At 45.2% G+C, this 101,221-nt stretch carries 106 protein-coding genes and 1 pseudogene; 48 read left to right on the top strand and 59 right to left on the bottom strand.

The annotated features are described in order from the left end of the window. Positions 1 to 174: 174 nt before the first annotated feature. Positions 175 to 312 (top strand): hypothetical protein, encoded by a 138-nt coding sequence (locus QUB66_RS13495; RefSeq protein ID WP_265233952.1) that lies wholly within the window; start codon positions 175 to 177, stop codon positions 310 to 312. Positions 313 to 442: 130 nt separating this feature from the next. On the opposite strand, the gene QUB66_RS13490 is transcribed toward QUB66_RS13495, so the two are convergent. Next, positions 443 to 1,336 (bottom strand): alpha/beta fold hydrolase, encoded by an 894-nt coding sequence (locus QUB66_RS13490; protein ID WP_332967990.1) that lies wholly within the window; start codon positions 1,334 to 1,336, stop codon positions 443 to 445. Between the two features lie 171 nt (positions 1,337 to 1,507). On the opposite strand from QUB66_RS13490, the gene QUB66_RS13485 reads away from it, so the two are divergent. Further along, a complete protein-coding gene (locus QUB66_RS13485; RefSeq protein WP_332967991.1) occupies positions 1,508 to 1,837 on the top strand; it encodes a hypothetical protein in 330 nt (109 codons plus the stop codon). A 195-nt stretch (positions 1,838 to 2,032) separates the two neighbouring features. Continuing rightward, entirely contained in the window at positions 2,033 to 2,512 is a 480-nt protein-coding gene (locus QUB66_RS13480) for an ATP-binding protein (RefSeq protein ID WP_265233949.1), read from the top strand. A gap of 240 nt (positions 2,513 to 2,752) precedes the next feature. Here QUB66_RS13480 and QUB66_RS13475 read toward each other — a convergent pair whose 3' ends face one another. Then, positions 2,753 to 3,028, bottom strand: a complete 276-nt coding sequence (locus tag QUB66_RS13475) for a DUF6439 family protein (protein WP_332967994.1) — start codon at positions 3,026 to 3,028, stop codon at positions 2,753 to 2,755. Positions 3,029 to 3,143: 115 nt separating this feature from the next. On the opposite strand from QUB66_RS13475, the gene QUB66_RS13470 reads away from it, so the two are divergent. Next, the gene (locus tag QUB66_RS13470) at positions 3,144 to 3,509 is read left to right on the top strand and encodes a DUF2203 domain-containing protein (protein WP_332967995.1); all 366 of its coding nucleotides are present in this window, start codon (positions 3,144 to 3,146) and stop codon (positions 3,507 to 3,509) included. Between the two features lie 94 nt (positions 3,510 to 3,603). Further along, positions 3,604 to 4,995 carry an asparagine--tRNA ligase gene (gene asnS, locus QUB66_RS13465; protein WP_332967996.1) on the top strand — a complete coding sequence of 464 codons (1,392 nt, stop codon included), beginning with the start codon at positions 3,604 to 3,606 and terminating at the stop codon, positions 4,993 to 4,995. Between the two features lie 162 nt (positions 4,996 to 5,157). Here asnS and QUB66_RS13460 read toward each other — a convergent pair whose 3' ends face one another. Both QUB66_RS13460 and rpaB read right to left on the bottom strand, forming a co-directional pair. Next, positions 5,158 to 5,799 carry a cofactor assembly of complex C subunit B gene (locus QUB66_RS13460; protein WP_332967997.1) on the bottom strand — a complete coding sequence of 214 codons (642 nt, stop codon included), beginning with the start codon at positions 5,797 to 5,799 and terminating at the stop codon, positions 5,158 to 5,160. Between the two features lie 244 nt (positions 5,800 to 6,043). Further along, positions 6,044 to 6,775 carry a response regulator transcription factor RpaB gene (gene rpaB / locus QUB66_RS13455; RefSeq protein ID WP_265233944.1) on the bottom strand — a complete coding sequence of 244 codons (732 nt, stop codon included), beginning with the start codon at positions 6,773 to 6,775 and terminating at the stop codon, positions 6,044 to 6,046. 168 nt (positions 6,776 to 6,943) lie between these two features. Between rpaB and radA the strand changes: the two genes are divergently transcribed. The 9 genes from radA (at position 6,944) to QUB66_RS13415 (ending at position 11,522) form a co-directional block, all read left to right on the top strand. Next, on the top strand, positions 6,944 to 8,509 hold the full coding sequence (radA, locus tag QUB66_RS13450; protein ID WP_265233943.1) for a DNA repair protein RadA: 1,566 nt from the start codon (positions 6,944 to 6,946) through the stop codon (positions 8,507 to 8,509). A gap of 12 nt (positions 8,510 to 8,521) precedes the next feature. After that, positions 8,522 to 8,785: a type II toxin-antitoxin system Phd/YefM family antitoxin gene (locus QUB66_RS13445; protein ID WP_265233942.1), complete on the top strand. Its 264-nt coding sequence runs from the start codon at positions 8,522 to 8,524 to the stop codon at positions 8,783 to 8,785. Further along, positions 8,782 to 9,168 carry a type II toxin-antitoxin system VapC family toxin gene (locus tag QUB66_RS13440; protein WP_332967999.1) on the top strand — a complete coding sequence of 129 codons (387 nt, stop codon included), beginning with the start codon at positions 8,782 to 8,784 and terminating at the stop codon, positions 9,166 to 9,168. The genes QUB66_RS13445 and QUB66_RS13440 overlap by 4 nt, the downstream gene beginning before the upstream one ends. A gap of 31 nt (positions 9,169 to 9,199) precedes the next feature. After that, positions 9,200 to 9,361 carry a type II toxin-antitoxin system HicB family antitoxin gene (locus tag QUB66_RS13435; RefSeq protein WP_332968001.1) on the top strand — a complete coding sequence of 54 codons (162 nt, stop codon included), beginning with the start codon at positions 9,200 to 9,202 and terminating at the stop codon, positions 9,359 to 9,361. A gap of 13 nt (positions 9,362 to 9,374) precedes the next feature. Next, positions 9,375 to 9,614: a DUF2283 domain-containing protein gene (locus QUB66_RS13430; protein WP_332968003.1), complete on the top strand. Its 240-nt coding sequence runs from the start codon at positions 9,375 to 9,377 to the stop codon at positions 9,612 to 9,614. A 41-nt stretch (positions 9,615 to 9,655) separates the two neighbouring features. After that, the gene (locus QUB66_RS13425; protein ID WP_332968005.1) at positions 9,656 to 9,877 is read left to right on the top strand and encodes a hypothetical protein; all 222 of its coding nucleotides are present in this window, start codon (positions 9,656 to 9,658) and stop codon (positions 9,875 to 9,877) included. A gap of 207 nt (positions 9,878 to 10,084) precedes the next feature. Then, positions 10,085 to 10,210, top strand: a complete 126-nt coding sequence (locus QUB66_RS29745; protein ID WP_442923215.1) for a hypothetical protein — start codon at positions 10,085 to 10,087, stop codon at positions 10,208 to 10,210. Between the two features lie 56 nt (positions 10,211 to 10,266). Then, positions 10,267 to 11,121: a TIGR02587 family membrane protein gene (locus QUB66_RS13420; protein ID WP_265233936.1), complete on the top strand. Its 855-nt coding sequence runs from the start codon at positions 10,267 to 10,269 to the stop codon at positions 11,119 to 11,121. Further along, positions 11,118 to 11,522, top strand: a complete 405-nt coding sequence (locus QUB66_RS13415) for a TIGR02588 family protein (RefSeq protein ID WP_265233935.1) — start codon at positions 11,118 to 11,120, stop codon at positions 11,520 to 11,522. Before QUB66_RS13420 ends, QUB66_RS13415 begins: the two co-directional genes overlap by 4 nt. Positions 11,523 to 11,674: 152 nt before the next feature. On the opposite strand, the gene QUB66_RS13410 is transcribed toward QUB66_RS13415, so the two are convergent. The 9 genes from QUB66_RS13410 to QUB66_RS13370 form a co-directional block, all read right to left on the bottom strand. Further along, positions 11,675 to 12,268, bottom strand: a complete 594-nt coding sequence (locus QUB66_RS13410) for a CPBP family intramembrane glutamic endopeptidase (protein WP_265233934.1) — start codon at positions 12,266 to 12,268, stop codon at positions 11,675 to 11,677. Positions 12,269 to 12,299: 31 nt separating this feature from the next. Next, positions 12,300 to 13,382, bottom strand: coding sequence for a DUF3326 domain-containing protein (locus QUB66_RS13405; RefSeq protein WP_265233933.1), 1,083 nt, complete (start codon positions 13,380 to 13,382; stop codon positions 12,300 to 12,302). After that, positions 13,379 to 13,570 carry a hypothetical protein gene (locus QUB66_RS13400; protein WP_265234023.1) on the bottom strand — a complete coding sequence of 64 codons (192 nt, stop codon included), beginning with the start codon at positions 13,568 to 13,570 and terminating at the stop codon, positions 13,379 to 13,381. Before QUB66_RS13400 ends, QUB66_RS13405 begins: the two co-directional genes overlap by 4 nt. A gap of 65 nt (positions 13,571 to 13,635) precedes the next feature. After that, positions 13,636 to 13,953 carry a 2Fe-2S iron-sulfur cluster-binding protein gene (locus QUB66_RS13395; RefSeq protein WP_265233932.1) on the bottom strand — a complete coding sequence of 106 codons (318 nt, stop codon included), beginning with the start codon at positions 13,951 to 13,953 and terminating at the stop codon, positions 13,636 to 13,638. Between the two features lie 393 nt (positions 13,954 to 14,346). Continuing rightward, positions 14,347 to 14,892, bottom strand: coding sequence for a Uma2 family endonuclease (locus QUB66_RS13390; protein WP_265233931.1), 546 nt, complete (start codon positions 14,890 to 14,892; stop codon positions 14,347 to 14,349). A 118-nt stretch (positions 14,893 to 15,010) separates the two neighbouring features. After that, positions 15,011 to 16,183 (bottom strand): YcjF family protein, encoded by a 1,173-nt coding sequence (locus QUB66_RS13385; protein WP_332968010.1) that lies wholly within the window; start codon positions 16,181 to 16,183, stop codon positions 15,011 to 15,013. 149 nt (positions 16,184 to 16,332) lie between these two features. Next, entirely contained in the window at positions 16,333 to 16,914 is a 582-nt protein-coding gene (locus QUB66_RS13380) for a Uma2 family endonuclease (RefSeq protein WP_265233928.1), read from the bottom strand. Positions 16,915 to 17,022: 108 nt separating this feature from the next. Continuing rightward, positions 17,023 to 17,292, bottom strand: a complete 270-nt coding sequence (locus QUB66_RS13375; protein ID WP_265233927.1) for a hypothetical protein — start codon at positions 17,290 to 17,292, stop codon at positions 17,023 to 17,025. A gap of 90 nt (positions 17,293 to 17,382) precedes the next feature. Then, entirely contained in the window at positions 17,383 to 17,826 is a 444-nt protein-coding gene (locus QUB66_RS13370; protein ID WP_332968012.1) for a hypothetical protein, read from the bottom strand. Positions 17,827 to 18,020: 194 nt separating this feature from the next. Here QUB66_RS13370 and QUB66_RS13365 point away from each other — a divergent pair, with 194 nt between their 5' ends. Genes QUB66_RS13365 through QUB66_RS13350 form a run of 4 tightly spaced genes read left to right on the top strand, consistent with a single transcriptional unit; the run spans position 18,021 to position 19,074 of the window. Further along, on the top strand, positions 18,021 to 18,233 hold the full coding sequence (locus tag QUB66_RS13365; RefSeq protein WP_106149042.1) for a helix-turn-helix domain-containing protein: 213 nt from the start codon (positions 18,021 to 18,023) through the stop codon (positions 18,231 to 18,233). 52 nt (positions 18,234 to 18,285) lie between these two features. After that, a complete protein-coding gene (locus QUB66_RS13360) occupies positions 18,286 to 18,498 on the top strand; it encodes a helix-turn-helix domain-containing protein (protein ID WP_265233925.1) in 213 nt (70 codons plus the stop codon). Between the two features lie 50 nt (positions 18,499 to 18,548). Beyond that, positions 18,549 to 18,785, top strand: a complete 237-nt coding sequence (locus QUB66_RS13355) for a DUF4160 domain-containing protein (protein WP_332968014.1) — start codon at positions 18,549 to 18,551, stop codon at positions 18,783 to 18,785. Further along, on the top strand, positions 18,766 to 19,074 hold the full coding sequence (locus QUB66_RS13350; RefSeq protein ID WP_332968016.1) for a DUF2442 domain-containing protein: 309 nt from the start codon (positions 18,766 to 18,768) through the stop codon (positions 19,072 to 19,074). Before QUB66_RS13355 ends, QUB66_RS13350 begins: the two co-directional genes overlap by 20 nt. A gap of 146 nt (positions 19,075 to 19,220) precedes the next feature. Here the strand turns inward: QUB66_RS13350 and QUB66_RS13345 are convergent, their stop codons facing one another. The 16 genes from QUB66_RS13345 to QUB66_RS13270 form a co-directional block, all read right to left on the bottom strand. Beyond that, positions 19,221 to 19,595, bottom strand: a complete 375-nt coding sequence (locus QUB66_RS13345; RefSeq protein ID WP_332968018.1) for a hypothetical protein — start codon at positions 19,593 to 19,595, stop codon at positions 19,221 to 19,223. A gap of 27 nt (positions 19,596 to 19,622) precedes the next feature. Beyond that, positions 19,623 to 20,306: a MafI family immunity protein gene (locus QUB66_RS13340; RefSeq protein ID WP_332968020.1), complete on the bottom strand. Its 684-nt coding sequence runs from the start codon at positions 20,304 to 20,306 to the stop codon at positions 19,623 to 19,625. Positions 20,307 to 20,329: 23 nt separating this feature from the next. Next, entirely contained in the window at positions 20,330 to 20,719 is a 390-nt protein-coding gene (locus QUB66_RS13335) for an EndoU domain-containing protein (RefSeq protein WP_332968022.1), read from the bottom strand. 103 nt (positions 20,720 to 20,822) lie between these two features. Then, positions 20,823 to 23,042, bottom strand: coding sequence for a Z1 domain-containing protein (locus QUB66_RS13330; RefSeq protein ID WP_332968024.1), 2,220 nt, complete (start codon positions 23,040 to 23,042; stop codon positions 20,823 to 20,825). Between the two features lie 620 nt (positions 23,043 to 23,662). Next, entirely contained in the window at positions 23,663 to 24,283 is a 621-nt protein-coding gene (locus tag QUB66_RS13325; protein WP_332968026.1) for a hypothetical protein, read from the bottom strand. Then, positions 24,280 to 24,693 (bottom strand): hypothetical protein, encoded by a 414-nt coding sequence (locus tag QUB66_RS13320; protein ID WP_332968028.1) that lies wholly within the window; start codon positions 24,691 to 24,693, stop codon positions 24,280 to 24,282. Before QUB66_RS13320 ends, QUB66_RS13325 begins: the two co-directional genes overlap by 4 nt. Before the next feature lie 15 nt (positions 24,694 to 24,708). Further along, entirely contained in the window at positions 24,709 to 25,167 is a 459-nt protein-coding gene (locus QUB66_RS13315) for an EndoU domain-containing protein (protein ID WP_332968030.1), read from the bottom strand. A gap of 296 nt (positions 25,168 to 25,463) precedes the next feature. Then, entirely contained in the window at positions 25,464 to 26,414 is a 951-nt protein-coding gene (locus tag QUB66_RS13310; protein WP_265233918.1) for a F0F1 ATP synthase subunit gamma, read from the bottom strand. Between the two features lie 181 nt (positions 26,415 to 26,595). Beyond that, positions 26,596 to 28,113, bottom strand: a complete 1,518-nt coding sequence (gene atpA / locus QUB66_RS13305; protein WP_265233917.1) for a F0F1 ATP synthase subunit alpha — start codon at positions 28,111 to 28,113, stop codon at positions 26,596 to 26,598. Positions 28,114 to 28,301: 188 nt separating this feature from the next. Continuing rightward, on the bottom strand, positions 28,302 to 28,847 hold the full coding sequence (atpH, locus tag QUB66_RS13300; RefSeq protein WP_332968033.1) for an ATP synthase F1 subunit delta: 546 nt from the start codon (positions 28,845 to 28,847) through the stop codon (positions 28,302 to 28,304). A gap of 3 nt (positions 28,848 to 28,850) precedes the next feature. Continuing rightward, a complete protein-coding gene (locus tag QUB66_RS13295) occupies positions 28,851 to 29,378 on the bottom strand; it encodes a F0F1 ATP synthase subunit B (RefSeq protein ID WP_265233915.1) in 528 nt (175 codons plus the stop codon). Between the two features lie 87 nt (positions 29,379 to 29,465). Further along, positions 29,466 to 29,951: a F0F1 ATP synthase subunit B' gene (locus QUB66_RS13290; RefSeq protein ID WP_265233914.1), complete on the bottom strand. Its 486-nt coding sequence runs from the start codon at positions 29,949 to 29,951 to the stop codon at positions 29,466 to 29,468. Between the two features lie 101 nt (positions 29,952 to 30,052). Then, a complete protein-coding gene (gene atpE, locus QUB66_RS13285) occupies positions 30,053 to 30,298 on the bottom strand; it encodes an ATP synthase F0 subunit C (protein ID WP_242717122.1) in 246 nt (81 codons plus the stop codon). Positions 30,299 to 30,426: 128 nt separating this feature from the next. Next, the gene (gene atpB / locus QUB66_RS13280; protein ID WP_265233913.1) at positions 30,427 to 31,185 is read right to left on the bottom strand and encodes a F0F1 ATP synthase subunit A; all 759 of its coding nucleotides are present in this window, start codon (positions 31,183 to 31,185) and stop codon (positions 30,427 to 30,429) included. A gap of 55 nt (positions 31,186 to 31,240) precedes the next feature. Further along, the gene (locus QUB66_RS13275) at positions 31,241 to 31,702 is read right to left on the bottom strand and encodes an ATP synthase subunit I (protein ID WP_265233912.1); all 462 of its coding nucleotides are present in this window, start codon (positions 31,700 to 31,702) and stop codon (positions 31,241 to 31,243) included. A gap of 422 nt (positions 31,703 to 32,124) precedes the next feature. Then, a complete protein-coding gene (locus QUB66_RS13270) occupies positions 32,125 to 32,577 on the bottom strand; it encodes a nitrate reductase associated protein (protein WP_332968037.1) in 453 nt (150 codons plus the stop codon). A 162-nt stretch (positions 32,578 to 32,739) separates the two neighbouring features. On the opposite strand from QUB66_RS13270, the gene moaA reads away from it, so the two are divergent. Continuing rightward, entirely contained in the window at positions 32,740 to 33,729 is a 990-nt protein-coding gene (gene moaA, locus QUB66_RS13265) for a GTP 3',8-cyclase MoaA (RefSeq protein ID WP_332968039.1), read from the top strand. A gap of 8 nt (positions 33,730 to 33,737) precedes the next feature. Here the strand turns inward: moaA and QUB66_RS13260 are convergent, their stop codons facing one another. Continuing rightward, positions 33,738 to 34,097, bottom strand: a complete 360-nt coding sequence (locus QUB66_RS13260; protein ID WP_332968041.1) for a hypothetical protein — start codon at positions 34,095 to 34,097, stop codon at positions 33,738 to 33,740. A gap of 449 nt (positions 34,098 to 34,546) precedes the next feature. Next, positions 34,547 to 35,137 (bottom strand): Uma2 family endonuclease, encoded by a 591-nt coding sequence (locus tag QUB66_RS13255; protein ID WP_332968043.1) that lies wholly within the window; start codon positions 35,135 to 35,137, stop codon positions 34,547 to 34,549. 66 nt (positions 35,138 to 35,203) lie between these two features. On the opposite strand from QUB66_RS13255, the gene QUB66_RS13250 reads away from it, so the two are divergent. Together QUB66_RS13250 and QUB66_RS13245 are read left to right on the top strand one after the other, a co-directional pair. Then, positions 35,204 to 35,338 (top strand): hypothetical protein, encoded by a 135-nt coding sequence (locus tag QUB66_RS13250; RefSeq protein ID WP_332968045.1) that lies wholly within the window; start codon positions 35,204 to 35,206, stop codon positions 35,336 to 35,338. Between the two features lie 342 nt (positions 35,339 to 35,680). Next, positions 35,681 to 36,067, top strand: coding sequence for a hypothetical protein (locus tag QUB66_RS13245; RefSeq protein ID WP_332968047.1), 387 nt, complete (start codon positions 35,681 to 35,683; stop codon positions 36,065 to 36,067). Between the two features lie 183 nt (positions 36,068 to 36,250). Here QUB66_RS13245 and QUB66_RS13240 read toward each other — a convergent pair whose 3' ends face one another. Continuing rightward, positions 36,251 to 36,694 carry a hypothetical protein gene (locus tag QUB66_RS13240; RefSeq protein ID WP_332968048.1) on the bottom strand — a complete coding sequence of 148 codons (444 nt, stop codon included), beginning with the start codon at positions 36,692 to 36,694 and terminating at the stop codon, positions 36,251 to 36,253. 401 nt (positions 36,695 to 37,095) lie between these two features. Between QUB66_RS13240 and QUB66_RS13235 the strand changes: the two genes are divergently transcribed. After that, complete coding sequence (locus QUB66_RS13235) at positions 37,096 to 37,581, top strand: hypothetical protein (protein WP_332968050.1); 486 nt, start codon at positions 37,096 to 37,098, stop codon at positions 37,579 to 37,581. Positions 37,582 to 37,919: 338 nt separating this feature from the next. Here QUB66_RS13235 and QUB66_RS13230 read toward each other — a convergent pair whose 3' ends face one another. Together QUB66_RS13230 and QUB66_RS13225 are read right to left on the bottom strand one after the other, a co-directional pair. Beyond that, on the bottom strand, positions 37,920 to 38,201 hold the full coding sequence (locus QUB66_RS13230; RefSeq protein ID WP_332968052.1) for a hypothetical protein: 282 nt from the start codon (positions 38,199 to 38,201) through the stop codon (positions 37,920 to 37,922). A gap of 282 nt (positions 38,202 to 38,483) precedes the next feature. Continuing rightward, positions 38,484 to 38,729, bottom strand: coding sequence for a hypothetical protein (locus QUB66_RS13225; protein WP_265233903.1), 246 nt, complete (start codon positions 38,727 to 38,729; stop codon positions 38,484 to 38,486). Positions 38,730 to 38,818: 89 nt separating this feature from the next. On the opposite strand from QUB66_RS13225, the gene QUB66_RS13220 reads away from it, so the two are divergent. Then, positions 38,819 to 38,962 carry a hypothetical protein gene (locus QUB66_RS13220; protein WP_332968055.1) on the top strand — a complete coding sequence of 48 codons (144 nt, stop codon included), beginning with the start codon at positions 38,819 to 38,821 and terminating at the stop codon, positions 38,960 to 38,962. 75 nt (positions 38,963 to 39,037) lie between these two features. Here the strand turns inward: QUB66_RS13220 and QUB66_RS13215 are convergent, their stop codons facing one another. Both QUB66_RS13215 and QUB66_RS13210 read right to left on the bottom strand, forming a co-directional pair. Then, positions 39,038 to 39,781, bottom strand: coding sequence for a HepT-like ribonuclease domain-containing protein (locus tag QUB66_RS13215; RefSeq protein WP_332968056.1), 744 nt, complete (start codon positions 39,779 to 39,781; stop codon positions 39,038 to 39,040). A 104-nt stretch (positions 39,782 to 39,885) separates the two neighbouring features. Then, complete coding sequence (locus tag QUB66_RS13210) at positions 39,886 to 41,070, bottom strand: class I SAM-dependent methyltransferase (RefSeq protein ID WP_332968057.1); 1,185 nt, start codon at positions 41,068 to 41,070, stop codon at positions 39,886 to 39,888. A 757-nt stretch (positions 41,071 to 41,827) separates the two neighbouring features. On the opposite strand from QUB66_RS13210, the gene QUB66_RS13205 reads away from it, so the two are divergent. Then, positions 41,828 to 44,608, top strand: coding sequence for a phycobilisome rod-core linker polypeptide (locus QUB66_RS13205; RefSeq protein WP_332968059.1), 2,781 nt, complete (start codon positions 41,828 to 41,830; stop codon positions 44,606 to 44,608). Positions 44,609 to 44,892: 284 nt separating this feature from the next. On the opposite strand, the gene QUB66_RS13200 is transcribed toward QUB66_RS13205, so the two are convergent. Then, positions 44,893 to 45,531 (bottom strand): Uma2 family endonuclease, encoded by a 639-nt coding sequence (locus QUB66_RS13200; RefSeq protein WP_332968061.1) that lies wholly within the window; start codon positions 45,529 to 45,531, stop codon positions 44,893 to 44,895. Between the two features lie 49 nt (positions 45,532 to 45,580). Further along, positions 45,581 to 46,471, bottom strand: coding sequence for a LysR family transcriptional regulator (locus tag QUB66_RS13195; protein WP_332968063.1), 891 nt, complete (start codon positions 46,469 to 46,471; stop codon positions 45,581 to 45,583). On the opposite strand from QUB66_RS13195, the gene QUB66_RS13190 reads away from it, so the two are divergent. The 6 genes from QUB66_RS13190 (at position 46,470) to QUB66_RS13165 (ending at position 52,434) form a co-directional block, all read left to right on the top strand. Then, positions 46,470 to 46,592 carry a hypothetical protein gene (locus QUB66_RS13190; protein WP_332968064.1) on the top strand — a complete coding sequence of 41 codons (123 nt, stop codon included), beginning with the start codon at positions 46,470 to 46,472 and terminating at the stop codon, positions 46,590 to 46,592. The genes QUB66_RS13195 and QUB66_RS13190 overlap by 2 nt on opposite strands. A 99-nt stretch (positions 46,593 to 46,691) precedes the next feature. After that, on the top strand, positions 46,692 to 47,381 hold the full coding sequence (locus tag QUB66_RS13185) for a type 1 glutamine amidotransferase domain-containing protein (protein ID WP_332968065.1): 690 nt from the start codon (positions 46,692 to 46,694) through the stop codon (positions 47,379 to 47,381). 733 nt (positions 47,382 to 48,114) lie between these two features. Then, positions 48,115 to 49,491, top strand: coding sequence for a P-loop NTPase fold protein (locus QUB66_RS13180; protein WP_332968066.1), 1,377 nt, complete (start codon positions 48,115 to 48,117; stop codon positions 49,489 to 49,491). A gap of 659 nt (positions 49,492 to 50,150) precedes the next feature. Next, positions 50,151 to 50,708: an HPP family protein gene (locus QUB66_RS13175; RefSeq protein WP_332968067.1), complete on the top strand. Its 558-nt coding sequence runs from the start codon at positions 50,151 to 50,153 to the stop codon at positions 50,706 to 50,708. A gap of 291 nt (positions 50,709 to 50,999) precedes the next feature. Next, positions 51,000 to 51,887: a shikimate dehydrogenase gene (locus QUB66_RS13170; RefSeq protein ID WP_332968069.1), complete on the top strand. Its 888-nt coding sequence runs from the start codon at positions 51,000 to 51,002 to the stop codon at positions 51,885 to 51,887. 115 nt (positions 51,888 to 52,002) lie between these two features. Further along, positions 52,003 to 52,434, top strand: coding sequence for a hypothetical protein (locus QUB66_RS13165; RefSeq protein ID WP_265234462.1), 432 nt, complete (start codon positions 52,003 to 52,005; stop codon positions 52,432 to 52,434). 373 nt (positions 52,435 to 52,807) lie between these two features. On the opposite strand, the gene QUB66_RS13160 is transcribed toward QUB66_RS13165, so the two are convergent. From QUB66_RS13160 to QUB66_RS13150, 3 genes are all read right to left on the bottom strand, one after another. Next, a complete protein-coding gene (locus tag QUB66_RS13160; RefSeq protein WP_265234463.1) occupies positions 52,808 to 53,095 on the bottom strand; it encodes a YggT family protein in 288 nt (95 codons plus the stop codon). Positions 53,096 to 53,326: 231 nt separating this feature from the next. Then, entirely contained in the window at positions 53,327 to 53,650 is a 324-nt protein-coding gene (locus QUB66_RS13155; protein ID WP_265234464.1) for a hypothetical protein, read from the bottom strand. 75 nt (positions 53,651 to 53,725) lie between these two features. Then, positions 53,726 to 54,094, bottom strand: coding sequence for a YkgJ family cysteine cluster protein (locus QUB66_RS13150; protein ID WP_265234465.1), 369 nt, complete (start codon positions 54,092 to 54,094; stop codon positions 53,726 to 53,728). Positions 54,095 to 54,308: 214 nt separating this feature from the next. Here QUB66_RS13150 and psb30 point away from each other — a divergent pair, with 214 nt between their 5' ends. Continuing rightward, positions 54,309 to 54,449 (top strand): photosystem II reaction center protein Ycf12/Psb30, encoded by a 141-nt coding sequence (psb30, locus tag QUB66_RS13145; RefSeq protein ID WP_265234466.1) that lies wholly within the window; start codon positions 54,309 to 54,311, stop codon positions 54,447 to 54,449. A 235-nt stretch (positions 54,450 to 54,684) separates the two neighbouring features. Here psb30 and recJ read toward each other — a convergent pair whose 3' ends face one another. Next, positions 54,685 to 56,760 carry a single-stranded-DNA-specific exonuclease RecJ gene (gene recJ / locus QUB66_RS13140; protein ID WP_332968071.1) on the bottom strand — a complete coding sequence of 692 codons (2,076 nt, stop codon included), beginning with the start codon at positions 56,758 to 56,760 and terminating at the stop codon, positions 54,685 to 54,687. Positions 56,761 to 57,077: 317 nt separating this feature from the next. Between recJ and QUB66_RS13135 the strand changes: the two genes are divergently transcribed. After that, on the top strand, positions 57,078 to 57,983 hold the full coding sequence (locus QUB66_RS13135; protein WP_332968072.1) for a bestrophin family protein: 906 nt from the start codon (positions 57,078 to 57,080) through the stop codon (positions 57,981 to 57,983). Positions 57,984 to 58,266: 283 nt separating this feature from the next. Here QUB66_RS13135 and lnt read toward each other — a convergent pair whose 3' ends face one another. The 3 genes from lnt to QUB66_RS13120 all read right to left on the bottom strand — a co-directional run bounded on the left by lnt (position 58,267) and on the right by QUB66_RS13120 (position 62,255). Then, on the bottom strand, positions 58,267 to 60,015 hold the full coding sequence (gene lnt, locus QUB66_RS13130) for an apolipoprotein N-acyltransferase (RefSeq protein ID WP_332968073.1): 1,749 nt from the start codon (positions 60,013 to 60,015) through the stop codon (positions 58,267 to 58,269). 139 nt (positions 60,016 to 60,154) lie between these two features. Beyond that, positions 60,155 to 61,237 carry a photosystem II q(b) protein gene (psbA, locus tag QUB66_RS13125; protein WP_265234471.1) on the bottom strand — a complete coding sequence of 361 codons (1,083 nt, stop codon included), beginning with the start codon at positions 61,235 to 61,237 and terminating at the stop codon, positions 60,155 to 60,157. Positions 61,238 to 61,907: 670 nt separating this feature from the next. Continuing rightward, positions 61,908 to 62,255: a histidine triad nucleotide-binding protein gene (locus tag QUB66_RS13120; protein ID WP_265234472.1), complete on the bottom strand. Its 348-nt coding sequence runs from the start codon at positions 62,253 to 62,255 to the stop codon at positions 61,908 to 61,910. Here QUB66_RS13120 and QUB66_RS13115 point away from each other — a divergent pair. Both QUB66_RS13115 and QUB66_RS13110 read left to right on the top strand, forming a co-directional pair. Further along, positions 62,254 to 62,457, top strand: a complete 204-nt coding sequence (locus tag QUB66_RS13115; protein ID WP_332968075.1) for a hypothetical protein — start codon at positions 62,254 to 62,256, stop codon at positions 62,455 to 62,457. The genes QUB66_RS13120 and QUB66_RS13115 overlap by 2 nt on opposite strands. A gap of 58 nt (positions 62,458 to 62,515) precedes the next feature. Then, positions 62,516 to 64,045, top strand: a complete 1,530-nt coding sequence (locus tag QUB66_RS13110) for a YifB family Mg chelatase-like AAA ATPase (RefSeq protein WP_332968077.1) — start codon at positions 62,516 to 62,518, stop codon at positions 64,043 to 64,045. Between the two features lie 79 nt (positions 64,046 to 64,124). On the opposite strand, the gene QUB66_RS13105 is transcribed toward QUB66_RS13110, so the two are convergent. Next, on the bottom strand, positions 64,125 to 64,403 hold the full coding sequence (locus tag QUB66_RS13105; RefSeq protein ID WP_265234475.1) for an excisionase family DNA-binding protein: 279 nt from the start codon (positions 64,401 to 64,403) through the stop codon (positions 64,125 to 64,127). Then, the gene (locus QUB66_RS13100; RefSeq protein ID WP_265234476.1) at positions 64,376 to 65,206 is read right to left on the bottom strand and encodes a class I SAM-dependent methyltransferase; all 831 of its coding nucleotides are present in this window, start codon (positions 65,204 to 65,206) and stop codon (positions 64,376 to 64,378) included. Before QUB66_RS13100 ends, QUB66_RS13105 begins: the two co-directional genes overlap by 28 nt. Positions 65,207 to 65,980: 774 nt before the next feature. On the opposite strand from QUB66_RS13100, the gene purB reads away from it, so the two are divergent. Together purB and QUB66_RS13090 are read left to right on the top strand one after the other, a co-directional pair. Continuing rightward, a complete protein-coding gene (purB, locus tag QUB66_RS13095) occupies positions 65,981 to 67,276 on the top strand; it encodes an adenylosuccinate lyase (protein WP_332968079.1) in 1,296 nt (431 codons plus the stop codon). 269 nt (positions 67,277 to 67,545) lie between these two features. After that, on the top strand, positions 67,546 to 68,271 hold the full coding sequence (locus QUB66_RS13090; protein ID WP_332968081.1) for a M15 family metallopeptidase: 726 nt from the start codon (positions 67,546 to 67,548) through the stop codon (positions 68,269 to 68,271). 147 nt (positions 68,272 to 68,418) lie between these two features. On the opposite strand, the gene QUB66_RS13085 is transcribed toward QUB66_RS13090, so the two are convergent. After that, positions 68,419 to 69,258: an SH3 domain-containing protein gene (locus QUB66_RS13085; RefSeq protein ID WP_332968083.1), complete on the bottom strand. Its 840-nt coding sequence runs from the start codon at positions 69,256 to 69,258 to the stop codon at positions 68,419 to 68,421. 327 nt (positions 69,259 to 69,585) lie between these two features. Here QUB66_RS13085 and QUB66_RS13080 point away from each other — a divergent pair, with 327 nt between their 5' ends. Further along, positions 69,586 to 70,953 (top strand): NACHT domain-containing protein, encoded by a 1,368-nt coding sequence (locus QUB66_RS13080; RefSeq protein ID WP_332968084.1) that lies wholly within the window; start codon positions 69,586 to 69,588, stop codon positions 70,951 to 70,953. A gap of 220 nt (positions 70,954 to 71,173) precedes the next feature. Here QUB66_RS13080 and QUB66_RS13075 read toward each other — a convergent pair whose 3' ends face one another. Together QUB66_RS13075 and QUB66_RS13070 are read right to left on the bottom strand one after the other, a co-directional pair. Continuing rightward, entirely contained in the window at positions 71,174 to 71,809 is a 636-nt protein-coding gene (locus QUB66_RS13075) for a Uma2 family endonuclease (protein WP_332968086.1), read from the bottom strand. Between the two features lie 211 nt (positions 71,810 to 72,020). Next, on the bottom strand, positions 72,021 to 72,608 hold the full coding sequence (locus tag QUB66_RS13070) for a tetratricopeptide repeat protein (protein WP_332968087.1): 588 nt from the start codon (positions 72,606 to 72,608) through the stop codon (positions 72,021 to 72,023). 513 nt (positions 72,609 to 73,121) lie between these two features. On the opposite strand from QUB66_RS13070, the gene QUB66_RS13065 reads away from it, so the two are divergent. From QUB66_RS13065 to QUB66_RS13050, 4 genes are all read left to right on the top strand, one after another. Continuing rightward, positions 73,122 to 74,105, top strand: a complete 984-nt coding sequence (locus QUB66_RS13065) for an alpha-ketoacid dehydrogenase subunit beta (protein WP_332968088.1) — start codon at positions 73,122 to 73,124, stop codon at positions 74,103 to 74,105. Positions 74,106 to 74,281: 176 nt separating this feature from the next. Continuing rightward, entirely contained in the window at positions 74,282 to 75,691 is a 1,410-nt protein-coding gene (gene secD, locus QUB66_RS13060) for a protein translocase subunit SecD (protein WP_332968089.1), read from the top strand. Positions 75,692 to 75,816: 125 nt separating this feature from the next. After that, positions 75,817 to 76,785 carry a protein translocase subunit SecF gene (gene secF / locus QUB66_RS13055; protein ID WP_332968090.1) on the top strand — a complete coding sequence of 323 codons (969 nt, stop codon included), beginning with the start codon at positions 75,817 to 75,819 and terminating at the stop codon, positions 76,783 to 76,785. Between the two features lie 115 nt (positions 76,786 to 76,900). After that, on the top strand, positions 76,901 to 77,281 hold the full coding sequence (locus QUB66_RS13050) for a hypothetical protein (protein WP_265234486.1): 381 nt from the start codon (positions 76,901 to 76,903) through the stop codon (positions 77,279 to 77,281). 93 nt (positions 77,282 to 77,374) lie between these two features. Here QUB66_RS13050 and QUB66_RS13045 read toward each other — a convergent pair whose 3' ends face one another. Further along, a complete protein-coding gene (locus QUB66_RS13045; RefSeq protein ID WP_332968091.1) occupies positions 77,375 to 78,835 on the bottom strand; it encodes a sensor histidine kinase in 1,461 nt (486 codons plus the stop codon). Between the two features lie 459 nt (positions 78,836 to 79,294). After that, positions 79,295 to 82,114 carry an AAA-like domain-containing protein gene (locus tag QUB66_RS13040; protein ID WP_332968092.1) on the bottom strand — a complete coding sequence of 940 codons (2,820 nt, stop codon included), beginning with the start codon at positions 82,112 to 82,114 and terminating at the stop codon, positions 79,295 to 79,297. A 529-nt stretch (positions 82,115 to 82,643) separates the two neighbouring features. On the opposite strand from QUB66_RS13040, the gene QUB66_RS13035 reads away from it, so the two are divergent. Continuing rightward, entirely contained in the window at positions 82,644 to 83,042 is a 399-nt protein-coding gene (locus QUB66_RS13035) for a DUF4342 domain-containing protein (protein ID WP_265234490.1), read from the top strand. A 180-nt stretch (positions 83,043 to 83,222) separates the two neighbouring features. Here QUB66_RS13035 and QUB66_RS13030 read toward each other — a convergent pair. Beyond that, positions 83,223 to 83,642: pseudogene (locus QUB66_RS13030) on the bottom strand (transposase); the annotation flags it as partial. Positions 83,643 to 84,453: 811 nt separating this feature from the next. Here QUB66_RS13030 and QUB66_RS13025 point away from each other — a divergent pair. Next, a complete protein-coding gene (locus tag QUB66_RS13025; protein ID WP_265234491.1) occupies positions 84,454 to 85,296 on the top strand; it encodes a hypothetical protein in 843 nt (280 codons plus the stop codon). A gap of 302 nt (positions 85,297 to 85,598) precedes the next feature. Here the strand turns inward: QUB66_RS13025 and QUB66_RS13020 are convergent, their stop codons facing one another. After that, positions 85,599 to 86,984, bottom strand: a complete 1,386-nt coding sequence (locus QUB66_RS13020; protein ID WP_332968093.1) for a hypothetical protein — start codon at positions 86,982 to 86,984, stop codon at positions 85,599 to 85,601. Between the two features lie 490 nt (positions 86,985 to 87,474). Between QUB66_RS13020 and QUB66_RS13015 the strand changes: the two genes are divergently transcribed. The 3 genes from QUB66_RS13015 to QUB66_RS13005 all read left to right on the top strand — a co-directional run bounded on the left by QUB66_RS13015 (position 87,475) and on the right by QUB66_RS13005 (position 91,046). Next, on the top strand, positions 87,475 to 89,028 hold the full coding sequence (locus QUB66_RS13015) for a metallophosphoesterase (protein ID WP_321161581.1): 1,554 nt from the start codon (positions 87,475 to 87,477) through the stop codon (positions 89,026 to 89,028). Between the two features lie 135 nt (positions 89,029 to 89,163). Beyond that, the gene (locus QUB66_RS13010; protein WP_265234494.1) at positions 89,164 to 89,892 is read left to right on the top strand and encodes a DUF3891 family protein; all 729 of its coding nucleotides are present in this window, start codon (positions 89,164 to 89,166) and stop codon (positions 89,890 to 89,892) included. Positions 89,893 to 90,077: 185 nt separating this feature from the next. Continuing rightward, positions 90,078 to 91,046: a YegS/Rv2252/BmrU family lipid kinase gene (locus tag QUB66_RS13005; protein WP_332968095.1), complete on the top strand. Its 969-nt coding sequence runs from the start codon at positions 90,078 to 90,080 to the stop codon at positions 91,044 to 91,046. Between the two features lie 176 nt (positions 91,047 to 91,222). On the opposite strand, the gene QUB66_RS13000 is transcribed toward QUB66_RS13005, so the two are convergent. Next, complete coding sequence (locus QUB66_RS13000; RefSeq protein ID WP_190740317.1) at positions 91,223 to 91,579, bottom strand: hypothetical protein; 357 nt, start codon at positions 91,577 to 91,579, stop codon at positions 91,223 to 91,225. A 505-nt stretch (positions 91,580 to 92,084) separates the two neighbouring features. Between QUB66_RS13000 and QUB66_RS12995 the strand changes: the two genes are divergently transcribed. Next, positions 92,085 to 96,578, top strand: a complete 4,494-nt coding sequence (locus tag QUB66_RS12995) for an NACHT domain-containing protein (protein WP_332968096.1) — start codon at positions 92,085 to 92,087, stop codon at positions 96,576 to 96,578. 219 nt (positions 96,579 to 96,797) lie between these two features. Here the strand turns inward: QUB66_RS12995 and QUB66_RS12990 are convergent, their stop codons facing one another. The 4 genes from QUB66_RS12990 to QUB66_RS12975 form a co-directional block, all read right to left on the bottom strand. Beyond that, the gene (locus tag QUB66_RS12990; protein WP_332968097.1) at positions 96,798 to 97,130 is read right to left on the bottom strand and encodes a XisI protein; all 333 of its coding nucleotides are present in this window, start codon (positions 97,128 to 97,130) and stop codon (positions 96,798 to 96,800) included. Next, complete coding sequence (locus tag QUB66_RS12985; RefSeq protein WP_332968098.1) at positions 97,118 to 97,534, bottom strand: XisH family protein; 417 nt, start codon at positions 97,532 to 97,534, stop codon at positions 97,118 to 97,120. The genes QUB66_RS12990 and QUB66_RS12985 overlap by 13 nt, the downstream gene beginning before the upstream one ends. A 169-nt stretch (positions 97,535 to 97,703) precedes the next feature. Then, positions 97,704 to 99,431: an ABC transporter ATP-binding protein gene (locus QUB66_RS12980; protein WP_332968099.1), complete on the bottom strand. Its 1,728-nt coding sequence runs from the start codon at positions 99,429 to 99,431 to the stop codon at positions 97,704 to 97,706. Between the two features lie 203 nt (positions 99,432 to 99,634). Then, positions 99,635 to 100,108: an FxLYD domain-containing protein gene (locus QUB66_RS12975; protein WP_265234501.1), complete on the bottom strand. Its 474-nt coding sequence runs from the start codon at positions 100,106 to 100,108 to the stop codon at positions 99,635 to 99,637. A 210-nt stretch (positions 100,109 to 100,318) separates the two neighbouring features. Here QUB66_RS12975 and QUB66_RS12970 point away from each other — a divergent pair, with 210 nt between their 5' ends. Next, positions 100,319 to 101,095 carry a Uma2 family endonuclease gene (locus tag QUB66_RS12970; protein WP_332968101.1) on the top strand — a complete coding sequence of 259 codons (777 nt, stop codon included), beginning with the start codon at positions 100,319 to 100,321 and terminating at the stop codon, positions 101,093 to 101,095. Positions 101,096 to 101,221 lie beyond the last annotated feature (126 nt).

Raw genomic sequence — 101,221 nt, 5'->3', positions numbered from 1 at the left:
GTTGGAGAAATCCTGCCTCAGCAAGTCGGCTCTGTGAACAAAGAATCCCCTCGCCTTGATAGCTGGGGAGTGTCAACAGGTTTGTAGCGAGGACTTGCATTCTTCACTCCCAACTCATTTGATTGCGGTTGTGCGATCGCGCATAATATAAAGTCTAAGTTTGCAGGAGGGGTTGTGGAATTTTCTATTGCTAATTTTCTGGTTTTGGTAGCGTTTGTGCTGCTGATTACCGTGACTGGCGGCGTCGCGTATTTGACGGCGATTGAGTGGCGCGATCGCAGACGGTTAGATAACGCTAAACGGAAAAAATAGTAGCTTTTTCCTATTGACAAATTGCATTTTTCATGCAACAAACAAGGCAACCCCAATAGGTTGCCTTGTTTTTGGATTTGAGGAGTTCGATCGGCAGATTAACGGGATTAACAGAGTTGATGCCGATCGACTATTGGTCAATTATCCATCCACGAATCAGTTCATTGATCTGTTCTGGTACTTCGTCGTGGGGACAGTGACCAGCTTTGATAAAGTGTTCGGTCAACTGGGGATAATGTTGGCGGAATTTGGCGCTTCTGTTGGTGGAATTCATCCACGGATCGCCCTCTCCCCACAGCATTAGCAACCCGCAGGTTAATTGACTCAGCAATACGTCATTTTTTTCGCCTTGGGGTGTTCGGAATACAGAGGCGAATACTTTCGGTGCACCGGAATCGCAGGATGGTTGGTAAATTTCCTCTACTAATTGGTCTGTGACGGCACTTTGGTCGAGATAAACTTTTTGTAGGGTTTTCCGAATAGTCGATCGCTGGCGCACGTATTGGAACAGCAGAAAACTTGCCCAATCTTGCTGAAATAAGGTTTTAGCTACCGCAGATATGGCTTTTTGCAAGGGCGGGGCTTCGGGTGCGGGCTGAGTTTCGGTGAAGGGGCCGGCGCTATTGATTAAGATCAGTCCGGCGGCTGATTCGGGACGCCCTGCTGCGACACACAAGGCGGCGTAGCCTCCGAGGGAGTTGCCGGCTAATACGGCGGGCCGGCCGATGATGTTGGTGATGAAGTCGTGGAGTTGGTCGCGCCAGAGCTCGCCGCTGTACTCGATTTCGGGTTTTGCCGATCGCCCAAATCCGATCAGGTCGATCGCCCACACTTCAAATTCTTTGCTCAGCCCGCTGATATTTTTGCGCCAGTGGTCTGTGGATGCTCCAAAACCGTGAATTAACAGCAGTGGAGGGCGTTCTGGATGTCGATCGCTAGATCGCACATAGTACACTGAATGGCCCCGCCATTGCCAGTATGTACCAGCGATAGGGGCTGCGGTGATGGCTGGGGTTGTTTGCATGATGTAAAGAAATAAGTATTTACTTTAACTATTGTATCGCGACGTTCAGATTTATCAAGTTTTGCCAACAGCCTGGGGTTTAGCCAGCAAGGGATACGTCAATTTTGGCGAGTTGGGCGAGTGCGATCGCCTACTCAGGCGCAATAAGTTTTGTAACGAATATTGCGTTTAATGAGAGTCGCAGTAGTAAGGAATCAGTGCCGCGATCGGCATTTAGGAAATATATCTGGTTTCGGCTGCAACATACCTAGGTATGACAATTGTGATATTTGGGGACAAGTAGAAGTTCTGGGCGATCGGGCCTCATCTGGGGTTGCGACAGCCGATACCCATTGGCAAGGAGTCAAGGGATCGACTTTTTTGGAGGGTTTTCCGATCTTTTCAAGGTGGGGATCGTTTGGTAAGATAGGTGTTGACGGCTGGGGATGCAGCGAGCACAGCTTCGCTGCCGTGGCAAAAGCCGACATCAAAAATCTGGCTGCGGGTAGAAGTTATCAGTAAAATTACTGGTGGTTCTCGGCAAAAGTTTCTGAGAATCGCAGAATATTTTGTGACGTTCTTTGCTTTGATTAACGGCTTTAATACTCTAAGATAGAAGTAGAGCTGCGCCGCTCAATTAATTAGCATTTTGAATACTAGGGAGCCAACTATGCAGGGTGTGAAGTTTATCCACCTGAAAGTTAGGGAGTTTTCTGAGTGATTGCTATTTCAGCCCGTCCGGTCGTCGGACGCAATTGGATTACGATTAGCTTCGCTTCTACCCTCTACCTTTGTCCTATTTTGGATCTGCTCCTAGCAGAGGTTCCAGCTTACTGGCAAGCGGAATTACGGTTGGGGCTTCAAGAAGCATTGGTAAATGCTGCTAAGCATGGAAATAAGTTAGACCCCAGTAAAACTGTTGGAGTCCGTTTTTCGATCGTCCAAAACGAATATTGGTGGGTGATATCGGATGAAGGTTGTGGCTTTAAGGCCCCTTGCGGTTGCGACCTTGATACCGATAATTGCGATAGTGATTTTGCAGACAACTCTGCACTCCCCCATGTTGAACAGGAATGTGGTAGGGGACTGTTTATTCTTTACCAACTATTCGATCGGGTAGACTGGAATTCTCAAGGTACAGAGTTACGGCTGTGCAAAGAGATTCCCACTCGTTACCGACTGCCTCGCTTGCGCTAGAACTGATATTTGGCATCATTTTTCAGCTCAGCTAGACCTGCAAATTTTTTCATTTCCCCGCTGAACCGGGCATGGAAAATTTTGAAAATCTGGCTATTGATAGTAGATGATAATGCAAAATGTGAGTTTTGAGTGAAAAAAGTATAAATCTTTTTTGGCTCGCAATCGCGCTGCTCGATCGAGCGGCGCGATTGTTTGAGTTTTGGGACACTAATCAAATATTTAGCTCAATACTCAAAATTATTTGCCGTGAGTGGGGCACGGAGGTGCGGAGATCGATCGATCCAGCCATCCTGCTGCTTGGTTTAAGCGCGGGAGAGCTTCTTCGGGCTGATTTTTCAGCAAAAAGACCAAAGCGGCCGCAGCTTGCTCTCCGGCCCGCGCGGAACGGTTAGCTTTGAGGCGATGCCAATCTTTTTCGGAAATGGCGAGGCGGGCTGCTAGGGCTTGAGCCAGTTCTACTGTACTGAACTCGTTGAGGTTGACAGTTTGGGTGGTTTGTGTAGTTTCAAGCATAGGTGGAATTATAGCTATTTGGCTGCGGTTTCTCAATTGAAAAAATATACTGCATATAATAACAAGTTAATTGGGAATCTGTTTTTTTTAAGTATTGTCAGGTTTACAGATCGAAATGCCTCAACAGCCGTCAGAGTTAAATCACCAAGAGCCAGAAAACGAGTTTGTACAGGCGCTAGAAGCGGTGGAGCGATCGCTCGCGGCGGTCAAAGAGCGTTACACTCAGATTCAGTGCGATCGACAGCGCCAAGCCGAACTCGGCCACCTGCGGGAAGATGTGCGCCACTCTCTGCGCCAAAATCCCCTACCGCAACTCAAGAAGGAATTGCGGGAAATTGAGCAAGAATTGGAAACGATCGAGTTAAATTTAGAAAGCAGTCTGTTTTCTTGGGCAAGCATAAAACAACCTTTTTGGCAAGCTGTTCGCTTTGGGGGACTCGGCATTTTGCTGGGTTGGATGTTGAAATCCTATGCGGGATAGTTTTTGATTTTTTTACCGCAGAGGGCGCAGAGGGCGCAGAGGAAGAGCAAACAGAGATATAGTGCAAAATAATATTAAATAAACGGGAGTGGATATGACTAATCAACGAATTGCAGCAATTTTGCGGGGCGGTGAACCCGATCAAACTGTAACAGTTCAAGGCTGGGTTCGTACTAAGCGCGAATTGAAAGAATTTGCTTTTGTCGAAGTCAACGATGGTTCGGCGATGGCTAATTTGCAAGTAGTTATCAATGCCGATTTGCCAAATTTTGAAAATATACTCAAACAAATCAATACAGGTGCATCTTTAGAAGTTTCGGGAGTCCTGGTAGCGTCTCCTGCGAAGGGACAACGAATTGAGTTGAAAGCCTCACAAGTACAAGTTTACGGCGAAGCAGACCCGCAAACTTATCCGTTGCAAAAAAAGCGGCATTCCTTGGAATTTTTGCGGACAATCGCCCATTTGCGGCCGCGTACAAACACCCACGGCGCTGTATTTAGAGTCCGCAATGCTTGTTCGGCGGCGGTACACCAATTTTTTCAAGAACGTGGTTTTTTATGGGTTCACACTCCGATTCTTGCTGCTAGTGATTGTGAAGGTGCGGGGGAAATGTTCGCCGTTACCAACTTTGATTTGAAGAATGTGCCGCGCACAGATTCGCAAGAAGTTGATTATTCTAAAGACTTTTTTGGAAAGCGCGCTTATTTAACAGTTAGCGGCCAGTTGGAAGCGGAAGTTATGGCGATGGCTTTCGGCAATGTTTACACTTTTGGCCCGACTTTTCGAGCAGAAAATTCTAATACTTCGCGGCATTTGGCTGAGTTTTGGATGATTGAACCGGAGATGGCTTTCTGCGATTTGCAGGGTGATATGGATTTGGCTGAAGCTTTTTTAAAGTACATTTTTAAGTACGTTTTGGAGCATTGCCCGGAGGATATGGAATTTTTTAACGAGCGGATTGACAAAACGGTTTTGGCGACTGCTGAAAATATTATTAACAATCAGTTTGAGCGGATTACTTACACGGAGGCGATCGCACTTTTGGAAAAAGCTGACAAAAAGTTTGACTTCCCGGTAAGCTGGGGCTTGGATTTGCAGTCGGAACACGAGCGCTATTTGGCTGAGGATTTGTTTAAAAAACCGACGATTGTCAGCGATTATCCAGTCGGGATTAAAGCATTTTATATGCGTTTAAATGAAGACGAAAAAACCGTGCGAGCAATGGATGTTTTGGCTCCGAATATTGGGGAAATTATCGGCGGTTCCCAGCGGGAAGAACGGCTGGATGTGTTGGAGCGGCGCATGGAAGCTCAAGGGATGAATAAGGAGGAGTTGTGGTGGTATTTGGATTTGCGTCGCTACGGTACTGTGCCTCATGCTGGCTTTGGTTTGGGGTTTGAACGGTTGGTGCAGTTTATAACGGGAATGGGAAATATTCGCGATGTAATTCCGTTTCCGAGAGCTCCTTTGACTATTGATTTTTAGTTGATTCTGGTCTGGTTCGTAAGCTGTTCTGCTTTTAAATTGTGTGTCAAGAAATAATCAAATTCTTGTGGGGTGGGCAGGATATCCCGCCCCGAATATCCAATTTAAATGCCTCTAGCCGAAGGTGCGTCTAGCAGTACGCTAGGAGCTAAAATCTAAAATCTAAAATTGACCGAGAGTATGTTCTAGTTTTTCCGCAATGCCTTCAACCCAATTTTCATCTTGTTTGGTGTAGCTGCGGGGCGCGTTAGCACCTAAGATTAACACGCCTTGGCTGCCGATCGGCTGACAGATCACTCCTTGGGTATTTTCTGGCAAATAGTCGAATTCGATTCGCCCTGGATAAATATTGAGATTTACTAAATAAACTGGTTTGTTTTTGTCGAGCACTCGCTGCAATATTGGCCCTGGATTGACTTCGGGATTGGTGCCTAAGATGCCCCGGCGCAAGAGGACTTTTCCTTGATATACCATGACGATCGCCCTTGTGGCTGTATTTGTCAAGAGCAAACGTGAGGCCCAGGCTAATTCTAGCTTGACGGCCTCTGGTAAATCTGGCGCAAACTCGAAGCCTTCAGAGCCGATAAGCTGTACTGAATCGGGCGATCGCGCTTGCACCTGTTGCCACAACAAACCTGTTAAAATCAGCAGGGCGCTGATAATTACTCCCAAAACGTCCGATCGAGCTTGAGAGTCTGTAACTTGCTCTGTGAGTAAGCGGTTGACCATCAGCAGCGTACCTGCTAACCCTCCCGCCACTAAGGGCAATTGCCGCAAAACTTTATTTGGGTCAGATTTTGTCATTAGTCATTGGGCATAGGGCATAGGGCATAGGGCATAGGGCATAGGGCATTGGGCATTGGGCATAGGGCATTGGGCATTGGGCATTGGTCATTAGTCATTAGTCATTAGTCATTGGTCATTAGTCATTGGTCATTAGTCATTAGTCCTTGGTCATTGGTCATTGGTCATTGCTAGTTGGTAATTTGACTACTGACTACTGACTACTGACTACTGACTACTGACTACTGACTACTGACTGATGACTTTACCCGACTTCCCCAATTTCGACAATTCGCTGGAATAGATAGCCGGTGCCGCGGGCGGTGAGAATTAATTCAGGATTGCTGGGGTCGTCTTCCAACTTTGCCCTCAGCCGGGAGATGTGAACGTCCACAACGCGGGTGTCTACGTGGCGTTCGGGCGTGTATCCCCAGACTTCCTGCAAAATTTCTGATCGCGAAAAAGGCTCTCCAGAACGGCTGACAAGCAGTTCTAACAAGCTGAATTCCATGCCCGTGAGCCGAATTCGTTCGTCGCCTTTGTAAACTTGGCGCTTGTTGGTGTCAATCCTAATGTTGGTGACGTGGATGACTCCAGAACTGGGAATCCCCGAAGAGCCGTTTTTGTCAACCCTCCGTAGTACCGAACGGATGCGGGCTTCTAGTTCTTTGGGTGAGAAAGGTTTGACGACGTAATCGTCGGCGCCCAATTCTAAACCGGTGATGCGATCGGCTACGTCTCCCAAAGCGGTTAGCATGATGATGGGCACGTCTGATTCTTTGCGCAACTCCTGACAAACACCGTAACCGTCGAGCTTTGGCATCATCACGTCCAAAACTACTAAGTCGGGTTCGGTGTTGCGAAATGTTTCGAGAGCTTCTTCGCCGTCAGCAGCGGTGACGACATCGTAGCCAATCATGGAAAGGCGAGTCTCCAGAATGCGCCGGATACTGGCTTCGTCATCGACTACCAGAATTTTTTCTTTATGGTTTTCCAATTTACCGAGCACTCCTTAAGTTACATTTCAGATAATGTTATTTTTTTTTACCCTATCATAGAAGACACAAACTCATTGGTCTGTGGCGATCGGTCTGAAAGCTTGATAATTGCTTTAACTCCGACTTTTTAAAATGTTAAGGTTGACTATTTATCATATCTGTAAACAATGCCTAAACCTCGAATACAATATATTTGCCGGGAATGCGGGTATGATTCACCACAATATTTTGGCAGATGCCCTAGCTGTCATAAGTGGGATTGTTTTGACGAGCAGTTAGAACCACATAGTTCGGGTGGGTCGCGGGCTGGTTTGACTGGGGTGACAACTAAGGGACTGCACGGTTCGCCTCCTGATAAGTCGAAGGGTCAGCCGAAAGTATCTTTTAGATTATCGCAGATTTCCGACCAAACTCAGTCTCGCTGGCCTTCTGGTTACGGGGAACTCGATCGAGTTTTGGGAGGTGGGATTGTTCCGGGCTCGCTGGTGTTGATTGGTGGGGAACCGGGAATCGGGAAATCGACGCTGCTATTGCAGATGGCGAATATGTTGGCTCGCAAGGATAGAATACTCTATGTTAGTGCGGAGGAGTCTGGCCAGCAAGTGAAATTGCGATCGCAACGTTTGGGCGTGGCTAATCCGGTTAATTTGTCAAGCAACGATGGACAGAAATCTGATAGTAATGGGGAAGCTAAAACCGATTGTGAGGACAATTCAGCGGAGAATTTCTATTTGCTTCCAGAGACGGATTTAGACGTTGTTTTGCGGGAGTTGGAAGCGCTGAAACCGAATGTGGCAGTGATTGATAGCATTCAAACTATTTATTTTGCTAAATTAACATCGGCTCCTGGTTCTGTGGCTCAGGTGCGGGAATGTACGTCTGCTTTGATGCAGGTTGCGAAAAGGGAAAATATTACTTTATTTCTGGTTGGTCATGTTACTAAGGATGGATCTTTGGCGGGCCCACGGGTTTTAGAACATTTAGTAGATACTGTACTTTATTTTGAGGGCGATCGCTTTGCTTCTCATCGGCTTTTGCGATCGATGAAAAACCGTTTTGGCGCTACTCATGAAATCGGTGTTTTTGAAATGGTAGCAAACGGTTTGCGAGAAGTAGATAATCCGTCGGAGTTGTTTTTGGGCAATAAAGATGAATTTTCGCCTGGTACTTCGACAACGGTTGCTTGTGAGGGAACTAGACCAATTTTAGTGGAGATTCAGGCGTTAGTCAGCCCTGCGAGTTTTGGTGCGCCGCGTCGCACTACTACGGGTGTGGATAATGGTAGATTGCAGCAAATTTTAGCTGTTTTGGAGAAAAGGGTGGGCATTCCTTTATCTAAGTTAGATGTGATTTTGGCGTCGGTGGGCGGGCTGAAGGTGGAGGAACCGGCGTCGGATTTGGCAGTTGCGATCGCAATTGTGGCCAGTTTTCGCGATCGGGTAATTGATGCGCGCACAGTTTTGCTCGGAGAAGTTGGTTTGGGAGGACAGGTGCGGCCAGTCTCCCAATTAGAGTTACGACTGAGGGAGGCGGCGAAATTGGGTTTCAAAAGGGCGATTATTCCTAAGAATCAATCCGTACCAGAATTAGGGATAGAAATTATTCCAGTGGGGAAGGTAATTGATGCAATAATTGCAGCGATTCCGGCTACACCGACTCAGTTGGAGTCTGATGATTCTGATGATCTGGAAGTGCAGGCTGTTGATTTGGAGGAAGAGGATTTATCGTATTGAGTTAGAATAGTGATGTTGGAAATTGATAGTAATGAGGCACGAGTTATGTATCAAGTAGATGTTGTTGAGGCAAAAGAAAAGCTTCTGGAATTAATCGAAGCGGCGATGAGAGGCGAAGAAGTTGAGATTACTCAAGATAACCAGCCTGTTGTAAAATTGGTAGGGATACCCAAACAAGCTAAACCCGATCGACAACCAGGAAGTGCTAAAGGAATGGTTTGGATGTCCGATGATTTTGATGAACCGCTAGAAGAGTTTAAGGAGTACATGGAATGAGGCTGTTGTTGGACACTCATGCCTTTATTTGGTACAGGACAAACAGTTCAAGGCTGAGTATAACATGGCGATCGCTAATTAACAAAGGAGATAACAATATTCTCCTCAGTACAGCTAGCGTCTGGGAAATGGCGATTAAGCACAGCATAGGCAGGCTAAATTTTAGTATGCCTTTTATGGAGTTTGTCAAGCAGCAGATCGCAGTTAATAGAATTGAGATACTGGAAATAAGTTTCGATCACATTGAGGTTATGGCTTCACTGCCTTTGCATCACCGCGATCCATTTGACAGGCTGATAATTGCCCAATCTATGGCGGAACAGATACCCGTTTTGAGCGTTGATGTTATTTTTGATGCTTATGCGATCGCACGTCTGTGGTGAATTAAGTTAGTATAAAAATAAAGAGGGAAAGATGAAACATTTTAGAATCATCATTGAAAAACATCCCGACGGTTATGTAGCCTATCCCCTTGGCATCAAAGGAGCCGTAGTTGGTGAAGGTGACACCTATGAGGAAGCCTTAGCTGATGTCAAGTCAGCTATTCGCTGCTACATCGAGATATTTGGCAAATGAGCAGGAAGTTTCCGTGAAACTAACTTACGCTCCGAGATACAACGTAGCTTATATATACCTGAAAGAAAAAAATGCACAGGTAGAAACTATCCAGGTTAGCGATCAAATGAATGTGGACATTGCCCCCGACGGTACTATTTATGGAATTGAATTACTCAATGCCAATCAACTATTAGGTGCAGATAGTCAAGGAAAACTAATTTTTTTTAATGAAGCTTTGGGAGAATCAGCCGAAATTCAGCTTGCACTATAACTGCTTTCATAAATTTATGTAAAATACTGATTAAAACAATCATGAAAGCCTACGAGTTTCCAGCAAAAGTCACAGATGAAGGGAAAATCGAATTTCCCGATACCATCTTAAAAGACTTGGCAGCTAACCAAGAAGTCAGAGTTATTGTTCTGGTGCAAGAACCAACTGACACAGAAGAGGAAAATACAGCTTGGCATCGTCTTGCTGCTGAGCAATTATTGGCGGGCTACAGCGAGGAAGATGCTATCTATGACAATATTTGAAATATGCCAAATTATCAATCAGGAGAAGTTCTCTTACTAGCACTACCTTTTGCTGATGTAACAACATCCAAACTCCGTCCAGTGCTGGTACTTTTGGATACAGGAGATGAAGATATTGTTGTTGCACGAGTGACAAGTCAAATAAGTAGGACTGTTTGTGATGTTGAGATTGTAGAATACTAACAGGCAGGTTTGCTGCGGTTGTCAGTGGTTCGGCTGCATAAGGTGAACACAATAGAAAAGCGTTTGGTCAATCGTCGATTGGGAATTTTAACCGCTAGCGACTGGACGCAAGTTAGAGAAAAAATACAACAAATCTGGTATTCTATTTGATAATGTTTTAAAAATAGTTGATTTTCCAATTTTTTGAGGCGCGTTTTCACTAAAACATGAACAAGTCAAAAAGACGCAAAAATCAGTGGTCAAATGAACTACACGACATCATTCGAGGTGCATCGGGCGGATTTTTGTTCGGGATTCCGCTGCTTTATACGATGGAGGTTTGGTGGATCGGTTCCTCTACTAAACCAGCACAAATGTCGATCGCCATTGTAACTACTTTTCTCGTCGTTTTATTGCTGACTCGCACCGAAGGTTTTCGCAAAACTAAGAACATCCGCTGGCCAGACGCTGCAATCGATACCGTAGAAGCGATCGCGATTGGCATTGTCTGCGCGGCTTTTATCCTGTTTTTGCTCAGGGAAATTACGCTGGAGACTCCGCTGCAAGAAACTTTGGGTAAAATCGTCTTTGAAGGTTTGCCGTTTTCCTTGGGAGTGGCCCTGGCAAGCGGTTTCTTGAGCGGCGATCGCTATGAAAGCTCAGACAGCGACAGCGAACCGATGATTAATCCCACTTTAGCAGATATCGGCGCTACTTTAATCGGCGCGATGATCATTGCTTTCAACATCGCCCCAACTGACGAAATTCCCATGCTAGCCGCCGCTATTTCGCCGCCTTGGCAATTAGCAATTATCGCCGTTTCGCTGCTAATTTCCTACGGTATTGTATTTGCAGCCGACTTTACTTATCAAGCAAAACGCCAGCAGCAGCAAGGAATTTTTCAGAGTCCCCTCAGCGAGACTGTGATGGCGTATTTAGTATCGCTGGCTGCTTCTGCATTTATGCTATTTTTCTTCCACAAACTCAGTTTTGACGATCCGTGGTCGGTTTGGTTGGGCTATACGTTAGTATTGGGATTGCCGGCGACAATTGGTGGCGCGGCGGGTAGGTTAGCAGTATGAGTGAAAGTAAGAAGGAACAGCCACAAAAAAGAACTCTTGCTGAATGGGTGACATTTGCGATCGCCTGTTCGATCCTGTCTTCCCTCACCGGACTCGTACTCTATAACTGGGCGACTAAAAAACAGGAACCTCCAGTAATTTCTGTGACTCGCAACGCGCCAATTCGCGAAACCCAAGGGCAATTTTACGTGCCGTTTACGGTTACTAACACGGGCGGCGAAACGGTCGAATCAGTGCAAGTTATAGCTGAACTGCGCGTCAACGGCGAAGTCTTAGAATCGGGAGACCAGCAAGTTAATTTTTTGTCAAGTGGCGAAACTCAAGAAGGAGCTTTTATTTTCAGCCGCAACCCCAGCCAAGGTGAATTGATTGTGCGATCGAGCAGTTATCAACTGCCTTAACAAAGATCGGATTCGGCGGTTTGAGCAGCTCAAAAGTCAATTGATGTCATGTCCCATAAATTACCCGCAATAAAAAAGGTTCGATCGTTCGGACTTTAGTCCTCTAATTATAAGGACTAAAGTCCGAACGATCAAACCAATCGCCACTTGATCTACCGCTTCACCATACTGTGTTCCCACTTCCAAACACAGCTAGAAATCAAATTCGTGCAGATATGAGCCGTAATTGGCACCAACAAATTCCCCGTAGCTAAAACACTGTAACCCAACAGCAATCCGACAGCCGTCGCCCAAACAGCATAAGGCCACTGATCCATTCCTCCCAAGTGCAGAATGCCGAAGGAAAAACTCGATAAAACTAAACCAGTAAGATTCAATCCCAAAGCAGACAGCATTACACCTCGAAATAGCAATTCTTCGCTAAGTCCCGGCAGCAATCCCAGCCAAATTAAATCGGGCCAAAATAGGGGTTTGAGGACTACTTCTAAGTAAATGTCAGCACTCCGGCGATAACCTGGCCAAAGGCGATAAACGATCGCACTACCGCCTGTAATCGCCAGTCCGATCGCACATCCTGTGAGCAAATCCATTACGATCAATTTGACGGGCAAAAGCGATACCGATCCAAATATCAACCACAATTTAGCTACCGCCAGCAACATAATTGCTGTCACGCCCATTGCTACTAAAACTTGAGTGCGCGTCAACGGTTCAATTTCGGGATTTTCGGGAATTTTTTCTGACACTTAATCTATTTTATATTTTAGGTTTTAGGTTTTAGATTTGTTTAGTAGAGTCAGACAAACACCGCAGGGAGGAGATGTCTGCACCCAAGGAAGCTGGACTGATGCCGGCTCGTAAAGCGACCAATACGCCGATCGCCTCTAAATATGAGTTTACCTGCAAAGCTTTGATTCCGAGTTTTTCTGGAGTAGCCCGCATCTGGGTTTTGTTGTCACCCACAGCGATGATTTGTACTGTCGATCGCCCGCTTAAACTCAGAATAGCACTGCCACCGCACGCTGTGGCGGGTATCACCACCGCATCGACTCGATCGGCAGTAATTGATAATTGGCTGTCTTCCTGGGCTTTCTGCGTTGTAAACTGGGGAGCTTTGCTGAGGCCCGCGAGCACGCAAGGTAAGAAAGTATAACCGATTTCCTCGGCAGCCGATCGCGGGGACAGGTGCGGATCGAGGGGTAGTGGCAACAAAGCCGGAGCGTGAGCACAGGGGATTTTAAATGTTCTAACAATCAGGTGACTGATCACAGCTTCCGCGCCGGCGAGGGGGTCAACTCCTTTGCCGTGGCGGTAGTTTTCGAGGGCGAGGCTGCCTTCATCTTCGGGAAATCTGGCTACAACTGCGATCGCCTGGACTTTTGCTTGTCGGATCAATTTTTCGGCGGCGCGTAGTAAACTGTCGGGATTGCCGATCGTCCCCCAGGATGCCCCGGATTCTGAAGTACGTAATTCTACTTGCAAAGGGCGATCGGTCAAAATACAATCAGTTATGTTCAAACCTAATGTGGCTCTAGCAGCATCAACGGCTTGCAAGTGGCGCAATTGTAACTCCGGTTCGATCGCACAATCCATGATTAAGCCAATGCGATTTTGATGTACCGGTTGCAGGCCCCAGCATCCGGCTGCAAATTTGTCAAGGGCGTAACCTTCGACGTAGAGGGCGTTAGGTATTGGCCAATAAAGTTGAGCACCGTTGAGGACGTTGGGGTGAGTAATCAGCGTATCGGAAATTTGGGCGATCGCCCTAGCAACGGGCAGCGCATCGCCTGCAAAGCCCCCAATCGAGGCTCCAACGCCTGTGGGGACTATCAAAACCACTGTTAAAGGGCGGGGCTTCACGCTGTTGCGGGGGATGCTTCCACGAGCACGTAACCTTCTACCACAGCCTTTTGCCGATCGATATCCACGTCTGTGACTGCCCAGCGCAGGGGTTCGCCGTGCTTTTGCAGTTCAGTTTCAATGGCTGAGTGCAATTCTTCGGCGGTGTCGCGGAGGTCAACTTCTGCGGAAATGAAATGGGTGGTCATCTTGTGATCCATAGTGGTTTTACCGCGATCGGTACTTCGGTACTTAAGTAAATTTTAGCTTAGTCCTAGGATTTACCGAACTGGCGATCGTACACAATGTCTTCTTTTTCGGTTTCTATCTTCAAGTGCGATCGGGGAAAAGAAACGCACAGTAACACATAACCTTCGGCCTGAAGTTCGGGACTAACGCCCATGCAATCAACTTGCTTAACTTGACCCTCAATAACTTTAGCAGCGCAAGTAGTACAAACCCCCGAATTGCAAGAGTTCGGCAAATCAATCCCAGCGGCGATCGCAGTTTGCAAAATTGGTTGATCTTCCGGCACTTCTACGCTATAGGTGCTGCCTTGGTGAAGTAATTCAACGGTGTAAGTTTGAGACATATTTCGATTATTGGTTTTAATTCCCAATTGGAATCTAGGGTAGATTTACAAACAAAGCAATCAGTATTTTACCGCTGTTGGTGATTCTGTGCAAGTTGACAACTACATTATTTATTGCTAATAATTTTCATTAATTGGCTGAATGGGCGATCGCGTCCTGCCCCGCAACCTACGGCATTTTGTCAAGCATTTTCTCACAAATTCAGTCCTAGACGCAGAACCTAATTACCTAGTGGTAGGGTGCGTCGCCATGAAAAATCCCTAAATTATATCGACAATCTCACCGCGACGCACCTTGCACTTCGGGCCCGTACAAATAATCCTCTGTTTCACTCCGCCCAACTATTATTTTGTAGCAAGACTTTTTATAAATGGTATAACTAATATTTGCCATCAACCCAACAACTCATCAACAGCAACACTAAAACCCGGCAATACTAGCTGAGTGCTGATTGTAGAATCCCAGTTAAAAGTTAACTTTTGAGATTGAGTCATAATCAATATCCAGCGACTTTCTGGAAAAACAATCCAAACTTCCAAACAACCAGAATCTAAATACTCTTGTGCTTTCAGAAAAACATCTTCCGCAACATCAGTAGGAGAAACAATTTCCGCAATTAACAGCGGACTTTGAGGAAAAGTAGGAACATCGCCATATTCAGCAACAAGTTCAGCAGTCAAATAAGCAACATCAGGGCGACGCACTCGCCTGTCAGTGCGACAAGGAACTTCCGTATAAACTTCGCCACCTTGTCCGCTAGATATCTTGTAACTTCTCCAAGAAAAATCTAGTCTAGATTGGATTCGACTGTGTTTTACTGTCATACCATTTTTCTCCGATATTTGCCCGTCCACCCATTCCATATCGTCGGGGGGATTAGCGATGAAGTCTTCTAGAGAAACATTTTCTGATAAAACGGCTGTCATTACCATAGCCATTTACTCCCTTTTGCAGAATTCACTGATATTATATCATTCTTTGGTAATAGGTAATTGGTAATTGGTAATTGGTAATTGAAACTAACCAATGCCCTATGCCCTAGGCCCTATAACCAATCTACTCAATATTAATTTGATTCGGTGGCTTAGGTTTGTCATCCTTCAAAGTTTTACGCCCCGAAGTTGCATAATCCTTGTACAAATCCACAAACATCTTTGTCAACTGCTGCAAAGAAAGTTGTTCCCCATTAATCTGAGCTTTCATATAAGCTTTCAGCACCTCAATGTAAGCCAAACCGAGAGCAAGCGTGAGAGTTGCCGCCGTTGCACCGGAGATAGCACCGCCAACAATAGTACCAGCACCCGGAATCATTTTAATCAAATTAGTAACAATACTTCTACCAACAGCAGTAACCCCGCCAGCACCGCTAATCGCAGACAGCATCGCCGAAACAAACCCCTTATCAAAGGGCATTCCAAAAATCACAGTAATATTAGCAATCATTGCCGTTTGCATCGCCATCAAAATCGGCGCATCAGCAAATGGTACAGGAGTCGCACCAACAATCGCAGAACCGGCAACATAACCAGTTACATACTTAAACGCCATGTCAGATTTGAGCGCAACATTAGCAATTTGTTCTTTAACAAAAGCTTTTTTAGCGACTTCCGGCAGCAATTGAAAAGTTGCATCTACCAACTTATCTAAACCGTGAGATTTTACTGTATAATCCTCATCAATTTCTTCCGGTTCAGCCATCACAGGGATGATTTGACTGACTGGCAAATTCATGTGTTCTAGTTGCTTGAAAAACTCGCTAGGCTTTTTAGAGGTAGTCTGAGTCAGCACTAAAATCACAGGTACATCTTTGACTTCCATTTCTTTTAGCCAGCTTTCCTCCACAGATTCTATTCTATTAGCACTGTGATTGATGCAGTACCAGATTACGTGAATGTGTTCTTTTGGATGCAGGAGTCTTTGGTCTTCAATTAGTTTAGCAACGTTGAGCTGAATAACTTTAATTTGTTCGGCATTGAGTTCGAGTCCGGGAGTATCGTAGACTGTAATCGGACAACTTGGTTTTGTATATTGGCGGATTCCTTGAGTTACGGGGCGGCCCACTCCGGTTTCTGCTAAGCGCTGGCGAAAAACCGAATTGATCAGGGTACTTTTGCCAACTCCAGTTTTCCCGATGACTAAAACATTGCACTGTCCCACTTGATTTTCAGCGTCTTTGAAAGCATCGTAACTTTTGTTTAAAAGGTCGTCTAGGGAAAAGTCGTCTGACATGGCGGTTCGCTCCGATAATGGGATTAGTCAGTATGTGTGTATCAATAATGCCCGCCGAATAGAATTCGGGGCTATACAAACGAAGTCCGCCTTCGCGGACTAAAAGAGTAAAGGTAGTAATTTAGCCCTATTTGGTATAATTTAATATTTTAAGCTAACAATTCATCAACGGCAATGCTAAAATCTGCGAGAATTTGTTGAGTTCTAACTGTTTCGCCGGCTCGAAATCCCAATATTTGATTATAATTGACCACAAATACTAAATGACTGTCAGGCAAAACTATCCAGACTTCTTGACAGCTAGATGCCAAATATTCTTGTGCTTTGAGAAATACATTTTCAGCAATATCTGTGGGCGAAACTATTTCGGCAAGTAAAGGGAAACTCTGCGGTAAAGTTGGAACATCGCCGAATTGTGCGGCTAATTCGGGTGTGAGATAAGCTACATCGGGGCGGCGAATTTGTTGGTTTGTGCGGCAAGGTGCTTCGGTATAAACTTCTCCTCCTTGGCCACTAGAATCTTTGTAATTTCCCCAACAACGACTTAGCTTGGATTGAATTCGACCAGTTTTCAGTGTCATGTCATTTTTCTCTACGACTTGTCTGTCCACCCATTCCATGTTGTCTGGCGGATTAGCCATGAAATTTTCTATGGTAAGATTATCTCGTACAATGGGTGCGATCGCAGGTGTTTCATCAATTTTAGGTAATTCGCTGGTTGTGGCCACCATAGATTTTTCCTCAATTTTGGATAGTTCGCTAATTCTATTATGACTGATGCGGTGAGAATTGTTGGGATGATCGGTAAGGTGTGCTGTGCGAACCCTACAAAGTATCTCTCATTGATTATCTCCCAGTTTTCTGATTAAAAATCTGACTTCTTCGAGCAAAGTATTAAATCTCTGGTCGTTTTCTAATTTGTACTGTTGAAAATCCTCATTCCGCCGCCGGATTTCTTCATCCCGTTGACTGTCTCTTTCTAAAAGAGCATTGACAGCGCCTACCAGCATATCGACATTGCGATTAGTTTGTTCGATATTCAGAGTCGTTCGATCTACAGTGGCAGCCAAATCATCCATCATTTCGTCTGTCCAGCGTTCCGTTGTCATTGTTTTTTTCCTCGGCTTGTTTTCTAGCGATATTTTAGGTAGTCCAATTATATTTTAGCGATCGCCCTTTCTGAAATGTTGTGCTACAAATTAGAAATGTTCCAGCACATATTTTTCCTGTGCATAAATATTTCGCAGCGACTCTACTGATCTTTTAGGCAACATAAATTTAATGACTCCCACCAATCGCCCCCAGTCGAACAATTCTGGAACCGAAACAGCTTGATGAAATTTCTGTGCATAGAAATCCACCCAAAAATCCGGTGCATTTCTCTCTTTTTTGCTCATCATCCGCCGCTTCCAGTAACCAAAATCTAAACCTTTGGGCGATTCTACTCCCAAAATTGGCGGTAAGTCGGCGTAGCTGACAAAGCGACTCATGCCTTGGGCGTGTACGTAAAGGATGTGCCGCCACCGCTCGATGCGATATATTTGTTCTACCTTGATTTTGAGGAGACGCGCGATCGCCTCTTTAGTCGCAAATCGGCTCAAGGGATGAACGGGGGTTGATTTTCGCGAAAAGTTTGCTAACATAGTCTGTAATTGTTTTAGATGAGTAGTTGACGTGTCGTTTACGGGTGTTTGAACTCTCGGAAAGCGGGTAGTTGACCTCTGTGAAAGCAAGAATTTGATTTGAACAGGCGATCGCCCTTTAGTTTTCCAGGCGTAAGGACGATCGCTTTTTACGATAAAACCATCTTATGATGGTACACCATCAGTTGTCAAGTATGGGTTTAGTTAGATTAAAAGTCAGAGAATTCGCTGCTGAGAAAGGCTGGACGCTAAAAGAGGTTTCAGAGCGATCGGGAGTCATCTACAGCACCGTCAGACACTACGCCCGCTGTCCGGGGGTGTCAACTATTGACTTCATTTCCATACACAAATTGGCTCGCACCTTTGATGTGATGATTGAAGATTTGGTGGAAATTGTGCAGGAATAGCCGATCGCTTTTTACGATAAAACTATTAAAAACTAAATCTAGTTTTCTGTCAATGGGTTTAATTAGATTGCGGGTAAAAGAGTTTGCGGCGGAGAAGGGTTGGACGCTAAAAGAGGTTTCAGAGCGATCGGGAGTGATCTACAGCACTCTGACAACCTATTCGCGTTCTCCGGGGATGGCAATGGTTGATTTTACGTGCTTGCTCAAGTTGGCGCGGACGTTTGATGTGATGGTGGAAGATTTGGTTGAGGTAGTGAAAGAGTAGGGCGATCGTCCAAGCTAAGATAGAGAAGTAAGCTTTTGACATCAGCCTGAATGCCTACCTTACTCCGAGTTGGCCCATACCGTTTCTTCTGCTATGCAGGCGATCGTGATGAACCACCGCACATTCACGTTGAGCGCGATCGAGAAGAAGCTAAATTTTGGCTTAGTCCAGTTCGCCTTCAAAATAATAAAGGCTTCAGCCGTACAGAAATCAATGACATTCAGAAACTTGTTGAAGAAAATCAAGAGCAATTGCTAGCAGGTTGGAATGACTTCTTTAATGGTTGAATTGCTAGAAATCCCCAAAGCGCAACAAGTAGTTATTACAGATGATGCGCTGACAGTCGATCTATCTGATGGTCGTACTATTTCGGTTCCTTTAGCTTGGTATCCTCGGCTGTTACACGGTACACCGGGCGATCGCGATAATTGGCGATTTATTGGTGAGAACGAAGGAATGCACTGGCCCGAACTTGACGAAGACATCAGCGTCAAAAATATCATTCTCGGTAAACCGTCTGGAGAAAGTCAGAAGTCATTTCAGCGGTGGTTAGACGATCGCGCGAACAAAGTCTAATATCAAACCAGGTTTTATGTTAAATTAATTTGTTTGTAGTAAGGACTTCAGTCCTGATTTACGAAAACCAAAACGACTTTGGCTTACATCTTTTAACTCAAAAGATAGCGTCTGAATTACTCCAGACGCAATGAATTTTTATCAACTCAATATTGCTCGACAGCCTCCAACATCTGATTCACAGACTCACCTCGTTGCATTGCTTCCCAATCAGAAGTAATCGGTTGGAAAGAACAGTAGCACAGTAAAATTCGCAAGTCAGTATCAAAGGAAGAAAACTGGTGAACGCTAGTAACTATCCAGTCTCCATCTTTGCCGTGAGTTACTCCATTACCGGAGTCAGATAGATTGTCGTAGTCGCGGGTTCTGTCCCCCGGCTGCGGAAGAATTGGGTTTTCTTCCCAACTCCAGTTTTCCCACAGAATATCAGTTAAACCACCCCTCGGCATAAGTTGGCGTTCTTCCCAACCGGGAGCACTCATGGTTTCGGCTTTGTAGACAATCCAGATTTTTTTTGCCATCTTTACCTCTGTCTTTTACCAATGAGACTATTTTGATGAAGTGATTAGTTCAGGCAATTGTTCGCGACTGGCCCACCAATCATCTAACGATATAGACACAAGTTGTACGTCATCGGAATTGCTCAGCGATACTGCGGGTAAATCCGACCAAATTGTTCTGTAGATAAAATCAATTATTTCTATGATATCATCGCTATCGTAAGGGTAACGGCCACCAGAAAAATCTTCATAATTCACATCGGGATGTGTCAGCAAATATTCAAATGCCAGTTTCAAATACTCCAAATCTCCATGATTGCTGGCGTTTTGTTTCATCCACTGAACTAATGGCAAATATTCGGGCATTTCATCCGGCGGTAGTTCGTGATGATTGAACCATGCAACAGTTATGTCAGATAAATAGTGATTGACCATTGCTGCACTAATTTTCCTAATTATTCCTTCTCTAGGAGTTACTTGCACTTTTAGCATCTCCCACGTTTCCTTTTCCATGCTCAAGGTATTGCCCACTTCTTGCAAAAGTTCATAACCCCTTGAATCTATCGGTATTTCTTCCTCAATGAGAATATCGCACAAAGTCTCTAATGCCAAATTCCACTCGCCCGCATTGATGTAGGATTGAAGAAATTCTATTTGAGTGTCTGAGAGAGATTCCTTAAGTTTGTCAAGGACTTCATTCAATTTTTTAACCACGATTTTATAGTCAAACATGAGTCTATCTCCTTAATAATTATCTACGGATTGGGCGGTATATTGGTCGGAAAAGCTGTGATTACACCTCTGCCATATGGTTCTACAATTACCCTTATGCTAACACCGTTCCTGGTTCCATCAATCTGCCATATTATAGGTTTTCCTTTCTTAGTGTATTTAGCACCAGGCGTTCCATTTTGCCGGAACCAGATAGAATTAGGGTCTTTCACCACTTCAGAAATATAATTAATTGTCTGTTCATCGCTCCAACCTGTGGGAAATTCACTTTTACCAGAAATTCCTCTACCAGGGCCGTGACCTCCCCCAGTTGCGTCACTATCGAGAATGTGTGTCCGTTGCTGAGAGTTGATTTGAGATAGATTATTGACATCAACTCCACTGGGAATATTACCTGAAGAATAGTTGCTCATAGATGGCTTTTGGATATTGCCATAATTTTATAGTCGAACATGAGTCTATCTCCTATCAGACGGCCTATGGTGAATTATATGATGCTTGTGGTATCAATTAATTTTAGTCTATTTCCTCTGAATCATCCCATTCTAGTTCATCTTCTTTTTGCTCTTCTACTTCTTCTGATTCCTCTGAGTAATTGAACATAAAGACAAATTTGTTCTTAGGCAGAATCAGTGTTGGCAAATAGAGAGGTTGATCATCCCAACTCTTTTGTTTTTCACCTTTTTCATACATAACAACGAGTACAGGGACATCAGTGTATTTTTGTCTGGGCTTACTTACCCACTGACTTTGTGCAAAATTAGAAACCCAAGGTCGATTAGTTTGGTTGCTCAAGTCCAGTCCATTACCATTTTTCCCTCGACGAACGTTGAGAATACCCTTATGGATACCTTCTACTTTCATTGCTTGAAGTGCCTGTTTGACTCGCTCATCTTCCCAGGGATACCCAGAACAGGAACGGCTTGGCATTTCTGAAATAATCTCGATTAAATAGTCTATTTCTACTTCATGGTATTCATCATCTACCTTAAATGTAGACAGAAGTTTATCAAGTGCTTCTGTGTGTTTTTTAACTTCAGAAGCTGTCCACAATGGATCGCGGGGGTAAATAGAAGATCCTGGGGTAAATACACCAATGGCTGCTGGATTAAGGACATTCGCACGGGTTGGTTTAAGTTTTCGACCAACCCACACTGGCGTAAGCTTAATTTTGCCAGTGTCCTCATCAATTACTTGACGCATACCCTCATCTGACTCATGGATAGCGCGGAAATCCTCTAAAATATGTTCGGGTAAAAAGAGGCGAGTAACATCTAGCAATTCCTGGCGATAACCAAACATTCGTGCGTGCTGATGAACCGTGTCCATCGTCTTTTGCTTGGCATCACGCCCGTAATAAGTAATCATCAATCCTTCAATAGTTACACCACGCCCCAAGCGGTTTCCTCCAATTAGAATGTTTATACCTGGGCTGTATTTTGGTTCCTTATCTGGATTGGTGGCATCAATAACTTTTGGTATAGTATTTCGTAACTGATACTCTAGCTCCACAACAAGGTCATTGAGAGGTGGTAAGTTAGAAGCTGTTTTGCTTAACTCCGCATGAGCTTCACTTAACCACTTAAGTGCATCCTCTCGCTTTGTGACAGATGATTTAGCTCGCAGAGCTTTGTCAAGCTCTACAACAAAGCTGCGAATAACCTTTTCCAACGTGCTGTGAGTAATCCGCTTGTGGTCAATATGAGCTAAAAAAGAATACTTAGCATCTATATCTTTTGCTGATTTCATTTTGTATATTGAACCCACGAAAAAACAGCACAAAGCTAATTTCAGCTTTGGCGGCATATCCCAATTATCTCCAGGGTTGATTTTTCCTCCCTGTTTTTTTAACTGATCCAGCTCTTCGGCTTTCACCGTACAGCAATGTTGGCTATTTGCTTCAAAAAAAATGTCTCCTCCTATATAAGCATTGCCTGGTTTAGAAAGTACACAGAAGGCGGGTTTACAGGGGTGATCGAGATTTTGCAACAACAAGCTTTGAGGGGTAGCTGTAATTTGTAAATATATGTGATTAGCAACTTGTTGCCGAATTTTGGCTATTAATTCAAATATCTTACTATCAGGAACCGTATTCCCCCCCTTTTTAGCTTTCTTGGCTTCGTTGGTATTTAGACTAGCATTGTCAGCCTCATCATCAAAGATAAGAGTGGGTACGCTACTGGCTTTAGCAGACTTTAGAACCTTCAGCAAGTTCTCAAGGTGACGCACATTTTTTGTGGATACTAAGACAACACCAGTATCATTGATATAGTCATGCAGTTGATTAGTAGCAAATTCTGTGGGTTCACTTCTCCATTCTTCCCAATTAAAGACAACAGGGCCACCTTTAATCTGATTGGCGAAACGATCTGCTGTTTGTTTACCTAGCCATGTATTATCAGATGTTAATACAATGAAGCAACGGAATTTATTAGCTTCAGCAAGTGCCAGCGTAGCAATGGTAGTATTAGTTTTGCCGCTTTGGACTTTGCCATAGATTAGTCCAGTCGTACCATAAGGTATTTTACCTTTATGATGATTGCTAACAATACCTGTTCCTGTAGCACCAACATCACCAGAGCCAAATGTTGTTGAGTAAACATCAACGCAATTTTGAACAATTTCAACAGCAGCTTGCTTTAACTGCTCTGCTTCTGTGTTTCCAAGTTTGCTCTTAATCCTGTCAAGAAAATTGTTGATACAATATTCATCATTTTTAATCGGAATCTTACTCATGGCGGTTTTTTTATTTATTTTACAAAACTACGCGAGGCCAATCATTCTGAGGTACAGTCTGATTCATCTGCTGCCTGCCTGGACCACTTACATGATAACTTCCTTGAGGTCGCCTAGACACAGATATGTGTTGATCGCTAATATCTGCATTTTGATCCACTATACTCCAAAATTGCTCTTCAGCTATGCAGCAGATACCATCTTTGTGACAGACTAGCGCTATAAATGTCGAAAAGTCAGGATACTTATCATACACAGTAGCTAGAGCAGATTTTTCCTGAGCGCTCAAGGTGAAAGACCATGCAGAAGTGGCTTTCTTAGAAACCTTGAACAGAATAGCCGACTTACTGCTATCACTTTCCACTAAGTATATTGACTGGTGTATTGCAAAAGCATGGGTGATGGTAATCCTGCATCCATAGTTAATTAACCTTAAGAACGCTGCACCGTGTAGAAAATCCCGATCGTTAATCATACAGACAACGCGCTAACAGTCGATTTATCCGATGGTCGTACTATTTCTGTTGCTTGATCTTGGTATCCTCGGCTGTTACACGGTACACCGGGCCGCGATGTCTAATCAAACCAGGATTTCTGTTAGATTAAACAAACTCACCTCGTTACGGCAATTTCTCTCGTAACAAAAGCCAAGCTTTGAGTTCTTCATCCAAAACATATTTATCACTACTCGCGAGTGCTGCGATAACTTTCAACCGATTTTTAAGCTGTCTTAACTCTCGTATTTCTTCAATAGGAAGCGTTTGCCAATTTCCAGCCTTTTGTTCCACATCTTCCCGCGAATCTTTGATATTATCCCAAAACCATTGTAGGATTAAGTTCACGTCCAGAACTGAATCGTTGGGAACTATTCCGTATTTTGCGATCGCCCCAGCCCGCAACATCATTGAAGAAATCCTCACCGATTCCCCACTACCCGGTTTTTTCTGTTCCGCCGCTTCTGCTAGTCGATCGTAAATTGCGGTTGCTACTTCTGCCCAAGTGCGATCGAATAAACCCGCATTATTTTCACCTTTTCGAGCCTTCGCAGACGAAACATCGGCTAACAACAGCCAGTTAAAGTCTTGTGGTACGGTGGTTTGAGCCGATAATGTATTTTTCACCCAAGCCAGTACGGATTTACGATTTTGTTCGAGGATGCGATCGATCGATACTGTCGGGGGAGATTGAGTCATAATCAAATAGGCGATCGGCATGAAGTAGCAATTACTGTTTGCATTCACAATCTCACTGGCAATTTTTTAAGCAATTCATTAACAATAATTTGAGCGATCGGACTATTTTGAGAAAGAATTTGCAAGCGTTTTAAAACATCAAGACTCAGATCTAAATTTTCTTTGGCTGCATCGATCGACCTTAAAGAATCTGCTGCGGTGAGGGTAAGCTCATCATCCGGTGTCTCAAGCATTTCTAGCAACAACGGAATTGCTTGTTGGGAGTCAGCATCGGAAATAATTTCGGCGCAGCGCAATTGCCATTCTTGGGGGCGATTGTACCAACAAGATTTGAGTTCTTCCCAATCAGCAGGTGTCAGTTTTTGCACTTGTTCAACAGCATATATAACACCATGATCTGACCAATTATCCGGCGAGAATTCCTGGTTTAAATATTCATCTAGCTGTGCGAAAGTCATCTGAGTAACTCCTCGTCAAAAATTAGTTGTTGGTATGCCACCAGTAGGGTAAGAAGATATCACGTTTCCGATCGAGTCCTTGATTACTTCCCACTCTACTCCATCGACTGTTTGCCTGTGCAACGTAGCACCCTGAGTATTCGTATTAACAGCAATGGTGCTAGCAACTTGCTTAGTTGCATCGATTATTTTTTCATCACTCCAACTGTCAGGCGCAAAAGTAGACCTCCGCTTTTTCCGGGAAAAAGTGCCATCAGGAAATCGTTTGATTAGATCGAAAGCTGTTGTTGTACTATCTGGATTATTGGTAAGAGAAGCAAATATAAAATCTGGACTGGTTTTGATTTTCGGTGAATGCGCTCCTACTATCCTATCCGAGTTGGCAGGGCGACGCTCTCCATAGAGGATTTTTTGTTCCATTTCGGGTGATAGTTGCTGGGGAATTCCAGAACTACCACTAGAGTTTGATTGCATTGAGTGTGTGGCATTGCTAAAACTAATGTTCAGATTAGTGGGTAATGTCGTTATTGGCAATCAGGGCGATCGCTTTAATAGTTACACTTCTGTAAAGCCTTCATACATTATTCTAACTTTTTATTTAGCGATCGCGACTTCCGCTAGATTATCGCGGTAGGGTGCGTCGCGATAAGATATTTGTCAATACCCGGAATTGCCACAGCCACGCACCCTACGACTACTCAAAACACAAAAAATAGCGCCTGAGTTCCCCCAGACGCATAGCATAAAATCAACAAATTGTCAACCCTAACCTAACCGTTCAAAGCCTCAGCACCGCCGGAAACTTCCAGAATTTCCTGGGTAATTGCCGCTTGCCGCGCCTTGTTATAAGTCAGCGTCAAACTACGGATCAAATCACTAGCATTCTCACTAGCATTATTCATCGCCGTCATCCGTGCAGCCAACTCGCTAGCAGCAGATTCTTGCAATGCCCGCAGCAATTGGTTGTTCAAATACAAAGGCAAAAGAGCCTCCAGAATTTGCGCCGGATCTTGCTCGAAAATCATGTCCCGTGGCAAACTCTTCATAGGTGAAGTAACCTTCTCCCGCGATACTTGAAACTGTCCGCCTTGCGATGTCAGGCGGAAGATTTCATCATCGGGAGTTTCCAAACCTTGAGGGTCGAGGGGCAGCAAGGTTTGAATTACTGGACGCGAACTAATTAGCGACACAAACTTAGTGTAAACTAGCTCAACTCTATCTACAGTTCCTGACAGGAACAAAGACAGCAATTCATCAGCAATTAGCGCTGCTTCCGGTGCTGTCGGAATTTGTTCCAAGTTCATGTAAGTCTCTTTAATCGGCTGTTCGCGGCGCTGGAAATACTGAGTAGCTTTGCGGCCTACTAACACGAATTTGTACTCTAAGCCTTCAGCTTTGATTTCCTTGGCGCGATTTTCGGCGTATCTGATGATGTTGTTGTTGTAGCCGCCGCACAAACCCCGATCGCCCGAAACAACCAAAAGTCCCACTGTTCTGACTTCGCGTTTTTTCAGCAGCGGCAAATCCAGGTTTTCAAACTGCAAGCGTTCTGCCAAACCGTATAATACCTCTGCGAGGCGATCGGCAAAAGGTCGAGTAGCAGTCACCTGTTCTTGAGCGCGGCGCACCTTAGCAGCAGCCACCAAACGCATCGCTTCTGTAATCTTTTTAGTGTTCTTGACCGACTTAATGCGATCGCGAATAGTTTTCAGATTTGCCATAAATTTCTCCTTTTTCCTTAGCTTTTATTTCTGAGTTCTTAGTTCCCAGCCATCAGTTTTAAGTTGGTAATTTTTTAACGTCTTTACTTTAGCTTCCAGTCATCAATCATCAATCATTAGTTACTTAACCAATAACTAATGACTGATGACTGATGACTAATGACTGATGACTAATGACTAATTACGCAGAAACCAAGAAACTTTGCTTGTATTCCGCAATGCCTTCTTTCAGCAGCTTCTCAGCTTCATCAGTCAAGGCCTTTCCGCCTTGAACGATTTCGCCGTACTTCGGCTTGCTAGTCCGCAAATAATCGCGCAAACCAACAGTAAACTTGGTGACTTTTTCCACAGCGATATCATCCATGTAGCCGTTAATACCGGCATAGATGATAGCCACTTGTTCGTTCATCGGCAGAGGCGAACTTTGGTCCTGTTTCAACAGTTCCCGCAAGCGTTGACCCCGCGCCAATTGATTCTGAGTAGCTTTATCCAAGTCAGAAGCAAACTGAGAAAATGCTGCCAGTTCTTCAAACTGCGCCAATTCCAATTTCACCTTACCGGCTACTTTTTTCATTGCCTTAGTTTGAGCCGCAGAACCTACCCGCGATACCGAAATACCGGGGTTTACTGCTGGACGCAAACCAGAGTTAAACAAGTCAGAAGAAAGGAAGATTTGACCGTCGGTAATCGAAATTACGTTGGTAGGAATGTAAGCAGAAACGTCACCAGCTTGGGTTTCGATAATTGGCAAAGCTGTCATGCTGCCTTCGCCCAAATCGTCGCTCAATTTAGCAGCGCGTTCTAGCAAGCGAGAGTGCAGATAGAAAACGTCTCCAGGATATGCTTCACGACCCGGAGGACGGCGTAGCAACAAGGACATTTGGCGGTAAGCCTGTGCTTGCTTGGAAAGGTCATCGTAAATGACCAAAGTGTGCCGGCCTTTGTACATGAAATACTCGGCTAAGCTAGCACCGGTGTAAGGTGCTAAGTATTGCAGGGTGGCGGGGTCGCTAGCGTTGGCTGCTACGACGATTGTGTAGTCCATCGCGCCGTTTTCTTGCAAGACGTTGACGATGTTAGCTACTGTAGAAGCTTTTTGACCGATCGCCACGTAAACGCAAATTACGTTTTCCGATTTTTGGTTGATGATTGTGTCGATCGCGATCGCAGTTTTGCCTGTTTGGCGATCGCCAATAATCAATTCCCGCTGTCCTCTTCCCACTGGAATCATCGCATCAATAGCGGTAATCCCTGTTTGCATCGGTTCGTAAACAGAACGGCGAGAAACGATACCAGGTGCCGGAGATTCAATCAAGCGAGTCTCAGTAGTTTTAATTTCGCCTTTGCCGTCAATGGGACGCGCCAAAGCATCAACTACCCGTCCCAACATTGCTTCACCAACGGGAACTTCAGCAATTCTGCCAGTAGCAGTAACTGCGGAACCTTCTTCAATGCCGAGGCCTTGGCCCATCAACACTGCACCCACGTTATCTTGTTCGAGGTTCAGTGCGATGCCCACGGTGCCATCGGCAAATTCTAGCAATTCGCCGGACATAGCTTTATCCAAGCCATAAATCCGCGCAATGCCGTCGCCTACTTGCAAAACAGTACCGACGTTAGAGACTTTTACATCTTGGTCGTACTGTTCAATTTGCTGGCGAATAATGCTGCTAATTTCGTCAGGTCTGATTGCTGCCATGTTAATTATTATGTGTCAGTTGTCAGTTGTCAGTTGTCAGTTGTCGGTCGATGTTTTCCGCAAGTCAAGAATTGGGATTCGATCGCCAGGATGGGGAACTAACTAATCTCAAACACAAATTAATTCCCTCTTCCCTCTTCCCTCTTCCCTCTTCCCTCTTCCTTCTTCCTTCTTTCTTCTTCCTTCAATTAAGAATTCAAGCGAAGTCCCAGACGGCGCAATTGTCCCCGCAGGCTGGCATCAATTACTTGAGAGCCTACTTTGATTACCACACCGCCGATTAAATCTGCGTCAATTTTGGTTTCAATTTCTACGCTTCGAGCGCTGACCATCGCCTGCACCTTCTCGCGAACAGTCTGCTGTTGAGCATCTGAAAGCGGGACTGCCGATGTAACTTCAGCCAATACTGTTTGGTTGAGTTCTCGGAGCTTTGCCAAGTATTGTTGACCAATTCCTTCTAAAAAAAGAATTCTTCCTTTGTCTACTAACAGCTTCAAAAAGTTGTGCATCAAGGGGTTCATTTCTTCACCCGCTATTTGCTTAATCACGGCTTTTTTAGCATCAGCTTTAATCAGCGGATTAGCTAAAAATTGACGCAAATCTTCGGAACTTTCTAGTAGGCTAAGCAAAGAACGAATGTCTTCGCCGAACTTCTCTGAGAGATTGCTGGACTGAGCCAGTGACATCAAGGCAGATGAGTAAGGCTGTAAGACTGCTGTGCTAACGATACTCACTTTTTAGCCTCCCAGTAACGCAATGCTGCGATCGATTAAGTGGTTTTGGGCGTTTTCGTCCAAGCTAGCTTTTAACTGGCTTTCCACCTTTGCCATTGCCATTGATACGACAGCAGATCTCAGTTGGGCGATCGCTCTTTCGCGCTCCGCTTCCAACTCTTGACCTGCTGTTGCTTTCATGCGTTCAACTTCCTGCGCCGCTTGAGTTAGAATTGCTTCTTTTGCCTTCTTTGCGGTTTCTTCAGCCGTGGCACGAATTCGTGCCGCTTCTGCTTGTGCTTCAGTCAATTTTTGCTGTTGCTCTGATAGAGCTGCTGCTGCATCTTTTTGGCGTTTTTCTGCTTCTCTAATCGCCTCTTCGATGCCCGATCGCCTCTCAGTTAGGATTTTACCTAAAAAGCCGCGCCCGAAATAAAACAGCACTGCAATAATAATGACCAGGTTAATCAGATTGGTTTCTAAAATATCGAAATTGAAACCGAAACCACCTTCGCCGCTAGCTTCTGTGGCTAGCAATAAAACAGTCCCCATGATACTCTTCCATAATTGCGCGTGCAGATTTGGTGAACCGACGTTAAATTTAAGATTGCATCCACAATCTCAAACTTTTCGGTCTCGCTATTTGACCAGCGACGGCCCTAATAGCTTTTCGAGAATTTGGTGGCCCAGAGCATCTACTTGTTGCTCTAGCGAGCGCATAGCTTCTTGCTTTTGCTGCTCGATTTCTTGTCCTGCTTTTTCTCGCGCCACTTGAGCTTCTTGTTGAGCCTCAGCGACTTTTGCTGACCCAATTTTTTGAGCCTCAGCTTGAGCCGCAGCAATTACTGATTGAGACTGCTTGCGAGTTTCTCCCAGTTTATGCTCATACTCCTGCGCTAGTTGCTGAGCCTTTGCCAAGCGTTCTTTGGCTGCGATTTGGGTGTTCCGAATGTAATCAGCGCGATCGTCAATTGACTTGCTGAGCGGCTTGTAAAAAATTACATTCAAGACTGCGACGAGAATTAAAAACTGCACCGCCATCAGAGGCAGCGTAGCATCTAAATCAAACAGTCCCCCTTCCTTTGCCGCTTCTTCAACTGCTAGTAATACTGTCCAGTGCATCATGATTTTTTGACGGCTTCCATCTAATTCGCTTAATCGAATTTAGACTTGAGATTTTGGATTAGAATAACCCTCCAAAACCTCAAATCTAAAATTTCAAATTATTATGCGAAGGGGTTGGCAAACAATAGCACTAGGGCTACGACCAAACCATAAATTGTCAACGCTTCCATAAACGCCAAACTCAACAGCAAGGTGCCGCGGATTTTGCCTTCTGCTTCAGGCTGACGAGCAATACCTTCTACAGCTTGACCTGCTGCATTTCCTTGACCAATACCAGGGCCGATTGCGGCTAAACCTACTGCCAAAGCGGCGGCGATTACGGAAGCGGCGGCAACTGTTGAATCCATGATGATTTTCCTTATCTAAAGTACAAAATTGAGAACAGAAAGTCTACAGAATTGTCCGATGTCACGGCAGTAATTTTGAGGAGAGAAAATTTTATTTTCCTCTTTCATCCTGTGCCATTTGTCGTTAGTTAATCGTGATGTTCTTCGCCGTGACCGCCTTCTAGAGCTTCACCAATGTAGGCTGCGGCCAAGGTAGCAAAAATCAAAGCTTGAATTGCACTCGTAAATAGTCCCAGAACCATCACTGGCAAAGGAACAAATAAAGGCACTAGCAACACTAGCACTCCGACCACCAATTCGTCAGCAAGAATGTTGCCAAACAAACGGAAACTCAGAGACAGAGGCTTAGTGAAATCTTCTATGATTTTGAACGGCAGCATGAAAGGCACCGGTTCCACATAGTGGGCAAAATACCCCAAGCCACTTTTGCTGAGACCTGCATAAAAATATGCGAGAGAAGTCAGCAGTGCAAATGCTACAGTCGTGTTGATGTCAGCGGTAGGAGCTCCCAATTCGCCTGATGGCAGCTTAATCAGCTTCCAAGGAATTAGAGCGCCAGACCAGTTTGACACAAAGATGAACAGAAATAATGTACCAATAAACGGTACCCAAGGGCGATATTCTTTTTCACCAATTTGGTTTTTAGCCAAGTCCCGAATATATTCCAGCGCATACTCCATAAAATTTTGCATTCCGCTGGGAATTCTTTGGATTTTGCTGGTTCCTAAAAGGGAAACTATGACTAAAACAGCAATTACAAACCACGAGGTTATAAAAACTTGCCCGTGAACTTTGAGACCGCCAAGTTGCCAGTACAATTGCTGGCCAACTTCCAATTTGGCGAGGGGGAAACGATTAAAGGTGTTTAGAACGTCAAGCATTGCCATTCAACGGGCTTCCCCATACAAATCGATGAGTTGAGTTGTGCTCTTCTTCCCTGATCTACCTGTAGTCTAGTGCTAATGCACTTCGGATCACGTAAACCATCAGCGCAGCTTTGTAAGTCAGAAATCCCAAAAATATCGGTAAAATCTGTAGCTGATTCCACTGTGTTCCTACTATCATCACCGCGAAAAACAGACCTAACCTGGTCTTGCTGATGCGTTGATTTTCGCTGCCGATTCGTTCAACATCTCTAGCCAACATCTTTAAGTAAACCACACCTGTGCTTGCCCCTAGCAAATAGTTGAGGGCAATGTTGAGTGAGTAAAAAATCCAAACGGAGATAAAAATAATCGCCGTAAAAGCAAGGGTATATGCCAACAACTCTTGTTGGAGGCGATAAAAATCTTGCATGGGATTGCTTGTCTCGGACGATGCTGTCGAGACTGTCTCGACAGTGCCAGCTTGAGGAATATCCTCGTTGGCTGGTGTGGGTTCGGTGGGTGTGTTTTGCGTGTTCACGAAGCTTAGAAACTAATGCAGGTAGCAGGCGAGTGCTTTGCAAACTCATGAAGAATCATACCACGCTGCGGTAACAATACTTAAAATAAAATTAATTATATTTTGGGAATTTGGTGTCGGGCGATTCGGAAATCTTCACTGGTTAAATGTCCGATCGCCCTTTCTCCACATCTCCCACCGCCCGATCGCACTTTCTCGCACATTGGTCTCAGGATATCTCACTAAGTAAACCTCACTTAGTGAGATACTCAGAGGTCGATCGGGCAAATCCATTAAGTTAAGATGAGGAGGGCGGGTTTAGCCTGCATAAACTGCCTGATGGCATAGATCTCGGCTAAACCCGCCCCTATAAGATATTATGGGTTTTTCCGCCGATCTACTTAGCTGACTCTGCGCCCTCTACGGTCAAATAAAACCCGATCTCATTCAATCACCTTAAACTCTTGCAGCGCCGGGATGAAGTTTTTATTCTCGTGGCTCGATCGACTAAGCTTAATTAAAGCAAATCGCTCGATCGCGTCCAAAGCCTTCCATTGTGCCAAAGTAATAGTCAAATCAAACTCTTGGGCTTTGGCTGTCACAGATTCTGGTATGGTTGCAGCATCCATCCAGGGCGGATTTAGGTCGATCGCCAAATCAGTTCCAGATTTACCAGTATGTTTGATTAATACTTGGTTTAGCTGTTCTCGATATTCGATAATTTCTGCACTTGTCAAACAAGGAAGCTCTACAATTGTTTGGCGTTCTGTTTGAGTAAAATGATTCCAGTCTTGCAACTTGAGTTTAATGCCACAAGTATCTAACTTGAGGCGTACTTGCATTGGCATGCAGCGCAGCGCTTCTACAAAATCGGCTTCAAATTTAAAGAATGTCATAAATATATGGATTTGCCAATTAGATTTTTATTAACCGCAGAGGGCGCAGAGAGCACAGAGTAAGAGAAGAGAGAGAAATCGATGCTGTTTTTTTGCTTTCTATCAATAATTGCAGAAAATTGAATCAGGATTTATACTTAGGTAATATTATACAGTATTGACATGAATCCCGTAGACTACCTTCGGATTAGCTTGATAGACCGCTGCAACTTCCGCTGTCTCTACTGTATGCCAGAAGGTAGCGAGTTGGACTATGTATTGCAGCAGCAGTTGTTAACCCACTCGGAATTGCTAACTCTGCTGCGGGAAGTTTTTATACCCGTGGGATTTACCAAGTTTCGCTTGACAGGAGGGGAACCGCTGCTGCGGCCTGGGGTGGTGGAGTTGGTAAGGTCGATCGCATCTTTTCCCGAAACGCGAGATTTGTCAATGACAACCAACGGATTTTTGCTCGCCCCAATGGCAGAAAATCTCTACAATGCAGGTTTGCGGCGGATTAATATCAGTTTAGATTCCTTGGAACCGGAGACTTTTGACAAGATAATTGGCAGTCGCGGACGTTCTCGGTGGAAGCAAGTTTGGGAGGGAATTCAAGCTGCTTATCAAGCAGGATTTGACCCGCTGAAATTGAATGTTGTGGTGATTCCCGGCGTGAATGACGGCGAAATATTGGAGTTGGCAGAGTTAACAATTAATCGCAATTGGCACGTTCGTTTTATTGAGTTTATGCCGATCGGGAATGGCGACTTATTTGGCGACAAAGGTTGGGTAGCATCAGCCGAATTGCGGCAACAAATTGATCAAAAATACGGGTTAGCCGAGTCGGGAGTGCGCGGAAACGGGCCGGCGGATGTGTTTCAGATTCCGGGGGCGAAGGGTACTTTAGGATTTATTAGTCAGATGTCGGAGTGTTTTTGCGATCGGTGCAACCGGATGCGTTTGTCTGCTGACGGGTGGCTGCGGCCTTGTCTGCTGAACGAAACGGGGCAAATTGACTTGAAAACTGCTTTACGGAATGGGGTGTCTACGGTTGAATTGCGCGATCGAGTGCGGCACATATTAGAGATTAAACCGGAGATTAATTTCAAGCAGCGGGATTCGGGAACTACTCAAGGGAATTATAGCCGCACAATGTCTCAAATCGGCGGCTAATTATCTGATTATGCTGCTGCTGTAGCTGGTACTGGCGCGCATCTGCCTAATTTTTCCCAATCTGGTGTCACAGGCTGATAAGCGCAATAACATACAACAATTCGCTGGCTGGTATCAAAGGATGAGAATTGGTTGATACCGGTGACAACCCAGTCGCCATCACGTCCATGAGTAATGCCACTGCTGGTTTCTGGTTCCATTTGAGCATACTCGCGGATGCGATCGCCCACTTCGGGCAAAACCCCAGAACTGTCCCACTCTTCATGTAGGATATCTGTCAAAGAACTTCCCGGCATCAACTGACGGTTTTCCCATCCAGTCGCGTCCATAGACTCAGATTTGTAAACAATCCAGGTTTCATTTGTCATTGTCGGTTTCTCCTTGTGAATTTTCTGGAGGTGCAAATGATGTCTGCTGACCGTAGAAGACGCAATCTACTTTAAGAATACTGTTTGGAGTCTTCCTGATTGTCTTAAGTTGCCAAAGGATGTCACCAATAACTTTTTTAGTGTTGTAAATAATCCTGGTTTGTTGAGGTCAGTTACTAGCTGTAGGGTGCGTCGCCGTCGAAAATCCCTAAAAAAAGATCGACAATCTCACAGCGACGCACCTCACAAACAGGGTTGAATAAACAAAACCAACACTTTTGTTGTAAAAATTTGACAAATTGTATTATTTTAGATTTGATATTACCCGAAGTTAGTAACTGAAATTTGTGAGGTGCGTCAGTTTGTAGATTGCCGATTTTTAGCAGGAATTATGGGAACTGACACACCCTACGACTTAACTATAGCCGCACAATGTCTCAAATTGGTGGTTAAAACTCCCCTCCCAAGACTTGTCGGGCCGTCAAATTCAACTGCGGGAACGTCGGAGAGACAAGTGTTTGTTCCCCTTGAAACACCCCAACTTCCACATACTCACCCGATTCTAGTCGGAGTACGATTATCATCTGTTCTTGAGGGTCAGCAATCCAATACTCAGGGATGTTGCGCGCGGCATATTGCGATCGTTTAGTAATGTAATCGCGATCGCGCCCAACTCTACCGGGACTAACTACCTCAACTACCAATTGAGGGGGTGGCATATCAAGGGTGATAGTTAGCCTAGATGCTGTCAGCAAGATGTGTTCGGGCCGCAAAATCACCAAATCGGGGTAACGGTTAGCTGCGTCGCCCTCGCGCAGGATCGGAACCTGGATTTCGCACATATGTGTTTTGATACACCGCCAAGGGATGCCACTATTGACGAGGACTAAAAACAGATAGCTGACAATGGCGTTGTTGGGTTCGGATTCTGGCGGCAATATTACTAACTCTCCGTCAATTAGTTCGTAGCGGTTGTCGGTGTCGTCCTCGTAGGTGAGGTACTCTTCAAAGGTAAGTTTTGGCTTGTGGGCTTGTATCATCTTTTACCTTCCAAGATTGTTATTGTTATTAAAATAATTACACATCCGGGGGAAGCGGCGGTCGCAGTGATTTTCATTGAATTAACAAGCTGGGTAGCACTGTCCGATCGACACGGGGCGATCGACTCGACACTTGCCACGGCTGACATGGGTGGCACGGCTCCAAAAATGCAGGAGAGACGCGCTGTTGTGCGGTTTTGAGGTGATTGATTGGTGACGACAGGCACGGCTTGCACAGTCGCACCATAAGGACTGCTACGGCTCGGACTGTCGCACTGGTACGGCTGGCATGGTTGGCAAGTTTTGCGATCGTCTCGCTGGCACGTCTGGCACGGTGGGAGCGGTGGGAGCGGTGGGAGTGTTGCGGGTCTAGCGCGGTCGGTCGGAGCGGTCGGAGTTTTGGCAAGGTTGGCAGGGTCTAGCTTTTTTGCGTCACAGATGTAATGTAAAGAGTTGATGTTTAAGTATTTTTTCGGTTGACGCTGAATTAAAAAATAAGTTAAATAGAAAAAGGTAATTATTTCACACTAGGGAAAATAAACAATGTTTAAACGTTTAATATCTGTTATCCTTGCTCTAGTCTTAGTTTTAGGATGTATGGAAAAGCCTGCTTATGCCTACTCTGAAGTGATTCCCTTGATGAATCTTGAAGGTAGTAACACTGGCAGCCTAGTTGCTATAAGTTCGGCAGTTGTAGAGGAAGCTATCACAAACGAGCTTGTAAAGCCTGCTGTCGAGGCAGCAGTTGCTTATTTTACTGTAGTTGCTATATGTATGGGTGCTGATACTCTTGCCGCATCAGTTTTCCCCCCTGCTGCTGCTCTATTACCCTATTGCTCTGGTGTGGGAGGAGCATTTGCAGGTGGTGTTGCTGTTGGAGAAACACCTGTCAAAGGAGTTGTGAAAAGTGTTTTCAACCTGGCTAGATAGTGTTTATTTAAGCTAAATCTTAGATTCTATTTAAACTAACCCACTAATTTAATTAGTGGGTTAGTTTTATATTTAACCTTAGTAGCTTTTAACATTATGAAAAAACATATTTATGAATCAAATACAAACCCGCCCCACACATAGTGAAGCGGTTTTTTTCAGATGTATCCTTAGTTAAAAACGCTATTCCATGTTGCGATTAATTCTTTGAAATGGTTGTACATAATTCTTATTAGCTCTAACCCAGCAGCGATACCTGCCCATAGAATGACTTCCAACCCATAGCCAAGGTTTCCCCCGTCGGTCAAGAAAAATTCCAACCGCATCAAATTTTTCTCCATTTGGTATAACCCTATTAACGGGCGAATTAAGTATATCCATTTGGTTACTATCACCTGTTCTATCTTCGCAGCGAACATTCAAACCTTCAGGATCTACGACTTCCCACACAAAAGGCATGACTCCACTATTTCCGTTGACTATGCGGTAGTCTCCATTTTTGTCAGCCGCTGGATATGGGTCGGAATTTTGAACTTTGAGCAATGGGGTAGCGACGCTTTGATCACAAAAAGAAGGTAAAAAAACTCCGGCAGTGAAGATTAGACCAATCACAAGATTTTTGAACATAAGATTGCCTACCAACTCATAAATTCTATTTACATATAGTTTTATCGTAGTTGCGATACGTTTGTACAGATATGCAGTAGTAGACGTTTGAAGCTCTTTATCAGGAAATTAACCTATGAGGTTTGGTGGCACGGTCGGAGCGGTGGAACAGTCAGAGCGGTCGCAGTGGCTGGCACGGCTGGCGCTTGCTGGTACGTCTGGCGTGTTTGTTTGGGGGCGTTATTGGCTGGCACGGTTGGAGCGGTGGCATGGTCGGACTGTTGCGGGTCTGGCGCGGTCGGTCGGAGCGGTCGCGGGGTGTGGCTAGCTTTTTTGTTTCAAATGTCGAGATGTAAATGGTTGATGTTTTTTAACAAATTTTTTATAGTATAATGTACTTAATTACGTTACTCAGGAAAATTATGACTCAAGAAAATACATCTGTTTCAGTTGAAGAAAATACACCTGTTTCAGTCGAAGAAAAAATCCAGATATCATCACATTCAGACGTGTTGTTAATCTTACTGATAAATATTGCTGATGATTTTGTAGGTAAAGTGAACATAAATATTACACTTTTTGTTCAAGGTTTAATTGTTAGTGGGGTGTTGATTGGTGAGAAACCGTATTTTGAGGGTTTATATAACGTTGTAAATTCATCATTTTCTAGTTTTGAGGAACGGGAAAAAGAGGTAGAAGCATTTTTGACGAATTATAAATCTTTGTGTGCAAAGTTATCTGGCAATCAGAAAGAACAAAATCAATTAAGAAATATAGAATACATACATCTAAAAGATGTTCATTTTTATTCTGGTAATACTACAATACCAAACAATAGTAGTCCTTATTGGAGAGGAGATTTAAACCGTGTTGATGGATTCTGTCTAAGAAATTTATCTACACCGTAATAGTTTTAAATTCTATACAAAACCAGCCACATTTAAGTTGTAGCGGGTTTTGTTTAATGTTTTTCTTATTTAGGGCTTGCTGAATAGAACTAAAAGCTATGACTGCCAAGGGTTTCAAGATTTTTAAACACAAAAAAGTGCAAGGTTATGACGTTTTTCGGCTCAAAATCCTTGGATTTCGGTGGAAAATTGTCGAGTAAATTTGGGAACCCATCTCCGAATCTCCCATTTTTCAAGCTGTTTGGCACCTAGATTCGATTTGTGGGCTTTTTCAGCAAGCCTTATTTAACGTTAGATGAGTGTGCAGAAATAGATTTGCAGTGGTTGGATATTCAAATTCATTGAAAAAATCCTGAAGCATTTATAGCTTCTTGATGTGACTCTTTTATGGCGTATACAAAAGCGCTGAATTTGAGGCGATGGTCTGAAAGTCCTTCAACAAACGCCATATGCGCCACATATACAACTTTCAAGCAATCCTCATTGTTTATGTAATAGCCTTCATCGGGGGCTAGCCAGATATGCTCTCCGACTGTTGGAATACGTGCGAATTCACACGAAAAGTTAGATATCGTATTGTTATTAGAGTTTCGGATATATACCAAAACTTTTACGGTCATAATAGACTCCTTCAGTGGCTTAACTTATAGTTGTATCGTAGTTGTGATACGTTTGTAAAGATATCTTTTTTAAAGGTTTGACGCTCTGGGTCAGGAAATTACCCTTTCCTGATTTAGTAAAGTAACGTGCCTGATATTAGTTGGTCTTCTTAACTGGTTCCCAGGCCTTAGCCTGGGAACCGAGATCCAGAGGCTCCGCCTCGCTAGCGGATAAAAACAAAAATAGGAGGCAGAGCCTCATGGAATGCGTTCCCAGGCCTGAGCCTGGGAACGAGCAAACACCTACGCTTTGCGCTTCCGACGGCGAATCAGCACACTCATCACTTGCTTCGGATTGGCTGCACGCTGTACGGGACTCCAATCGCCGACTTCGGCAAATCCCAGGCGGTACAAGGTGAGTATGGTTTCCCTGACACCCTTGGGCGAACCTGTCACCGTTACACACACCACATCCTGTTCCGATTCTGCTGCTGAGTCGTCATTTGATCGTGCAAATTTGTTGTCGTCAGGCAAGAATTCCTGTGACATAATTATGTTCTCCTGGTTTTTGGTTTTCTAGAAAAACCCAAAAACCCAGCCGCCCCGCATTTCAACGCATAGCAGGGCGGCTACAGAGAATGTTAAGATACTCCGTTAGCCTCCAGACTGCTTGTATCAGTTTGGCGGTTAGCTGTCCATTGCTGTTACCAGCAGCTTTGGGCAGTGCAACTAGATTTTTGGGCGACGCGGGCTACTTCCTCTACAAGCAAAGCAACCTCTAATTTCAAAGCGTATCCACATTTGGGGGCCTCTGTCAATCCCTTTGGGATTTGGATTGGAGGATTTATGCCACGGATTCAATCAGGTAATTCCACATCTGGCGGCAGCGGTGGTAGCAACAACTCTAACTGGCTTAGCAAACCTGGCAACACTGTGACAATGATATTCCAGAGAGTGTCTGGCTCCACGCGATCGTACCGATGAGCAATGATATTCCGCAAATTAATAATATTGCGCCAATCAATATCATCATTAGCTTGACGGAATTCCTCCGAAATTCTCCTAGCAGCCTCGCCGAGAATTTCAAACTCTCTTTCAACAGCCCGCTGCACCATCCTATTTACTCGGTATTCTGCACAGGACAAGCTAGCGGTAAACTCCATTATTTGCTTAATTGCCTCTATCATATCCCAGAGGGCAGCCTGATTTCTATTGTCTGCTTGCATAGTTAGATTTGCTGGTTTAATTGAAAAGTAAAAACTGGAAATAGTGCGATTTTTAGAGTAGATGATGTGACAAGTACGCAGGATTTCTGTTCGACTAAAAGGGTTATTAATCTGTTGTTTGTGAGTTAAATCTACGTCGCGCCCCAACATCGTTTCTAATTGTTCTTGCATTTGAAGAAAGTCGAAAAGATTCCAGCCAATGTTGGGGGCAAAGCTTGCTAAAATGTCTATATCGCTTTCGGGACGGAAATCATCTCGCAGGATTGAACCGAATAATGCTAATTCAATAATATTCCAGCGCTGGCAAAATTCGGCTATCTGTGAGGGCGATGCCTGAAGACGTTCTTTGACTACGGTTGGAAATTGAAAAGTCATGGGATTTTGGATTTTACTCACATTTTTCACCATTTTCAAGAACAGGCAAGATGCCTGTTCCACAAAAATCTAATTTGATTGTGGGGTGGGCATCTTGCCCGCCCTTAGATTTTACCGGGTGTTAGCAAAATGAGCTGTTTGGATAAGATCGATCGCACTTCATCCAGTCCAATCTCGACATCCGCCAAAATCTCCCCTACAGTTCCGGTATTGCAACCTTGCAAAAACTTAAATTCAGCACTTGACAAATTGATTAATTGGTAGTTGCAATCAAACACTTGATCGCTCGGCCAACCGTGCATACAACCACTCAACTCTGGAATTGCCGCCAACAGTGCCTTGTCGTCCGACCAATCAATCTTATTAACAGGCTTTTTACCCAAGAAAAACTCGTAATGAGTGATTTCCGTATCCAACAATTCAATTAATCGATAAAGCTCCCGTTCCGTCAAACCCTGAGCTCTTTCCATCAACTCCGGCGCTTTGCCCAAAAGTCTTTCTAACTGCCAATATCCCGGATTTGAAAAACCGAGAAATTCCAATCCCGAAGCGTCGATCAACTCGAACAAAGTCTCGATATTGTAGTCAATTTCCTGCGGGTGAACGTACATATCTGCAAAACATTCGTCCCGCTGATTTTCTCCTGCCCAACGCTGTTTTTCGTACTTGACAAGACGGTTGTTTTCTGGTAAAGAAGCAAAGATTTGACGGCCGACTTTGACTCCATCGGCATAGTCGCCTTTGTGGTTTCCTTGCAGAAGTGCGATCGCCCTTTGCATCAATTGAATCTCCCAGCGTCCGAGCTCAGCATAGACAAAAACGTGCATCAAACCGCCCGCCGCCAACTTCGCCGCCAGCGCTTGAATGCCGCGAATCGGATCGGGCAAGTGGTGCAGCACTCCCACGCAGTTGATCAAATCAAACTCGCCTTCGAGTCGATCGGCATCGTAGATGCTGAGATGGCGAAAATCGGCTTCGCGCGCGCCGGATCGCCGACAGCGTTCTTGTGCTACATTCAAAGCACCCGAACTAAGGTCGATCGCCGTTACCGACGCTTCAGGATTGAGGTGAATCAGATAATCCGTGCTCGAACCAGTACCACAGCCAGCATCTAAAATCCGAATATCGAGTTTTGGCGGCTTTTGGCCGGTGCAAAAATTGTAAGCATCAGGCCAACTCCAGCGCCAGTTATAACCTGGTGGTGGTTCATCCGACAAGGGATCGGGTGGGAAAGGGAAAGTATCGTAGAGTCGCCGCACGGCAGCACTGATATCAGGCGTAGTATCCATAGTTGAGGCAATCTTTGCGTGAGTGTTGAGATTAGTTGTCAGTAGCTTCGGGAGCATCCCGATGAGTGTAAAAAGCGTTTTTTCGGACTGCGAGCGGGACGCTCGCTTACCTGAAGAACCTCGCTCCGAGCGCTGCTACGCGGTACACTCCTCTTGCTTCGTTACTTGCAATGGGAGTGTCGGGAACGAGTTGGGCCAGCCTCAAACAGAGGGAGCAGGCGATCGACTAACCCCTGAGAGCCAAGCACTGACAGCTTTCGCGTAATAAAACTTATCATTTTTTCTCATATACGCTCTCTTAAATCTATACAATAAGTCTCGGCAGGCTTTTTAACAAACAAGGACTGTCAATCACCCACCGCTGAGCTTTCGGGTAAAGCGGAAGCATCTTTCGGCAGAAAGTAAAAGACCCAGAAAAAGGCAGAAGAAAATTTTGGATTTTCTTTTTCCTTAATTGACGGCACTGGCTGCGATCGCCCACTCGTCAACTCTCCTGCCGAGTTTTTTGTTTTACGGGTGTACGGGCGAGGCAAGCGCAGAGGGATTTCCCCGCGCCTGTCTTCGGGTCGGACATTTCCCGGCAGGAAGAAAGATGAAACCAAAACATTTTAATCTAAGAAAGTAAGCGCCCGAACCTCGTGACAGGTCAAGGCAAAAAGTAAACAAAGCAAAATACCTAGTTGTACCTGCATCAGAAGGCAAGGTTAGTCTGGGTAAATGCTGCAACGATAATTTAGATAGGGAGCGAAAGAGTCTAATGACTGTAAAAGCAAGTGGTGGAAGCTCAGTTGCACGTCCGCAACTATATCAAACTGTACCAGTCGCAACGATTTCGCAAGCTGAACAGCAAGACCGCTTCCTACAGCGGGGCGAACTCAGCGAACTAGCAACTTATTTCAGTTCCGGTGCTCTTCGGATCGCAATCTCTGAAACACTGACTAGGAATTCGGAACTGATCGTATCCCGCGCGGCTAACCGGATTTTTACCGGCGGTTCTCCGCTGGCATTTTTGGAAAGACCAGCAGAACCAGTGATGGCTATGGCTGGCGCGACTCGCGGCGGTTCGGAGAATGTCTCTGAAGGCATGAAACTGGGAACTGTTACTTACGTTGAAGGTCGCGCAGGTGGCGGCGGCGGCAAAGGCTCAGGTGGCGGCGGATTATTGGGCTTGGGAAATCTGTTTTCTACTAACGGTGGCAATAACGGCCCCATCCCAGCAGGTTTTCAGCCGATTAATGTCTCGCGCTATGGGCCGAGCAACATGACTAAATCCCTGCGGGATTTAAGCTGGTTTTTGCGCTACATTACCTACGCAATTGTCGCTGGCGACCCGAACATTATTTCGGTGAACGTGCGCGGATTGCGGGAAATTATCGAAAATGCTTGCTCTTCGGCGGCTACAATTGTGGCAATGCAGGAAATGAAGGCTGCATCCTTGGGTTATTTCAAGAATGATGAGGCCGGACGCGCGATCGTCGCACAGTATTTCGACGTAGCCATTACCGAATTCAAAGCTCCCACACCTTCAGACAAGGTGCGCCAGCGCGAAACCAAGGATCAGCAAGGGCTACAACTGCCTCAAATCTATTTCAACGCTGCTGAGAGACGATCGAAATTCGCGATGAAAACCGGTCTGTCGTCAGGCGAAAAGCAAGAAATAGTCAAAGCAGCTTACCGCCAAGTATTCGAGCGCGACATTACCCGCGCTTACAGCCAAAGCATTTCTGACCTGGAATCCAAGGTCAAAAACGGCGAAATCTCGATGAAAGAGTTTATCCGCCGATTGGGTAAATCTCCTCTGTACCGCAAGCAATTCTATGAACCGTTTGTCAACAGCCGCGCTGTAGAACTTGCCGCTCGCCACTTCCTCGGCCGCGGTTTGAGCTCGCGTGAGGAATTTAGTAAGTATTTTGCGATCGTCACTAAAGGGGGCCTGGCAGCCCTCGTAGACGCAATGGTTTATTCCCAGGAATATTCCGACTACTTCGGCGAAGAAACAGTGCCTTACCTGCGCGGTTTGGGCCAAGAAGCTCAGGAATGCCGCAACTGGGGCCCGCAAATTGATTTGTTCAATTTCAGCGCTCCGTTCCGCAAGGTTCCTCAGTTCATCACCTTGTTTGCCGGCTACAACCAGCCGCTACCAGACCAGCACGTTTACGGCGTTGGTAACGACCCCTTAGAAATTCAGTTCGGCGCGATTTTCCCGAAAGAAACTCGCAACCCCAAGAGCCGTCCCGCTCCCTTCGGCAAGGACACCCGCCGCATCCTGATCCGTCAAGGTGCAGGTATTGAAAACCAACTCAGCAACCCGGATGCCCGTGGCAAGGCTCCCGGCTCTCTCGGCCCCAAGGTCTTTAAATTAGACCAGCTCCCCGGTGGTTACACATCTAATAAAAAATCAATTCGCGGTGTGTCAGCAAGCAGCTACAGCAGTGCTTCCAGTGTCAAATTTACCGAAAGCTCCACCCAAGCGGTGATTCGGGCTGCTTACCTGCAAGTGTTTGGTCGCGATGTTTTCGATGGCCAGCGCCAAAAGGTGGCGGAAATTAAGCTGGAAAACGGCGATATTCCGATGCGCGAGTTTATTCGGATGTTGGCGAAGTCTGATGTGTTCCGCAATATGTACTGGAGCAAGCTCTACGTTTGTAAGGCGATCGAGTACATCCACCGCCGACTCCTGGGACGCCCTACCTACGGCCGCCAGGAAATGAACGCTTACTTTGACATTTGCGCCAAGAAGGGTTTCTACGCGCTGGTTGACGGCATCATGGATTCTCTGGAGTACAACGAAGCTTTCGGGGAAGATACTGTCCCCTACGAGCGCTACGTGACTGCGGCTGGTTTGTCGATGCGGACGATGCGATCGAGTTCCTTTGGTGAGAAAAAGGTCAACGTTGAGCTGGCGACAGAAACACCTCGGTTTATCGAACTTGGTGTTGCGAGCAATCTCGGCGATATCGAGTTAGAAAATCGCCTCGTTCAAGGTGTCAGCAAGCGGCGCGAACAAACTAAGGTGTTCAAGCTGACTGGAACTCAAGACAAAGTAGCTTTGAAAACTTTAATTCAAGCTGCTTACCGTCAAGTTTTTGAGCGCGACATGAATGCGTATGTGAAGAATGAATTCACGGCGCTGGAAAGCAAACTGGGTAACAATGAAATCAATCTCAAGGAGTTCATTGAGTCTTTGGGTTGCTCGCCACTGTACGTGAAACAGTTCTACGCACCTTATCCCAATACTAAGGTGATTGAGTTGGGAACCAAGCACTTCTTGGGCCGCGCTCCTCTCAATCAAGCGGAGATTCGGACGTACAACCAAATCCTCGCAAGTAAAGGGATTAAGGGCTTTATCAACGCGATGTTGAGCACTGTTGAATATGCCGAAGCGTTTGGCGAGGATACTGTTCCTTACCGTCGCTTCCCGACTCTCCCTGCTGCCAATTTCCCGAATACTGAAAGGCTGTACAATCAGCTCACTAAGCAGAATGATGAGTTGGTGGTTCCAAGCTTTGAGCCAGCAACTGCTACTGACAGAAGCTAGATTGTTTTGAGGTTTGAGATGTTAAATTAGTTGTAATTTAATATCTCAAATTAGTTGAAGGGCTGGTATAATTACCAGCCCTTTTTTAGTATGATTTGGAGTTTTTAACCGCAGAGGGCGCAGAGGGCGCAGAGTGAGGAAGGAGAGTGTGTGCTAGTGGGATTTGTTTGCTTCATCGAAAATTCGGGTAGAAACCCCGTTCTTTGAGGACACACTCAACCGAGACGACTTCTCCAAAGTCCGACTATCCGAACTAGGAGTAACTTAAGTGTTTCAAAACAGCGTTAAAACCAAGCCCGCAGCTCGCGTATTGCGGCAATTTCATCTTCTTTTGCCTGTTCTAGAAAAGCAATTAGCCTTTCTTTCGGCACTTGAGGAAAGGTAGGACTCGATTCAACCTCTATATACTCGCTCTCCTGTAATTGATAAATTCGCCACACTTTGCCATTGAACCGCCAAAACTCCGGTACACCAATAGCAGCGTAGAATTTGTTTTTATCAATATCAGTATGAGTAATATCTACTTCCACCACTAAATCAGGCGGAGGATCTTTGGTAAAATCGACATTGCGGCCTTTGACGAGGGGTTGATTTTGAATGTAGTAGGCATTATCTGGTTCGGCTCCCTTTTTGAGAAGAGGATAGTTCATAGTTGTTGAGCCCATCGTTTTCATCCGCATCCCCATGAGTTCAATCAGCGTCCGAATAAAACACTCGATTAATCGACTTGAAAATTCGTGTTCTTCTAAGGGCATGGTGATTTCTAGAATCCCGTTGTCATAGATCAAACGACAGCCTCGTGACTGGGGCAAGGCATTGAGAACTTGTAGATAACCGTCCCAAGATAACCCCCAAATTACTACGCGCTGTTCGCCAATAGGTTTTTGCAGTTCTGCTGTAGCTTCTGGTGCAGATGTTACCACAAGTGACCTCCAAGTGAAATTGATATTGATGGTTTACTCTAAGGCTAACTTAGTTAGCATTGATTTGGCAAATCTCTAACATCCGTTTGATTTTTGGCAACTGTCTTTCAGATTTCCGAAAAGCCAGCCAGATGCGATTAGTAACAGCCTGCGTAGGTTTAAGCACAGGTATCAAGCGATTTTCTGTCACCGAATTTGCACACAAGTAATCGGGCAGAACGCTAAAGCCAAATCCGCATTCTATAGCTTGTCTAATTGCTCTTAAATCGGGAATTATTAGTTTTGGCTGAACGTCGATTCTTTTGCCAAATACTACGCGCCAAAAGCGGCGGGCGATCGGCAATTCTTCGCTGTAATCAATCCACGGTTGGGTTAGCAGCCATTGAGCGAGGGGATTTAAGTCTGCTTGGCTGATTCCTTCGGCAATCGGAACTTCCAGATTTTGCGGGCCGACTAGCCAAAAAGTTTCCTCGAATAATAATTGATATTCTATATCGGATAAAGTAATTTTTTGAGTGGCAATTACAATGTCTAGTTTTCCGGCTTTGAGTTGTGGGATTAATTCTGTTGTTAACCCAAATTGCACGGTGTAAAAAGTGCGCTCTTCGGTAGGGAGTCGATCGAGCATTCGTTCAGTAAAGAATTCCTGCGGTGTACCGATTTTGATGGTTTGCGGAATTTCGGCTGTGGAGTTTTTGTGCGGAACTGACTCCAGTTTCTCGATCGCACCAGCAACTTGAGTATACAGTCTTTGTCCCGCTTCCGTGGGCACCATCCGCCTCGGAGTCCTTTGAAACAATTGATTTCCCAAAGCTGACTCTAGGGCTGCGAGGTGTTGGCTGACAGCGGGTTGGGTGAGGTGGAGAACTTGGGCGGCACCTGATACGGTTCCCACGCGGTAAACCTCGATAAAGCTCCGATACCATTCAAAGTTAATCATGGCGAAGGAAGAAGGAAGAAGGAAGAAGGAAGAAGGAAGAAGGAAGAGGGAAGAAGGAAGAGGGAAGAAAGGAAATACAATTAACCACAATGGTTTCAAACGCCATCTTATCTATAAATAGATTTATAGCTGCTCTAAAATTTTATAATTTGTATTTTAGATGAATTCGACCTAGGATGAAATAACAGACAAAAACACCTGACAGCAAAAGTAATAAATTATGACTAGCCAAAAAGTTCTGATTGTTTTAACCAGCCACGATACACTGGGCGATACTGGCAAAGAAACTGGTTTTTATCTCCCGGAGGTGACGCACCCGTTGGAGGCTTTTACTCGTGCTGGATTAATGGTAGATTTTGTCAGTCCCAAAGGTGGCAAAGCCCCAATGGTTGGGATTGATTTAGAAGACCCGCTAAATAAGGCTTTTTTAGACGATTCCGAACAAGTTTCGCGAGTCGAAAATACTCTCAATCCTACACAAATTGACCCGGCAGAATATGGCGCTATTTTCTATGCTGGGGGACACGGGACAATGTGGGATTTTGCGGATAATCTGGAACTTGGTGAGATTGTGGCTGCTATTTACGAAGCAGGCGGGATTGTGGGTGCTGTCTGTCACGGGCCGGCCGCGTTAGTCAACATTAAGTTATCTGATGGCAAATATCTGGTTGCTAACAAGACTGTGGCTGCTTTTACTAATGAAGAAGAAGCTGCTGTGGGATTGACTGAAATAGTGCCGTTTTTGCTGGAGTCAAAATTAATCGAACGCGGGGCGAAGTTTACGAAGGTTGCTAATTTTGAGGTTTGTGTTGTGGCCAGCGATCGACTTGTCACAGGTCAAAACCCAGCTTCTGCCGGAGGTGTCGGCGAACGAATGGTAGAATTGATGCAAAATCAACTGACTAAATAATCGATCGGGGCGGCTACAATTGTCCGCCCTTTCTACATTCGGTTAACCGTACTAAAATAGCTGCTTTTAGTCGAGAACATTACCGCTAACTGTTCGTCTTTGATTTTAGGATGCAAATTGGCGATCGGCATAAACAGATGCTCTCCTTTCGGACACAGGAAATGATTTGACTCTCAGAATATTCCTGCTCATTTTCAACTTATTCAACTTAATCTAGAATTAGTCATGGCAAAAATATTTTTCTTGACTAAATTAAAAAAAAAACGCCTTTTTTTTCGGACTCAAAGCTTGACTTTGAAACTTTTCTGAAGTATCATTAGATAATGGGAATAGTGGAAAAATTAAATTTGAAGTTACCACTCCTATTATCTAAAATATAGCTCAAAAATCAAGCAAAGTCAATAGGTAATAGCTCCCTTTTTAGGCGATTTTTTTAAACAAAACTAGACTTGAATTGCATAATCTTGGGATTTAGGAGAAAACCGTAGATGTCAGGCAGATAGACGGAGATAAACGCAGATGATTTCAAGAAGAATGATCTGACTTTCATAAAAAAATGGAACTCGCTTGCAAGCTCCCAATTTTTAATTATTAAATCTCAAATGGTATGAGCTATATCGAGATATTGACCGGAAAATAAAACATCAGAATTAACTGGCAATTTGTTCGGATTCATACAATAGCTAAATGAAGAAGCTATTAGGGCATAATGTTATCAAACAGAGAACAGGGTATGGAACTAAATTTACAGAAATTTTATAAAGCCTGCAATCCCAGCTACACCCTGGCAGTAGCAAATGAAGAAGACCGACAATACTATATCGATTTCTCCTCAGTGCGGGGCGGCACGATCGTAGAACAATTGGAGCGTACCATCAGCCGCCTATCCCCCGATGCGCCTACTTGTCAATTATTTACCGGTCACATCGGCTCTGGCAAATCAACAGAATTGCTGCGGCTGCAAGCTCAATTGCAGCAGCAAGGATTTCATGTTGTTTATTTTGAGTCGAGTAAAGACTTAGACATGGCTGATGTCGATATTACTGACATTTTGTTGAGCGTTGCTCGTCAGGTGAGCGAAAGCATTGAGAAAATGCAAATCAAGCTGCAACCGACGGGTTTTAAAGCTTTGCTTAAGGGGGTTGCTGATGTTTTTCAAACTCAAATTGATTTGAGGGCTGAAGCTAATATTCCCGGTTTTGGGGAAATAAATGCCAGCACTGAGGGAGAATTTTCTCTGGCGCTGGGTATTGGCAAAATTACGGCTAAGGCGAAAGATGCTCCGAATTTGCGATCGGAGTTGCGGCAATATTTGGAGCCCAGAACCAACGTAATTTTAGATGCACTGAATAAGGAGTTGCTGGAACCTGCAAATCAAGAACTCAAGCGCCAAGGTAAACAGGGACTTGTGGTAATTATCGACAATCTCGATCGCATTCACCTGTGCGCGAAACCGACGGGGCGCTTGCAGCCGGAATATCTGTTTGTCGATCGCGGGGAGCAGTTGGCCAGACTCAATTGCCACATCGTGTATACAATTCCTTTGGTGCTGATTTTCTCTAACGATTTGGGCCAGTTGACCAATCGCTTTGGGGTAGATCCGAAGGTTTTGCCGATGGTGCCGGTGCAATTGAATGACGGTTCTGAGTGTGCAGAGGGTGTGGAATTGCTGCGACAGATGGTTCTGGCGCGGGCTTTTCCGACGGTGGAACCATCAGCGCGCTATGCTTTGGTTGACAAAATTTTCGATTCTGCCGAAACACTTGATCGCCTGTGTCGAGTTAGCGGGGGTCATGTCCGAAATTTGTTACAACTACTCTATAGCTGTCTGCAAAAACAAGACCCTCCTCTGTCGCGGGAAACTTTGGAAAATGTGATTGTTCAGCGCCGCCACCAGCTTACTTTGGCGATCGAAGCTGATGAGTGGGATTTGCTGCGCCAAGTATCCGCTACCAAAACTGTCAACGGAGAAACTAAATACCAAATTTTGTTACGCAGTCTCTGGGTGTTTGAATACCGTTACGGTGAGGATTACTGGTTTGATGTCAATCCGATTTTGGCGGATGCAAAGGAGTTTCGCGAAACTGAAGATGTGGCGAAAAAGCTTTGATTTGTCAAATATTGACTGTGCAAAATTAACTTGGTTCGATCGAGAGGAATGCAAGTCCTAATCATGATCGATGCGGACTAAAGTCATCACTACGAACCTCTAAAACTGATCGATGCGGACTATTGTCCGCTGCAAGTTTTCCTAAATGCTTTGCACTGTATTTAGTGAGAACAATATGTGCCGTTGCTGAATCAAGGTTTGATATACTCCCCGCCCGCTTATGTGTGGGGATTATTGAGACTTGATTTGTCGATCGGCAGTTTTTTCAAGTATTATTACTGATTGACAAATGCAGCCAGTGTCTTAACTTATCGGGAATGACCGAAAAAGGGCGATCGCACCGCTAAACCAGAGGTCGCTCGAAAGCGTGGGTGCGATCGGTCAATTCATGCTTACTCGGTATCGCACCTTACCAATAACCTCTCGTTTTACCCCGATAACTCGGAGAGCTACCGGTGAAGTTGTGCCGCGGCCGGTAACGTATGTTGCACCGAGAAAACTTGCTAGTCCGTTCCAACCGTGTTGCGAGCTGCGGCTAAAATGGCATAGAAGCAAAAAATCTGTACGTTTAACTACTTTTTTACGAATTGTTATGGTATCTTAACTTTATTAGAGGCTGGCTCAAACAATTTAAAACGCCCGGTTATCAAATAACGTTTATGGTTGACCCTAAAAAAATTCTGCTGAAATGGGAAAGATATTGGTTTAAAATCCTTGGTAGATGGCAATCGTGTGCATTGAGTTGCCCAATAGAAAGACCTCATCACCGACATATTGTTTGGAGTTGGATTGGTAGTTTTTTGGCAATTACCGCAACGTCCTATCTTTCTGTAAAAACTAATTCTCCTTTACTAATGGCCCCGTTTGGCGCTACAAGCGTTCTAATCTTTGGTGTCCCTGACAGCCCCTTGGCTCAACCCCGGAATGTCATTGGGGGTAATTTCTTAGCTGCTCTAATCAGTTTAATAATTTTGCATTTTTTCGGTTCTTCTCCCTTTGCGATGGGGATAGCGGTTTCTAGTGCGATCGGAGTTATGCAGATGACCCGAACTCTACATCCGCCTTCGGGAGCAGTTGCGTTAGTCGTCATGATGACCAAACCAGACTGGCAATTTTTGCTAACACCTGCTTTTGAGGGATCGATGATCTTGGTATTGTGCGCTGTGATATTTAATAATTTAGCGGAAGAAAGGACGTATCCCAATCATTGGCTATAGCATTGTCTCTGATTAGTTCAAGTTATAAGTGCGATCGCAATTTCATATACAATTTCTGGACGGGTGACAAAGATATTTAGGAGATAGACTGTTAGGAGGGTTGCAGCACGCAACCCTTTTTGATCAGCTATCTCTACTTATGGTTCGCTTTTTTGCCTGGTTGAACAATTACCAAAGAATCTATAATAACGCTATCAAAATTATTCTTGATTCTTTTCTTCTTCCATCAAAAGCGATCGCTTAAATCGGTTTAAAAATCTGTTTACGAATTTCCTTCCACATCAAACTACTATGATTCAAGGCACTACTAAACTGCTCGGAGTAATTGGTCATCCTGTCACACATTCTCTGTCGCCGGCGATGCACAATGCTGCTATTGCTCACTTGGGAGTCGATTTTGTTTACCTGCCATTTCCGGTAAAACCAGAGGATTTAAAGGCTGCGCTGGCGGGATTTGCAGCGATCGACCTTCGGGGATTTAGCATCACGATTCCGCACAAACAAGCCATCTTACCGCTGCTGTCGTCGGTTTCGCCGATCGCCCGCGCGATCGGTGCAGTCAATACGGTCTACCGAACTGACAAAGGCTGGTGCGGCACAAATACCGACGTAGAAGGCTTTCTCGCGCCGCTGCAAACCCCCGCTTTCCAACCTAAAGGGGGCTCCGATTGGAGCCAGAAAGTAGCGGTAATTTTGGGCAACGGTGGCGCGGCGAGGGCTGTTGTGGCTGGATGCGCTCAATTGGGATGTGCCGAAATTCACGTTGTCGGGCGCAACACCCAAAATTTAGCGGAATTTCATCACAGTTGGGTAAATTCTCCGATGCCGGTGCAAAATTTGCAGGTGCATAGTTGGGATAATTTGTCCATGTTAATTTCGCAGGCGGATTTGCTGGTGAATACGACTCCTGTGGGGATGCACCCGCACGGGGAAAAGTCGCCGGTTTCTGCTGCTGCGCTCGATCGAATTTCCGCAGGTGCGATCGTCTATGATTTAATTTACACTCCGAATCCTACTCAGTTTCTCAAGGATGCGCGGAGGAGGGGGGCTATCCCGATTGACGGACTCGAAATGCTAGTTCAACAAGGAGCCGCCGCCTTGAAAATTTGGCTGGACACAGAATCCGTCCCTGTGGATGTAATGCGCCAAGCCTTGCGCCAGCATTTATGCTTAGATTGATGCTATTGGCTATCGCGGTAGGGAAACAGCGCAGTGCCTTTTCCCTACAGATGTTGAAAATTCGATCATGAATTCGCGCTAAGCTGGGAATTAAAATATACTTGCGCTGCAACTTATGAAATTTCGAGCTATCAGTCTTTTTTTTGTCACTTGCGCGATCGCAATTTTTAGTTTGGTATACACTCCACCGGCTTGGGCTCTGACACAGATCAAACTTTCAGATCTTTCTTATCGCGAATGTCCGGCAGAAATGGCAGAAGGAACAGTTACCAGCGGCAGTTCTATGGAAGCTAACTGCTTTTTGATTACAGGGAAAGCTGAAAATAGTAGTGGCAAACCTGTTTTTGATGCTGATATTTTCGGACGTATTTATGATGCAGATGAAAATCCGGTGATGCAAAACCGCACTCGCTTGGGATCTATCGAAGAAGTTCCTCCCGGAATTAGCGATTTTCAGCTCAGAATTTCGGTTGCTGCCAATCAGCGAACACCTTTGCAGCTCAAGCAATTTAAAGCTACAGGTTTTAGTGGTGTGGTTCGTCGCTAATCAAACTATTGGAGATTTTAGATTGCTGATTTGAGATTTTGGGTTGGCTGTTGAGAAACTGCGATGCAGTTTTCGATTTCTGATTGTAGATTTTAGATTGTTCAGTTGCTTTCAATTGGTTATATCTAACACAATACAGTTCAGCTCAAACAGTCCAGTCGGGAAAACAAGAGTGAAAAACAGATACTGCGATTGCTTCGTTCCTCTCTTCGGACAACTTCTAACTGAACCGTATTGAGATCTAATGTACAATTAACTCCCCGGCTTTTCAACCGGCGAGTTAATTTAAAAATCTCAAATCTTAATTTTAGTGGCCGGCAGCTAGGTTTGTTAAACAATTTAGCCTATATGTTTAAAAACTTAAGCTTTCCAACTACAAGGCTGTTTGCAAGCTGCTCAAAAGACGGATCAAGAATTCCGAGCCGAACTGAAGGACAAAAAAGGCAATCAGCGGTGAAAAGTCAATCCCTCCTAGGGGGGGGATAATCGAACGGAATAAATTCAAGTAAGGGTCTGTTAACTGACTCAAAATCGAAAACGGGGGGTCGTACCAATTGATATTGGGGAACCAGCTCAACAGCACCCTAACAATCATTAGTGCTACATAGATTTGCACAAATGTGGACAGCGTGGTAGCCAACAGGCCTATGGAATAACTCATATATTGTGCTGAAAGTTTGAGTAAAGTTTACAAACACTTTAACTTTAGCTTTAAGTTTAGCATAGCTGGGGGAAAGGGGGAGAGTGAGGGAGTGGCAGAAGAGGAGCATTTTTGTTGTTCCTTGTTCCTTGTCGCTTCCCCTTCGATCGCGAAAAATGAAGAAAGAAATGTGCGACAGTTGGTCGATCGCCCGCATTCTACTCCCAGACTACTCTAAAATCTTTCATAGATTCAGGAGTCTTTGGCGATCGAACCTTCGCTGTTGTGGGCTGGCGCGTTCCCGTTGACATCGCCGAGTTGCAGCCGCACGTCATCAATTGCCTGATTTAGCTGGGCAATTTTATCTTCCAAACTCAGCCTTGCTACTTCCATCCCTTCGGCTTCGAGTTGGCTGGCTTTCCTCTGGCGCATCTTTCTTGCGTTGGCGTCGGAAGGTTCACTCAGCAAAGCTTCAGCAGCGCGCCGCGACAGCACCGCGCCCAAAACTGCCCCCACCAAGCCCCCAACTGCGGCTCCGGCAATAAATCCGCCTGTAAAACCCTCTCGATTGCTCATTGCTCAACTCAACTGCGCGATATTTCCTTGATTTGTCTATTTTGACACTCTCTGGAGCGATCGACCGGGAGATCGTTAATTGCCTGGTAAGGCGATAATTCCGACTTCTTGGTTAAAGCGGATCATCTCCAAAGATCGATCGCCATAAAGGTCTTCAATGTGCTCTAAGCAGCAGTCGATCGCGAAATCGTTCAATTCAGCAGGCTCAATGCCGTACATATCCTGAAACACCCCCTCGTCTACCCGGCAAAAGCGGGGTCGATCGTCATAAATTCCGCATTCTCGCGTTTTCTTGTCAAAATTGATACACCAACCGTCATCTCCGACTAAGCTCAAGTAGGTTCCTAATTCCTCTTCAGATAAATACTCGTCTAAGTCTGGGCGCTCTGTTGGTTCTAGGTAACAACAAGCACCGCACTGCTTTATGCAACGCCAAGTAGTCATAGTTTCGTTCGATTTTAGATTTTAGATTTTAGATTGGGAACACTCCGACAACGGGCATTAATTCCCCGGTTCCCTGTGAATGGGAGGTCGATCGTTCTTTACATTTTGTTGAATTTTGTAAACTTCCTTAAAAAATAGGGCCGATCGCCCGGTAAAATCAGAAGCGGATTTTCTAATCAACAATCTAGACTTAATCAATACAGTAGGAGGACACATGGACTTTATAACCGATCTTTTCAGCGGCCTGGGCGGTGTAAACTACCAACTGATTATTCAGGTAGCTTTACTTGCAGCAGTCGTGCTTTCGGGCCCGATCGTGATTTTTCTATTGGCTGCTAAAGGCGGCGACTTGTAATTGTAGCACGGCTGGCGATCGATGGTTGGGAGTTTTGATTTTTAAATGTGATGCAAAATTCCCAAAGCTCGATCGCCAATTTTCGCTGATTTTCCCTGCTGCACTAGATTTCCGCTCAAATACCGCTATCATATCGTTTCCGGTTGCATCGTCAGGTGATTTAACCACAGAGAACGCAGAGAACACAGAGGGAGATCAGAGAGATGAATAATTCCGATGAACAGAGGATTTGATATCAAATGCCGAGGGCGTGTTTAGCCGTTTGAATCAAATTCTCAAAAAAAGGTAGAGATACATCGACTTCTTTAGCATCCTGACGGGAGTTCCCCAACAAACCGATATGTTGTCCGGGTGCAACAGCCAAAACTTGTCCTTGAGAGTTGCGAATTCTCAATTCCTCTTGAGAACCGGTGGGAGACAGACTGCAAGAATAAGTGCGATCGCAATAATCAAACTCAACTTTTCCAAAAACCTGCCGCCTCGAACTCGCAGCACTTGCAGGCAAACGGACACCCAACAATTCTAACTCAACCGAAGTCCTGCCATTAAAACTATTTTCCCGCAATCGGTAAGCAATATCAACCCGCCGAGGCAAAGGAAAATATTCCCCCCAACGCCAAGCAATCCCCTTCACACTAGCCGAGCCTTTTTCATCTTGAGTTGCAGTTAGTTTAACGTGGCCTCCTTTACCCACAATTTTCTGTTCAGTAATGCAAACATTAGGAGTCCAAAATACAGGAGCCTTATTTTCAATTCCGCAAGGTTCCAAAGCATCAATTTGTCGGTAAAGATCGAGATTAATCTCAGCCAAATCCGCTCGCACATCTACAGAAACCAGCGGCTTGAGGTGTTCCGGCTGCAAACATTGATTGGCAAAAACTGACAGTTGATGGCGAAATTGTTCGAGATTATGGGCCGGCATAGAAAAACCGCCAGCCGCTTTATGTCCGCCAAATTTAGTTAATAAATCCGCGCAAAAATTCAGCCCGTCAAATACATTAAACTCAGGAATTCCCCTCGCCGATCCCCGGATGATATTAGCCGTTTCGCCACCCTCATCCTCAAAAGTACCGATAAAAACGGGTACGCCATAACGTTCCAGCAACCGAGAAGCCACAATCCCGATCACCCCGTGGTGCCAACCGGGTTGCACCACAACTAACACCCGTTCCTGCTGTAAATTTATCGCACTTTTCTCGCACCAGGCGATCGCTTCTTGCTCAATTTCCTGGCACAATTCCTGCCGGCGCTGATTGATTTGTTCGCACTGCATGGCGTTTTTGAGAGCCAATTCGCGATCGTCCGTCGTCAGCAACTCGATCACAATTTGAGGATCAGCCAGCCGCCCCACAGCATTAATTCGCGGCCCCAGCCGAAAACCAATATCTTCAGGCTTTAACGTATTATTAGCTTGACTTTTTGAATTAAAAAGAGGTAAACTTTCCGCACTTCCCGCCTGCACTCCGGCCACCTGAATCAAAGCTTGAACGCCAGCTAATTGCGAGTGAGGCAAAAGTCGCAAACCCCGCTTTACCCAGCGGCGATTAACCCCAGTCAAAGGAGCTAAATCCGCAATAGTTCCCAAAGTAAATAACTCTAGCAGCGGATTCACCAACCCGCCAACTTTATTCAAATCTTGAGCCAAAGTAATCGCCAAAACATAGGCAACACCTACCCCAGCCAAACCGCGATAAGGCGAAGATTCCGCAATTAATTTTGGGTTGAGAATAGCATCCGCAGGCGGTAGTTTTGGCGGCAAATCGTGGTGGTCTGTAATAATAACTTTAACACCGAGTTCTCGCGCTCTCGCCACCGGGCCGTAAGCTGCAATGCCGTTGTCTACCGTGAGAATCAGAGCCACACCCTCGGCGTGAAATTCTTCTACAATGCGATCGTTAATCCCGTAACCTTCCCGCATCCGGCTGGGAATAGCATAATCCACCTTCGCCCCCAGAGCCCTCAGAGCTCGCAGCAACAAAGCCGTGCTCGTCATCCCGTCAGCATCGTAATCGCCGCAAATCGCAATTTTCTGCCCTCCCGAAATCGCCTCCCGCAACAATTTGACACTCGCAGCCAAATCGGGAAACTCATCCATTGGCGCGGGCAAAACCAGAGATTCCGGTTCGATAAACCCCTGCACTTCTTCCAGAGAATCGATGCCCCGGTTAATCAGTACCTGTGCTAGCAAAGACGACAAACCGATTTCTGCGGCAAACTGTTCGGCTTGCTGCGGTTGAGGCGAATAAATTTGCCACCGTTGGTTGGGCAATCGGGGAGAATTCGGGGGCAAAGATGTCGGTAGCTCTTGCACGGAAGCTGAGGTCTAAAGATACATAACCAATCTTACCGAATTAAGTGCATCAATCAGTTAATCAATTTTATATTTTAGATTTTAGATCGATCCTAAAGATGAATTTTTTGGGTAAAATCCAAAGGTTGTTTGTAGGAAAGCTTTTTTCGGAAGCCCTCACCGCACGCAAATAGGGATACCAGCGCCCGATAGAAGTCGTGAAGAGCCCCTAATTTTAGACCAAAGTTCCAACCCCCAGATTGCATCTGCCCTTGTCCATCGCCAATCGAAAATACTTTGGGCGCAGACGACTGATTTAATTTTATGAGGAGAATTGCATGAATGTCGATCGACCGTCTTGGTTTAAAATTGCATTACAGCTTCGCGGCTCCGTCATTCCCTCAATCTGGCCCCGGGTTTTACTGTGCGGCGGCTTTGGACTTTTTATTTCCCTGCTGAACTTTTTGAAATGGCCAGTTTCCTTGCCCATTTTATCTAGTATTGTACCGAGTATTGTGTTGGGTTTACTGTTAGTTTTTCGGACAAATACAGCCTACGAAAGATTTTGGGAAGGTAGAAAACTGTGGGGAACTTTAGTTAATAACGTCCGCAATTTAGCGCGACAAATTTGGGTAGCAATTGAAGAAAAAGACCCGCAGGATAGCGCTAAAAAAAAGTTAGCTCTGCGCCTGTTACCTGCCTTTGCAGTATCGATGAAATTGCACTTGCGCCAAGAATCAATAAATTCAGAATTGGAGCCGTTGATGTCCCCATCGCAATATCAAAAGCTCAAGTCGATGAACAATCCGCCGCTAGAAATTGCCTTTTGGATTGAGGATTATTTGCACAATCAGTACGAGCGCAATTGCCTCGATGTCTATCAGTTAACTTCTATGAAGGAGTTGCTCAGCTCTATGATTAATGTATTAGGTGGCTGCGAGCGGATTTTGAAGACACCTATCCCTTTGGCTTACACGATTCACCTGAAGCAGCTATTGTTACTTTACTGTTTGGCACTACCCTTTCAAATGGTGAAGGATTTGACTTGGGGAACCGGCCCTGTAGCGGCTTTAATTAGTTTTACTTTGTTCGGCATCGAAGAAATCGGGATTGAAATTGAAAATCCCTTCGGGCATGATACCAATGATTTGCCTTTGGAGAATATTTGTGCTGCCATGCAGCGGAATATCGACGATTTAACTACTTTATCTCCTAGCGTTCACGAACAGGTGAAAGATAAGTAGAATTATTAGTCATTAGTCATTAGTCATTAGTCATTAGTAACTGTAGGGTGCGTCGCTATTAAAAATTACCGAATAAAATGGATAATTGATCGAGCGACACACCTGTGCGTACAAGATTGAGTCAACAAAGCCAATAATTTGATGACACCTCTTGCATAAATCACGGGATAGATCAACCGCAGATTTTAGGCAGATAAACACAGATAAACGCAGATATTTTTAAGATAGGATAGTGAGTGCAATCTTGTCTATTGTCGCAAAATTTGTTATAAATTGTATGACATTAATTTCTAACAATTAACCGCATCAACCCAGCTACAACCAACAATAAAGGCGTCAGCCAATCTCCCCAGCGCACGTACAAAGTCCGAGTTTTCCGCCGATAAATAGTAGCATCTTGGACTTCGTAGGTATTCAGTCCCGACTTCCAAACCGTCTCGCCGTGAGGATTTACAAAAGCAGAGTACCCCGTATTAGTTGCGATAACTGCCCATCTATCTGTTTCAATTGCGCGCATCACATCGAGGGCGTGATGTTGGGCCAGCATCGGCGGTTTGTAATGGGCATTGTTGGAAGCTGTAATCATAAATTCGCCTCGCTGTGCTGCTTGATATCGGAAATTTTCAGCAAAGGCGGAATCGTAACAAATTCCGACAATGGCGCGGCCAAATGGCGTATCAAACAATTGTTTTGAGTTTCCTGGTATTAAACGAGCATCTAAGGGTGACAGCCGATTTATAATCCCGCCTAAAATTTCGTAAAAAGGGATGTATTCGCCTAAAGGCACTAGCTTTAGTTTATCGTAGCGGCCGACAATTGCTCCTGTTTTGTCGATCGCCAATAAGCTATTAGTGAGACCGTTTTCTTCTTGTCCAAATCCTCCAACCCAAGCCACTACACCGCGTTCGAGAATAGCTTGATAAAAGGAAAGAGTGGAACGCTGATATTCATTTGTCCAAATAAAAGGCAAAGCGGTCTCTGGAATTAACACAGCATCGACGTTTCTGTCTGCTAACTCTTTGTATCCAGCGGTGTAACCTTCCAAAGCGCGCCGCCAGCCCCCTGAGTCAAACTTAATTTCGTTAGGAATATTGCCTTGAATAATCCCAATTTTTAATGCTGTTCCGGCTTCTTGAATTAAGGGGCGATTGTATAAACTCCAGCCGACAATATGCAAAACTAAAAACAAACCCGCAGGCAAAATATAAGCTATCCAATTTTTCCCTCTTGCTTCTTCCTTCTCTCGTTTTCCCTCTTGCTTCTTCCCTCTTGCTTCTTCCCTCTTGCTTCTTCCCTCTTCCTTCTTCCTTCTTCCTTCAATAAAAGCTTCGGCAATTAAGCCATTTACTGCTACAATGGCGGCTGTTACTGTGGCAGGGCCAGAGAGTTGACCGAGGTGCAATATTGGTAAATTGTGCGGGCTTTGGGTGTATGATAGTGATGTCCACCACAGCGAACCTGTACTCCAAATACTTTCTAAGGCGCACCACAAAGCTGTGCCAATTAAAACGCGAGTTATAGGCAAGATGCCTGTGCCACTAATTTTTGGGGAAATCACAGGGAAGATGCCTGTGCCACTAATTTTTGGAATTACGATCGCAAATAGCCACGCCCAAACGGTGACTAATGCGGCTCCCCAAAGGGTGATGAATGTCCAGCAAAAAAGTGCGATCGCCAAACTCGGCCACCAAGGAACACCCAACCAAGTCATGGGGTGTATTCCCATAATCCAAGATAAGGCTAATCCGTGATAGCCAATTCCCCACAGTACGGGAAGAAGGAAGAAGGAAGAAGGAAGAAGGAATAAAAAAGAAGGAAGAAATTTTTGTTTTTTTTCTGTGATTATTGGCCGTTGATAACTGACAACCATAACCCACAGGGGAACTAATGCAATCCATGCCAACGGCCAAGCATTGAATGGTGCTGTTGTCAATGCCATCGAAATGCCGCTGAAAAGTGCGATCGCCGGGCCTAATATTTGAGATTTATGAACTGCGAGTTTTTCAAATTTAAGCCTGTTAAATATCGTCACTTTGATAATTGCTAAAAATAATAATGCCTAATCAATATATCAGATTAATCAGCCAGAAGGAAATCTCTTAAATTATACTTACCCAAACAAAAAGCGCCCTCATTTGGAGAGAGCGCTTTTTGTTAATCAACAGCTAAATTTAGCCGTTGATGGCAGGAGCAACCATTGCTACTGGGGTGACTTCACCGGCGGCCAAGTCGAGGGGGAAGTTGTGAGCGTTGCGCTCGTGCATTACTTCCATACCCAAGTTGGCGCGGTTGATCACATCCGCCCAGGTGTTGATGACGCGACCTTGGGAGTCGATAATCGATTGGTTGAAGTTGAAACCGTTGAGGTTAAATGCCATCGTGGAAATACCTAAAGCGGTAAACCAGATGCCGACAACTGGCCACGCACCTAACAAGAAGTGCAAAGAACGGCTGTTGTTAAAGCTGGCATATTGGAAAATTAAACGACCGAAGTAGCCGTGGGCTGCAACGATGTTGTAGGTTTCTTCTTCTTGACCGAATTTGTAACCGTAGTTCAAAGATTCGGTTTCGGTTGTTTCGCGAACCAAAGAAGAGGTAACGAGAGAACCGTGCATGGCAGAGAACAGTGCACCGCCGAATACACCAGCTACTCCCAACATATGGAAGGGGTGCATCAGGATGTTGTGCTCGGCTTGGAACACGATCATGAAGTTGAATGTGCCACTGATTCCCAGGGGCATACCGTCAGAAAAGCTGCCTTGTCCGATCGGATAAATCAAGAATACTGCGGTAGCAGATGCCACAGGTGCGGAGTAAGCCACGCAGATCCAAGGACGCATTCCTAAGCGATAGCTCAGTTCCCACTGACGACCCATGTAGCAAAAAATGCCGATGAGGAAGTGGAAAATGACGAGCTGGTAAGGGCCGCCGTTGTACAACCATTCGTCTAAAGAGGCTGCTTCCCAGATGGGATAGAAGTGAAGCCCGATCGCATTCGATGAAGGAACGACAGCACCACTGATCAGGTTGTTACCGAACATCAAGGAACCTGCAACTGGTTCGCGGATGCCGTCGATATCTACAGGAGGAGCTGCGATGAAGGCGATGATGTAGCAGGTGGTGGCGGTCAGCAGAGTCGGGATCATGATCGTCCCGAACCAGCCCACATAAATCCGGTTATCGGTGCTAGTTACCCACTCGCAGAACCGTTCCCAAACGTTGCCGCTTTCGCTGCGCTGTACGGTTGTTGTCATTTGTTTTATGATTGCTTAATTGAATTTTCAATGTTCGTTGTGGGGATGCCCCACGCTTATATTAGTAACACCATTCACTAAAGTTTGCCAAGGGTTTAGTGCTGACAATTAAAACATTTTACAAATATTTACAAACATTGATTTTTAGTGAATATTTGTAGTTATTTGCAAAGTAATGTTACATAAGTAATACGGTTAAATACAGCGAACAGAAGAGCTGAATCTATTATCTGTAGGTTTATTCAGCAGTTGACTTCAATTACTGTTGTTCAGGTCGATCGCCTTTCTATTTAAATATCTCTTAATTAGGTCTTGAACAAATTATTTTTAATATTTATTCACATATTATCCGTGGATTCGGCACACATAAGTTTTTATTGGGAGAATACTGGAAATTGGGTGATTGTGCGATCGCACTATAGCACTATAGCAGTGGACAGTGGACAGTTGACAGTTGCATAACGGGAATCAAATCATTGATGCTTGACGGGTATCGGCTCTATTCATGAAGTTATTTATGTCCTCACTGATGTGGCGGTTGCTATACATTCTCAACAATTCCCCATCAACCGGATTCATCAACTAAAAACCCAGTTTATGAGGCGCTTTGCAATAGCCATAAACCGGGTTTCTGAGGATGAGTTCGTAAGTTGTGCGTCAAAATTAACCTTTAGCCAGGGGGCCACTTCATCTGCCGTCCGCCGAGAATGTGAAGGTGCAGGTGGTCTACAGTTTGGCCGCCGTCGTTGCCGGTATTAATCACGACGCGATAGCCGTTGCTGAGTCCGAGTTGTTCTGCTACGCGCTTGACAGTCAGGAGCAGGTGTCCCATGAGCGCATGATCTCCCGATTCGGCATCGGCTAATTTGGGAATAGGTTTTTTGGGAATGACGAGGATGTGGACTGGCGCTTGCGGATTGATATCTCTGAAGGCGAGGGCCAAGTCGTCCTCATAAACGATGTCTGCTGGAATCTCTTTGCGGATGATTTTGCTGAAAAGCGTTTCTTGGGTTGTCATGGGTGTTAAAGAAGGAAGAAGGAAGAAGGAAGAAGGAAGAAGGAAGAAGTGGGAAGTGACAAGGGCGAAGGTGCAAGACGGAAGGGGGAAGACGGAAGGGACAAGGAGAGGAGGGAAGGGGGAAGACTCAGGAGGAGATCAGCAAAAAGAGAAAAGGAAGAGGCAAGGAAAAGTTTTTCTTGCTTCTTCCGATATTCATTAGTCATTGTTAATCATAATATATGATGAATCAAAGACAGGCAAATTAAGGATCGAGAAAAATGCTTGCTAGGGTTTGGAGTGCATCGATCGTAGGAGTTGACGCGGTAAAGGTGGGTGTGGAGGCTGATGTGTCGGGGGGGCTGCCGAAAATTGTGGTTGTGGGGTTGCCCGATTCTGCGGTGCAAGAAGCTAAGGAAAGGGTTAGGGCGACGCTGAAAAATTCGGGATACTCTTTTCCGATGCGGAGTATTGTGATTAATTTGACTCCGGCGGATTTGCGAAAGGAAGGCCCTAGTTTTGATTTGCCGATCGCCATTGGTATTTTAGCAGCATCGGAACAGGTCAGCGGTGAGCTTTTGGGAGATCATTTGTTTTTGGGGGAACTCTCTTTAGATGGGACTTTGCGGGCTGTGGCTGGGGTTTTGCCGATCGCCGCTGCTGCTCAAAGAATGGGTATTTCGGGATTGATTGTGCCGATGGCAAATGCGGCAGAAGCGGCTTTAGTCAACGGAATATCTGTTTACGGTTTTGAGAATATTTTTGCAGTTACTGATTTTTTAAACAATCCTCAAGTTTATTCGCCCGTAGAAGTAAACGGTAGAGAAGAGTTAGCAAAAAGGCGGATTCCGGGTTTAGATTTAAAGGATGTCAAGGGGCAAATTCACGCGAGACGGGCTTTGGAAATTGCGGCGGCGGGGGGGCACAATTTAATTTTTGTGGGGCCGCCAGGGAGCGGTAAGACTATGCTGGCGAGACGTTTGCCTGGTATTTTGCCGCCGCTGACTTTTGATGAGGCTTTGGATGTGACTCAAATTCATTCGGTGGCTGGGTTGTTGAAGGATAAGGGAAGCTTGGTGAGCGATCGGCCTTTTCGCAGTCCTCACCATTCAGCATCGGGGCCTTCTTTAGTTGGCGGCGGCAGTTTTCCGCGTCCGGGTGAAATATCTTTAGCACATCGCGGCATACTTTTTTTGGATGAATTAACAGAGTTTAAACGAGATGTTTTGGAGTTTTTGCGGCAACCGTTGGAAGACGGTTATGTGACGATTTCTCGCACCAGACAATCGGTGATGTTTCCGGCACAATTTACCTTAGTTGCGAGTACAAATCCTTGCGCTTGCGGTTACTACGGCGATACGATCCAACAGTGTACTTGTTCGCCGCAAAAGAGGGAGCAATATTGGGCAAAACTTTCGGGGCCTTTGATGGATCGGATTGATTTGCAGGTGGCGGTTAATCGTTTGAAACCGGAGGAAATTACGCGACAGCCAACGGGGGAGGAGTCGGAACCGGTGCGGGTGAGGGTGCAGCGGGCGCGAGAGGTGGCGACTCGCCGTTTTGAGTCGGAAGCTGGCTTGCGGTGTAACGCGCAGATGCTAAGCAGCCACATTAACCAATGGTGTCAGTTGGATGATGCTTCGCGGAATTTGTTGGAGATGGCGATTCGGAAGTTGGGGCTTTCGGCGCGGGCTAGCGATCGAATTTTGAAGGTTGCTAGGACTATTGCTGATTTGTCGGGGGATGAAAGTCTGAAAACCAATCATGTGGGTGAGGCGGTGCAGTATCGGACGATCGATCGGATGCAGTAAGGTAAAGTAAGGGGGATTTGGGCGATCGGGCGTAGGTAAAATGACACAGGAATCTAAAATAACAGCAATAATGTCCATATTACTCAGCTAAATTGGATATAGATTCTTCGTAAAAACCCTCATCTTGCAGAAATTGACTTAGTTCCTTCAGTCCTTGACGGCGCTTGATTTTCCGCTGTTCCTTGTAAATCATGACATCTTGGAAAAGTATGCGCCGATGGGAACCAACTTTGATATGGGGAATTTCTCCGTTTTCTAGTAATTTGACTAGAAATGGTTGTAATACATTCAGATAAGACTTACCAGAGCAAACCAGCCGATACAGATCGTTTAAGTTGCTAAGGGTTTTTCGCCACAAATCATTAGGAGTTCGATCATTATCAAAGCGTTTGGTGATGACAGGAACTGCTTTGTCTCTGCACGAATTTCTTCTAACTCGGTTTCTTTAAGAAAGCCCTGTTGTATTACTGGAACTAAAAAAGCCTCATCAAAACTAATCTTAAACAAAGGTTCTATACCCAACTCGTCACTATGGAGTATAACCGCCTCTAGGTTGAGTTTTTTGAAACCAGTTTCTTTAAGTATGCGCCACAAGTACCGACCAAATTTTGGGTTCCCGCCATTGGCAGTCACAAACTGATTTAATTTCTCGAAACCTAACAGGCGTTTTGGAGCCGGCGGATCGACAAGGCTATAAAATTCATCATCGTAGTCAGTAATTACGCATTTTCCACCAGGTTTGAGGACGCGCAATACTTCTTTAGCTGCCCCAATTGGATCTGGTAGATTCCATAAAACATAGCGCACGATGGCGAAATCAAAGCTGTTGTCTGGTAAATTGGTGTCCATAATAGAGGCTTCGATCATCTTGAGTCGGTCACTTGTTATACCTTGCAGGTATTGCTGGAAATACTCGATCGCAGTTGGATCGATTTCTACTGCTGTTATTGAGCTATTAGGCACTAAGGATAATAGTTTTTTGGTAAAGAAGCCCGGTCCACTGCCTAGCTCAAGGACAGACATTCCGTCTTGGAGACCAAACCAGGATAAGTTGCGTGCCTCTTTTTTCCAGCTCAGGTCAACTTGAAGGCGTAAGCGATGTATTTCACCTTCTACAGAACGATTCCAGGTACTAAGGTCGTAGGCTCTTACATCAGTCATCTGCTTGCTATCATTGATTGACCCTGATAATTCAGGAGTTTGATGGGTGAGTTAGTGGATTCATTCCTCAACAAGGCTTTTTACCAACTCTGGCTCTGTTCTTAGCAAGTGTTCAGCTTGTTGTTTCACCGATAGGTCGGGCATTATCAAAGATATAATTAATTATAGTAGCATCAATACTTCACTTCGGACAGTTTATATCTAATCGAGTGTCCGAAACCCAGACTGGCTATATGGTGGACTATTTTTTCAAGATTTAAATTTAAGTCCAGCGCTAAGTTTCAAAAAATGCGTTAAAAATGGCAGGGCTTCTGTAAGGCTTACAGGGCCGTTAAAAAACTGTCCGAATTATTGGTAGCATAAAACCTAACAATATAGCTGATTGGGATAATCCATGCTCAACAGCCAATAGGTTGACTTTTCGACTTGAGCCATTTTGGGCGTGTTACGTCAGCCTTCCTCACCTCACCAACAAATAAACAAGCTCGCAGCTATAGCAATCCTAAATCAGTTTCAATAACCGATTCCCAGGCTAAGCGCCTGGGAATCGATGTCCAGAGGCTCTGCCTCGCAAGGGCGAAAATCGAGGCCGAGCCTCCGGATCTGCGTTACCAGGATCTTCCTGGTAACGAGTAGAATCATTTAGGATTGCTATACCCGATCGCCCTTTTACCCGCTTTCCCCCACTTTCCCCCGATCGCCCCTGGCAACCCGACCTATCCCCAGTGCCACATAGCGGTACAATAGTCAGATCGCATTCCCCAATTCCCAACCGTGATAGAGCGCTACACTTTGCCCGAAATGGGCAACATCTGGACTGAAACCGCCAAGCTCAAAAGCTGGCTACAAGTAGAAATCGCTGTCTGCGAAGCTCAAGCCGAACTCGGCTACATCCCCGCCGCCGCAGTCGAAGAAATTAAAGCTAAGGCTAATTTTGACCCGAAACGAGTCCTCGAAATTGAAGAGGAAGTTCGCCATGACATGATCGCTTTCTTGACAAATGTCAACGAATATGTAGGCGATGCCGGACGCTATATCCACCTCGGTTTAACAAGTTCCGATGTCCTCGATACCGCTTTGGCGCTGCAATTAGTCGCTAGTGTCGATATTTTGTTACAACGTGTCGAAGATTTGAGTCAGGCTATTCGCTATCAGGCTCAACAGCATCGCAATACCGTCATGGTTGGTCGATCGCACGGAATTCACGCCGAACCCATCACCTTTGGCTTTAAACTAGCTGGATGGCTGGCGGAAGTGTTTCGCAGCCGTGAAAGATTGGTGAATTTGCGATCGTCCATTGCAGTCGGCAAAATCTCCGGTGCAGTCGGAACCTATGCTAATATTGACCCGCGCATCGAGGCGATCGCCTGTCAAAACCTCGGACTCGAACCCGATTGTGCATCCACTCAAGTCATTTCGCGCGATCGACACGCCGAATACGTCCAAACCCTAGCATTGTTAGCCGCATCGATCGAGCGTTTCGCAGTAGAAATCCGCAACCTCCAACGCACCGACGTACTCGAAGTCGAAGAATTCTTCTCCAAAGGGCAAAAAGGCTCATCCGCCATGCCCCACAAACGCAACCCAATTCGCTCCGAAAGACTCACAGGAATGGCGAGAATTGTCCGCGCCAACGCCGTCGCAGCCCTAGAAAACGTAGCGCTTTGGCACGAAAGAGACATCTCTCACAGTTCCGTAGAACGGATGATTTTACCCGACAGTTCTACAGTAACTCACTTCATGTTAGTAGAAGCCACAGACTTAGTAAAACACCTGCTAGTCTATCCCGAAAACATGAAGCGCAACATGAACCTTTACGGCGGAGTTATCTTCAGCCAGCGCGTGATGTTAGCCTTAGTCGAAAAAGGCATGAACCGCGAAGAAGCCTACAAAGTTGTGCAATCTTGCGCTCACCAAGCTTGGAATAAAACGGGCGGCAATTTCTACGATTTAATTTCCAAAGATGTCAGCGTTACTGGTCGGATGACGACAAAAGAAATTGATGATTGTTTCGATCCGCAGTATCAATTAAGGCACTTAGATTTAGTGTATCAACGCTTGGGAATTTGAAGATAATTAACAAGAATTTAAAATGAGTCCGACAGTCCGCCAGGGTTCAAACCCCCGTCTCACAGCGAAAGTCGGTTGAAACCGACTGAAAGACTCATTAAGAGCGATCAAAATTTCAGATAAATTTCGACAAATATTTTAGTCCTCTTTAGAGGACTTTCGCTATGAGACAGGGGTTTAAACCCCTGTCGGACTGTCGGAAAAACGCGAAAATCCCTCACAACATCAAATGCCACAAAAACAATATCAAATATTAAATTTACAGAACCATGAAAATAAGTAAATTTGCAAAATATTTAATTTTATTTGTATTAGTATTATTCTCAGCAATTAGCCTGCACCATCCAATATTTGTCCGCGCCCAAGAACCGCCAAGAGTGGAAATTACCCAACCAGAACCAAGCCCGATCGCACCTGACAGCATTTTCATGAGTCAACTTCCCAGTTGGGCGCGACTTGTTGACATCCGCAAAGTAAATCCCAACATTCGCCTCGATATCCGCTACGCCACTGCGAACAATTTCTTAAAACGAAAGCTTTACTCTCAAGCCAAATGCGCTTTAAGAAGTTCTGTTGCTCAAAAATTAGCGCTAGTTCAAACAGACTTAGAAAAAATCGGATTAGGTTTGAAAGTTTACGATTGCTACAGGCCTTTTTCTGTGACTAAGCAAATGTGGGAAGTTTGGCCAGATCCGAACTATGTTGCTAATCCGGCTAGGGGCTCGCGGCACAATCGCGGTGCGGCTGTGGATTTAACTTTAGTCGATCGCACCGGCAAAGAATTAGAAATGCCAACGCCCTACGACGATTTTACCAAAAAAGCTCACAGAGATTACAACGGTGGCAGCGCCCAATCTCGGAAAAATCGTCAAACGCTTGAAAATGCGATGAAAAAACAGGGATTTATTGGTATCACAACTGAATGGTGGCACTTTGATTCGGAAGATTGGCAGAAGTTTGCAATTCTTGATGTGTCGCTTACTGAAATTCCTTAATTAGCTAAGGATCGCAAATTAAATAACTTACAATTTTAATTGTTATTGTGGGGTGGGCGGGCTCTCCCGCCCACCCCACAAACTTGTGTAAGTTATTTAATTCTCATTCCTAAGACGGCGGTTGAAACCGCCCGGTGTTCTTGGGAATTAACGGACTTGCACATAAAATTCGTATTCATAGCCGCGGAAATTTGAGTCTAGTTGAAATGTATAATTTCCAGTAACAGGGATTTTTCCAGTCCACTCTGTTTGATTATCCCGATCAGAATTTCCTAAAGTTGTGCCACCAGGAGTCAGAATTAGCGGGAAAACATCTTTCCGATTCTTAACAATCATTGTTTGATTTTTGGCTGCCCGAATCTTGTAGGAATGGCTGCCGCCGCCGATAATTCGACCTTTAACAATTGCTTCATCTCCCCCAGGCAGAAAATTAATCTGCTGGTTCACATTCACACAACTGCTTTCGGTGCGATTTTTGGCAATCCAACCGGGCGGTTCGGTAATTCGCAGCCAACCGTTTTGTTCTTCGGCAACTGAAACAAAGGTATTATTATTAAGTTTTCCTACTATTTTGCTGCCGTTGACGATCGGGTGCGATCGCACATTTAGCGGTGGATTCGGATCGCTGACTACAGCCATACTGATTTTACAGCCGGAATTGGGCGGTGTGACAACTACTGCGCCAACTTTTGGCGGAGAAACTGCGACGATTTGCGGTGGTTCAAGTGCGGGGCTTTGGGCTGGTTGAGATTCAGATTTCGGGGCTTCCGTAGCCTGGGTTTCTGCTTGCAGAGGTTCTGCTGGCCGAGATTCGGGGTTGTTGGCCGGAACGAGTGAAATCGGGTTTCTGACGGCTGCTGGCGATTCTGCAACCGGGGGATTGGATTGTTCGATCGCACCCGACTGTATAGTTGCAGCAGCCACTCCTACCGCTGTTGCTAGCCCTGCTAAGCCTGTGATGATGATTTGAGTAGAAGTAAATGACATAAAAAACCCCTCTGTATTTATACTGATAATTTTTGTTTTGGAGTTGGCGCGAGGCTAGAATTTTGATAGGGAAAATACTTGGTTAGGGCAGATTTATCTGGATTTTCCCGGAAAAATTGGCGGGCTCGCCATTCCATCTAGAGTGAAAATACTTAATCAGGGCTGAGGTTTCCGCATTAGTTCCTAAAATTTAACATCGATGATTGTCACAATCATTTCACTCCATCTATACTTGACACCTGTAGTGATGGTACTGTTGCGGTGAGCCAGTTCCGCGCAAATATGGTAAAGTAGCCGTCCGGCGCGAGGCGCAGTTTAGTAGCTAAAATGTCAAGATTTATTCCTTTCAGATTACAACCACCTCGCGATCGACTACTTTCGGAAGTAAAGCGAGAAGTCCAAGCAGGCCGATCGCAGTCTTTGCACGCTGCTGTGGTGGCTAACCTCAGCCAAGACTCCCAGCCTGTTGGTGCTAGTCGCTGTTGGGATGTGGAAGTGAAAGCCGGCAACCGTCCGAGTTTTCGGCTTCCTCCCAAAGCTAGCATTTCTAAAGTGTTCGATCGCACCGGCGGCAAATTGGTCATTTTGGGAGCGATCGGTGCAGGCAAAACCACCACGCTGCTAGAATTGGCTCTGGTGTTAGTTTCCCGCGCCGAAAAAGATCCCAGTTTACCAATACCAGTGCTGTTTGAACTCGGGTCGTGGAAAGCAGCATCTGGGGCGATCGCCGATTGGTTAATTGCTCAGCTTCAGTTCAAATACGGCATCTCTCCTGCTGTGGGCAAAAAATGGCTCGCCGAACAAAAATTATTGCCTCTCCTCGACGGTTTGGACGAAGTGGAAACCCACCGCCAAAATAGCTGCATTCAAGCAATCAATCAGTTTGTGGAAAGCGAATTCAAACCCAAACATTTAGTAGCTTGCAGCAGTTTTGAAGTCTACAAAAACTGTCAAACTAGATTTAAATTGCAAGCAGCAGTTTTGCTGAAACCTTTGACAGAAAATCAAATTCAAAACTATCTGCTAGAAGCTAGAAGCCGCGAACTTTGGTACAGCATTGAGAAGGAGCCGGAGTTGCTAAGATTAGCAAAAGCTCCCTTGTTGTTGAGCATGATGGCTTTGGCTTATGATGATATTTTAATTGAATCTTGGAAGCGCATAACTTCCGCAGAAGAACAGCGCAAATATCTGTTAACTGCCTACATCCGCCACCAAATGACCGGAGAAGTCAAGCAGTATCCCAGAAATAAGGAACTGCGGCCCGAACAAATTCGCCACTGGCTGGGATGGTTGGCGAGAAGGATGGAACAACAAGGAATTCAAGAATTTTACCTCGATCGCATCCCGTCTAGTTGGCTGCAAACAGGCGAGGAGCGGCGCAAGTATCAGTTTGGAGTTAAGCTGGTTGGCGCGCTGATTTGGGTGATTTTGGGATTAATTGTCACCTTAGTCTCCGGGTCGGTTTGGGGGTTGATTGCGGGTGCTGTAGCGGCGGTAATTAGTGCTTTGCTGCCTCCAATTCCGGCGATTGAAAGTTTTATGTTGCGCCTCGTGCTGTGGTCTAGCGGTCATATTCCTTGGGATTACAGGCGTTTTCTGGATGCTGCGGGCGATCGACTGTTGCTGCAAAAAACGGGCGATCGACGTTATCGATTTATCCACGATTTATTGCAAAAACATTTTGCTGAAATCTAAATTGAGGAGCTTGACAAAAATCACTATTCATGATATAAGACCGGGCGGTTTAAACCGCGGCTACACAGACAAAACCCGCCTCCGCGGGTTGAAGAGTACCTAGTAAAAATGCGTTACTTTCTTCATTCCGCGGAGGCCCAATTCGTTTGTGTAGACGCGGTTTCAACCGCCGTCTGATCTTGATTCCGCGGAGGCCCAATTCGTTTGTGTAGACGCGGTTTCAACCGCCGTCTGATCTTGATTCTGCGGAGGCCCAATTCGTTTGTGTAGACGCGGTTTCAACCGCCGTCTTTGGTGGTATTTTTGCCATCTGAAATAGCTGTTCCGCGCTAAATTCTAATCCATCAAAAAGTGGATCTTTTAATAGAGTATCTCCCATATAAGTCTGCGGTGCTGCATCGGGGTAAAAAACAGTAATACTTCTAGCCTTGCTATCTACCACCCAAACCCGCAAAACCTTAGCATCTAAATAATTTCTCGCCTTGGCCGCTAACTGACCGAAAGTTGGTTCGGGTGAAATAATTTCTATGACTAATTCTGGGACAACAGGACAGGCTTCATCTTGATTCCAGTCAGGAGATAAGCGTTCGTAAGAAACATATAAAAGGTCTGGTACGGGAACCCAGTCTCGCCCCAATCTGGTTAATTTTACCGCCCATTCTACACCAATTTCTCCTCGTTCTTCACCCCACTGTTCGAGAATTTTGATGAGGCTTCTGGTGAGGCGAGAATGAAATTTTTTGGGTGACATCTTTGGTACTGCTTGATTGTCAACAAGTTCGTAAGTAATATCCCCTTCTCCTTCGGGGAGAGCAAAAAACTCTTCCAAAGTTAGTTCAGTTTTTGTCTGGATCATGGTATTCCTCTACTATGGGCGGGGGAATTCCCGCCTGTCTAGTTAACTTAAATATTCATTGACATAATACAAATGTTATGATATGTGTGGGCAAAATCTCCAGTCTTAACTGCCAAATGTACGATCGCATTCAAATCCACAACCGCAAAAGGTTAAGATTCTAATCTAACCCTCCTGCAATCATTCACCTCCTATGGCAGAAACCGCAAAATTAAGGGGTAATGCTGCGAAGTCTGTCGGTAGCCTTTTTTGAGTATTGGGGCAACTTGTATTTTTGAAATAGTTCAGCGGACTTCTGATAATCTTGCCGTGCTTTAAGTTTTTCCCCGGTGGCGAGGTAGGCTTCCCCACGGCTCAGGTAAGCGCTAGCGTCGTTAGGTGGTAAAAGTTTTTCGCTTAAACTTTCGGTGAAGCAAGTGATCGCTATTTCATGTTTTCCTGTTTGAGCGAAAGCTTGACCTACCTTAAATGGAAATTTTGACGAGGCAATCGAAAGGTTCAGTTCCATAGAGGCACTAGGATCTCCTTTCATAGCTCTCGCAGTTGCATAGCCTAATTCTCCGAAATAAAGCAGGCGGGCTTCGCTGTACTTGTTAAGGGCTGCTTGCCCCTTCAATTTGTCTCCCTCGGCTTCGACATCTGCGGAATCTTCATCCTTTCGGATAGGAACATTAGGGAGGGATTTTAAGCAGTCTGGGGCGAGCGTCGAAACTGAATCAGAGATTGTCTCATCGTTTGCAACAGTGCAGCCATTGCGAATCACAAGCACTGTTACTGCCCCAATGAGAGCGGCTCGCATTAGTTTGCCAAAAAATTTAATCATGAGTCTGGGTTCTTGTGTTGGGTTTACTGGTTTATTTTTTTTTCTACAAGCTTGATGGTTGCGTTTAGGGTACGGCGTAGTTTGTGCAACGCAGCCCCTTGATATTTTTGGGTTTCGTTTTCTGAAATTTGCTGATATTTTACATCATATATGTAGACAGTATTCGTAGGGTGCGTCGCCATGAAAAATCCATAAATTCTATCGAAAATCTCATGGCGACGCACCTTACATATAGGTTTGTTTACACGAGTCTTGCAAGCACAGGTGCGTCGCTGTTAGATTGTCGATTTTGTTGAGGGATTGTCGATCGCGACACACCCTACAGCTAAGGTTGCATGACTTAAATATTGATTGACATAATACAAATTCTATGATAAGTGTTGGCAAAATCTCAAGTCTTAACTGTCAAATGTACGATCGCATCCTCATCCGCACCCCAAAAGGTTAAGATTCTAATCTGACCCTCCTGCAATCATTGCTTCACCTCCTATGGCAGAAACCTTATTGTTCAACGCCCTCCGCGAGGCGTTAGACGAAGAAATGGCCCGCGACTCCTCTGTATTCGTACTCGGCGAAGACGTAGGCCAATACGGTGGTTCCTATAAAGTCACCAAAGACCTCTACGAGAAATATGGCGAGCTCCGAGTGCTCGATACCCCGATCGCCGAAAATAGCTTTACAGGCATGGCAGTCGGCGCAGCAATGACGGGATTGCGCCCGATCATCGAAGGCATGAACATGGGCTTTTTGCTCCTCGCCTTCAACCAAATTTCTAACAACGCTGGAATGCTGCGCTACACCTCCGGCGGCAACTTCAAAATGCCGATGGTGATTCGCGGCCCCGGCGGCGTGGGTAGGCAACTCGGCGCTGAACACTCTCAGCGGTTAGAAGCATATTTCCAAGCAGTACCGGGTTTGAAAATAGTCGCCTGTTCGACTCCCTACAACGCCAAAGGACTCTTAAAATCAGCCATCCGCGATGATAACCCGGTGCTGTTTTTTGAGCACGTTCTGCTGTACAACCTCAAGGAAAATTTGCCAGAAACAGAATATTTAGTGCCGTTAGACAAAGCGGAAATTGTGCGATCGGGCAAAGATGTCACCATCTTGACATATTCCAGGATGCGGCACCACGTCCTGCAAGCCGTGCCCGCACTCGTAAAAGAAGGTTACGATCCAGAAGTGATCGACCTAATTTCTCTCAAACCCCTCGACATGGAGACGATCGGCGAATCCATTCGCAAAACTCACAAAGTAATTATTGTAGAGGAGTGCATGAAAACCGGAGGCATCGGTGCCGAATTGATTGCTTCGATTAGCGATCGATTTTTTGACGAACTCGACGCACCAGTTTTGCGCCTGTCTTCACAAGATATTCCCACACCTTACAACGGCAATTTGGAAAGACTCACCATTGTCCAGCCCAATCAGATTGTCGATGCAGTCCAAAAAATGGTAGGTTTGCGAGTATAAATAGTCATTGGTTATTCGTTGTTTGTTATTCGTTGTTTGTTATTTGTTGTTTGTTACTTGTTGTTTGGAAACCGAAAAAAAGCTCGGAACGAACCAATAACCAATAACCAATAACCAATAACCAATAACCAATAACCAATAACCAATAACCAATAACCAATAACCAATAATTAAATATGCAAAAACAACGTTCAATATTAGCCCTAATTTTTGTTTTAATCATCGCCGCTATTACTGTAATAGTAACAATTCCGACGCGGCTGGGATTAGACTTACAAGGAGGATCGCAACTCACAATTCAGATAAAAACTACCAAAGATATCCCGAAAATTGAAGAGCGGGATCTAGAAGCAGTGAGGCGAATTATCGAAAACCGAGTTAATGGTTTAGGAGTTTCCGAATCAGTTGTACAAACGGTAGGCAACGATCAAATTCTGGTTCAGTTGCCTGGGGTAAGCGATCCGCAACAAGCGGAACGGGTGCTCGGCGGTACGGCACAGCTAGATTTTCGGCGCGAGACACAGCAAGAAGGAGCTTTTTTGAAGGTCAGAAAAGAGGAACTTGCCGGACTACTGGGAAAGCAGCAGGAGTTGCAGGCAAAAGGAGATGCTAAGGCGATCGCAGATAACCAAAGTGCGATCGACAAAAAAAATCAAGAAATTCAACAACTCACCGCCAACCTTTACGAACGTACCGAGATCACCGGCAAAAACCTCAAAGATGCTTTCGCCACATCCAATTCCTTAGGCAACACCTATGCTGTAGCGCTACGCTTCGATACCGAGGGGGCCGAAAAATTTGCCGAACTGACCAAAAGCATTGCTGGTACAAACCTCACTCTAGGCATTTTTGTAGATAACGAACTGATCAGCGCTGCGACTGTTAGCGATCAGTACAAACAAACTGGTATCACAGGCGGTAATGTCGAAATTTCCGGCAACTTTACAGCACAGAAAGCTAATGACTTGGCGGTGCAATTGCGTGGTGGTGCTTTACCTCTACCAGTTGAAATTATTGAAAACCGCACTGTCGGTGCAAGCTTGGGACGAGATAGCATTCAAAGCAGTATTAACGCAGGTATCGGTGGCTTAGTTTTAGTCTTGATTTTCATGGTTGGTTACTATCGACTCCCCGGCGTAATTGCCAATATTGCTCTGTTAATTTATGCTTTGTTAACTTGGGCAGCCTTCGTGCTGTTGGGAGTAACTTTAACGCTGCCGGGAATTGCTGGTTTTGTGCTCAGCATCGGAATGGCTGTGGATGCTAATGTGCTGATTTTTGAGCGCACGCGGGAAGAGTTGCGATCGGGAAAGACGCTTTATCGATCGGTAGAATCAGGTTTTTACCGCGCTTTTTCCAGCATTTTAGACGGTAACGTCACAACGCTGATTGCTTGTACTGCTTTGTTCTGGTTGGGTGCAGGTTTAGTTAAAGGGTTTGCTGTAACGCTAGCATTGGGCGTGGTAGTCAGTATGTTTACTGCTCTTACTTGCAGCCGCACTCTACTTTTGGTAGTGTTGGGCTTTCCGGGATTACGCAAACCCGAGTGGTTTTGTCCCGGTTTGTCAAAAACAGCTAATAGTTGACAGTAGTCAGTAGTCAGTAGTCATTGCTGAGATTCTTCCCTCTTCCTTCTTCCCTCTTCCTTCTTCCCTCTTCCCTCTTCCTTCTTCCTTCTTCCTTCTTCCCTCTTCCTTCTTCCTTCTGACTTATGCAATTTAGTGTTATCAAACAGCGATCGATCTGGTGGAGTATTTCCGTCGCGATCATCCTTGCAGGTATAGTGTCGATGGCGATTTCTTGGACTCGTCCCGACATCCGCGCACCCCTGCGCCCCAGTTTAGACTTTATCGGCGGCACTCGCCTGCAATTTGAACTCGACTGCACGAAACCGGAAAATTGTAAACCCATCGATATTGTCAGTGTCCGCCAAGTTTTAGACTCCCAAGGTTTGGCTGGTAGCAGCATTCAAGTTATCGGCAAAGAACAGCGCGGTTTATCGCTACGCACGAAAACTTTAGATGTCGAACAGCGGACTAAGTTGCAAACAGGTTTGAGCGAGAAACTAGGCACTTTTGCTCCTCAATCTATTCAAATTGATACGGTTGGGCCTACACTCGGCAAACAGTTGTTTACTTCTGGTTTGCTGGCTTTGTTGCTTTCCTTTGCAGGCATTACTCTTTATCTAACGTTCCGATTTCAGTTGGATTATGCCTTTTTTGCTTTTGTAGCTCTGTTTCACGATGTCTTAATTACGCTTGGTGTATTCTCAATTTTGGGTTTAGTTGGAGGACTGGAAGTTGACAGTTTATTTGTCGTCGCCCTCTTGACAATTATCGGTTTTTCTGTTAATGATACAGTGGTAATTTACGATCGCGTGCGGGAAGTAATCAAGCTAAATCCCGGACAGTCGATCGATCAAATTGTCGATGATGCCGTCATGCAAACGCTGGGAAGGTCAATCAACACGACCCTGACAACGCTGCTGACCTTGTTTTCAATCTTTTTGTTTGGTGGAGAAACCCTTAAATACTTTGCTTTAGCATTAATTGTCGGGTTTATTGCCGGTGCGTATTCCAGTATTTTCATTGCTAGCACGCTGCTAGCTTGGTGGCGCAGTCGCACGGGCCACTCCATCCCCCTCCCCGCAGAAGGAATCAACCCATCAGAAGAAGTTTAACGATTGTTGACTGTTAACTGTTGACTGTTAACCGTTAACTGTTGACTGTTAACCGTTAACCGTTAACTGACTAATAACCAATAACTAATAACCAATAACTAATAACCAATAATTAATGACCAATGACCCAAATTTTCAAATTGAAGTCCAAAGGCTTCACAAACTAACAGTTTACGGCCGCTGGTTAACTGTGATATTGCTGTGGATTAGCATCGGTTCTTTGAGTATTTGGAGTTTGCGTCGCGAAATCGGTTTGTGCTTAGAAAACTTCACTTGGGCGGCGGTACGCTACGGTTTATCTTTTCACCGCTGGCCGACTCTCGGTTTGGGTTTGTGCTTGGGGATGACTTTAGCAGTGCTAACTTGGCAAAGTCGCAATAAGGTGCGAGGATTGCCCCAGCGAGAAAAACAGGGTTTGGAACAACAAGTGCGCCGAATTCGCCAACAGGGGCCGAGTCATCCTTTGTGGAAGTGGGTTTGCAAAAATTCGCAGTAGTCATTAGTCAGTAGTCAGTAGTCATTAGTCATTAGTCATTAGTCAGTAGTCAGTAGTTATGTTTTGCGAGTTCATATAGCTCGCGAACAGCAGTCACGCAAAGCGAGGTAACATATGTGCTGGGGAAAACTGTTGAAGTGGAATCTCGATCGCAAATTCTGTTCCTTTTCCCGGTTCCGACAAGCACTTCAACTCACCGCCGTGTTGGTTGACAACAATTTCATAGCTAATCGAGAGTCCCAAACCCGTTCCTTGGCCGACAGGCTTAGTAGTAAAGAAAGGGTCAAACAACCGCTTCCGAACATCTTCTGTCATCCCCGGGCCGTTGTCATAAATCCTAATTATTACCTTTTTTCCCTCGATTAACTCCGTGCGAATCCGAATCGCAGGCATCTGACGACTATTTGCAAGGGAATCATTTTTCTCGCCTGCTTGCGAATTGTTCAGGCTTTTTCCATCGACATTTTCGTGTTTGTTCCACTCAAGAAGAGCATAAATTGCATTAACTAAAATATTCATAAATACCTGATTTAGCTGTCCGGGATAGCACTGCACCAGCGGCAAGTCGCTGTATTCTTTGTGAATTGCGATCGCCTCCTGCCCTGGTTTCCCTTTAAGCTGGCTTTGCAAAAGCATAATCGTGTTGTTGATACCGTCGTGGATGTTGACCTGCTTCATTTCAGCTTCGTCTAACCTGCAAAAATTCCGCAGCGACAAAACGATGTCACGCACCCTTTCTGCACCTTGCTGCATGGAATTAAAGACTTTAGGCAAGTCTTCCAGCAAATAATCGAGTTCGATTGTTTCTGATTCGGCTTCAATTGATGCGAGGGCTTCTGGACAGTGTTCCTGGTAGAGTTCGAGTATCCGTATTAAACCTTGCGTATACTCTTTAGCGTGGTGCAAATTGCTGTAGATAAAGCCGATCGGATTGTTAATTTCGTGAGCGACTCCTGCTACTAACTGCCCCAAAGAAGACATTTTCTCTGTTTGAATTAGTTGGGTTTGAGTGCGCTGAAGTTCCAACAGGGCAAGTTCGAGTTGTTGGGCTTGATACCTCAACTGTGCTTGGGATTCCCGCATCGCCACTGTTGACAACTCGTGAATCTGCAACTGAGAAAGCAGCAGTTGGTGCACGTCTAAAAGTTGGTAATTGTCCGGCTCTACCTGCACTACAATGGGTTCATGGATCAGTTCTGGCGATCGCTCTAGAGACTGCCGCACTGCCTTCATAATTGGGGTTTTGCGATCGAGAACCAAAATATCAGTTTTAGTAAAGCGGTAGAGAATCAACAAAGGCTGTTGAGAAAATAACTCCAAGCTGTAGGGACGACTCATGTGTTCAAAAAAACGCCTGCGCGAAATCATCCCTGTAAACTTTCCTTTCTCAGTAATGATGATGCCGGGAAGTAAAGGATTAGCTTGAAAAATTTTAGCAACTTCGCCACCCAGACATTCTGACTCTAGGAGAAAATTGTACAGAGTTAATTCCTCTAGAGTCGATCGCAAACCGAGCGGCGATTTCAGGGGACTCAACCCATCAGTTTCATACACTGCTCCCTCCTTTGGTAATTGGTAGTTGCGGTTGGCTGCTGGAGTATGCCTAATTTACACTGCGATTTCAACCTCTATTTTCGCTTGGCAATCAACCCTACTCTCTGTTCTTCAATCCAATAGATTAAGCACAATTTTTTGTACCTTAAATCATGCGAATACCGTCATAAACGATATAATCGGTTGACAGCAGTCACCCCTGTGATACCTGAGTATTTACTAAATTTTAATCGATCCAAGATTCTACTAATCAGAATATTGTAGTGATAACTACCTTTAATGTTTGATAACATTAATTTAGTTCAGATTGATAGACATCCGCGGCCAGTGCCACTACATTTGCTATTACCCCTTACCTAAAATTATATGACAATCAGACAAAACTAGCGACAAATATGGAGCCGATCGCCCGCTGCGACAATTCATGTAAAATCAGTTACGGGGAATTGCCAAGAAATATCAATTGTCAGTTGTTTCGCACAAATGCCGATCGCTCTCAACACGCGGATTGTATTGCAGGTAGTCTCCAAGCCAGCGACAGCCGACTGCGAGCAATTTGTCAAGTTCGGCAGCTTCTACTTTAGCAGCATCGAGACTCCAAAGCTTCACCGACGAATCTTTCCCGGCAGATGCTAAAGTTGTGCGATCGGCACTAAAACTCACACTCCACACATCCGCTTGATGCGCCCTAAAAGTTTGCAGCAAAGTACCGTCGCGCCGCCAAAGTCTCACCTTCCCATCCGTGCTGCCCCCTGCGAGCAACTTGCTGTCTGCACTCCAACTGACACTACCCAAACCTGCTGTAGAATCGTCGAGAGTTTTCAGCAACTTGCCGTCAGTATTCCAAAGTTTCACCTTCCAATCGTGACTCGCTGAAGCAATCATCTCACCGTCTGGCGAGAAATTGCATCCCCACACTTCATCTTTGTGTCCCAAAAGAGTTTTCTCAAGTTGAAACTGTGTTTTCCCGGTGCGTTTCCAAAGCTTGACAGTTCGATCTTGACTGGTGGAAGCCAACAGATTACCATCGGGACTGAACCTGACTGATGTAACTGGTCTAGTATGTCCTTTTAAAGTGTGCAGCAAAACGCCACCTACACTCCAAATCTTAATAGTGCGATCGGAACTAGCAGTAGCAATTAGTTGAGACTTGGGGCTAAAACTCGCGCTCCAAACTAAATCTCCATGTCCTTTCAAAATTGAAAATAAAGTTCCATCACGGCGCCAAATTCTGACAGTTTTGTCAAAACTTGTAGAAGCAATTAACTGACTATCTGGACTAAAAACCACCTCAGTAATTGACTCGGTGTGTCCCGGCAAACTCAAAATCAACTTGCCATTTGGCTGAAAAATTTTCACAAGAAAGTCGCCACCCGCACTTATAATTAACTTACCATCCGGGCTGAAATTAGCCGTGTGTCCGTTAGGCAAACGATTGCGTTCTCGGACTGCATTTAGCGTTCGGTGCAGTATATTTACTGTCTGTGTTTTGAGCGCTGGAGAAACTTCTATTTCTCGCAATTTTTTGCCCGCGCTGACTGCTGCGATTAAAGCTCCTAGCTGATCGTAGCTTAGGGAAATATCGGCGGTAGAGTTGAGTGCTTCAATGTAGGTAATTATCGCTTGTTTTTTTTGATTTTCAGCTTTTTGGGCAACTCGCTGCGCGTGCAGGAGGACGCTAGCAGAGATTGCGGAAATTGCAGCGAGTCCCAACAAACTAAATTGGACTGTTCGCTTGGCTTTTTGCTGAGCTTTACTCAAGACTAAATTTGCTTCGGTTAATATTTGCGAAGCTGCTTTCTCTAGTTCCAAAGCTCTTTGAATTTCCAGATTTTCTAGTTCTTGGCTAGCTGATAGGAATTGATAATCGCGATCGCCCAAACTTTTGTCTGCCGCCCAGGTTAACGCTTCTGCGAGAGCTCTGCCTTGCAGCAAGCGGGAAGTGTCGGTGTGGTTGGAGGCTTCCCAAGCGCAGATCGACTCGGAGTAAGGCAGGAGCTTTGCTAATTCTTGCTGTATCCATTTTCGGTTAAAAACAGAGGCATAAATCGGGTTAAATACTCTCAGTTTACCTGCGTATTTGACGATTAAACCTGACAGTAACAGTTCCATTTTCTCGGAACTGTCTTTTGAAAAATTATCTTGACAAATTAACTCTTCTGCTGAATTTTTTGGGCTGTTCGGAAGAGTCAGATCGGCTAAGATTTGTTGGTAAATTCCTAGCAAACGGCCGGTGCGCTGGGGATTTCTCAGAAGGCGATCGCGAATTGTCTTGAGATGTTCCGGTTCGTCTTGAAATTCCCAGTTTTCCAATGCGCTTAACTGCACTAATTCAGCAATGAATAATTGACAGTTGGCTGGGCTATTGCAGTTGCTGCTGGTTTGTGCTGCTAACTTCTGAGCAGTTAATTGACAAAGTTTTTGAGTGAGAAATGGCTGTCCTCCCGTCCATGCTAAGATTTCTTTGAGAATTTCTTGGGAATTGTCGATTTTTTCTGGCCATCCTCTGGCTAAAGGTGCGGCTTCGGTAAGATCGAATCCTTTGAGTTCAATGGCGCGGCCGATATTAAACGGAGTTCTGGTTTTGTCAGAGATTAAATCTTGAGGAGTCGCAACTCCAAATAAGGCAAAAGTTAGGCGGTTGTATTGGGGATTTTCGGCACGTTTGTTGTAGCAGCCGCGTATCCAGGCAAAAAAGTCGTCGCTGGAGAAGTTCAGGGAGAGAATGCTGTCAATTTCGTCGATAAAAATTACGATATTGCGATCGCTCGCAGGAAGCAATACTTGTTCGATAAATTCATTTAATCTAACGACTGGCGGCAAGTGTTCTCGATCGCGCCACCAAGTCCTGACATTCATTTTAATTTTAAAGCTGTTGGCAAGAGTGGCTGTAAAGCCCGCATACCATTGCACCGGAGTTATTTGGGCCGTGCCAATTCCTGTGATGTCAACAATGCCGCAGGCAATATTTTCTGCTTGCAAGCGGCGCGCTGTTTGCACCCGCAGACTCGATTTTCCCATTTGTCGGGAGGTGAGCACGTAGCAAAAATCGCCTGCTTTTAACGAGTCGTAAAGTTCGCTATCTGCTGATCTGGTGACGTAGGTAAGAGCATTCGCCTGCAAACTGCCGCCAACTTGATATTCAAATTCTGTCGCTGGCAAATCGGACACGGGAAATAAAGGGGAAGCAGAAGGAAGTAATTCTATTTTAGCGGACTTTGCCCCAAGCTCAACTTCAATTTGAGATAATTGGTTTTGTTGCGATAATATTTCGATCATAATTACTTCTGCTTCCCCTTTATTTTAAGCAATTCTCATTAGAAACTCTAAGATGTTCATGGGAGGAACCTCGGGGGGCCGGGTTTTGTGGGGCGATCGCACTGAGTTGAATAAAAATGACTGTTGAGGAAAGTAAGCGAGGGTTTCCATGTGCGGTTTGCCGAACTAGATGTGTTAACTCTATAGACGGTGGGGCGATCGCACTTTCAGTACAATGTCAGTATTTCAACCTGTACATCTGTTGAGTCTGAATATCTCCAGGCGTGAAATTAGCTCTAATCCTATGGCTGTCGCGATCGGAGGTTTGTTAAGGGTGAAGCGGTGCGAGGCTCAGAAGTAGACAGTTCGCGTATTGGCACAAGGGAAGAAGGGGAGAGGGGAAATCGAGCCGTCAAAAATTAAGATAGAAGATCATGACAGCACCAGCAGCAATATCACCCAAAAGAATGATTTATCGACAAAAACTTGTGTGTTATCTTTACTAGGTAATTATATACATAAATACTTTTACCTAAAAGGAGAACAAAAAATGGACACACCTACAGATCGCGAACAAGAACCAGTCGGGACAAGAGAACTCGAATCAATACCTGTATCTGGAACAGTTTCGGGCCAAAAAGCTACTGATGTTAACTTTGAAACGACTCCTTTAGAAACGCCTGCTTATACTCAGGACAAAGTTAGCGTTGAGGAGTTGAAGATTAACGGCGAGGATTTGGTTGCTAAAGTTAAAGAGTTGATTCACGAAGGCAATATCCGCCGCATCATTATCAAAAATGAAGAAGGACGGATCTTGGTAGAAGTTCCTCTGACGGTGGGAGTAGTCGGCGGAGTGATCGGTGCGGCTTTGTTTCCAGTGATTGCAGCAGTAGGCGCGATCGGTGCATTAGTCGCTCACATGACCATCATCATTGAAAGAAAAGATTAAAAAACCTCAGTTGTCAGTAATGCTGATGTCCGGTTAATTTCCTGCAATAAAGCTTGTTGGTAGTGAGTACGATCGTACTCTCTTGATGGATGAGAAAAAACTTGCCTTTATTGCTGCTAAAAACTTAATTGTGGTTATCTAACCGGACTTAAACAAATTTCAAGCCCAAACTGGCTTGATAAATAGATGGCTAGTAACTGTTACTATTCCCTTCTTTTTTTGCCCGATTTCTCTGATGTATTGTCTTCCCACTCCGGCAGTAAAGTTGCCACTTTTAAGGGTGCCATGAATTATCTCTGATCAGGCTAAATCCTCGACTAATCTTGCTTTGGTGACACTGATTCATTACCTCCAGCCGACATTGATTCATTTCACTAAATGACCAAGGCGCTGCCGTTAAAAAATGGTGTAATTTGCGGTAAGTTACTCCGACGGCTTTTCCAGCCATCTGCGACAGTTTTTTTCGCTTATTTTTTCTCAATACTCCGCCTAAATAGTTCCTAAACTCCCGTTTTTGGGCTTGATGACCACAGATATCGTCAAATCTTTGACAAAATTGATCAAAGCAGGGGGCACCGCGGCAGGGGTTGTCTCTTTCATTGCTCATTTTTTAAGCTTATATGCTTGCAGAGCAAGCATTATAAATAACTCAATTAGCCCGTATTCTTTTGTTCAAGTCCGGCTAATTCTATTCCTTTGGGGACTCCGACAATCACTCTAGGGGTAGAGCCTGGTTACTACCTTGGCGAGTTAGATTGGATACAAATGAAGGAAAAACCAAAAGTTCTCTAAACTCCCTAAGCTGAAAGCTGTTAAGCATTTAAACTGGTATGAGCCAAACACCCAACGCTTACACCTGATTCTTGACAGTGAATCGGAATAAGTGGTTTAAATGCTGAACAGGAGATGCTCAAGTTTTCAAACATAAGCATCTCCTACAGACAAATATTTTTTGAATAGTTGTGACGAAGATAATTGTCAGGAACTCAGGGCTAAAGCCACTGAGCTTGTAAGACGAAAGTTGAAGCAAGCTATTCTGACCAGCCTAAGTCTTAACTGACTACGTTATCTGGGTCACGATACCGGAGAATGCGACGCTAGTTTTCCGCCCTATCGCTAGTGGTTAAACAGTCTTAAAGTCACTGAGACAGTGCTACTAGCCCCTAACAAGCCCTAATAACATTGGCGAAGCGAACATCACCCCGCAAGGGAGAGGTAGAAATGCCAAACATTATGCGTACAGGATTGCAAGGCTTGAGATGGTAATTGTCCCATCGAAAGTACACCACAAAAGTACACTCCCGCTAAGCAATCCCAAGGCGGTAATGGAAAGATTCAAGGCGGTTTAAACCGCCGGTTGTTTTCCTCTCAGGACTAAAGTCTCTGAGTTTCCCACTTACCGAGTTTTTTTATGAAACCTAACGAAGAAAATAGCTCTAACCGTGAAATTCATCAAGAAGTTCACACCGATGCAACTAACGGTCATGTCAGTACAACACGAACTACTACAAGTGTTCCGAGTACAACGGGGAAGGCTTCTAAAGAAGCAGCTCATGATCAAGGTTATGTACAGGGTCAAATCGCGGAAAACCACCGCCAAGCTGGAGTCCAAGAAGTCCGCGATAATGAGAATGCAGGTCGCGGGTTACTGTTAGGGATTCTTCTTGCTTCTTTGGCAGGCTTAGTTCTGGGCAGTGTATATTACTTCAATCGGGGTGAGGAGGCTCCTACTCCTACTCCTGCTCCTGTGATTGTTGTACCGAAAGCGAATCAGCCTTCAGCAACACCTGCTCCGACTCGGATTATAGAGAGAGAAAAAACGATCATTGAAAAGAGTGTTCCGGTTCCGGTTGAACCATCTCCAGTTCAAAAGGCTACGCCTGCTCCTCAACCAAGTCCAGCTCAAAACGCAACTCCGACTCCTCAAGCAAATCCGGCTCCCAATACCAATATTACGGCTCCAAATTCACAGCAGCAAGATGCACCCGCTCAGCAAGCAGCGCCGTCTCCATCTTCGCCCTCAAATAATACTAATACTACGGTTCCGAATTCGCAGAAGGAGCCAGCTTCCACTCCAGCAACTCCAGCACCTGAGAGTTCAGCTACTCCATCTCCAACTCCAAATGATGGCGCTTCTGGAGCAGGTACCAGCGGCAAAACTAATACCGAAAGCCAGACCGATTCTAATCCTACGGGTACTGCTGCACCTGATAGCAACTCCGGCGCAGAGGGTGCGGCTGGTTCACAGAAATAGAAGTTGGATGTCGAATTAGTCCTTCTGGGGTTCAAACCCCAGACTCATAGCTAAAGTCCTTTGAATAGGACTTTTTTTTATGGTTTAAACTGAGATATTGCACCATTGTCAATCAGCCTGCTATGGGCGGGATCTCCTGCCCAACCCCTACTCCCCACAAGAAAACTTATTCTTTGTGGAACAGGCCCGAAAGCCTGTTAAGCGAGAATGATACAACATCTCAGACTAACCGGACATCGTGGCTGAACTCAAGGAACCAGGTTTGTGCAATGGAAAACTTTTTAAGATTCTGCCAACCTATGCTAAGAAACAGCTTGGTGAGCTAACTTAACTTTTCCTAAAGCCATCTTCCTGCTGTCAAAGAGTTTCATAACTCCCGAAGAGATGGTTTCGATGACATCAGGAGCGCAGTAAGACAGAAACTCTTCCGACGAAATACGCTCTGCAAAAAAGTCTTGAGCTTTCTTCAGGAAATTTTCAGTTTCAGCAAAGCCGATAGATTTGATAATAAAGGTAGCTACGGGCGAGTTTTTAATATCATAGGGAGATTCTTGATTGCGTCCTATTGCTAACAAATCTAAAACCTCTTTTTCCAACTGACTTTCTAAGGGGTAGGCGATTGGTCGGTTGGGCAAATAATCCTCTAAAACTGATGTTTTAAATCCTGGTGCGCGCAATTCTCCCATCATTGTTGAAAGGGGAATGTCGCGGCCCAAACGGTAGGAAAGAGCTTCTAAGATGGCGATGGTAATTAGTTTTATTCCTAGATAAAGTTTGGCAGCGGCGATATTTTTTCGTGTTTGGGCAATCATGTAAGTGTAGGTTTCATCGTCCGGCTCTTGCATAAATTGCTGGAAAACCAGTTCTGGTTTGAGGAAGTTTAAAAATCCTTCCATTTTTTGCAGAGATTTGCGGTATCCGCCAACAGTATAGGAATTGACATTGCTCAATTCGTGATTAGTTTCCGGCATCAAGTTCCAGGTATTGTCTAAGAAATTAGAGGAATTTGGAGAGGCAAAATTCTCTACATCCCGATTTGATAGCCTCACAGAACGCTTGACAATTTCTACAGTTTCGGCATCAGTCCATCCAAAATCAAAATCGCGATTTACATTTACTAACCGCTGGTACAAAAGTTCGATCGCACTGAAGCCGGAGGGCGAAAGCGGACGAAAAGGAATAGTAGCTTCGATGCAGGCGGAGATTTCGGCGATCGTACTAGCTGGCAAAAAAGGCTCTAAAGATTTGGCAGCAATCACGGCGCTCAAAAATTCGTTTTGACCGGCAAAGGGAGAGAGAGTTTTACCGGGAACAAACCCAAAGACACTGGCCACAAGGTGATACATGGTATCGTCGGGCAGTTCGGTTTCATCTCTAATCACTAACTGCGATCGCACTTCTTTGACAAAAGGACAAAGGGCGCTGCTGATATTGAAACTTACGCCCTGATCGACTTGCACGTACACAAGGTCGTGAAATAGCGCAGCCAGCACCTCGATCGGATCGACTGACCCCCCGACCTCAAAAATGTGTTCCGACGTGTGAAAGTAGCGCCAAGGCCCTCTCATCGTTTGAATGATTAACTCAGCTATCTGTTCGAGCTTCGGAATGTCTGCTCGACCTCCCAATTGCTCGATCGACGCTACCAAAGCATCCAGACACCGTTTTTGTTCTCCGAAAAGCTCCATTTACGCACCTCCACTACATTCCCTGATCGTCTTGGACTTGATTGCATGGTATCAAAAGGTGCTGCGATCGTGCCATCACTCCTGACTCAAAAATTGCAGATAGTGAGCAGTACGATCGGGGGGGAAGATAGGAAGAGAGGGAGAGACCGATTGGGGAGAATTCAGAATTAAAAATTTGTGGCGATTCCCGCAACAAAAGCAATTTGTATCATCAATAACAGTAGATTCTAGCGGTTAGTCAAGAACCGCAAGCTGGCTAAATCTCAAAAAAAACGATTTCTCGGATCAACAGGGGTCGATCGGCTCCTGGGCAAGCAGAAACCGAGTTCTTAGCCCCCGCACGCTTTCCCCAGATAGATTTTCAGCTTTTAGAGAGATGTAAAAAGTCGATCGATCGCTGCACTATGATTAACAAGGAACTGAGCAATTTGGGAGACTAGGCGGCGTGAAATTCGTGTCCGATCCGCGGATAATAGTCAAAATCCGCAAAATGAACGAGCGGGTGCGGTGGCAAGAACAGGCGATCGTCGATCGGGGAATCGACCAAACTCGGATGGTTTTGGACGATCGAACAACAGACTCCCCAGAGTTTTCGTTTTTAGTTCTAGGCGACAGCGGCACGGGCAACCACCGCGGCCACAACCCCCAGCGGCAAATTGCCGAACAAATGCTCTCGCAGCGGGAAACTTGCCGTTTCGCACTCCACACAGGGGATGTAGTTTATCTAGTAGGTTCCAGCGAATACTACTTGCAAAACTTTATTCGCCCCTACCGAGAATTTATCGTCGGTGGCGAACATCCTTCTCGGATTGCTTACGATCGCATGGTGTTCAATTTTCCGTTTTTGCCAGTACCAGGAAACCACGACTATTACGACTTGCCCATAGTCTACGGCTTGCTGTCGGCAACAGCGTATCCGCTGCGGAAGCTGTTGGGTTCCAAATTGGATCTCGATGTTGGCTGGCACGGTTCCGATCGCGGAAATGCCTATGCTAAAGCATTTCTCGACTACCTGAAAGCTCACAAATTGCCGGGAGAACTCGATCGCCACCTAGACGCGCACTACACCGCCAGCACCAGCACAGGCCGCTGCATCCGCTACCAACCCGGACGCTTTACCCGCTTACCAAACCGCTATTACACGTTCCGCAGCGGCGGCATCGACTTCTTCGCCCTCGACTCCAATACTTTCAACGAACCCTTACCGATCCCGAAAACCAAACAGGGCGACATTCGCCGCCAAAATTTAGAAATCGAGCGCCAGCAGTTGGAACAAGAAAAATTGGCAATGCTCGAAATGTGCGATCGGCTAAACCCCGAAATTCCTTCAGAAGCCGAACAGCTAGACGACTTGGCCGCCAAATTAGAGCAACTTGACGAAATCCTGATTGATATTGACAAACAACTGTCCCCCGACAAAACAGCCACCGACGTGGAACAGCTCGAATGGCTCAAACAAAGGCTGATTGCATCTTGGCGTGATTCTGAGGTGCGTGGGCGAGTAATTTACTTGCACCATCCCCCCTACGTGACCGAGGCGACAAAGTGGAATCAAGCTCAAACTTTGGCGGTGCGGTTGCGTTTGCGCGAGGTACTCGACGCGGTGGCTGATGCAGTTGAGAAAGAGGCGGGCGGGCGTGCCCTAGTAGATTTAGTGCTAACGGGCCACGCCCACTGTTTGGAACACCTGAAGACTGGGGATACTGGACATGGCGACTCCGGCATTAATTGGATTGTTTGCGGGGGAAGCGGTCACAGCCTGCGCCGCCAGCGCCCAGAAGGCCCGGTGTTGGAGGAACCATCAACTCCTGAAGCTTATCGATTGGGGCGCGAACTGGGTGTCAAAACAGCCGGCCGGCGGGTAGCGGAATCTTTGCTATTTGTCGGCCGCAGCGGTCAAGGTTCCCACAAACGCCGTCCTTATTCGTGTTTGCGGATTGATGTTCTTGACGGGACTCCCCCCAAGTTCCGAGTCACACCTTTGGTTGTCGAACGATTTGAGGGGAAATGGCAGGAAATCGCGATCGAACCTTTTGTGATTTAACGAATGAGATTGCCGTCAGGATGGGGTTTTGCCGAAGCAAACGGCTTAATTCCTTAGTTTGAAACTCTAAAGATTCTGTCTCAAACGCGGAAATCTTCAATTTTTGCACTCAACTTAATTCAGGAGAAAAATTCAATGATTGCTAACTTAACCGCTACCGGCTGGGAAATTATTTATCACCGCGCCCATGCTTTGCTGGCCGCCCAACTGGGCGGACAGTGGAAGCGCTCGAAATCTCCGGTTCGCCTCTACGAAACCATAGCCGCGATTTCTCACCACGACGATTTAGAGAAAGAGTGGGAAGAACATATCTTGACTGAAGCGGGCGCGCCCTTAGATTTTACCTTGAGCACGGAAACTTCTGTGCCCAAAATGCGAGGATTGACGGAGAATTCCCTATATCGCGGGCGGTGGGTAGCAATGCTGATTTCTATGCACATGAGCTATCTGAACGAAGGAAAGCGGGGAGAGTCGAAGGAGCTCGACGAATTTTTGGACGAACAACTGGCCAACCAAAAAAAGTGGCGCGAGGAGATGAAGATTTCTAAGGAAGAGGCCCAATCAGCTTATGCTTTTTTCCAGTGGTGCGATCGGCTATCATTAATTCTTTGCAGCGGCGAGTTACCCGCCGGAGAACGGGCTTTAGAAATTAGTGTCGGCCCCGACGGAAAGCGCTACGATATTCTACAGCACAGCAACGAACTGGTGACTGTAACTCCTTGGCCTTTTGAAGACGATAAATTTACTGTCAACGTGGAAGCGTGCCATTTGGATAAAGTCAAGTTCGACAGCAACCAGGAAATCAAGGAAGCGCTGCAAAACGCTCCGAAAAAAATGTTAGAGTGGACTTTTGTTAAGTCTTAATTAAACCAAATAGCAGAAATACTGCACTGTTCCCGGTTCGCAGTGAGGACTTCAGTCCTTAGAAAAATAAGGACTGAAGTCCTCACTACAAACCAAATTGATTGTTGTCGATCGACCAGACGTAATTTCACCAATTACCAATTATCAAATACCAATTACCAATCACCAATCACCAATTACTACCTATGAAACGTTCAGCGTGCCTAATTTTTAATCCCGTCGCCGGCAACAGCAACCCAGAGCAAGACTTAGCTAGAATCCGGGAACTTTTAGAGCCGTTTATTGACTTAGATATTCGGTTGACAACCCCAGAAATAGACGCAGATCAACTCGCCCACGAAGCAGTTGCTAGAGGAGTTGAGGCAATTATTGCTTCCGGGGGCGACGGCACATTATCAGCGGTTGCTGGTGCGATTGTCAGCACAAATATTCCTTTAGGAATTATTTCGCGGGGAACTGCGAATGCTTTTGCGAATGCTTTAGAGATTCCCAATACAATTGAAACCGCCTGCGCAAATATTTTGGGAGGATTGACGCGGGTGGTGGATGCGGCGATTTGCAACGGTGAAATGCCGATGGTTTTGCTAGCGGGAGTGGGTTTTGAGGCGGAAACTGTCGAATTAGCCGATCGCGACATGAAGACTCGCTGGGGAATGCTGGCGTACATTCTGTCAGGAATTCAACAGTTAAACAATTTAGAAAGATTTGAAGCCGAAATCGAAACCGAAGATAAAATTATCACCCTTACTGCTGTGGCTGTGACAGTAGCTAATGCAGCGCCGCCTACTTCCATTTTAGCACAAGGGCCGGCGGGGATTATTTTTGATGACGGCTTGCTGGACGTGACACTGGTTGCACCTCAGAATAAAGCTGGGGCGATCGCAGCCTCTTATCACCTATTACAAACAGCTTTGAGTGGCAATCCTACCGATAGCGACGATATCGGTTATTTGCGCGCCAAAAAAGTAAAAATCACTGCCGATCCTGCTCAAAAAGTGGTGGTAGATGGGGAACTATTCGGCATGACTCCACTCTCTATTGAGTGCATTCCGGGAGCTTTAACTATTTTTGTACCGCGAGTTGAAGTAGAGCCACTGGTGGAAAAACTCACAGGTTTAGGGGACATCGAAGTTACAATGAAACCCTTAACTTAAAGTTTTCTGTGGCACAAAAGACTTCTTGCAAAAATAGGTAGGAACAGGCAAGATGCCCGTTCCACAGAAAAAATAATTTTGTGGAACGGGCATCTTGCCCGTTCCAACATTTGATTTAAAGGACTTTTGCAAGAGATATAAACAACCAGAAAGACCGCCCGCGCGGTCTTTTCTTTTTATGCCTCTAAGATTTGGCGAATGCGGCGCTCCAAACGTTCGAGATCAAGTCCACCTTCATCGCGGCTGATGCGGCGCACGGTGACGTTAACGTTGCTCAAATCTGCCAGCAAATCTTGGAGGATTTCTTGTTGCTGGCGAGCTTGAGTTATTTCGCGCGGTTCTTGCACCAAATCGCGAACGATCGTATCTTCTGCGCGCGAAGCAACGATCGGGTCTGCTTCGCCGTCTACGTGCACGAACGTGCGCCGACCAGGGCCCCGTTCTTCTTCTATTGGGATTACTGCTGTTACGCGATCGGAGCGTACATATTTACCAAATCCGAGGTGGACTAGCACTGATGATTGTATTTTCATAGGTAGCAAATTTTATTTGTTGGTTATCTATATTTTAACTTTTATAACTATGATATAACAACTAATATTATAGATAATTTTACTACGATATATGTCGGTTGTTTCTCTGTTTTATAGTTGTTAAATTGAGTAAAAAATGCTAATATTTAATATAAGATCTCAACAGTATCATATCCATTTCGGTTGGATAGGAATTATTTAACCACAGAGAGCGCAGAGAACACAGAGAAAGATCGGAGAGATGAATAATTCCGATGTTAACAGGTTTGATATCATTCAATATCTGGGTTAAATCAAATAACTAAATAAAATATGATTCCACAGTCCTCTTGAGAGAACTTTCGCTATGAGACAGGGGTTTCAACCCCTGTCGGACTATCGGAATATGGCAAATCTCGGACTGTCGGTGCGCGACAGTTGGCTAATGCGTTAACATAGAATGAAAGCAATTTGCGATTTTGAGATTCGAGAATGATTCCCACGGAAAAACAGGAAAGCCTAAATCATGCTAATTAGTCTCGACTTAGTTATCAGCCTCCTGACGGCAATTCCCTTCGGCACTATCAAAGACAAGTTTCAGCGCAACGAAACTGTTATCAAATTATTAAAAAGATTTAACCTCGACCCCGATTCTCCGCCAGCAGATTTCGCGGGAGTCTATGTTTATACTTTAGTAGAATACGGCGCTGGCAAACCCAAGCAGATTTTAGAACTGTTTCGCCAAAAAGAGATTGAATCAGCATTTCGCAAAGCTTTCGAGTCCGATAGCCCAGCTATTTTAATTAAAGCTGGCGATGACTATCTGAATGAGAGTGCTTTAGGTAAAGAACTTCGAGATTTAGGGATTGACCCCAAACGGGAATTCATGGCATTTGCCGCCGTGTTTATGGAAGTAGCAAAGCGGACGCGGACGCTGGGAGATGTGATGGTGGGAAATGCGATCGCCTCTTTGCAAAAACGCCTATCTATGGTACTCGATCGCATCGAACGCCTCCCCACTATCGAAGGAATCCGCACCGAATTTGCACGGCTAGAAGCTGAAGATTATCCCGCACTTCCCGCAGCCGAATCAAGCAATATTCAAAAGTCTAAAGTTTTTATTTTATCGCAACAAGTTCGAGGTTGGTTTGAAACATTAAATTATCAATTTGAGAAATATGAAATTTGGGAAGATAACTATTTTGAATGGATTATCAATGTTCCCGTCAGACGCAAAAAGTACGATCGCATTTTAGTGCGCGGAATTGCCGGAGAAGCGGGACTCAGGGATATCTTAGCCCTGCGCGAGTCTGTGGAAAAACAGCGCACCGATGAAGGCTGGTTAGTCACCGCCCGCCGCATCAGTCGCGCCGCGCGGGATGAAGTAGAAAAAGATGAAAATCGCGATTTAGCTTGTTATACCTTTGATGAATTGCTGGATCAAGATGCCGATTTTACCTCTTATCTGAATTGGCTAGAAACTGAAATCACCAGCCGAGGAATTGATACCAAATATGTACCGCTAGCCTGTACGAAAGAAGAAATTGATCCCGATACTCAGCGCAAGATAGGCGTGAGTCATTATGGCGGGCGAGATGGCTGGATCGAAGGTTATATTGACCTATGGTTAGATGACCCCGTAAAAGAACATATTTCAGTTTTAGGAGAATTTGGAACCGGGAAAAGTTGGTTTGCGATGCACTATGCTTGGATGGCGCTGCAACGCTACAAAAAAGCTCAAAAAAGCGGCTTAGAACGTCCGCGTTTGCCGTTAGTAATTCCGCTGCGAGATTACGCTAAAGCCGTTAGTGTTGAGTCGCTGTTTTCCGAGTTTTTCTTTCGGAAGCACGAGATACCTTTGGCGGGTTATTCGGCCTTTGAACAACTGAATCGCATGGGCAAATTTCTGTTGATTTTCGATGGTTTTGATGAAATGGCCGCTAAGTGCGATCGGCAAGAAACCATCAATAACTTCTGGGAACTAGCAAAAGCCGTGGTTCCCGGCGCAAAAGTCATCCTGACTTGCCGTACCGAACACTTTCCTGAAGCCAAGGAAGGACGGGCATTGTTAAATGCCGAACTGCAAGCATCAACAAATATTGTAACAGGCGAAACTCCCCAATTTGAAGTATTAGAATTACAGAAATTTAGCGACGAGCAAATTGGTCAAGCACTGTCATTTCAAGCAGAAGCGGCGACAGTCAAAAAAGTCATGGGAAACCCGCAGTTATTGGATTTAGCGCGTCGCCCGGTGATGACCGAGTTAATTTTGGAAGCATTGCCCGATATTGAAGCAGGAAAACCAGTGGATATGTCGCGGATTTATCTGTATGCGGTGCGGCGGAAGATAGAGAGAGATATCAAAGCTGAACGGACTTTTACTTCGTTAGCAGATAAGCTTTACTTTTTGTGCGAACTGTCTTGGGAAATGCTGTCAACCAACCAAATGAGTATCAATTATCGCGGTTTTCCCGATCGCATTCGCAGCTTGTTTGGTTCCATCGTGCAAGAGGAAAAAGACTTAGACCACTGGCACTACGACATGATGAGTCAAACGATGCTGATTCGCAATGCCGATGGCGATTATACTCCGGCGCATCGTTCGTTATTAGAGTTTTTTGTCGCTTACAAATTTGCGGCGGAATTGGGAGTTTTGGCGGCAGATTTTGCCGAATTAGTTGCGCCGGAACAGTCTTGTGTAAATCCTGATGTTGAGGCTCAATCATACACCTGGTCTAATTATTGTCGGCTTCAAGCCCAGAAGAGAAATCAGAACGAACTTATCGCGCCTTTGAAGGGATTTGTGGCTGAAGATTTAGGTCAACTTCTTCAAAGTTTCGGACACGCGCCGCTGACAAAAGCAGTGATGGATTTGTTGTTGCCGATGGTAGGGGCGGTGCCCTCGTGCAGGCCCTGCCTCGATGTAGCGGCAGCTACGGAGGAATTATTGGAAATTCTGGAAGCAACGCGGGGAAAAACTGAAAGTGAGGTAGGTTATGTGGGAGGGAATGCGGCGACGCTGCTGTTGAAAAAGGACAAGACTGCTTTAGAAGGTAAAGACCTCTCCAGTGCAGTTATTTTAGGTGCTGATTTTACAAATGCGACGCTGCGCCACGTCAATTTTGCTGAAGCGAATTTGGCTAATTCTATTTTTACTAAAATCTTCGGCAGTGTTAGATCAGTAATATTTAGTCCTGATGGAAAACTGTTAGCTACAGGTGATAGTGATGGCGTAGTTCGTTTGTGGGAAGCTAGCAGTAGCAGAGAAATATTGACCTGTAAAGGACATACCAACGTAGTGGAGTCCGTCGCTTTCAGTCCTGACGGTAAAATCCTTGCTAGCGGGAGTTATGAAAATACAATCAAGTTATGGGATGTCAAGACTGGTGAATGTTTAAAAGTTTTGCAGGGACATACCGGATCGGTAATGTCTGTCACCTTCAATCCTGATGGAAATATACTCGCTAGCGGGAGTTTCGATCGCACGATAAGGTTATGGGATATCCGCACGGGTAAATGCCTCAAAACTTTGCAAAACCATACTAAAGTTGTATTTTCACTGGCTTTCCATCCTGCTGGTGAAATACTTGCTAGTGGAAGCGGCGACAAAACAGTGAGGCTGTGGAATATCGGTACTGGTGAATGTGTCAAAAGTTTGCAAGGTCATACTAAAAACGTGTTTTCAGTGGCTTTCAATTCTGCTGGTGAGATGCTGGCTAGTGGAAGCGCCGACAAAACAGTGAGGCTGTGGAATATCGGTACTGGTGAATGTCTCAAAACTTTGGAGGGACATTTGGGTCAAGTACGGTCAGTAGCCTTCAGTCCAAATGACGAAATACTCGCAAGTGGAAGTTACGATCAAACAGCGAAACTGTGGGATATTCGCACTGGTGAATGCTTGAATACTTTGCAAGGCCATTGTAATCAAGTAGGGTCAGTAGCTTTCCATCCTGCTGGTGAAATACTTGTTAGTGGTAGTTACGACCAAACGCTGAGGCTGTGGGATGTCAACACTGGTGAATGCTTGAATACGCTGCAAGGGCATAGCACTCAAGTAAGGTCAGTAGCCTTCAGTCCAAACGGTGAAATTCTTGCCAGCGGCGATGACGAACAAACAGTCAGGCTGTGGGATGTCAACACTGGTGAATGCCTCCAAATCTTGCAGGGTCATCTCGATCGGGTACATTTAGTTGCCTTCCATCCAAACGGTGAAATACTTGCTAGCGGTAGTTATGACCAAACGCTGAGGCTGTGGGATGTCAACACTGGTGAATGCCTCAATATTTTGCTAGAGAGTGGAAAAGAAGTACGGTCGATCGCCTTTAGTCCTTCGGGTGAAAGACTTGCCAGTGGTAGTTATGACCAAACGGTGAGGCTGTGGGATGTCAACACTGGTGAATGCCTCAAAACCTGTCAGGGGCATAACAGTTCATTATACTCGGTTGCCTTCAGTCCTTTGGGCGAGATATTTGCCAGTACAGGTTATGACGGAACGGTGAGGCTGTGGGATATCCATACTGGTGAATGCCTCCAAATCTTGCAGGGGCATACCGGTTGGGCACGCGCGATCGCCTTTAGCCAGAACGGTGAAATACTTGCCAGTGGAAGTGTGGATCAAACAGTAAGACTATGGGATATCAACAGCGGTGAATGCCTCAATGTTTTTCACGGGCATACTGATTGGATACGTTCAGTTGCCTTTAGTTATTCGGGTGAGTTCGTTGCTAGTGGAAGTGTCGATAAAACGGTAAGATTATGGAATATTCGTACAGGTGAATGTCTAAAATTTTTGCAATGTCATACCAGTAGAATTAACTCATTTGCCTTCAGTCATGATGGTAAATTGATTGCTACTTGCAGTCGGGATGGCACAATTATGATTTGGGAGATTGAGACCGGTGAGTGCCTCAAAACACTCAAAAGTGACCGACCTTATGAAAACATGAATATTACTGGGGTTACTGGTTTAACGGAAGTTGAGAAAGCCACCCTCAAAGCTTTAGGGGCTGTTGAAAATTAATCATCGCCAAGGCTATCACTCCACCAAGTCCGACAGGGAATGAATTCCCTGTCTAATAGCGAAAGTCCTCTGAAGAGGACTAAAGAATTAATTAGTCCTCTTCAGAGGACTTTCGCTTTGAGGCAGGGGTTTCAACCCTTGCCGGACTGCGGATTTACCCTCAATCTCAATCTATATCATCGCATTCATACGATAATCTAATACAAAAAATCCTACAACTTATCCGATCGCAAATTCACTAAATTTTCGCATCATCGGCGCGTCAAACCCAAGTACAATATCTTCTTTGGGAACTCCCAACTCAACCAGTTCGTTAGCAATACCCACCTCAGTCCCATCCTGCTGAATCCAGATTTTATTGTCCATAATATCCAGGTGCAACACCGGGCCATAAACTCGCCGCTGATTGCGCCAACCCACATAGATTAATTGATAATGATCGCGCTCAACATCAAAGATAGTTTGAGCCTGAATGCGCTCATCCCAAACAAGACTAGCGTGTTGGGAGAGCAGATTTTGGATGTGCTGCCGATAAAGGTCTAAATTTGCCATTGTGCTATCGCCTCCTGTTCTATATCATAGACGATTAAATGAATTTGATTTTGTTTAACTAAAGACTGAATAAACCCCATTGTAAAAAAGCTATCGTAGACATTTCCTGGTACTGCTAGGTATAAAATACGCTCATTTTCTTGTTTTTGTAAAGCTGCTCGATAACTAATGAATTGCCCTAAAGCTGTATAAAATTGCGAGATTTTAGATGGGCCAGTAAAGCTTTTGATTTCAACAGCGATTTTCTGTCCATCTTTTTCGGCGGCAACCACCTTTTCGGCACCCAAGTCGATGTAAAGTTCGAGAGTTCCTGCCTGTAACGTGTATGGATCGTGAGTAATCTGCCATCCATCTTTCTGGAGAGCGATTTTAACGACTTCGTGAAAGGCATCTTTAGCAGGCATGGTTGTACTGACTCGTTGTTTTTAATATCTTGGGTAGTTGTTGTATTTTAAGTATATGCGCTATTCATCTAGAACATCACTGATTCACGGGTGGTCAGAAACCGGGTTTTTTCGAGAATACTTCGTTGAGGCCAGCAGAAACGGCTAAAAACCCGGTTTCTAATGTAGCCTACTGACTAAACTGTTGCGCGTAGTAGCCAGCGTATCGATCGCCCTTTTCGAGCAATTCCTCGTGCGTGCCCGATTCGACGATTCTGCCTTTTTCGAGAACTAAAATGCGATCGGCTCTGCGGACAGTAGCCAAGCGGTGAGCTATGATAAACACAGTGCGATCGCGCATCAATCTTTCCAGCGCTTCCTGCACTAAACCTTCAGATTCCGAATCCAGCGCCGATGTCGCTTCATCCAAAATCAATATTCTGGGAGCGAGCAGAACTGCACGGGCGATCGCAATTCTTTGTTTTTGTCCCCCAGATAAATTTACACCCCTTTCTCCTACCCAAGTTTGATAGCCGTCGGGAAACTCAGTAATGAATTGATGGGCGTTAGCAATTTCCGCAGCTTTCTGCACATCTTTTAGTTCGTAATAAGATTGACCAAAAGCGATATTTTGAGCAATTGTACCCGAAAATAAAATCGTTTCTTGCGGTACAATACCGATTTGCCGGCGCAGAGTATTTAAGGTGACATCTTGAATATCAATACCGTCAATTAAAATCTGTCCTGCTTGCGGATCGTAAAATCTCGGCAACAAATTTACTAAGGTAGTTTTCCCCGCACCGGATGCACCCACAAGGGCGATCATTTCTCCCGGAAGCACCAGCAAACTCATATTTTGCAAAATCGGTGTTTCCGAATTATAGGCAAAGTTAATGTTGCGGTATTCGACTTTACCTGTAACGCGCGGAAGTTCGATCGCCCCTGGCTTTTCGACAACTGCGGGTACAATGGCTAAAAGTTCAAAAATGCGATCGCTAGAAGCTTCTCCCTGCTTGAAATCGCCGTAATTTGCAGTTGTAATGGCGATCGGATCAATTAACAGCGCTACTCCGGCGATATAACTGATAAATTCAGTACCTGTGAGGTTTCCTTGAGAAATTTGCCAACCACCCAGGAAAAACAGCAAAATCACACTCATCGCTTCCAGAAAGCCAACTACCACGAACTGAAGTGCTTTTACTCTTTCCGACAAATACTTAGCGCGGCGGTTTTGTTCAGCTTCTTCCCCAAAGCGAGCAATTTCGTAATCTTCAGCCACAAACGCTTTAATTAAACGAATGCCGCTAAATACTTCTGTCAGCAAAGCTGATAAATCAGAAATGCGATTTTGACTTTGGCGCGAGTAACTCAGCAGTCTTTCGCCAAACCAGCCAATTAAAATAGCCATCAGCGGTGCAATAATTAATGCACCTAAAGTTAATTGCCAGTTGAGATAAATCATATATCCCAGGACGGCAATTAGCTGCAAAACACAAGGGATAAACTGATGAAAAAATTTATTTACAACTTCGCCAATGCGGTCAATATCTTCTGTGAGGCGGTAGGATAAGTCTCCGGTTTTGGCGGTTTCAAAGTAGCCGATATTGAGTTTTTGGAGGTGGGAGTAAACTTTTTTGCGGATTTCTAAAGCAATAGTCAAAGCTGCTTTTGCCATCAGCGTATCTTGACCGTACTGGGCTGTACCGCGAATCAGAAATATAACGGCGCTGAGTGCAGCAATTTGGGCGAATCCTTGTAAATCTCCTTTTCCTATAAATTTGGCTGTTTCGCCAACCAACCACGCGATAATTGGCCAAAATATGGTAAAGACTACGGTACAAGCTAGTGCTTTACCGATGGTTTGTTTTTGGGGACGGAGGTAGGGTAAGATTTGCCAGTATGTCGATCGAGTTTTCAAGATATTTTGCCCTCGCAAATTCTGTTTTGGGGATCTCTACAAGAATATTCAAACTTCGATCTCCCCTAACCCCCCTTAATAAGGGGGGACAAGATTATTATTCAAAGTCCCTCTTTTGAAGGGGGATTTAGGGGGATCTCTGCGTAAGTCATACAGATATCTGAGCCAAAATATGATAACAGCGATCGGGCAAATCGCCACAATCATTCTTGAGCGTCTGCATAAGTAGCCTGCACCTTAGCCCCGGCGACAACTGCGCCCCGAAATGTGGCTGACTGTCCTGGTGCAAGAGTAACAGGTTGAGTGTAGATAAATCCGTTGTCAATTAAATCACCTAACTCGTCCAAAACTTCATAATTGACTTTCACATTCTTGATTGTTTTACAGCCTTGATTGACCACTTGACCGCTAAAAAAGTTGCCGTCATAATTTGCCTGTGCAATTGACACTTTTGCCGCCATGTTGGCACCGGAAATGCAAGTTTGAGAAGTTCCAGAACTTGGCTGTTTCTGGCACAATCTTCCTAAGTCTACTATTTTGCCATCGGCAGTTTTCATGTAGCAAAATGGCTCATCAACTGGTGAGTTTTGAGCAACTGGATTTGTAGAGTCGGCAAGCAAAGGGCAAGCCGATATCAGCAAGATTAGCAAAGCTACTGTTAAATCTAAAAATTTCATGTTTTTTCTCAGACAAGACGGCGGTTGAAGCCGCACCTACAAAAATAAAGTCCGCCTCCGCAGACTGAAAAAAATAACGCAAAACGTACTTTAAACCGCCCACTCTTCAACCCGCGGAGGCGGGTGAGTGTTTGTATAGACGCGGTTTCAACCGTACGTCTGATCTTAGGGTATGTTATGATAAGATATCAAACTTTAGAAAGTAAAGTCATGGTCGCGACTCAAGATCACCCAAAACAAAAAACGGTAGCAATGACCGTAACTTGGGAGAAGTTGCCAGACGACTTCCAATTAGAAGAAAAACCAGTTGAGAATACAGGTCAACCGCTAATTGCCGGAGCACTGCGAGAGATCTTAGAACTAAGAGGATTAATCGGGCCACTAATGCTGATTGCTAGCAACTTTGGTATTTGCGCTACTGTTAACGGCGAGTTAGTTATCAAAGCACCAGATTGGGTTTATATACCTTCGGTACTACCCGCAGAATCGAGAAGAGACCCCAAAAGCTACACTCCAAACTTGGAAGGAGAAATCCCAACCATTGTTATGGAGTTTTTGTCTGAAACAGACGGCGAGGAATATTCTATTAGACGTACTTTTCCTCCCGGAAAGTGGTTTTTTTACGAACAAATTCTGCAAGTGCAAAATTACATCATTTTTGACCCGGAAAGTGGATTATTGGAGGTATATCGCTTGCAAAATGGCAATTACGAATTAGAATTTCCTGATGAGGAAGGTGGCCATTGGATAGCAGATTTTGGTTTGTATTTGGGAACTTGGCGGGGGGAAAAAGAACAGCGTACAGGCTATTGGTTGCGCTGGTGGGATGAAGCAGGAAATCTGCTTTTGTGGGGTGTAGAACAGATAACAGCGGAACGACAACGGGTCGAACTCGAACGCGAACGGGCCGATCGCGAATGCGAACGAGCCGATCGCCTTGCTGAATATTTACGCGCTCAGGGAATTAACCCGGACGAGATTGTTTGATAAATTGTCTGCGATATTTGTAGGGTGCGCTGCGGCGCACCTTACGTTATTATCACATAATTGGGTTTAAAACCCCGTCCTTCGCTCGACGGCTTTAATTGTAAACTTTAATTACACATTCACCAC

Origin of the sequence: Microcoleus sp. A2-C3 (assembly GCF_036706065.1) — a bacterium.
Classification (GTDB): Bacteria; Cyanobacteriota; Cyanobacteriia; order Cyanobacteriales; family Microcoleaceae; genus Microcoleus.
This window is presented reverse-complemented; position numbering and strand designations above follow the sequence as displayed.

Excerpts from the sequence above, each read along its gene's own strand:
- QUB66_RS13490 (WP_332967990.1), bottom strand. The coding sequence starts at position 1,336 with ATGCAAACAACCCCAGCCATCACCGCAGCCCCTATCGCTGGTACATAC.
- QUB66_RS13485 (WP_332967991.1), top strand. The coding sequence starts at position 1,508 with ATGAGAGTCGCAGTAGTAAGGAATCAGTGCCGCGATCGGCATTTAGGA.
- QUB66_RS13475 (WP_332967994.1), bottom strand. The coding sequence starts at position 3,028 with ATGCTTGAAACTACACAAACCACCCAAACTGTCAACCTCAACGAGTTC.
- QUB66_RS13470 (WP_332967995.1), top strand. The coding sequence starts at position 3,144 with ATGCCTCAACAGCCGTCAGAGTTAAATCACCAAGAGCCAGAAAACGAG.
- asnS (WP_332967996.1), top strand. The coding sequence starts at position 3,604 with ATGACTAATCAACGAATTGCAGCAATTTTGCGGGGCGGTGAACCCGAT.
- QUB66_RS13460 (WP_332967997.1), bottom strand. The coding sequence starts at position 5,799 with ATGACAAAATCTGACCCAAATAAAGTTTTGCGGCAATTGCCCTTAGTG.
- radA (WP_265233943.1), top strand. The coding sequence starts at position 6,944 with ATGCCTAAACCTCGAATACAATATATTTGCCGGGAATGCGGGTATGAT.
- QUB66_RS13445 (WP_265233942.1), top strand. The coding sequence starts at position 8,522 with ATGTTGGAAATTGATAGTAATGAGGCACGAGTTATGTATCAAGTAGAT.
- QUB66_RS13440 (WP_332967999.1), top strand. The coding sequence starts at position 8,782 with ATGAGGCTGTTGTTGGACACTCATGCCTTTATTTGGTACAGGACAAAC.
- QUB66_RS13435 (WP_332968001.1), top strand. The coding sequence starts at position 9,200 with ATGAAACATTTTAGAATCATCATTGAAAAACATCCCGACGGTTATGTA.
- QUB66_RS13425 (WP_332968005.1), top strand. The coding sequence starts at position 9,656 with ATGAAAGCCTACGAGTTTCCAGCAAAAGTCACAGATGAAGGGAAAATC.
- QUB66_RS13420 (WP_265233936.1), top strand. The coding sequence starts at position 10,267 with ATGAACAAGTCAAAAAGACGCAAAAATCAGTGGTCAAATGAACTACAC.
- QUB66_RS13415 (WP_265233935.1), top strand. The coding sequence starts at position 11,118 with ATGAGTGAAAGTAAGAAGGAACAGCCACAAAAAAGAACTCTTGCTGAA.
- QUB66_RS13400 (WP_265234023.1), bottom strand. The coding sequence starts at position 13,570 with ATGACCACCCATTTCATTTCCGCAGAAGTTGACCTCCGCGACACCGCC.
- QUB66_RS13395 (WP_265233932.1), bottom strand. The coding sequence starts at position 13,953 with ATGTCTCAAACTTACACCGTTGAATTACTTCACCAAGGCAGCACCTAT.
- QUB66_RS13390 (WP_265233931.1), bottom strand. The coding sequence starts at position 14,892 with ATGGCTATGGTAATGACAGCCGTTTTATCAGAAAATGTTTCTCTAGAA.
- QUB66_RS13385 (WP_332968010.1), bottom strand. The coding sequence starts at position 16,183 with ATGTCAGACGACTTTTCCCTAGACGACCTTTTAAACAAAAGTTACGAT.
- QUB66_RS13380 (WP_265233928.1), bottom strand. The coding sequence starts at position 16,914 with ATGGTGGCCACAACCAGCGAATTACCTAAAATTGATGAAACACCTGCG.
- QUB66_RS13375 (WP_265233927.1), bottom strand. The coding sequence starts at position 17,292 with ATGACAACGGAACGCTGGACAGACGAAATGATGGATGATTTGGCTGCC.
- QUB66_RS13370 (WP_332968012.1), bottom strand. The coding sequence starts at position 17,826 with ATGTTAGCAAACTTTTCGCGAAAATCAACCCCCGTTCATCCCTTGAGC.
- QUB66_RS13365 (WP_106149042.1), top strand. The coding sequence starts at position 18,021 with ATGGGTTTAGTTAGATTAAAAGTCAGAGAATTCGCTGCTGAGAAAGGC.
- QUB66_RS13360 (WP_265233925.1), top strand. The coding sequence starts at position 18,286 with ATGGGTTTAATTAGATTGCGGGTAAAAGAGTTTGCGGCGGAGAAGGGT.
- QUB66_RS13355 (WP_332968014.1), top strand. The coding sequence starts at position 18,549 with ATGCCTACCTTACTCCGAGTTGGCCCATACCGTTTCTTCTGCTATGCA.
- QUB66_RS13350 (WP_332968016.1), top strand. The coding sequence starts at position 18,766 with ATGACTTCTTTAATGGTTGAATTGCTAGAAATCCCCAAAGCGCAACAA.
- QUB66_RS13345 (WP_332968018.1), bottom strand. The coding sequence starts at position 19,595 with ATGGCAAAAAAAATCTGGATTGTCTACAAAGCCGAAACCATGAGTGCT.
- QUB66_RS13340 (WP_332968020.1), bottom strand. The coding sequence starts at position 20,306 with ATGTTTGACTATAAAATCGTGGTTAAAAAATTGAATGAAGTCCTTGAC.
- QUB66_RS13335 (WP_332968022.1), bottom strand. The coding sequence starts at position 20,719 with ATGAGCAACTATTCTTCAGGTAATATTCCCAGTGGAGTTGATGTCAAT.
- QUB66_RS13330 (WP_332968024.1), bottom strand. The coding sequence starts at position 23,042 with ATGAGTAAGATTCCGATTAAAAATGATGAATATTGTATCAACAATTTT.
- QUB66_RS13320 (WP_332968028.1), bottom strand. The coding sequence starts at position 24,693 with ATGACTTTCGCACAGCTAGATGAATATTTAAACCAGGAATTCTCGCCG.
- QUB66_RS13315 (WP_332968030.1), bottom strand. The coding sequence starts at position 25,167 with ATGCAATCAAACTCTAGTGGTAGTTCTGGAATTCCCCAGCAACTATCA.
- QUB66_RS13310 (WP_265233918.1), bottom strand. The coding sequence starts at position 26,414 with ATGGCAAATCTGAAAACTATTCGCGATCGCATTAAGTCGGTCAAGAAC.
- atpA (WP_265233917.1), bottom strand. The coding sequence starts at position 28,113 with ATGGCAGCAATCAGACCTGACGAAATTAGCAGCATTATTCGCCAGCAA.
- QUB66_RS13295 (WP_265233915.1), bottom strand. The coding sequence starts at position 29,378 with ATGGGGACTGTTTTATTGCTAGCCACAGAAGCTAGCGGCGAAGGTGGT.
- QUB66_RS13290 (WP_265233914.1), bottom strand. The coding sequence starts at position 29,951 with ATGATGCACTGGACAGTATTACTAGCAGTTGAAGAAGCGGCAAAGGAA.
- atpE (WP_242717122.1), bottom strand. The coding sequence starts at position 30,298 with ATGGATTCAACAGTTGCCGCCGCTTCCGTAATCGCCGCCGCTTTGGCA.
- atpB (WP_265233913.1), bottom strand. The coding sequence starts at position 31,185 with ATGGCAATGCTTGACGTTCTAAACACCTTTAATCGTTTCCCCCTCGCC.
- QUB66_RS13270 (WP_332968037.1), bottom strand. The coding sequence starts at position 32,577 with ATGACATTCTTTAAATTTGAAGCCGATTTTGTAGAAGCGCTGCGCTGC.
- moaA (WP_332968039.1), top strand. The coding sequence starts at position 32,740 with ATGAATCCCGTAGACTACCTTCGGATTAGCTTGATAGACCGCTGCAAC.
- QUB66_RS13260 (WP_332968041.1), bottom strand. The coding sequence starts at position 34,097 with ATGACAAATGAAACCTGGATTGTTTACAAATCTGAGTCTATGGACGCG.
- QUB66_RS13255 (WP_332968043.1), bottom strand. The coding sequence starts at position 35,137 with ATGATACAAGCCCACAAGCCAAAACTTACCTTTGAAGAGTACCTCACC.
- QUB66_RS13245 (WP_332968047.1), top strand. The coding sequence starts at position 35,681 with ATGTTTAAACGTTTAATATCTGTTATCCTTGCTCTAGTCTTAGTTTTA.
- QUB66_RS13240 (WP_332968048.1), bottom strand. The coding sequence starts at position 36,694 with ATGTTCAAAAATCTTGTGATTGGTCTAATCTTCACTGCCGGAGTTTTT.
- QUB66_RS13235 (WP_332968050.1), top strand. The coding sequence starts at position 37,096 with ATGACTCAAGAAAATACATCTGTTTCAGTTGAAGAAAATACACCTGTT.
- QUB66_RS13230 (WP_332968052.1), bottom strand. The coding sequence starts at position 38,201 with ATGACCGTAAAAGTTTTGGTATATATCCGAAACTCTAATAACAATACG.
- QUB66_RS13225 (WP_265233903.1), bottom strand. The coding sequence starts at position 38,729 with ATGTCACAGGAATTCTTGCCTGACGACAACAAATTTGCACGATCAAAT.
- QUB66_RS13220 (WP_332968055.1), top strand. The coding sequence starts at position 38,819 with ATGTTAAGATACTCCGTTAGCCTCCAGACTGCTTGTATCAGTTTGGCG.
- QUB66_RS13215 (WP_332968056.1), bottom strand. The coding sequence starts at position 39,781 with ATGACTTTTCAATTTCCAACCGTAGTCAAAGAACGTCTTCAGGCATCG.
- QUB66_RS13210 (WP_332968057.1), bottom strand. The coding sequence starts at position 41,070 with ATGGATACTACGCCTGATATCAGTGCTGCCGTGCGGCGACTCTACGAT.
- QUB66_RS13205 (WP_332968059.1), top strand. The coding sequence starts at position 41,828 with ATGACTGTAAAAGCAAGTGGTGGAAGCTCAGTTGCACGTCCGCAACTA.
- QUB66_RS13190 (WP_332968064.1), top strand. The coding sequence starts at position 46,470 with ATGGCGAAGGAAGAAGGAAGAAGGAAGAAGGAAGAAGGAAGAAGGAAG.
- QUB66_RS13195 (WP_332968063.1), bottom strand. The coding sequence starts at position 46,471 with ATGATTAACTTTGAATGGTATCGGAGCTTTATCGAGGTTTACCGCGTG.
- QUB66_RS13185 (WP_332968065.1), top strand. The coding sequence starts at position 46,692 with ATGACTAGCCAAAAAGTTCTGATTGTTTTAACCAGCCACGATACACTG.
- QUB66_RS13180 (WP_332968066.1), top strand. The coding sequence starts at position 48,115 with ATGGAACTAAATTTACAGAAATTTTATAAAGCCTGCAATCCCAGCTAC.
- QUB66_RS13175 (WP_332968067.1), top strand. The coding sequence starts at position 50,151 with ATGGTTGACCCTAAAAAAATTCTGCTGAAATGGGAAAGATATTGGTTT.
- QUB66_RS13170 (WP_332968069.1), top strand. The coding sequence starts at position 51,000 with ATGATTCAAGGCACTACTAAACTGCTCGGAGTAATTGGTCATCCTGTC.
- QUB66_RS13165 (WP_265234462.1), top strand. The coding sequence starts at position 52,003 with ATGAAATTTCGAGCTATCAGTCTTTTTTTTGTCACTTGCGCGATCGCA.
- QUB66_RS13160 (WP_265234463.1), bottom strand. The coding sequence starts at position 53,095 with ATGAGTTATTCCATAGGCCTGTTGGCTACCACGCTGTCCACATTTGTG.
- QUB66_RS13155 (WP_265234464.1), bottom strand. The coding sequence starts at position 53,650 with ATGAGCAATCGAGAGGGTTTTACAGGCGGATTTATTGCCGGAGCCGCA.
- QUB66_RS13150 (WP_265234465.1), bottom strand. The coding sequence starts at position 54,094 with ATGACTACTTGGCGTTGCATAAAGCAGTGCGGTGCTTGTTGTTACCTA.
- psb30 (WP_265234466.1), top strand. The coding sequence starts at position 54,309 with ATGGACTTTATAACCGATCTTTTCAGCGGCCTGGGCGGTGTAAACTAC.
- QUB66_RS13135 (WP_332968072.1), top strand. The coding sequence starts at position 57,078 with ATGAATGTCGATCGACCGTCTTGGTTTAAAATTGCATTACAGCTTCGC.
- psbA (WP_265234471.1), bottom strand. The coding sequence starts at position 61,237 with ATGACAACAACCGTACAGCGCAGCGAAAGCGGCAACGTTTGGGAACGG.
- QUB66_RS13115 (WP_332968075.1), top strand. The coding sequence starts at position 62,254 with ATGGGTGTTAAAGAAGGAAGAAGGAAGAAGGAAGAAGGAAGAAGGAAG.
- QUB66_RS13120 (WP_265234472.1), bottom strand. The coding sequence starts at position 62,255 with ATGACAACCCAAGAAACGCTTTTCAGCAAAATCATCCGCAAAGAGATT.
- QUB66_RS13110 (WP_332968077.1), top strand. The coding sequence starts at position 62,516 with ATGCTTGCTAGGGTTTGGAGTGCATCGATCGTAGGAGTTGACGCGGTA.
- QUB66_RS13100 (WP_265234476.1), bottom strand. The coding sequence starts at position 65,206 with ATGACTGATGTAAGAGCCTACGACCTTAGTACCTGGAATCGTTCTGTA.
- QUB66_RS13090 (WP_332968081.1), top strand. The coding sequence starts at position 67,546 with ATGAAAATAAGTAAATTTGCAAAATATTTAATTTTATTTGTATTAGTA.
- QUB66_RS13085 (WP_332968083.1), bottom strand. The coding sequence starts at position 69,258 with ATGTCATTTACTTCTACTCAAATCATCATCACAGGCTTAGCAGGGCTA.
- QUB66_RS13080 (WP_332968084.1), top strand. The coding sequence starts at position 69,586 with ATGTCAAGATTTATTCCTTTCAGATTACAACCACCTCGCGATCGACTA.
- QUB66_RS13075 (WP_332968086.1), bottom strand. The coding sequence starts at position 71,809 with ATGATCCAGACAAAAACTGAACTAACTTTGGAAGAGTTTTTTGCTCTC.
- QUB66_RS13070 (WP_332968087.1), bottom strand. The coding sequence starts at position 72,608 with ATGCGAGCCGCTCTCATTGGGGCAGTAACAGTGCTTGTGATTCGCAAT.
- QUB66_RS13065 (WP_332968088.1), top strand. The coding sequence starts at position 73,122 with ATGGCAGAAACCTTATTGTTCAACGCCCTCCGCGAGGCGTTAGACGAA.
- secD (WP_332968089.1), top strand. The coding sequence starts at position 74,282 with ATGCAAAAACAACGTTCAATATTAGCCCTAATTTTTGTTTTAATCATC.
- secF (WP_332968090.1), top strand. The coding sequence starts at position 75,817 with ATGCAATTTAGTGTTATCAAACAGCGATCGATCTGGTGGAGTATTTCC.
- QUB66_RS13050 (WP_265234486.1), top strand. The coding sequence starts at position 76,901 with ATGACCAATGACCCAAATTTTCAAATTGAAGTCCAAAGGCTTCACAAA.
- QUB66_RS13040 (WP_332968092.1), bottom strand. The coding sequence starts at position 82,114 with ATGATCGAAATATTATCGCAACAAAACCAATTATCTCAAATTGAAGTT.
- QUB66_RS13035 (WP_265234490.1), top strand. The coding sequence starts at position 82,644 with ATGGACACACCTACAGATCGCGAACAAGAACCAGTCGGGACAAGAGAA.
- QUB66_RS13025 (WP_265234491.1), top strand. The coding sequence starts at position 84,454 with ATGAAACCTAACGAAGAAAATAGCTCTAACCGTGAAATTCATCAAGAA.
- QUB66_RS13020 (WP_332968093.1), bottom strand. The coding sequence starts at position 86,984 with ATGGAGCTTTTCGGAGAACAAAAACGGTGTCTGGATGCTTTGGTAGCG.
- QUB66_RS13015 (WP_321161581.1), top strand. The coding sequence starts at position 87,475 with ATGAACGAGCGGGTGCGGTGGCAAGAACAGGCGATCGTCGATCGGGGA.
- QUB66_RS13010 (WP_265234494.1), top strand. The coding sequence starts at position 89,164 with ATGATTGCTAACTTAACCGCTACCGGCTGGGAAATTATTTATCACCGC.
- QUB66_RS13005 (WP_332968095.1), top strand. The coding sequence starts at position 90,078 with ATGAAACGTTCAGCGTGCCTAATTTTTAATCCCGTCGCCGGCAACAGC.
- QUB66_RS13000 (WP_190740317.1), bottom strand. The coding sequence starts at position 91,579 with ATGAAAATACAATCATCAGTGCTAGTCCACCTCGGATTTGGTAAATAT.
- QUB66_RS12995 (WP_332968096.1), top strand. The coding sequence starts at position 92,085 with ATGCTAATTAGTCTCGACTTAGTTATCAGCCTCCTGACGGCAATTCCC.
- QUB66_RS12990 (WP_332968097.1), bottom strand. The coding sequence starts at position 97,130 with ATGGCAAATTTAGACCTTTATCGGCAGCACATCCAAAATCTGCTCTCC.
- QUB66_RS12985 (WP_332968098.1), bottom strand. The coding sequence starts at position 97,534 with ATGCCTGCTAAAGATGCCTTTCACGAAGTCGTTAAAATCGCTCTCCAG.
- QUB66_RS12975 (WP_265234501.1), bottom strand. The coding sequence starts at position 100,108 with ATGAAATTTTTAGATTTAACAGTAGCTTTGCTAATCTTGCTGATATCG.
- QUB66_RS12970 (WP_332968101.1), top strand. The coding sequence starts at position 100,319 with ATGGTCGCGACTCAAGATCACCCAAAACAAAAAACGGTAGCAATGACC.